The sequence below is a fragment of the Pantoea sp. X-Soil-OKNW-556 genome (assembly GCF_059730695.1).
This window is the reverse complement of sequence record NZ_AP035991.1, coordinates 513,170-625,749: the sequence shown is the minus strand read 5'-3', so window position 1 is coordinate 625,749 and position 112,580 is coordinate 513,170. Positions and strand designations below refer to the sequence as shown.

Here is a 112,580-nt window from a genome sequence, read left to right as displayed (position 1 = left end):
CACCATAGATGGCGAACAGCGTATGCAGGTCGCGCGCTTCAACCGGGCGCAAAAACAATCGCGATGACAACAGTTGCATAGGATGGCCTCGTTCATCTTCCTGATAGCGGTTTTCGATTATAGGCACACCAGGAGACACCATGACACCTCGTTTAGCCCGCACCGATGAAACCGCCGCGTTGTGGCGGATTCGAAATCTTGCCATCCGTCACGGTTGCCAGTCGGTTTATCCCGCAGAGGTGATCACCGCATGGACACCCGATGCTCTGCCAGAGGGATACTTCGAGGCCGTACGCGGTAATCCCTTCTATGTGGTGGACGACCCCGATTACGGTGTGGCGGCGACCGGTTTTCTCGATCTGACTGGCGGTAGCGTGGAGGCGATTTTCACCTTGCCGGTGTGCAACGGTAAAGGTTACGCCAGCGCCATTATGCAGACCCTGATGATGGAAGCACGGCAGCGTGGATTCTGCCAATTGACGCTGGCGGCGACCCCTAACGCCTGTGGCTTTTATCAACGTCATGGCTTCAGCATCGTAAGGGAAAGCCTTTATCATTCGGCGTTGGCGGGGGCGGCGTTGCCCTGTGTTGAGATGGTGCGGGAGCTTTAAGACTATGATTACAGGACGTCAGCCCTGGAAGGATCTGAAAAAGATGGTGATTAACTGCGTGGTCTACCGCCACGGACAGCGTGAAGAAAATGTCGATATCAGTGACATCAGTGAGGTGCTGAAAGAAGACAACACCTTTGTCTGGCTGGGTTTATACCAGCCCGATGCGGCCTTTATGCAGACTCTGCAACAGGAGTTTAGTCTGCATGAACTGGCGATTGAGGACGCGCTGGTGGCGCATCAGCGTCCGAAGATTGAACAATACGGCGAATCGGTATTTGTGGTGGTCAAAACGGCCCACCTGGATGCTCAGCAACGGATCAGCTTCGGTGAAACGCACTTCTTCCTCGGTAAAAATTTCCTGATCACCGTGCGACATGGTTCGACTGATGGTTACGGTGGTATCCGGGCGCGTGCGGAAAAAAACCAGGCGATGATGAGCGAAGGTCCGGCGTATGCGATGTACTGCATCCTGGACTGTATCGTAGATAACTACAGCAAAATCACCGCCAGCCTGAGCCAGCGCATTAGCGCGATGGAAGATGAGATGTTCAGCACCCGTTTTCACCGCGATACGCTGGAGGAGGTTTACCACCTGCGACGCGAACTGCTGTCGCTGCGCAATGCGGCGATGCCGGTGACCGAAATCTGCCCGCAACTGGTGCGCTTCCATGAAGATCTGGTGCCCAAAAATCTGCGTGCCTACCTGCGTGATGTGCAGGACCATGCGCACCATGTCATGATCGATGCTGAAGATATGCGCGAAATGCTGACCAGCGCCATGCAGGTGAATCTGGCGCTGGTGTCGGTGCAGCAGAGTGAAGTGAACAAAAAGTTGGCGGGCTGGGGCGCGGTATTGATTGTCCCCACCATCATTTTCAGCATGTACGGCATGAATTTCGCCGATATGCCGGAGTTACATACCCATTTTGGTTATCCGGTGGCACTGGGCGTCACCCTGACGATATGTGGTTTTATGTGGTGGCGACTTAAACGTTCGGGTTGGTTGTGATCGGCCATCAAACGATTTTGTTATCACTGTGCACGGTAAAGCGGCGATTTGCGTGTCGCCGCATACTCCGCGCAATTATCCACCTGGCAACAGGCTGGCTGACATCTCTCCCGGTCGCTGCCTTCTCGCCAGCGAAACATACAGCTAACCGTCACCTGAATAACATTTCCTGCTGTTTCCCGTCATCACGCTTTCTTATTACTTACCCACAATAAATACAACATATCCCACATTAACAACATAATTCGGTCTTGCATCCTGCTGCGACTATGCCACTATCTGCTCAACAGTTAGTCAGCCGTGAAGAGTGTGAAATATGCAGGATATGCCGGATTTGTTGACCGCTGCGGCGCAGATTAGTCAGGGTAAAAGCAGCAGCGTGGCATTGGTGGAAGGTTGTTTACGTCAGATAAAAACCCACAATCCCACATTGAATGCGTTTGGCGATGTTTATGACCAGCAGGCGCTGGCGGAAGCGGAAATCTGTGACCGTGAGCGGCAGCAAGGAAAATTGCGCGGTCCGTTGCACGGTGTACCGTTTGGCATTAAAGACCTGTTTGCCACTGCCGGATTACGTACCACAAAAGGTTCGCTGACGGCGCTGGATAACGTACCGGACAGCGATGCGCCGATTATTGCGCGCCTCAAAGCGGCAGGGGCGATCATTATTGGCAAAACCGCCACCACTGAATTCGGCTGGACCGGTTCCAGTTATTCGCGCGTGTTTGGTCACGGCCGCAATCCGTGGGATCCCACATTGACCAGCGGCGGCTCCAGTTCCGGGTCGGCGATCAGCGTGGCGGCGCGGATGGTGCCAGCCGCACTGGGATCGGATGGTGGAGGATCGGTACGCATTCCCGGCGCATTTTGTGGCATTTTTGCGCTCAAAGCCTCGTTGGGGCGAATCCCCACCTGGCCGTGGTCAGCCACCGAGATGCTCAGCCATGCCGGGCCGATGACCCGCACGGTGCGCGACAGCGCGTTGCTGTTTGACTTGCTTTCCGGCCCGGATGCGCGAGATCACCAGGCGCTGCCTGCCAAAACGGAAAGCTGGCTGGCAAGGTGTGATGCGCCACTGCCCCGTCTGCGCGTGCATTACAGCCCGACCTTATTCAATACGCCGGTGGATGATCGCATCGCCGCCTGTGTTGAGCAGGCGGTTGAACACATGGCACACGCGCTGCCCGTGACGCTGACGGCCAAAGCGCTGAGCTGGCAAAGCCCGTTTGCCACCTTTGACACGTTGTGGAGCGGTGGGCGAGGGGTGGCGTATGGCGCGGCCCTGCAACACCAACATCATCAGCTGGACCCCGGTTTTGCCGCGCTGATTGAACGCGCACAACGGATTGAACTGGCGGATTACCTGGCTGCGCAAAAACAGCGCGCCGCCTTTGCCGGTCAGGTGCATGCGCTCTTTGACGAAGTGGATTTGCTGATCACCCCGACGCTGCCGGTGCTGCCGTTTGCTGCCGATCGTCACGTTCCTGAAGGCCAGTCGGATGGCGACAGCGGTGTCGAGTGGGCGCGCTGGACGCCCTTTACCTGGCCGTTCAACCTGAGCGGCAATCCGGCCGCCACGGTGCCGTGCGGATTTACCCCGGAAGGCTTGCCGGTGGGGTTACAGGTGATCGGTCGTCGTTATGCCGAAGGGGAGGTGTTGCAGTTCTGTGCCGCGCTGGAAGCGTTAATGCCGTGGGATCAGCATCAGCCCAAATTATAAACGTCGCGCGATAAATCGCGCCGCGACCATAACGCGCGATCTTTTGTAGCTGCGCGATTTATCGCGCAAGGCAGAGGCAGGGGACGGGTATACTGCGGTTTTCGCCGCAGAAACAGAAGGGTAAGTATGATTAACCAGCCGCGACTCGATGAGATCAAACGGGTATTGAGCCACGACAAACGGGTGCGCGTCACCGAACTGGCGCAGAAGTTTGTGGTATCGGAAGAGACCATCCGCCGCGATTTGAAGTATCTGGAGGAGCAGGGCGTGCTGCGCCGGGTGCACGGTGGGGCGATTTTGCCGGTGCCAAGCGAGGAACAGCCGCTGCAAATTCGCAGCCGTATCAAACCGCGCGCCAAACTGCGCATGGGGCAGTTGGCAAGTGAGCTGGTGGAGGAGGGTATGGCGCTGTTTCTTGATACCGGCACCTCTACGCTGGCGCTGGCACAGCAACTGACGCGCTTCTCGCGGCTGAAGATTGTCACCAATTCACTGGATATCGCCACGCTGCTGACGCAGCAGAGCGAAAACGCTGTGACGCTAACACCAGGGCGCGTCAGGCGAAACGATAACGCACTTATCGGTCCCCATACGCTGGATTTTGCCCGGCAGTTCCATTACGACATCGCCTTTATGGGGATCGGTGCGGTGGACCGGGAAAATGGCTTTATGGACTACGAAGAACCGGAGGCGCTATTACGGCGCGTGCTGAGCACGCACTGCCGCCAGAGCGTGATTCTGGCGGATGAAGGCAAATTTGGACTGCGCACTTTTATTAACACGTTGCCGTTCAGCGCGGTGGACACCTTAGTGACCAACGCGCCGCCACCGGCAGCTTTTGTAGCAAGTCTGGAGAACGCACATGTCAACATCCTCCATCCCGGCAACGCTGCGGATGACGCCACGCGACTATCAGGCATTTGATGCGCTGTTTGAACTCAGCAGCCGCATTGGTGCCACGGCGGCGGGTGGTCTGCACCGCCTGACAGCCAGCGCCGAAGATCAACAGGTGCGTGATGCCTTTTGCACCTGGCTGACCCGGCAGGGTTTTGACGTAAAGATTGATGAAATCGGTAATATTTTTGGCCTGATCACCTTGCGGCCGGGGGCTCCCTGGTTGCTGTGCGGCTCGCATCTCGACAGCCAACCGCTCGGTGGTCGCTTCGATGGTGCCTACGGTGTCACTGCGGCGGCAGCCACCCTCGTGTCGCTGGCGCGACAACTGCGTGAGCAGAACGAACCGGCGCAATACAACCTGGCGGTGGTCAACTGGACCAATGAAGAGGGCGCACGTTTCCAGCCCAGCCTGATTGGTAGTTCATTTTTCACCGGCGCGGTGACGCTGGATGAGGCACTGGCCTGCACCGACGCCGATGGCATCACGCTGGATGCGGCATTACAGGCGATTGGTTATCGCGGCACGGCGTTACCCCCGTTGCCGTTGCGCGCCTATCTTGAGCTGCATGTGGAACAAGGCCCGCACCTGGAACAGCAACGTAAGCAAATTGGCGTGGTGACCGAAACCTGGGCGGCGCTGAAATGGCAGGTGACGTTTCGCGGTGAGCAGAACCATACCGGTCCGGCGTTGATGAGCCGTCGGCGCGATGCGTTGCTGGCGGCGGCCCAGACTATCGTAGCGGTGCGGGCGGAAGCAGATCGTCACGGCGAGGTGCTGCATACCTCGGTGGGGCGTCTTGCCACCACCCCCAATTCGCCCAACGTGGTCACCTCCGAAGCAACGGTCTGGATCGAATTTCGCTCCGCCGACGAGGCGTTACTGCATCAGTTGCGCGCCAGTTTCAGCCAGCAGATGCAATCGATTGCTCTGGCAACGGCGACCGATGTCAGCCTGGATCGGGCGCAGTTCCGTCCCCGCCAGCAGTTGGATAGCTTGCTGGCACAACGCGCCCTGCACCTGGCGGAGCGCATCGGCCTGAGCGCCATACCGCTGCGAAGCGTGGCGGGGCATGATGCCATCAGCCTGAGTTATCACTGCCCAAGCGCCTTGTTGTTTGTGCCGAGCGTGGGTGGCTTATCGCATAACGAGCGTGAATTCACCGCCACTGAAGATCTCCACCGTGGCCTGGATTTGCTGATGGCGTTGTTGAGTGATCTGCTTCTGGAGGAGACGGCATGAACGCGCGTTTAGAACAGGTGTTGCAGCAATGGCAGCCCGGCCAGCGCTTCATTATTCAGCCCGGCACCGCTGGTGTCGCTTCCCCCCATCGTCTGGCGACCGAGTGGACGGGGTTCTGGCTGGAGAGCGCCGGTCAACGTTTCTATGCCAAGGTGTTATGTGATGACCAACGCGCATTGCTCGACGTACACCGCAGCGCAGAAATCAGCCGTCAGGCCGGTGAGCTGGGGATTGCTCCGGTGCTGTGCCATGCCGATGAGGCGGCGGGCGTCCTGATTTTTGCGGCGCTGGATGATGATTTTCGCTGGGCGAAGCTGGCGCACTTCAGCGATCCGAGACAGTTTGGTGCGCTGACCCGTACCCTGGATCGTTTGCATGAAGCGGCATTGCCGCTGCCTCAGCACTCGCGTCAACAGGACATGCTGGCCCTGCGCCAGCAACTTCAGCAGGCACAAGTGGTACTGCCGGAGGAGATGGTGTGGCTGGGCGAGTGCGTGGATCTCGCCTGGCAGGCGTTAGATGCATCGGCTTTTACCCCGGTATTGATTCACGGCGATCCGATCGCCAGCAACTGGATGGTGAACAGCCAGGGGGAGTGGCGTCTGCTGGACTTCGATTACGCGGCGCAGGGTGATGCCTGGCACGATATCGCCACCTTAATCCATGAACAGTTGCCAACCGATGACCGCTGGCGCGATGCCATCCGTAGCTGGCGTGGTGAATGCCGCGAAGCCGATGTGGCGCGCTGCCGCCTGTATGCGCTGGTGGATGATTATCACTGGACGCTGTGGGGCATGCTGAACGGCCATACCAGCCTGCGTGGGCTGGAATTTGCCAAGCTGGGTCAGTGGATGTTATTGCGCTGTCGCCAGAGCGCACGCGATCCCCGATTCGAACGTTGGTTAACCCTGACAGCGGAGCAGACAGCATGAGTAAACAACCCGGACAAGCCGTCAGTTGGCAGGAACAGCGTCTGGAACAGGCGATCGCCGCGATGTCAGGCTGGCAGAATAAAACCATCCACTATCGTCCGGTAAGCGGCGGGATTTCCAACGCCAACTGGCATGTTGCGGTGGAAGGTGCGCCCTGTGCTTATTTCGTCAAAATTCCCGGCGAAGGCACGGAACGTTTTATTAACCGCGACACGGCACATGAAGCCAGCCTGAAAGCGGCACAAACCGGTTACGGCGTGCCGGTGGTCGCTTATCTGCGCGAGCTGGGGGTCGAAGTTTTTGAGTTTATCGACGGCTGGCGTGCCTCCTCCAATCTCGACTTTCAACAGCAGGCGGTTCGCCATCGGGCGCTGCACGCGTTGAAGAGTTTTAACGATCAGCCGCTGCTCACCGAGGACAAAACGGTGTTTGCTATGTTGAACGAACATATCGAACAGGTGCGCGCCCTGAATGCGCCATTCTCTGCCGATGCGGTGTGGCTGCATAAACAGGCACAACGTGCACAACAGGCGTTGGAAGCGGCGGGTATTGATCGCGTGCCCTGTATGAATGACACTCTGGCGGGCAATTTTATGCTCAATGCCAGCAATGATATTCGGCTGGTCGATTTTGAATATGCCTCGAATAACGATCGTTGTTATGAACTGGCATTATGGTTCGGTGAGATGTTCTTTACGCCACAAATTGAGCTTGAATTGCTGGAGGATTATTTTGGTAGGGTGGATGGCGCGATATTTGCTCGCGTGCAAATCCATAAATATCTTGCCGATATGAAGTGGTCAACCTGGGCAATTATTCAGCATCAGGTCGCGGATATTGATTTCGATTTTTCTAAATATGGCCGCTGGAAAGAGCTGCGCGCCCGTAGCGTATTAAACCATCCCGACTGGGAAAATTGGTTGCGCGCACTGTAATCATCTTATTTATTTTTTAACACCACAGGGGAAGGCTGTCTGACAGCAGGTAAAGGAGTGCGCACACCGTCATTGTAAATTTCGGAGGGGATTATGAGTACCATGATCATGGCACAACAGTTGCGTGCCCGCATAAGCATCAAAAATAAAATCTTTGCCATCTATCTGCTGGCGTTATTACTTCTGGCGCTTTGTCCACCGTTATATTTAAGCGTCAGCGGAAGCGGTGCGTTATTTCTTGGTGTTCCGTTGCCAATTATCTACTGGCTTTCTATTGCGGTATTTCTTGGCGTCGGATTATGGGTGATGTATCTCGCTGAATGTGCTTTTGGCGAAATTCCCGCGGATGAGGAAGTATCATGAAAATTAGCACCGCAGAACCACATTATTTAATTACCTTTGGCATGATCGGTTTATTTCTGGCGATCATGATTGCTGTCCTGTATGCCACGAACCGTAAAAGCACCTCGTTTTCCGATTATGCAGTGGGTGGACGCTCTTACGGTCCCTGGTACATCGCCATGAGCTACACCAACTCCTGGTGGCCGGGCGCAACCTTTACCGCGTTTTTTGCGCTGTCGGTCAGCGGCGTGATTGGCTTCTATGGCGCGGTTTACTCAACGCTCGGCGTCACCGCGATGTACCTGATGGCGCGGCGTGCCTGGAAGTGGGGGCAACACTTTAATTTGACCACGCAGCCCGACCTGCTGGGTATGCGCTACAACAGCCCGGCGGTGAAACGAGTGGCGTCAATTATCGGCATCATTTGTGTCTTCCCGTGGGTGGTGATGGGAATTCAGGCACTGGCGCTGTTGGTGGAGTTCGCCAGCTTTGGCCGCTGGGGCGTGACCACCTGTCTGATCGCCGGCGTGCTGCTGATCCTGGTGCGTCAGTACTGGACCGTCAGCATGGGTATGCGTGGTTTGATTATGACCGACATGTATCAGGGGATTATCGCCTATGGCCTCGGTGCGCTGGTTTGCGTAGTACTGCTGTTCAGCGGTGATCACAGCTTTGGTCAGCTATCGTCACTGCCGCCTGCGATGTTGCAGATTCCGGGTGCAGAAGGCTCCCATTACGGCCCCTGGTATATGTTCAGCCTGATTTTTACCGGTGTGGTTGGTTCGATGTGTTGGCCAATGAGTTTCCAGCGCATTTACACCGCCAGCGGTATTCGTGCGGTAAAGAAGGGGACATTGCTGACAATCCTGCTGGTGGGCGGTTTCTACGCCATTCTGATGTTGTTCGCTACGGCGGTGAGCCAGGATCCCAATGTGCAGGCCAATCCGCAGAACGGTTTCTTCACGGCGTTGTTTGATCAGGGCGGTCCGTGGTTGCTGGCACTGGCGCTGGTGATTGTGCTGGCGGCGAGTATCGGCCATGTTGATGGTTGTGTGCAGGTGTGCGGTACGCAATTTGCCAACGATCTTGCTACCTGGAATAAGCCGCGCAGCGATCGTCAACTGACGGTACTGGCGAAGTCCGGCATGGTGGTGTTTATTGCAGCGGCAGCGCTGCTGGCTTATTTCACCTTTAACTACTCGCGTTTGCAGTTGCTGGCGCAGATCTCCTATCAGGGGATCATCCAACTGGCGGTGCCGCTGTTCTTCGGTATCTTCAGTCGCTTTGGCAACAAGCAGGGCGCGCTGCTGGGGATGATGACCGGCATCATTATTGCGATCGTGCTGACGGTGTTTTTCCCGGATGACATCCCGGTGCTTGGCTCACTCACCAGCGGCATTGTTGGCCTGGCGGGTAACCTGCTGGTGTTTGTCGCCTGCGGTGTGCTGGTGCCGGTGGATGCAAAAGAGAAAGCGCGGGTTGATGAGCTGTTTGCGCTGGCAGAACGCCCGGCCCAACCGATGGTGAAACCGGTACTGAATTAACGTGTATTGCGTAGCGGCGCGATTTATCGCGCTGTTTAAACAACGCGCGATAAATCGCGCCGCTACGAATCAGGATGCAACTTTCCCCAAACAAGTCCATGATAAGTCGATAATTCCCTCCCTGGAGTCGCTCATGGCAATGTCCACCCCCTTCAATATTGGTCTGCTGCTTTTCCCGGAACTGACGCAACTTGATCTGACTGGTCCGTGGGAAGTGTTTGCCCGTATGCCAGGCGTCAGCAACTATCTGGTATGGAAAGACCGTCAGCCCGTGATGTCTGACCGTGGTCTGACTATGTTGCCGACGACCACCTTCGCGGATTGCCCACCGCTGGATCTGATCTGTATCCCCGGCGGGCCGGGCCAGATTGCCCTGATGGACGATGAAGAGACGTTGGCCTTTGTGCGTCGTGTGGCGGAAAATGCGCAGTGGGTCACGTCGGTTTGTACCGGGTCGCTGGTGTTAGGGGCGGCAGGGTTGTTGCAGGGCTATCGCGCCACTTCACATTGGGGATCGATTGATCAGCTCAGTTTGTTTGGCGCAACGCCGGTGCAAGAGCGAGTGGTGCGTGACCGCAACCGTATTACCGGTGCGGGTGTCACCTCGGGCATCGATTTTGCGCTGACGGTGGCTGAGGAACTCCTGGGACGTGATGCGGCGGAGGCTATTCAGTTGCAGATGGAATACGACCCCGCACCGCCTTTCGATAGCGGTTCACCGCGCAGCGCTTCAGCGGAAAGGCTGACACAGGCCCAACAGCAGATGGCCGCGTTCATCGCCCGCCGTCGTGCGGCGAGCGAAAAGGCAGGGGAGCGCCTTAAGCGTTAATCAATTGGCCCAGTTCCAGTTTCAGGCAGCGATCGGCGAGGTGAAAATAGCGATCGTCATGGGTGATCACCAGCACCGTCTTGCCGCGGGCTTTAAGCGCGGGCAACAGTTGATGATAAAACACCTCGCGAAACGCCGGGTCCTGATCGGCGGCCCACTCGTCAAACAGATAGAACGGACGATCTTCCAGCCATGCCACCAGCAGCGCCAGCCGTTTGCGCTGTCCGGTGGAAAGCGCCAGCGTGGAAAACACGCCGTTTTCCAGTGTGACCTTGTGCTGTAGCTGCAAGGCCGTCAGCAATTGCTGCGCCTCGTCATTCCAGCGCGCAGTCGCAATCCCCTGTAAATCATCAAACAGATGAAAATCGTTAAACACCGCCGAGAACAACTGGCGATAGCGCGCGCGGTTGGCGTCGGTGACGGCGACATTGTCGAGCAGCAACGCGCCGCCATCAGGTTGATACAGGCCGGTGATAAGCCGGGCGAGGGTCGTTTTGCCGCTACCGTTGCCCCCGGTGAGATATACCAGCTCGCCGGGGGTGAATTGCAATGAAATCGGCCCAACCTGAAAGCCGTTTGGTGTGCCGTGATGATAGATCAGGTCGCGCAGCGCCAGCGTGTGAAAGGTCGACGGTGGTGTGTCGAAGTGAGTTTGCTCCGGCGGCAGTTGCTGCTGCATGGTATTGATGCGTTTCAGGGCAACCTGGGTCAGCGTCAGGCTTGGCAAAGTGGAGAGGGTGCTCTCAATCGGCACAATCATATAAAGAAACACCATCGCGAAACCCGAAAGCACTGCGCCACGCAGATCCAGCACCTGCGCCAGCAAAAACATCACCACGCCGATAAAAGCAAAAAAGAACACACTGGCCCAGATGTTCGCCAGCGAGTACAACACATAACCGCGTGTGCGCTCGACGCGTACCTGTTCAATGGTGGTAACCAAGCGGTTGTGCAGAAACGCTTGTTTGCGTGCGGCGTGCAGGCGCAGTTCTTTGGCTCCGCTGAACAGCGCGTTAACATCGCCAGTCAGGGTTTCTTCGCGCTGGCGTGACTGACGCATCAGTTGCAGAGCGCGGCGATGCACCCAACTGTAACCCAGCGAGCCGATAAATACGGTCACGATAGCAATCGCCATCACCGGCAGCGACAGATAGCCCAAATACGCCATGCAGCCGACAATCACCGCCAGCGACATAATGAACGCGGGCAGCGAGACAAAAAACACCACCACCTGATCGAGATCCTGCGTCAGGATACTGAGCGCGCGCGGCATGCCGTGTGTCTCCAGATCGGCGTAGCGTGCATCGGCCACCTGCTGCACCAGCATCCGGCGCAACTGTGCTTTGCTACGCTGCCCCATTGCCATAAACAGCGACTGACTCAGGGTGCGGGTACCAAGCATCAGTAACGCCAGCAGGGCAAATTGCCACGCCAGCTGTAAACGTTGCGCATCGCTGGCGTTGAGTCCCTGATTGATCAGCGCCAGTAGTCCGGCATTGCTTAAACCGCCCACCACGCTACAACCGAGCGCGAGAAAAAACAGCGCACCGGTGGTGCGCAGTAACATCAGGTAAATCGCCACCTCATCTCCTATGAGTTTGTACTATTCAGCGGACGCCATAGCAGCAGCGCCAGCCACGGGCCACCAATCAACGTTGCCATCAGTCCGGCCGGAATTTGTCGTGGATACAAAAGATTATTGCCTGCCCAGTCAGCCAGCATCATTAACACTGCCGCGATCAGCACTGCCAGCGTCAGTTGTTGGAGCGGTCGGCGTGCGCCCAGTTGCCGTGCCAGTTGTGGGCCGAGCAGGCCAATAAACGACAGCGGGCCGACGATTAAGGTTGCGACGCCGGTCATGGCGGCCGCCAACACCATCAACAGCAGGCGCGCCTGCGTCACATCAAGCCCCAGCGAGGGGGACACGCTGCTCAAGGGTAACAACAGTAAAGCCCGCCTCAGCAACGGCGTCAGCGCCAGCAACAGCAGTGCCAGCACCAGCGCAATACCCGCGGTACTGGCGTTAACATAGTAGGTTGAACCGGTCATCAGTTGGCGCAACATCGCGGCTGCCATGCCGTTATTACTCAGTACCACCGCTGCGACTGACTGGAACAACGCCGTGATCGCCAACCCGCTCAATAACATCCGTTGTGGATTCAGCGCGTAGTGGCGCGCCTGCCACAAGGTCAGCGCCAGCGTCAGTAACGCACCCACCGCACTGCTTGCCAGCATGGCGACGACGCCACCCAGCGGCCACAGCAGCAACTGCACGGTGATTCCGAGCGCAGCACCCGCGCCAATCCCCAACAGTTCCGGGCTGGCCATCGGGTTGCGGCTGATGCGCTGAATAATCACGCCTGCTGCCGCCAGCAACATCCCGGCGGAGATCGCCGCCAGCAGACGTGGCAGGCGGAACGGTAGCATCGCCCGCAGTTCGTTAAGGGAACTCCAGTGCCAGCCGTGAATACCACGGGCAAAATCGAGCGACACCGCCAGCATCAGAAAAAAGAGCAGCGCGACCGGCAGCAGCGTATAGCGAGCGCCAGGATAGGGGGGCTGGTGTGGTTCACTGACATCGGGTTGGAAAATATGGCGCAGACGGGGTAAAAACCACAACAGCAACGGGCCACCCGCCAGCGCCGTCATCATCCCGGTGGGCAACAGCAGGCCGCCAATACCGTTAAGACGGCTAACGCCCTGATCGGTTAACCACAGCAGACCGGCGGCCAGCAGCGGTGACCAGATCAGTTTTTGTCTTAAGGTTTTTGCCCCGGCCAGCACGGCAAGATGGGGGGCGGCGAGGCCAATAAAACCAATCACACCCACCACGCTGATGACCAGGCTGCTGATCACTAACGCCGACAACAACGCCACGCCGCGCACGATGCCGGCAGGCAGACCAATGGAGCGGCTCACCTGTTCATTCAGTGTCAACAGCCGCAGCGGGCGCAGAATAAAGCATACTGGCAGCGCGGCTATCACGACCCTTGGCAGTAACCACGCTAGCTGGCTGGCGTTTTCCTGCGCCAGCGTGCCACCCCCCCAGATAAATACGGCGGCCAGCGAACGGTCATAAATCACTGACAACAGCAGATTGACCGATCCGCAATAGAGATTGACCAGCATACCCGCCAGCGTCAGCGCCAGGGGGGTAAAACCCTGGCGCAAACTCAGCAGAAACACCACGGCAAAGGCGAGCAGCGCACCGCTGAACGCCACCCATTCACGCCCGGCCAGCAACCATGACGGACCAACCAGCGCGGCCAGCGACAATGCCAGGGTGGCCCCGGAGGCGATACCTAACGTCATCGGTTCGGCCAGTGGGTTACGTAATGCTTGTTGCATCACCACGCCGGTAAAGCCGAGCGCCAGTCCGCACAGCCACGCCATGCCCTGGCGCGGTAGCCACATCTGGCTGAAGATCTGTTGTGCAAGGCTGAGTTGTGCATTGCCCTGTAGCGCTTGCCAGGCGGCTGACCACGTCAGTTGTTGATGGCTTTGGTGCAGGCTGAGGGCCAGCGCGACGGCAAACAGCAAACCACAGAGCCAGCCTGGATGTCGTCCTGTCATGCGTGGGCTTCCTGTAGCGCGTTCACCAGCGTTTCGGCAAAACGCACCGCCGTGAGTACGCCGCCTTCCGTCGATAGCCCATCTGGCAGAACCACTCTCTGATGGCCGCCACGCATCAGGGTATGCCACAACGGAGAGGTCAGCATCGGGCTAAGATCCACTTCCGGCCAGGACGGCAGCAGCACCAGCCAGCCAGGTGGCATTTGCGCCAGTTGCTCCAGTTCCAGCGTTGCCACGCCCTGCGCACCTACGGCAAACGGGACGTGATGACCCAGGCCCAGCAACGCCAGCATGTCATTGAACAAACTGCCCGGTCCGAACGCCAGCACATGCAGGGTATCCAGCGGATGCAGCAGATAGAGGGGGCGAGGCTGAAAATGCGCGGCGCGCTGACGCGCCTGATCAAGACGTGCCAGCAGGGGGGCCATCACGCGATCCGCCCGACCAGGATCCCCTGCCAGCTCGGCCAATGCGTGCAGATTTTGCTGCGCCTGTTGCCAGGGATGTGGGCTGTAAGTCGCAAAGTAATGCAGCGGGGCGATACGCGATAACTGCGCTTCAGCCATGCGGTGCGCGGGCGTCACCAGCAACTGAGTGGGGCGCAACTCAAACAAGGTTTCATAGTTGGGCTGAAATAGCAGGCCGACATCGACCACCTGTGGCGGCAATGTTGGCTGGCTAAACAGGCGGCGATACCAGTCGGTCGCCGCAACCCCCACCGGTGTGATACCCAGCAGTAGCGCCATTTCGGTTAATCCCCAATCGAGGATCACCCAGCGGGGCGCGTTGGCGGCCCGCAGTGGATATGAAAGCAGGGCAGCGCTTGCCAGCGCGCCCTGGATCAGTTGCCGACGACGGATTACCACTGATAACTCACCGTGGCGATCAACTGGCGGCGCAGGCCAAAGTGGCAACCAAGATCGTTACAGTTGCTGATGTACTGTTTATCCGTCAGGTTTTGCAGATTCAGCGCCAACTGCCACTCCTGCCAGCGATAACGCATCATCGCATCGTAGATGGTTCTGGCCGGGACTTTCAGGCTGTTGTCGGTGGTCGCGTAGTTGGTGCCAACATAGCGGGCACCGCCGCCGAGGGTGATGCCATCGAAGATGCCGGGTAACGCGTACTCGGTCCACAGACTTGCGGTCTGGCGCGCAATCGCCACCGGCTGTTTGCCTTCGGTATCATCGTTTGCTGAGATCACTTTCGGGTTGGTCAATGCATATGACGCATTCACCAGCCAGCGCGAAGTAATATTGGCTTTGCCTTCCAGCTCGAAGCCCTGCGAACGAATCTCACCGGTCTGCACCGAGTAGTTGACGTGATCCGGATCAGCAGTCAGTACATTGGTCTGACGCAGGTCGTAAAGCGCAGCGCTGAACAACGCATTAAAGCCATTCGGCTGATACTTGATACCCACTTCCGACTGTTTGCCTTTGGTCGGTTTGAAGGGGTCCCCGCCGTAAGTGGTGCCCGACTGTGGCTGGAACGACGTACCGTAGCTGATATAGGGGGCGATACCGTTATCAAAATGGTACATCAGTCCGGCACGACCGGTGGTTGCATAGTCGTTCAACTCGGTGCGGGTTCCGGTGTTCCAGTTCTGCGCCCGACTCTGCGCCTGGTCATAACGGCCACCGAGGTTCAGGATCCAGTGGTTCCACTTCATGCTGTCCTGCACGTAGAAACCAAGCTGGGTCATAAAGGAACGGTTGTGGTAGTCAATCGATGGGCTGGCCACCGGAGTACTGTAATCCGGGTTGAGATAGCTGATATCGGACGCAGTACCGTAGCCGCTGTTTTGTCGCAGATCGTCATGTACATAATCCATCCCCAGCGTGACGGCATGATTAACCGGGCCGGTGTAGAGGTTGCCCTGCACATTGGTATCAACATCAAAGGCGTTAAAGGACTCGATGATGCGCATACTGTCGCGGCTGACGGTGGCCGATCCATCGACGTTGGTGCCGGTGGGATAGACCATCTGATAATCGCTGCTGGTATGCAGATAACGCAGATTCTGATGCACGCTCCAGGTGTCATCGAATTTGTGCATAAAGTCGTAGCCAACACTGGCCTGCTCACGGCGGTAGTAATCAAAACCGGGCTGACCGCCGTAGAAGTTGTCGGAGAAATTCCCCTGTGCCAGGTGGATCAGGCTGCCTTCCAGCGGCATTTGGTTGTAAAAACCGGTGTAAGGGTCTTTGCGGAATTGGGAAAGCAGCGTTAGCCGCGTGTCATCATTGGGCTGCCAGGTCAGCGCCGGGGCGATGTCATAGTGCTTGTATTTGGTGTAATCGACCTGAGTATCGCTGCGTGACCAGGTTCCGGTAATGCGTCCTAACCAATGTTCATCATTATCCAGTGCGCCTGAGAGATCTAACCCGGTTTCAAACAGATTATGGCTGCCGGTACTGACAAAAATCTGGTGGATCGGTTCGGCGGTGGGGCGCTTGCTTACCATATTGACCACACCGCCAGGACTGGCCTGACCAAAGGTGACGGAGTCCGGGCCTTTGACCACTTCGACGCGATCCAGCAGGAAAGTATCGAAATTCGGACGCGACCAGTACGTCACCGTAGGCAAGCGCAGGCCATCGAGAAACTCATCGGCTGAAAAGCCGCGAATGGTGATGTCATCAAAACGATAATCCGCACCGCCGCCCTCTGAGCCGATCCCGCTGTTGTAGCGCAACGCCTGCGCCACGTTCAACGCACCTTGTGAGGCCATCTGCGCCTGGGTGATCACCGAAATACTTTGCGGCGTTTCGATTAACGGACGGCTGCTTTTGGTGACAGAATCGGCTTTCTTCGCCACCTGGTTCCAGCTATCGGCATCGCCGCCATCGCTATCGACATTATTATTGGCGGTGACGGTCAGCGTGGTGTCGTGCGTATTATTGTTATCTGCGGCCCATGCAGGTGCGCTGCTAAACAGAATCAGCAGCATTGCGCTCAGCGGTGTGCGCTGAAAAGTGCGATGACGCATTAAATTAATCCCCGATATAGTCCAATACCCTAAAATAGTGATACAAATGATAATCATTCCTATTTTATTTCATAGCGCCCCGCTGGCGGCTTTGCGAGATCACACACCGGAATGACGCAGAGCAGACAGCAATCGGCAATCTGACAGGATTGGGTGAGATGGTATTGAACAAACCACGGTTAGCTGACGATTCCCCGGCGCTACCGTTATTGACCACACGGGAAATGCATTATCACGCGGGACGTGAGGAGCGCTGGCATGCGCATGAAGTGGCACAACTGGTGTTGTGTTTACAGGGTGTGATGCGGGTACAGACGCACACCGCATCCTGGACCTTAACGCCTGGCAGGGCGTTGTGGCTGCCGGGCACGGTTCCTCATGCGCTGACGGCGTTAAGCGATATTCGCAGTCTGAGTTTGTATCTGGAACCGGTAGTGGCACGCGCCTTTTGGCCGGAAGCGCACAGCATGATGATTTCGCCGCTACTCCAGGCGTTGATGCAGACGCTGGTGGAGATTGGGTTGCAGCCACATCCCGATCTACAGCGTGTTGAACTGGTAACGCCGTTGCTACTGGATGAATTGCGCCGCGCCCCGGAGGGTCCGGTGTGTGTATTACCGTTACCCGCGGATCGTCGCCTGATGAACATTTGCCAGCAGCTACTGCAAAGCCCGGCCAGCAGTGACACGCTGGAGGAGTGGGGCAGTCGTGTTGGCGCCAGTTCACGGACTCTCGCGCGGTTGTTCCGCGATCAAACCGGTATCACCTTTACCCAATGGCGACAGCAGTTGCGTTTGTCGGAAGCGTTGGTCCAACTGGCGCAGGGCCAGCCGGTGTTACGCATTGCCAGTCAGCTTGGCTATCAAAGCCCCAGCGCCTTTATCTCCATGTTCCGCCGTTTACTCGGCGATACACCGCAACGCTTTTTGCGAATTTCAGGCTGAAATCGCCAGCCTGAAAGTCGGTCGTCCCCGCGTATCACGCGGTTGAACCCAGGGATGGCGCTCTCAGGCTCGCCAGCAGTGTGGCATGGATTTTACACGCCGCGCGTCACGCCACCGTCGATAGAGCGTGAAATGAGTGGCCGAGCGGGTCCGATTGCGATGGGTTTTTTTGTTCAGTAACAAAATCAGAAATGCTGATGATTCCGGGCCAGTTATGAATGTTATAACTGGTTCATTTGCCTGACGCGGTTTTTTATCCTGCCTTCGCAGGGGATTAGCAAAATATCACGAAAATTCAGCAAGTAACCCGCGAGATTGCGCGTTGCATTCTGCCAGGGGCTGTGAATAAATACAGAGACTTTCTTCATAAAAATGCCATAAAGGCCGGGCGTAAGCCTGAGAAAAGAACACCGCACTTATGACAGACCATAAAGCCACGTTGGCTCGGGAAATCAGCGCCAGAAGCGAAAGCCTCGAAGCGCATCTCATCGCTATCCGCCGTGATATTCACGCCCACCCTGAACTGGGTTTCGATACCATCCGCACCGCAAAAATTGTTGAGCAGGAACTGCTGGCACTGGGCCTGACGCCACAAACCGGCGTCGGCAAAACCGGTGTGATGGTGGATATCAAAGGTGAGTATCCCGGCAAGACCTTGCTGCTGCGCGCCGATATGGACGCGTTGCCGATTCACGAACAAACCGGATTGCCCTTCAGCAGCAACTATCCCGGTAAAATGCACGCCTGCGGGCACGATATTCATACCGCAACCATGTTGGGCGTGGCAGCGATCCTGCCGCATTACCGCCACCAGTTGCATGGCACTGTACGCCTGATTTTTCAACCCGCCGAAGAGACGCCGGAAAGTGGCGCGGAAGCGATGATTGCTGACGGTGCTGCCGATGGCATCGATCTGGCGGTGACGCTGCACAACAAACCTGAGCTGGCGGCCGGTGAAATCGGTCTGACGCGCGGGGCCAGCACGGCATCCAGCGATGAGTTTGATTTGGTAGTGCACGGCGTCTCTACCCATGCGGCACGCCCGCATATGGGGACCGACCCGATTATCGCTGCCGTGCATCTGATTACCCAGTTGCAGACCATCATCTCGCGTGAAGTCGATCCGTCGAACTCAGCGGTACTGACCGTTGGCCATATTCACGGTGGTACCACGCATAATATCGTCCCTGATAGCTGCCTGATTCAGGGCACGGTACGTGCCAAATCACCGGCCACGCGCGCGCATATCGAGACGGCGTTTAAACGTATTTGTGCCGGGGTGGCGCTGGCGCTGAACACGCGTATCGAGGTCAATTATCAGCGCGGCGTGCCGCCCCTGATGAATGATGATGCGTTGATTGATCAGCTGGAAACCATTCTGTCGCACCAGTTCGGTAAAACGATTGTGGCGAAACCCAGTGCCAGTTTCGGGGCCGAGGATTTCTCGCTGTTTACCGAACGTGCGCCGGGTTGCCAGATCCATATCGGTTCTGGCGCACCGGGTCGCGACGATCATCTGCACAACTCGGACTACCAGCCCGACGAGCGCAGTATTCACGCAGGCACTCAGGCTTTAGCCCGTTTAGCCATCGATCTACTCTCCAACAATCAATAACAAACTTTGAGGTTTTATGATGCGTAAAGGGCTTTTTACTGCTTCCGTTGGCATGCTGCTGCTTGCCTCTTCTGCTCTGGTCCAGGCGAAAGATTTCGGCACCCTGAAATTTGCTACTGAGGCGGCTTATCCTCCGTTTAACCAGTCCACACCGAGCGGCAAAATTGTCGGTTATGAGCCGGATATGGTGGCGGAGCTGGCAAAGCGCGTTGGCTTTAAATATGAGCTGGTGGCGCAGAAATGGTCTGGCATGATCCCAGGCCTGGTAGACGGCAAATATGACGCAGTGGTTGATGCGGTTACCGTTACGCCAAAGCGTGAAGAGGTGGTGGATTTTACCCATCAGTACACCGTGAGCGTTTCAGGTTTCGTGACCCTGAAGGGCAGTGCGCTGGATACCCTGCCGGGTAACAACGAAGTGGTCACGGCGGGCGATGAAGCGGGTATGACCAAAGCCATCGACGCGCTGCGCGCGAAATTCAAAGGCAAAACCATTGCCGTGCAGGTTGCCACCATTCAGGCTGACTTCCTGAATAAATACCTGGCCGATGTTGCCACCATCCGTACTTATCAGGGCGGCCCGGAAACCTTCGCTGACCTGCTGAATGGTCGTGTTGATGCGGTAATGGCGTCACGCACCAACCTCAACGCCTATGTGAAAAAGCACGCTGATACCGTAAACAGCACCGGCTACGGTTTTGTCGGCGGTGTGCTGGGTCAGGGTTCGGCTATTGCCTTGCGTAAAAACAACCCGGAACTGAAAGCCGCGCTGGATGCTGCGCTGGTATCGATGATCAAAGACGGCACCCTGAAACAGCTTTCTATCAAGTGGTTCGGCGAGAACGTCGCACCTGCGGAGTAATGCCTGACGCTTATGACTATCGACTGGCAACTGTTAGGGTTTGGTGACGAAGGCTGGGGCGGCGTGCTGCTCAATGCCGCCACCGTCACCGTGACCGTTTCTCTCTGCGCCTGGCTGCTGGGCGCAATTCTTGGCAGCCTGTTGTGCTGGATGCAGATTGGTGGATCGCGCTGGCAACAAAAGCTGGCGGGTGGTTACATCACGCTGTTTCGCGGTGTGCCGGAACTGTTGGTGATTTACCTGTTTTACTTTGGTGGCCGCCAGGTGGTGGCCTTCTTTGGTGAAATCCTCGATATCCCCGGCCCCTACGATGTAAACGGCTTTGTAGCCGGGGCCATCGCTATCGGCCTGATCTCCGGTGCTTATCAAAGCGGCGTGTTTCGCGGTGCGTATTACGCCATCCCAAAAGGCACGCTGGAAGCGGCCACCGTCACCGGTATGGGCCGTTTAATGATGTTTCGCCGCATGATTGTGCCGCAGGCGCTGAAAACGGCGCTGCCCGGCATGGGTAATCAGTGGCAATCGGTGATTAAAGAGTCGGCCCTGGTTTCGGTCACTGGCCTGGTGGAAACCATGAACCAGATTTCGACCGCCTCCAACTCAACGCAAATGCCGTTCTTCTTTTACAGCGTGGGAGCGGTGATTTATCTGATCATCACCACCTGTTCCGATTTTGTCTTCCGCTATGTGGAAAAAGTGGCCATGCGCGGGCAACAACGCGCCCGGTTGTAAGGAGGCCTGATGGATTTTTCCTTTTTGCAGCACACTCTGGTGGCGCTGCTGCGCGGATTACCGCTGACGCTCAATCTTGCCGTGCTGTCGCTGGTTGGCGGTGGCGTGCTGGCGCTGCTGCTTAATCTGCTACGTCAGAACCGAGCAGGCAGTTACGTGGCGCGTTTTTACGTCTGGCTGTTTCGTGGTACGCCGCTGCTGATCCAGATTTTTATGATCTACTACGGACTCGGCAGCTTACCGGCGGTGCGCGAAAGTATTTTCTGGCCGCTGCTGCGTGATCCTTACTGGTGTGGCCTGATCGCGTTAATTCTTAATGATGCGGCTTATACCTCAGAAATTCTGCGCGGTGGTTTGAACGCGGTAAGCGTGCAATCGCTGGAAGCGGCGAAGGTGTGCGGCATGTCGCGCTTCACCACCCTGCGGCGCATCACGCTGCCGATTGCCATCCGTCAGGCGCTGCCGGCGTATAGCAATGAAATCATCTCGATGATCAAATCGACCTCTCTGGTCAGTACCATCAGCCTGATGGAGATGACTGGAATTGCCGATTCGATTGTCTCCGAGACGTTCCGCGCGCTGGAGGTGTTTCTCAGCGCGGCGATTATTTACCTGCTGCTGACCGTGCTGGTGAGCAAAGGTGTGGCGCTGCTGGAGCGCCGTTTGTCCCCTTACTACGCTGGAGCACGTTAATGAGCAAACCGACTATCGCCCTGAGCCATCTCAGAAAAAGTTACGGTGGCCATGAAGTGCTGCACGACATCAGTCTGACGGCGCAGGACGGCGACGTGATTTCGCTGATTGGTGCCAGCGGCTCGGGCAAAAGTACCTTGCTGCGCTGTATTCCGTTCCTCGAAGTGCCGCAGGGCGGTGAAATTGCGGTGGGTGATGAGTTGGTCACCATCGATAACCCGCATGAAAAGCTGAATCGCGAGCAGCGTCGCAGCATCAAATTGATGCGTATGCAGCTTGGTTTTGTCTTCCAGAGTTTCAACCTGTGGCCGCATAAAACTGTGTTGCAAAACATCATGGAAGCGCCGGTCCATGTGCAGAAACGCAGCCAGAAAGAAGCGCTGGAGGAAGCCGAAGCGTTGCTGCATAAAGTTGGCCTGTATGAGAAACGCAACGCCTGGCCGTCGCAGCTTTCGGGTGGTCAGCAACAGCGGGTGGCGATTGCCCGTGCCCTGGCGCAACAGCCCAAGGCGATTCTGTTCGATGAACCCACCTCAGCACTGGACCCGGAACTGGTGGGTGAAGTGCTGCGCGTAATCCGTGGTCTGGCGGAAGAGGGGCGTACGATGATTATCGTCACCCATGAAATGGGTTTTGCCCGTGATGTTTCCAATAAAGCGGTGTTTTTGCATCAGGGTAAAATTGAAGAATCCGGCTCACCGCAGCAGGTGTTCAGTGACCCGATCTCGCCACGTTGTAAGGCCTTTGTCAGCAGCCATCTGCACCGTAACAGTTAATATGTAGCGGCGCGATTTATCGCGCAATAAATCGCGCCGCTACACGATGATACCTCCGGTGCAGGGAGGGCTTTTATCCCCGCGCCTCACCTTCCTGTTGTCTGAAAAATTTCGTTATAAAAAAAAGTGACATTTATCTCATCAGCGTAGCGCGGAAATAACGCGACCACTGAGGTGCTGGAGTCAGGCACCAACACGTCCATTATTGTTGACCCTAGGCGAAGTCACTGTTTTTTAAGGTGGAACTATTATTGCGACCGGTTATGGTCACCACGGAAAACTAAGCGCGGCGGCAGGTTGTTTATCTGGTGGAGATGCGGCTACGCGCAGACTATTATCAGCCCTCGCGGCGCGGGATTAGGCTGATATTTCAACTGCGGGGTAGTTTGATGAGTGCATTAATCTGGCTGGTGGACGACGATACACCATTACGCGAATCCATCGCGTTCCTGTTAAAAACGCTCGGTTACGACGTGGTGGATTTTGCCGAACTCGGCGGATTTGAAGCCTGTCTGCCCGACCCTGATGCGGAGCCTTTTTCGGGGTGTCTGTTACTTGATGTCCCGCTCGCCGATTTTAATGGCCCCGGTTGGCTGGAAGAGAACAAGCGGCGGCATCCGTTGCTGCCCGTCATCATGATGGCCGATCATGATATCCCGGAAGCTTTTCGCCAGGATGCTTTTGCCGCCTTTACCAAACCGCTTGATGTTGAGCAACTGCTGGAGAGTATCAAACAGGCGATGGCGGAAAGCGCGCGACGTGTTGAGAGTTGGCGATCGGGATAATGTTAAACCAACACGTTTTTCCCTTGCTGCAACCGTCGCGAAGTGACGAAACACAGCAGCGGCACCGGCAGGGTAAAAAACAACAGCAACCACAACAGCACGTAAACCGCATCGACACCGTCATTTTGCAGGTTGTTGTACAGTTGCACCGGCATGCCTTGGGGAAAGTAAGCAAAGATCATCACAATGCCAAATTCACCCATGGCGCGCACCCAGGCGAGGGCGGTCGCTGAAGCCAGACCCGGCGCGGCAATCGGTACTGAGAGCCGCCAGAAACGTTGCCAGGGCGGTGCGCCGAGGGTACGTCCGGCTTCGAGAATCTCTTTTGGTACGCCGGCAAAGGCGGAACGCGCGGCGGTGACAAAATAGGGCAGTGCGCCATACCATTGCGCCAGCACAAAGGCTGCCGGGTTATTCACCAGCGTCATCCCAAAACGGCCAAGCAATTCGCCGGCCAGGCTGTAAGGCCCATAGGCGCTGACCAGCAAAATCCCCATTGCCAGCGGCGGCGTCAACAGAGGGATTAGCACCACCAACTCCACGACCAGGCGCGCTTTGCCACGCGCCTGTGACAGCCACCAGGCCACCGGTAAACCGCTGATAAAAATCAGTAGCAAGGCCACCGCCCCCAAACTGAGCGACGTGGCGATGGCATGGCTATCGCCCCACGCCAGCCGCAGATGTTGCCAGTGCGTCACACCAATCAGGGTGACGAACGGCACCGCCAGCAGCAGTAAGGCAGGGAGGGAGAGCCACAGCGCGGTGGGCTGGCGTTTTCTCATTGCGGGTACAAGGCTCCGCCTTTCGGTGCGGCATAGCCATTCTGTTTAAACAGCGCCTGGCCCGGCTGACTCAACATAAAGTCGACGAAGGCTTTCCCGGCGGCGGTGCCATTCGGGGCATTCTTCAGCACGGCTGCGTAGTACACCATCGGCTGGGTATGCAGCGTTTTATCGTTGCCCTGGCTGTCTTTCACCTGGAAGCTGACGGTGTCATACCACTGTTTGGCTTGATCCGGGTTACTGAGGTTGATCTCATCCGGCAGTGCAATGTAAGGCAGATGGGCGGAGATCACTTCGCTTTCATAACCGGCAGCGGCATCCACCTGTCCACTTTCCAGACGCGCCAGCAGGCCACCTTCCAGGTGAGTTTGCGCCGGGTTCTGTACGCCGCCCATGATTTTTTCTGCAATACCCGGCTGATGGTAATACTTCTCAGCCAGCAGCAGGGTAAACACGATGTTCTGACCTTTCGGATCGTTAATGGGGTCGGTGCGGCCAAATTTCAGACCTGGCGTTGCCAGTACCTTCAGCCAGCTGGCATCGCTGCCTTTGGCGTGTGCGAATTGCTGGGCATATTTCCCTTTCGGGCTATAGGCGATCACCATGCTGGTACTGGCGACCGGGACGGCGGTATCAATCAATCCGGCATCCTTCAGGATCTGCATCGGGCCGGGGGTGATGGAAACAAACACATCGGCGGTGATTTTCTTACTCGCCAGTAACCGCGCCATACCGTAAGCGCCCTGACCTTGACCCTGATAGTTGCCATTATGCTCTTTAGCAAAGGCTGGACCTAAAGCCTGGTCCATCACTTTACCCATCGAACCGGCGTAAGTGACGCGAATGTCGGTATTCGCCAGAGCATTGAGACTGACAGTTGCGCTCGCGGTGAGCAGTAGCGCGCTAAGAAGTTTAGATTGCATTCCATTTCTCGCTATATAATTAGGTAAATAACGATTAACAGGATAACCCCTTAAGGGCAAGGGGTAAACTATTGCGAAATATAGCGAAAGGCCCGCACCGGCGGGCCTGAAGGTCAGGCAAGGATGCGTTTTGCCCAGGATTCAATCTCATCACCGCTGCCAATATCCAGTTGCACCAGCCCGTTGACAATAAAGGTTGGCGAAACGTGGATACCGTTCTGACGCGAATATTTGCAGTGCCATTTGATTTCATTCTGCAATTCGGCACGGTCAAAGGGCGCGCGGGCATTGATGCCGCTGTACTGCTCCAGACGGTCGATGATCTGATTTGGCGTGGTATCCATATTCGGTCCACGCGCGTGATCGGCGAACTCAAACTCTTCACGGTGATCAGCCACCGCTTTTAACACCGCTTTGGCGGCGGCTTTTCCTTCCGGCAAGGTGGATGCCGCGAGGATATAGCGCACAATCAGACCGGAGTACATATGCCAGGGTTGTGATTGCAAACGGATTTTCAACGTCATCTGATCTTCGCCGACCAGATTAAGCAAGGCATCGAACTTATTAAAGGCGCGAACGGAATACGGGCAGGTGGGTTCAAGAAACACTTCAAACACCTTCGGGCCGTGGCCCCACACCAGTGGATCGGCATGCAATGCGGTTGACTGACTCATCATGACTCCCTTGAGTGAGAAAAAGTTTTCCTACTTTGACAAAGCGTTGCGGTGACGACCAGCACAAGCTAAGGCTTTTTTGTTACAAAGCCATTCTCTTCCGTCATAATCCGTACCAAAGAAAAATCAGGTTACAGATCCGAGATCTACGAAATAGTCAGGCACTGCGCCGTCTGCGAGTGAAATAACCAACTATAGTTATCTTACTTTCTCTCTTTCAGACGCCGCGTTCGCCGCGCCTTTTTAACTCACTTGCCCGGAGCCGATAGCAAAAAAGAGGTTTACTGTGTTTGCCGATATTTCCTGGAAAAACATCCATCAGGTAATCAGTCAAACGATCGCGGAGATGGTGGATGAGCAGCAAACGCTGGATGTGTTAACCCTGCGTGGGCGGTTAAGGGAAATGGCCGAAAACGAAACCGATGAAGAGATGGTGCTGTGCTACTGGCAGGCGATGAAGGTGTTGACGCAGTTACCGCCTACGGTGACCGCCAGCCAGTTGATCGAAGCCGCACGTCATGCTTTTCGCAGTCCAATCAACCACGATCCGCTTTAACCCTGCGTGCTTTTCAACGCAACAGCAGCAGGTGCTGACGTAATCGCATGATTATTCGGCATAAAAATGGGAGATGGTTTGATAGACTCCTGTCATCAGAGACCAACCACTGAGGACAGCGATGAAAATTACGAGCTATGCCGCCATGCAGGCGGGTGAGGCGCTGGTGCCTTACGAATACGATGCCGGTCCACTGGCTGCTGAGGATGTGCAGGTCGAGGTGGACTACTGTGGCGTCTGCCATTCCGATCTTTCAATGATTGATAACGAGTGGGGCGGCTCAACCTATCCGTTGATTGCCGGTCACGAAGTAATTGGCCGGGTAGTGGCATTGGGCGATGCGGCGCAGCATAAAGGCTTGCGCCTTGGTCAGCGTGTTGGCATTGGCTGGACGGCCAAAAGCTGCCAGCACTGCGACGCCTGTATCAATGGCGATCAGGTTAACTGCGAGAATGGCAAAGTCTCCACCATTAATAACCACGGTGGTTTCGCCAGCCATTTGCGTGCCAACTGGCAATGGGTGATTCCGCTACCGGATGCGCTGGACATCGCGACAGCCGGTCCGTTGCTGTGCGGCGGCATTACCGTATTCAAACCGTTGCTGATGAACAACATCACCGCCACCAGCCGTGTCGGAGTGATTGGTATTGGCGGCCTGGGGCATATGGCGATCAAATTGCTGCGCGCGATGGGGGCAGAAGTCACTGCTTTCAGTTCCTCTGCGGCCAAAACCGACTCTATTCTGGCGATGGGGGCCGATCGTGTGGTGAACAGCCGCGATCCTGAAGCGTTGAAAACGCTGGCCGGGCAGTTCGATCTGATTATCAGCACAGTCGCGGTGGATCTGGATTGGGCACCGTATTTCCAGGCGCTGGCGCGTCAGGGCAAGTTCCACACCGTGGGCGCGGTGATGAAGCCGTTCGAAGTGCCTGCGTTTAGCCTGATTGTCGGCGATCGTGCGGTCACGGGTTCGTCGACCGGTTCGCCGGGACAATTGCGTTCGCTGCTGAAGCTGGCATCGCGTGCCGATATCGCGCCAACGGTGGAAGAGTTTCCGATGTCGCAGGTGAATAAGGCGCTCGATCACGTACGCGCTGGTAAAGCCAATTATCGCGTGGTGTTGAAAGCGGATTTTTAATCATTAAGGTTAATCATAGCGGCGCGATTCCGGCGCGCCGCTATGCCAGAGAACAAACAGGTTTAAATCACCTGGGGTGCCCGAGCCCGGACGAGGAAGGACGAAAAGGACAATTTCTGTATTGATGGCGTGTAAGATTACCTTTGTTCTTGAAGGCAGCACCACACTCCAGGCAGAGCAATTTCTCCTGCTCCTGATGTGTTTTAGCGTGAATGTTCAAACTAACAGGGGTGGTGTAATACTTATTGCATCCAGGATGTGAACAAAGAAGCTTTTCACGGGCAGCGTGTATTTTTTTATGGTTTGTTAAATAAGCTTGATTGGTAAACCGACTGTCGCATGATGGCCAGTCGCAGGCAAACGCCTTCTCTCCATGTACAATTTTCACATGTTTATTCAATTTATATTTGGTGTCGAATTTCTTACCGCATCCAGCCTGTGAGCACAGGTGACCCTCCGTCGGGTGCTCCATTCTTCCATGATTACGTAAGGCGCTGAGTGCAGAAAAAGATTCGGCGCAGTGGCTACAAACATACTTGTTCTTAACCACCGTGGCTGCCTGTTCTGAAGACGTAGACCGGGAGGTGTCGTCAGTGAGATCGACCACAGCGGGTAACTCTGCTTGAGGTGGCTCTATGCTCAAGGCCTTTCTAAGGATCGGGTAATACTGGGCATTGTCGACACTGACAGCATTGGTTTCTGACGTTGATGGTCCCGGCTCTGGTGCTGTTTCAATTACTGGCTGGAGAGATTGCCGTCCGGCAGGCGTCACTTCAATGAATGATTCTTTTATAGCTTGTAATAACAAATCCTCTTCCATCCTTCCGTCCCGATCAAACAGGGTGACGGGATTGTTGCTCACCATGCGGAACAGGTTTAGCCCGTCAACGGTGCCCGCCGGATCGCTATTCAACCAACGCATCAGCCAGGGGGCGTAGTAACGCCAGCCATAAGCCATTAATCCGGTCGCATCACGTTCTTTTCCCGCATAGCGCTGGAATTTTATCTCTGCACCTGTCTGATTTCCGGTTAACCAACTGGCGGTGCCGCCAAAAGGATACCAGGTTTCCTGGCTGACCCTGTCACCCTGTGAATCCATGACCAGGCTGATATTTGCGAGGCGATCGCACAGGTTAAAATGCGCCCTGGTATCGCTTCCTTGCTGATAAATACGGCAGTTTCCTGACACCAGCACCTGTAGCCGTGACGCTTCTCTGGCGCGGGTAGCGGATATACGGATCTCCAGATCTTGCAGATAACGTACCTGCTGTTGTTGGTGTGTGTGGTGACGTTTTAAACTGCGCTCGCCGGGTGCGGCATAGCGATAACACTCCTGATTGTAGGACATACGTTCTCTCCTGATGAGAAAGCAGCAAACGTAAATCAGCGGGTGTCTGTTAAATATATTGAACCGGTCATAGCAACGCGATTTTATCGCGCCGCTATGGCCAGTTAAGTTTATTGCTGTGACTCGTCCTTCTCGCCAAGGAACCAATACCACAGTGGGATCGACATCAGCGCGGTAAACACCGTGGTATACAGCGCAATCATAAAGCCCTGCGTCAGATACATTGCCAGCGACCAACGCCCGAACGGAATACCGTATTGATCAATCACCCCACCAATGATGGCATTGCTGATCACCGTCCCCACAATCAGCGCCAGCACGCACAGCCCATAAAGGAAATGGCGCATCTCCTTGCGTTTCACGGCAAAACGCGCGCGAATAATGCCAAGCGGCGATTGCTGGGAAGCCAGCAACGTCTGTTGATCAACCGGCTGGCGCTGTTGTTTGCGCCAGCGCAAAATATCAACCAGCAAAAATGCCAGCAGGCTGATCCCCATCACCGGCAACGCATAGCCCAGCGCCAGCGCTACCAACAGGCAGGCACCTTGCACGTAATGAGGTAGCGCCAGCCAGGCGGCGGTGAGGGTTTGGGTTGGGCTGGCTTCGGCCTGCTGCGGGCGGCGCAGCCACCACATGCGGTAACCCAGTACAATCATGGTGCACAACCCAAGACCAAACGCCGCTAACAACAACTGATTTGCCAAACCGAACAACACGCCCATATGCGCATCCACCCCCCAGCGCGTTAGTCTGGCAACCAACGGGAAGCGATCAAACCAGACATGATCGACAATGGTGAAATCCTGCGGATTAACCGAAACGGCATCTACCTGAGTTGGCCAGCTACGATCAATTTCGCTCACCGTCCAGGCTTTACCGACGCTTTTCGGCTGACGCAGTTCAACTTTGGCGGCTGAGATACCGTTGGCACGCGCGGCGTTGAGTACGCGGTTCCAGTCAGCATCCGCTTGGTTCACCGGTCCCTGTTGTACGGGCATCACCATCGTCGACATATCCATCCCCGGCATACTTTGATGGTCGGCATGGGGATCGGCAGGACGAGTCGGTTCATCGTTATTCAGCGCCGTGTTGACCTGCGGTGTCAGCCAGTTCAGTTCGGTACGCCAGCGATCGATATTGCCGCCTGCCCACTGTGACCAGGTCAGCCCGGTTACCGAGAAAAACACCAAACCAAGGAGCAACGTCAGGCCGAGGGTGATATGCCAGTGGCGGCTGAAGGCAAAACGTCCTCGCGGGGCTTTCGCTTTACGGCGCGGGCGCGTACCCAGCCACAACAGCACGCCGCCCACTGCGGCCACCCACAACCAGGATGCCGCCAGTTCACTGTAATTACGCCCAAAATCACCCAGCAGCAGGCTACTGTGAAGCAGGTCCAGGGTGGTGCGCAGTGGCAACACGCCGCTGGTGCCGTACACCGTCATATCGCCTTTCACCTGCAAGGTATAAGGATCGATAAACACCGCTCGCGATTGTGACGCCCCCAGCGTCGGGTCGCTAAATTGCACCCGCGTGGTATCGCGGGCTTCGGGGGCCGGGCGTACCGCATAGATGCGTTTGTTCTCTCCGGCATAAGCACGGGCAGCCGTGATTTGCGCCGACAACGGCTGCGCCTCGCCGTTGGGTTGCACGTACAGCGCATCTTTATACAACAGGTTTTCCAGTTGCGGCGTCAGCACATATAAGGTGCCGCTCAGGGCGGCAACAAAGATAAAGGGAGCGACAAACAGGCCAATGTAAAAATGTAAGCGGCGTAGCAGATTAAGCACCGCGCCGCGCGGTGCCGCAGAGTGAACAACAGACAAAGCCGTCTTCCTTCCGATAAAAGAATACGTAAGCGTCATCCTGGCGGATGCGCTGCGGATCAAATCGTATCAGCAGAAGGATGTTGCTGGCGGTGCCCGTGGTCGGTGGATGCCCGTCGGGCGGCGGATCACCGGGGTGATAAGGCAGGGGAGAGGCGGCGCGCGGGAGATCACCAGCATCAACCAGATGAAGGGGATAAATACCCACATCATCAGCGGCACATGTACCAGCAGGTCACAGTAGCCGCAGGCGAACTCACCTTCGTCCATCCTGTGATGGTCCATGCCAGGCATGGCCATATCCGGCATTGCCGCGTGGTGCATCGGCATATCAGCCATCATGCTTTGCGCACGGTTTTCTCGTTCCAACAGCGTTTTCGACACTACCGGGGCGACAAACAGCAGCAACACCGCCACGATGGCGATGCAGGCAGTCAGGCGCTGGCGAAATGTGGCTGAAAACGTCATGGTAAAAACGGAGGTGACTGATTAAATTGGGCGGAAGTGTAACGCGATTACCCTGGAAGGGTTAAAAAAACTGGCGGCATTTAAGAAAAAATTCGCACCTTTTGAAAATAATCACTTAACACCCAGCTTTTGTTAACCTTAATGCAACTTAAGCAGATCACTACGGAAACAATAACGCGATGAAGATTGTTACCCTCGACGGCGATACCTTGCCGCATGCGCCACAACGCCCACATTGGTGCACCGACTGGCGCTATCGTGGCACCACCTCGCTGGCGGAGATTGTTCATGTGTTACATGATGCGGAAATAGTGATCACCAACAAGGTGCCGCTGCGTGCAGACACGCTCCGCCAGTTACCCGCGTTACGCTACGTGTGTGTCGCGGCAACTGGATACGATTGTATTGATCTGACCAGCTGTCGTGAACGCGGTGTGGTGGTGAGCAATGTGCCCGGTTACTCGACGCGTAGCGTGGCGGAGGGGGTGATCGGCTTTTTGTTTACTCTGCGGCGTCATCTGGTCGATTACATCAACCACACGCGCAGCGCCTGGCCGGCCTCAACGCATTTTTGTGTCCATCGTCAGCCGATTCAGGATATCTGTGGCGCAACGCTTGGCGTTGTGGGTAAAGGCGATATTGGCCGCGCAGTGGGGGAGATGGCACAAGCGCTGGGGATGAAGGTGCTTTATGCCGATCGCCAGGGCAGTCAGGAAGTCCGTCCGGGCTATACCTCTTTCGAACAGGTGCTGGCGCAGAGCGATGTCGTGACGCTGCACTGCCCGCTGACGCCTGAAACCAAACAGCTTATCAATCTGGCGGCGCTGGCGCAGATGAAGCCGTCTGCCTGGCTTATCAACACCGCGCGCGGTGGGTTGATTAACGAAACCGATCTGGCCCATGCGCTGCGGCAGGGCGTGATTGCCGGTGCGGCGCTGGATGTGTTGAGCAGCGAACCCCCCGCAGCCTCTCATCCCCTGTTGCAAGCAGATGTGCCAAACCTGTTGTTGACCCCGCATATTGCCTGGGCCAGCCAACAGGGCGTCGCAAACCTGCTGCGCGGCATTGAAAACAACCTGGACGCGTTTTGGCAGGGGACGGCGCGGAATGTGGTGAGTTAATGTGTTAAAACCCGCGTGATAAATCACGCCGTTACGGACGAGTGATACGGAATGCGCAGCAAACCGTAGCTGCGCGATTTATCGCGCGTATCTGGGCGTGACTAAAAAATCGATCGCCCCAGACGCTCCGTTAGCTTCTCCAGCATCACCGTTCCCGCCAGTGAGTTGCCCGAACTATCCAGTGCGGGTGACCACACCGCGATACTCATCACGCCGGGGATCACCGCGACAATGCCGCCGCCCACACCTGATTTTGCCGGCATCCCCACGCGCCAGGCGAATTCACCGGCACCGTCATACATTCCGCTGGTCATCATCAGGGCGTTCACCTGACGGGCATGGCGGGGAGAAATCACCGTGACATCCTCACCCAGGCTGCGCCCCTGATTGGCAAGATAGAAGAAGGTGCGGGCCAGCTCATTGCAACTCATTGCCAGCGAGCAGTAGTGGAAATAGGTTTCCATCACTTTGCTGACATCATTGTGGAAATTGCCGAAGGATTTCATCAGCCAGGCAATCGCCGCATTACGCGCCGAATGTTCATACTCGGAACGTGCCACCACCCGGTCATAGTTGATGTCATTCTGCTGTGCCAGACGCCGTACAATCTCCAGCATACGCAGGCGCGGTGCGGTCAGACGGCTCTCCAGCAGATCACACATCACCAGCGCCCCGGCATTAATAAACGGGTTACGCGGCTTGCCCTGTTCCAGCTCCAGCTGCACCAACGAGTTAAATGCCTGGCCCGAAGGCTCTTTGCCAACACGCTGCCAGATCTCTGGTTCGTCATATAACGTCAGTGCTACCGTCAGCGACAGCACTTTCGAGATCGACTGAATCGAAAAACGCGTATCGGCATCCCCGGCCTGATAATGGCTGCCATCGGCGGCATAAACCGCCATCCCCAGTTGATCGGGCGAGATACCGGCCAGCGCCGGGATATAGTCAGCGACTTTTCCCTGGCGGGTAAGTGGCCGAACTTCTTCAATAATTTCTTCCAGCAATGCGTTACTGAGTTCTGACACCGTGATGCTCCATGCATAGCCATTTTCGGCGGGGATGATCGGGATTTGTGTGCTGAACGTCAATTGGTGCAACAAAAAACTGTGAGCAATCAGGGTGAAGCCTGCGTTACAGTGCAGCATATTTGCAGCCATGATGAGATCCCCGCATGTTAACCAACCTGTTGCAGGCATTCCCCGCCGTCGCTCAGGCAGGCAGTGCCGAAACTTTTGAACAACTGCTTTCCGCACCCAATTTGCTTATCGAACGTATCGTGTCGACCGGTCAGGCCAGCCCGCCGGATTTCTGGTATTGCCAGACACAGGGCGAGTGGGTGTTGATCGTCCAGGGTGAAGCCGGATTGCAGTTGGAAGGCGAGTTACAGGAGCGCCACCTGCGGGTGGGGGATTTCGTTGCTATTCCGCCCGGTTGCCGTCATCGCGTTAACTGGACGTCAGCAGAACCGCCAACCGTATGGCTGGCAGTGCATTACGGAGACATCGCCGACACGGCGGCGTGAAAAAACTGAGGATGGGTATGTCTGTTACAGAAAATTCGGCACAACCGATCATGCGTGAAGGACGCTTTTTGTTGCTGCAACGTTTATTGCGGCGCGATAAAACACCGGTGGCGTTGCTATTGTTGGCGGCGCTGGTTGGGGTGCTGACCGGGCTGGTGGCGGTGGCATTTGATAAAGCGGTGAACTTCATTTTTGCTTCGCGGGTGAACTGGCTGACTGACCAGGCGGATAATCCGCTGTTGAATGTCTTGTGTGCCTTCTTTGCCGCCGCGCTACTCGGGGCGTTAGGTTACTGGCTGGTGCGACGTTTTGCGCCAGAGGCAGGAGGCTCCGGCATCCCTGAGATTGAAGGGGCGCTGGAGGAGTTAAGGCCGGTGCGCTGGTGGCGCGTGCTGCCGGTTAAATTTATCGGCGGCATGGGGGCGTTGGGTTCCGGCATGGTGCTGGGACGCGAGGGGCCGACGGTGCAGCTGGGCGGCAATATTGGCCGCATGTGTCTGGATATGTTCCGGGTGAAGTCTTCTGAATCGCGTCATACCCTGCTGGCAACCGGTGCGGCGGCAGGACTCGCGGCGGCGTTTAATGCGCCACTGGCGGGTATCCTGTTTATCATCGAGGAGATGCGCCCGCAGTTTCGCTACAGCCTGATTTCAATTAAAGCGGTGTTTGTCGGTGTCATTATGTCGAGCATCGTGTTTCGGTTGTTTAACGGCAATGAGGCGATTATCAATATTGGCCAGTTAAAGGATGCGCCGACGCAGACGCTGTGGCTTTATTTGCTGCTGGGTGTGGTGTTTGGGGGCTGCGGCGTGGCGTTTAATCGCCTGATTTTCTGGACTCAGGATCAGTTTCAGCGTTTGCATCACGGACGCACCACCCCGTGGGTACTCTGGGGCAGCCTGCTGGCAGGCATATGCGGTGTGTTGGGGCTGGTGCTGCCGGAGGCGATTAGCGGTGGTATTACCTTGATCCCGGATTTCTCCGCCGGTCATTTCACTGCCCTTAGCTTGTTTGCCTTGTTCGCCCTGCGTGTGGTGATCACCATCTGCTGCTTTGCCTCCGGTGCGCCTGGTGGGATTTTCGCGCCGATGTTGACGCTCGGCACCTTGTTAGGCACCTGTTTCGGCCAGCTGTGCGCCCACTGGTTTCCTGGCTATCAGCTGGAAGCGGCGACCTTTGCTGTCGCCGGAATGGGAGCGTTGTTTGCCGCGTCGGTGCGTGCGCCACTGACCGGGATTGTGCTGGTACTGGAGATGACCAATAACTATCAACTGATTTTACCGATGATCATCACCTGTCTTGGCGCAACGCTGGCGGCGCAATTCTTCGGCGGCAAACCCCTGTATTCCTCGCTGCTGGCCCGTACGTTGGCGAAAGCGCAACGCAGCGAGAATATGCCTGATAAGGCGTGATGTCACACGTAGCGGCGCGATAAATCGCGCCGCTACGAATGGCGACCGATCAGGGGCGTTTACCCACGCTGTGCGTCAATGTGGTCCAGCGCCGCGCCTGTTCGCTCAGGCTGAAGCCGAGGCCGTGGCGGTCAGAGATCCACATCCGCCCGTCACGCAGCTCCAGCTGTTCATTAAACAGCGGATTGAGCCACTCAAAATGTTCCAGCCAGGGTTCAATCGGATAGGTCGCCGCCAGGTGAATATGGATTTCCATGGCAAAATGCGGTGCCAGCTTGCGTCCGTGGCGTGCGGCCAGATCCATAATCTTCAAAAAGGGCGTGATACCGCCGACGCGCGGCGCATCGGGCTGCACAAAGTCGCTGGCGTTACCGAGGATCAATTGTTCATGCTCGCGGAAGCTGGTGAGCATCTCACCGGTGGCGATCGGGGTATCCAGCGCGGCCGTCAGGGCAGCGTGCCCCTCCACATCGTAAGCGTCCAGCGGTTCTTCAATCCATACCAGATTGAATTGTTCCATTTTACGGCCCATGCGGATGGCGGTTTCACGATCCCACTGCTGATTGGCATCGACCATCAGCGGGAAATCGTCGCCTAATGTCTGGCGTACTGCCGTCAGGCGACGCAGATCCTCGGCAGTATTGGGCTGTCCGACTTTTATCTTGATGCCACCAATGCCGTTTTCGCGTGAGATCGCCACGTTCTTGATCACCTGATCAAGCGGGGTGTGCAGGAAGCCACCAGAGGTGTTGTAGCACTGCACCGAATCACGATGCGCACCGAGTAGTTTCGCCAGCGGGAGCTGGGCGCGGCGTGCTTTCATATCCCACAGCGCGATATCGAACGGAGAAATCGCCTGTACCGCCATGCCACTACGGCCTACCGAGGCACCGGCCCACAGCAGTTTAGTGTAGATCTTGTCGATATCGTTGGGGTCTTCCCCGAGCAGGGCATCTGCGATTTCACAGGCGTGAGCATAAATACCCTGGCCCCCGGCACGTTTGGAGTAGCTAAAACCAATGCCTTCAAAACCATCACGGGTGGCGATCTCCGCCACGATGATCGCCACTTCGGTCAGCGGTTTTTGGCGCCCGGTCAGCACCTTGGCATCGCTTACCGGCGTTGCCAGCGGCAGGAAGGCCAGCGACAAATTGACCCAGACAATGCGATCGCCGCTCTCGGCAGCAGTGCCTGAACCCTGAGCTTTCGCATAACTCACTGCGGTGGAATTAACACCTGACATATGATTCTCCCGTTAAATGATTGCGCTAACATTTTTGTGCTGAGAGGACTATGCGCCATTGTTACCCACCATTAATGTATTGCAGATCACACTTTCATCATTCTTGTGATTTTAATGATAGCCCTAACATTAACCGGGTTGTTTCGTTTTGCGTTATGCTGTGCACCTTCCATTCTGATTCTGAGCTGCCATGAAACAACGCAACCCGGCGCGCAAAAGTGCGCCTACGCTGGAGGATGTGGCGCGAGTCGCCGGCATTTCGCCGATGACCGTCAGCCGTGCGTTAAATTCGCCCCAGCAGGTACGTCCCGCTACCGTGGAGAAAGTGCTGGCGGCGGTGAATGCCACCGGTTATATCCCCAATGCGCAGGCAGGCAGTCTGGCCAGCAATCGCAGTCGTCTGATTGCCGTGGTGGTGCCGCAAATCAATAACAACATGTTTGTCGATACCATCCAGAGTCTGAACGATACGTTGAGTGCGAACGGCTACCATATGCTGCTGTGTGTCACCGGTTATGGCACCGAAACCGAGGCAGAAACCGTCGCCACTTTGCTGTCGCGACGGCCGGATGGCATCGTTCTGACCGGTATCCATCACAGCAGCCAACTGAAGAAAGTGTTACTTCAGGCTGATGTGCCGGTGGTGGAAATTTGGGACATGACGCCGACGCCGATAGATATGCTGGTGGGTTTCTCGCATGAAAAGGTGGGGGCGCGTGTTGCGGCTTATCTTGCGGATCGTGGTTATCAACGCCCGGCGTTGATTTGGACCGATGACCGTCGTGCGCTGCAACGTAAGCAAGGCTTACTGGAGGCGCTTCAGACGCAGGGTATAGCACCGCTGGCGGATGCGGCGGTCGCGCTTCCGGCATTGATGGTACGTGGACGTGAGGCCTGTGCCGAGTTGCTGAATGCCGATCCTACGGTGGATGTGATGGTGTGCAGTTCCGATACCCTGGCACAGGGGGCGTTGATGGAGGCACAGGCGCGTGGTTTGGCTGTGCCGCAGCAACTGGCGGTGATTGGTTTTGGCGATCTCGATTTTGCTGCTGCAAACTTTCCAGCGATTTCGACGGTGAGAGTTGACCGACAAGCAATGGGACGACTGGCGGCGCAGCAGCTTCTGACGTGTTTGCAGGGGGGCGCTGTCGCCACCCCGATTATCGATATGGGCTTCGAGATGATTTCTCGCGCTTCCGGTTAAGCCGTGTGATCCTTTTCACTTATGAAAAATATTTTCCATGTTATAAAATGTGGAAATTATATTTCATATGGAGAGGAAGTCACTATGTCATCATCGCCCAGTCTGGAAAGCCTGTTACAGCAGGAAGCGGAACATCGTCTGCCGCAGTTTGATTTTGACCTCGCCTGGCAGATTGGCCAGCGCATTCAGCAGCGTGCGCGTGAAGCGCAGGCACCGGTGTCCATCGAAGTCTATGGGTTTGGTCAGGTGTTGTTTCTGGCGGCGTTGCCAGGTTCCTGTGCGGAAAATCTCGAGTGGATGCGCCGTAAACGTAATACCGTGCTGCGCAGCGGTCACTCTTCGCTGTACGTCGGGATGCTCAATGAGCAGAAAGGTGAACGGATGGAAAAACAGGCGTTTATCAATCAGGCGGATTACACCGATCACGGTGGTTCTTTCCCACTGCTCAATCCGCAAGGCGCGGTGTTTGGTGCGGTAAGCGTTAGCGGTTTACCGTCAGAAGATGATCACGCATTAGCGCTGTGGGGCATTGCTCAACTGCTGTGATGAAAATCCGTAGCGGCGCGATTTATCGCGCGTATTTTCATTTTTATCGCGATAAATCGCGCCGCTACGGTTCCTGCCTGACAGACTTGATGATTACTTCATGGCCGGTGTTTGTAATTTGTCTCCCGCGCCGGTGGTTCGACGTCGCGTTGTGACATCGCTGGCCTGCACTTCCCCCGCCTGGTTACCCCAGGAGTTCCGCACGTAATTCAGTACATCCGCCATCTCCTGGTCATTTAATTTCCAGGCGAAAGCGGGCATTCCGGCGGCGGTCGGGCGGCCTGTAGTATGCGGTGCGCGCGCACCATCCAACAACGCATGGATCATGCTGGTGGGATCGTTCAGCATCGCGCTGTTACCGGCAAAGGCGGGTACCATGCCATGAATCCCTTCACCCGCCAGACCGTGACATGCTGAGCAATCAACTTCATAACGCAGGGCCGCCAGGTCGTGACGGGTTTTATTCATCTCGAAGTGGGTGGGTTGCGGCGTTGTCGAAGCTGGCAGACTGCGCAGATAGGTTGCGATAGCTTTCAGATCCTGGTCGTTGAAATACTGCGTTGAATGTTCAACCGCTTCGGCCATTGGCCCGGCGGCCACACTGGTGCCGTTAGAGCCGGTTTTCAGGTAATCAGCGATCTCTTCGTCCGTCCACTTGCCGATTCCGGCATGGGGATTTGGTGAGATATCCGGCGCATACCAACTGCCAAGATTGCCGCCCTGCAAATACTGGCTACTGATTTCACCGCCAAGAGCATTACGTGCCGTATGGCAGACGCTACAGTGCGCCGGACCATCGACGATATATTTGCCGCGGTTCCACTCATCGTTCTGCGCGCTTTGCGGTTGAAATGCGCTGTTGTCAAAGAACAACAGGTTCCAGCCCGCCATCGCCAGACGGATGTTATACGGGAAATGCATCCCGGCATTTTCGTCGATGGCATTTTTCACCGGTTTCTGCGCGGAGAAATACGCCCAGAGATCGTGCATGTCCTGATCGCTCATCTGGGTGTAGGCGGTGTAAGGCATGGCCGGGTACAGGAAGCCGTGTTTACCGCGTCCCTGACGTACCGCATTGAAGAAATCGCGTTCGGTCATGTTGCCAATCCCGGTGTCGCGATCCGGGGAGATATTGGACGTCAGTAACGCGCCAAATGGGGTATCGATTTTATATCCGCCGGAGAAGTCTGCGTTGTGGCAGGCGGCGCAGTCGGCGAGACGCATCACGTATTCACCGCGTTTGATGGCAGCATCGTCATTGCTGTGAAAATCCGCCAGTTGCACCTTATTGTCAGCTACGTCCGAGCGTGCGCTATCCAGCACCCCCCACATTCTGCCGGTCACGCCAAGCGCTGCCACCACCGCCAGCGCTGCGAAGGTATAAGTAATCTTTTTCGCCTTAGCCATGATTACGCTCCCACCAGCGGTGCCGGATTTTTGACGTAGGTCTGGTGGATGGCCTGCGCGGCACGCACCGCCAGCGCACCCACGGTGACCGTTGGGTTGTAGCCACCGTTATTCGGAAACGCTGACGCACCGACGACAAACAGGTTGTGCGCATCCCAGCTTTGCAGATACGGGTTCAGGGCGGAGGTGGTAGGATCGGTCCCCATCACCGCACCTCCAATGGTATGGGAACTGTGCTGCATATACGGGTTCCAGCTCTTTTCCGCCTGGTTGTCCACCACCAGATGCTGACCGCCGATCTCACGCATGATGTTGATGGCGCGATCGGTGACATATTTCGCCATACGCACATCGTTCTGATTCCAGTCAAAGGTCATGCGCAGCAGCGGCTGGCCGTGGCGATCTTTGTAGTGGGTATCGAGGTCAAGGTATGCCTCACGCATCGGCATTGAGGTGCCCTGGCAGAAAATGGTGCCTGCGGTCTGGTAATCGCGCGCATAACCGGCTTTCCATTCGCTGCCCCAGCGTTTGGTGCCGGGACGTAAGCCATTCATGTTCTGAATTGGGCGGCCATTGGTGGAGAAGCCCATAATTCCGGCTCCACCGATAAAATCGAGGTCACTATGGTCAAAGTTGTCGCCGTTGAAATCGTCGATTTGCACCGCCAGCGCGCCACCGCCGATAAACGGATTCATATATTCGTTATCAAAGAAGCCGGTGACGCTGGAGCAGGTTTGATAGTTGTAGTTACGGCCAATGGTGCCGCGTCCGGTGCGCGGATCGTATTGCTCGCCAACTTGTGACAGCAGCATCAGACGGACGTTATCCATCTGATAGGCGGTAATACAGACGATATCGGCGGGCTGGAAACCTTCCACCCCTTCTTTGGTGATAAATTTCACCCCCTTCACCGTCTTACCGTCGTCGTGTTTGACCGCGTGCAGCACTTCTGTCTCCGTCAACAACGTAAAGTTGGGACGGCGCATCAACACAGGAAGAATGCAGGCCTGCGGCGAAGATTTAGAGAAGTTGCCGCAGCCGTGAAAGTCACAGAAGCCGCAGTAGGTGCAGGGGCCCATGCTGACACCGAGCGGATTGACATAAGCCTGTGACAGATTGCCTGCCGGAACGGTAAACGGGTTATACCCCATGTTTTCCGTGGTCTGGCGGAATTTGCTCATCCAGTGGGTATCTTGCAACGGCGGAGTGGGATAGTCGCGGGTGCGCGCACCTTCGAACACGTTGCCGCCTTTGCGGCGTTCGCCGTTGAGATTGCCGGCATAGCCGGAGGTGCCCGCGATACGTTCGAAGCGATCGTAGAAAGGGGCCATTTCATCGTAGGTGACGCCCCAGTCCTGCAACTGCAATCCCTGCATTTTTCCTGCACCGTAGCGCTCACGCGTACGGGTGGCGACTTCAAAATCCCACGGGGTAAAGCGCCACGACATCCCAGCCCAGTGTGTACCGGCACCGCCGACGTTCCAGCCATACTGGAAGGCTGACCAGTTACGTACCGGTGCTGCCAGTTGATCGTGGCGATTGCGGAAGGTGGTGGTTTCCACGCTCATTGGTTGCAGGATTTTACGCCGGGTGTGGAAGCGTAGTTCATCGGCATCAATTGACACCGGAAAATCGGTTGAGGTATCACGCCAGGCACCACGCTCAATCGCGACGACATGTAATCCGGCGCGGGTCAGTTCTTCAGCCATCACCGAACCGGCCCAACCCAGACCGACGATAACCACGTCAGCCTTATTTCTGATTTGTGACATTAACTCAGCTCCGGCGTATTAATCGTTGGGAATCAGACTGACAGGAATAAGCGCCAGATTTTCATTGCGACGCGTAATATAAGGACGGTAGTCATAGCGGGCGCCGGGGAAGCCAATTATTTTCCAACCCGCCATATTTTTATTGCCGCCGTAAATTGGATCCGCCAAATAGCTTTCGCGTGCGTTTTGTAGCATTAATTCAAAAAAAGCCTGGCTGTTCACTTCACGGCCTAAATCAATCTTTCCGTCTTCCATATTTGTCAGGAATTCGTCGATTTGCGGTGCGGTTAAAGTATGAAATGATGCCTGGTGATTTTTTTGCGCCCAATTCTCTAATGCGGTCAGTCCGGTTAAATAACGTTCTTTAGGTGTGGCAAGAAATTGCGGACTACCCATGATTTTCTCTTCATTTTCCGGGTGCAAAGGTGCTGCTAAATAAAGTGCCGCCCCCGTGCCATAATCTCCGGCCAGTTGGTTATCGAGAAATTCGATAGCACCGGCCTCACTGGCCGCAGGGCCCAGGTTGTCGGCAGGGATCAGGCGGTCAAAAATCGCCGCCAGATTCTGGCGATCGAGCGGGCTGATTAAGACCTGATAGCCCTGCTGCCAGGCGGGTTGCGGCAGGTGGTCGGGGCTCATTTGGGTGCTTAGCGGGACATTATGCAGCTCCTTCGCGCGCAGTTGCGGTGCAACGGCCAGTGACGCCACAATCGAACTGAGCGAAAAAAGCGCTTCTCTTCGGTTCATACAACTTTCCTTTCATCATTCCGTCTGATGACGGATACGGCAGATAAATTTTACAGAGCACGACGTTCAAAACATTCAGACGTAATTACGCCGCGCGATAATTCGCGTAGAGGCGTGGTGTTTATATTTATTCTGTAGCGGCGAAATTTATCGCGCGGTGCGAGGTGCGCGATAAATCGCGCCGCTACAATTTTTGCAGAGAGTATTTAAATATGAGGCGGGCGATTCATCATGTGGGTCGCCATTTATATTAATTAATATATGTTCTCATGCTGTCTAAACAACTGCGGGAAATATCCCACAAGTCGTGTTCCCAATGACGCGGGCTTAATAATTCTGGTGACCATACGCCGTCGTAACCGGTGGCTTTGACCGCCGCGACCCAGGCAGCAATATCAACATCGCCTTCACCCGGCGCATAGTTTCGTTGCACCCATTCATCCCAGGCTTCGTCTGGATAAGCCGCACGGCCATCACAAAAGTGGACGCCGTACATCAGGCTTTTATCCATCTGCGCCACCTCGTCAGGAGTGGTTCCACCTCCGGCGTGCAGATGCCAGAAATCGACCACTACGCCGAGGTTGTCTTTGCCGCTGCGGGCGATAAGGTCCAGTGCCTGTTGCAGGGAATTAAACGCGGTGAAGGCCACCACCTCGATTTGGAATTTGATGCCGTGGGCTTTGCCGATATCGGCAATGGCGGAGATGTTGTCGAGCAGAATGGCATCACGCTCGGCAGCAGGCAGCTGATCCAGCTCGGTCAGTGCCATAATTTGCACCACCGGGCAGCGCAGCTCCACCGCCGCCTGACAAATCTGTTCCGCTTCGCGCAGCAATTCAGCGCGTGCTTCAGGTTGGTGGCGACCGATGCGTTTTAGCGCGTTGATGCAGGTAACGTCGATGTGATGTTGCGCCATCAGCTGACGGAATGCGGCGTAACTGCCGCCATTGTCGAGATAGCGATACAGATGCTCCGGCAGAATCTCCAGACCGCTAAAACCGGTTTCCTGCGCGATACGTAACTGGGTGACGGCATTGCTGTACCAGACAGAAACGCCATGTAACGACAACTTCATCTCTCCTCCTTTCGCTTACGGCTTCAGGTGAGAGCGTCGTACACGCAATTCTCCCTGAGACCAGGCACCATCCGGTGTGGCATGTTCATCAATCAGCCGGTTAAGGGCTTCTTCAATTAACAGGTCAATCCGCTGGCTCCAGGTGGTCAGTTGCCAGCCGGGCAGGGCGGCTTCGTCAATTCCGTCGAAACCCACCACCGCCATATGTTTGTTACCCGCGCCTTCGCGCAAGGCTTCGAGCGCACCCAGCGCCAGCGCATCGTTTTCGCAAAACAGCGCATCGATGCGATCGGCAGGCGCATGTGCGTTGAGATACTCCGTCAGAACCGCGTAGCTGCGTTCCTGCGCATAACAACCGGCGGTCAGCATCTCTTCCAGTGTCAGCCCGACTTCGGTAAGCGCCTGCTGTAAACCCTCCAGCCGTTGCAAATGATTGCTGTTGGTTGCCGGGCCGCGCATGTAGCCAAAACGTGTATATCCCTGAGCCAATAGCAACTCGCCAAGCTGCTTACCGGCGTGGTGATCATCGATTTTCACCACATCAATGCCCGGTACATCGTTGTTGCGGCACAGCTGCACCAGCGGGATGTGGTGCAGGTCCTGTGCTATATCCACCAGTTCCTCGGTCAATACCGTGCCCAGAAACAACAAGCCATCAACCTGCAATTGATCGGCCAACAGCATCACCGATTTGTGGTTCTCGCTATTGGTGATGTTGAGCAACAACGCCATGTAACCGCGCTTTTGTAACTGGTTGGTCACTGTGTCGATCAACAGTAACGAGTGCGGGTTTCTCATCTCATCGATCACGACGCCAATAATGTGCGTTTTCTTCTGCGACAGACTGCGCGCCAGCAGATTGGGGCGATAGCCCAGCTCGGTGGCGACAGCCAGCACGCGTTCGCGCGCTTTGTCGGAGATGGATGCACCGGGCGTAAAGGCACGCGAGACCGTCCATTTCGACACACCAGCGTGACGTGCGACATCACTGGCGGTGGCTTTGTGAGATTTTGCGATGGGTTTGCTCATAGCACCTGCATATCGGAGTTGGCGAAAGACCCCTGCATTGAACGTGAATCCCAATCGAAAATAAACACCCAAAGCGTAAGTGCGTTGAAACCTTATGCGAAATAACCCTGTTTTTATGATGTTGCGATTATGTTTGATCTTTGCACCCGATTGCAATGTTTTTTGCAATCGGGTGCATTTCATCAACATTTTGTGATCACCTCCGCTGATTTTCGTTTTGCCGGATTGACTAAAATGGCTGCATCGCTGACATTTTCGTCAGTAACTCGCCCGAAGAATTGACTGATCGTCTCTTTTTTTTACTTATATTGCACCCGGGTGCAAAAGTAAAAATCAGCAGTGTCTCTCTTCCGGTCGGATCATCACAACATGACCCTACAGGAAACGACCATGAAGACTTTGAAAACCCTGGTGCTGGTATTGAGTGTGCTGTCCATTGGCACTGCGCAGGCAAAAACCTGGCAAGTGGGCGTTGCGCTCGCCAATTTCGATCTCAATTTTGTTTCGATACTGCGTACGCAGATGGTGCATGAGCTGGATGCTTCCGGCATGAAAGGCCAGTTTTCTGATGCCAAAGGGGATGTGGCGCTCCAGGTGCAGCAGGTAGACGATTTTATCAACCAGGGCGTTGACGCAATAATCCTTAATCCGGTCGATACCCAGGGAGTACGCCCGATGATGGAGGCGGCCAAACGCGCCAATATTCCGCTGATCTTTGTCAATCGCAAACCCGAGGTAAAACTGGACGGGCAGATGGCGTATGTCGGATCCGACTCCGCGTTGAGTGGCAAAATGGAGATGGAAGCGCTGGCGAAGCGTATGAATTACAAAGGCAATGTCGCCATCATTATGGGGGCGCTGTCAAATGAAGAGGCGCGCGAACGCACCCGGGCAACGGAAGAAGTGATTGCCGCACACAAAGATATGAAAGTGGTGGAGAAACAGACTGCCAAATGGCAGCGCAATGAGGCGGTAGATGTGGTTTCCAGTTGGTTGCTGAACGGCACGCCGATTGACGCCATCGCCGCCAACAATGATGAAATGGCGATTGGTGCCATCATGGCGCTGAAGCAGGCGAAGAAAAGCAATGTGCTGGTGGCGGGGATTGATGGCACACCCGACGGACTGCAATTTATCAAAAACGGCGACATGGCGGTAACCATCTTCCAGGATGCAAAAGGGCAGGCGACCGGGGCGGTGCAGGTCACGAAAGCGATGCTGGATAAGCAGAAAACCGCCGCCTATAACTGGATCCCTTACGCTACGGTGACGCAGGCGAATTATCAGCAGTTTGAACAGAAAAACCAGAAATAAACCCTTGTCTCTGACCTCATTTGCACCCGGGTGCAAAATAATTAAGGAGTGACTATGCTCAATGGTGAAAAGAAAATCCCCCGCCCGTTACGCTGGGCAATGATCGGTGGCGGTCGTTTAAGTCAGGTTGGCTATAAACATCGCTCCGGCGCACTGCGCGATAACACCGCGTATCAACTGGTCGCCAGTGCCTTTGATATCGATGCCGAACGGGGGCGCGATTTCGGCGTCAATCTCGGGCTGGCAGCCGAACGTTGTTACGACAATTATCAGCAACTGCTGGCAGAAGAGGCGAAACGGGAGGATGGGGTGGAGGTGGTCACCATCGCCACGCCGAATGGCACCCATTATGAGATTACCAAAGCGGCACTGAATGCCGGTATTCATGTGATCTGTGAAAAACCGCTGTTTTTTACCACCGCCGAAGCACAGGAAATTAAAGTGTTGGCGGAGGCCAAAGGGCTGATCGTTGGTGTCACCTATGGCTTCTCCGGGCATCCGCTGTTGATGCAGATGCGTGCGATGATCGCCAAAGGCGAGATCGGCGAGGTACGCATGGTTGAGCTGCAATATACCCACGGCTTTAGTGCAAACGACAGTGCCGACAAGTTTAACGATGCGCAGAAGTGGCGCGTTGATCCCAAAATTGCCGGTCCCTCTTTCGTGCTGGGGGATATCTCCACCCATACCTTCTACATCTCACAACTGGTGCTGCCGCATTTGCAGATCACATCGTTGTTATGCGACCGCCAGAGTTTTATCCCGTCGCGCGCGCCGCTGGAAGATAACGCGATGGTGTTGATGCACTACGACAACGGTGCCGTCGGACGGATGTGGGCCTCCTCGATCAACGCCGGTTCCATGGACAGTCAAAGTATCCGGGTGATCGGTTCACGCGCCAGTCTGGAATGGAGCGATTACAACCCCGGCGAGTTGAAATATGAAGTGCAGGGGCAACCTAATCAGGTGATGCATCACGGTATGCCGTATCTCGATGACAGCGCGCTGGCTGAGGAGCGTCTCGGGGCGTTGCATACCGAAGGGCTGGCAGAGTCCTGGGCCAATATCTACCTCAAATTTGCCATTGCCATCAGCGCTGCGCAGCGTGGCGATCAGCAGACGCTGGCGAACCTGATCTATCCCGACATTAACGCCGGGCTGGAAGGGGTGCGCTGGATTGAAAACTGCGTGCGCTCGGCGGATAACGGCGCGAGCTGGGTTAATTACCAATAAGGAAACGTCATGAGACTCTCATTTTGTACTGACAGCCTCGGGCATCTGCCATTTGAAGCGATGCTGGATAAATTACTCGAACTTGGCGTTTGTGGTGTGGAGATGACCACCGGTGGCTGGTCATCCGCCCCGCATCTGCGTACCGAGGAATTGCTCGCCAGCGCCAGCCAGCGTCAGCAACTGTTGCGGGCGCTGGAGAGTCGCGGTATGTCGATCGCCGCGCTGAATGTCTCCGGCAATCCGCTCGACGTAGGCGAACTGGGCCTGCGCCATAAACGTGATACCGAACAGACCCTGGCCCTGGCCGGTGAGTTGGGGGTGAAGAAAATTGTGATGATGAGTGGACTGCCGCCTGCCAGCCCGCATGACACCATCCCCAACTGGATTACTTATACCGTCAGTTGGCCGCCCACACTGAAGAATTGTCTCGATTATCAGTGGAACGAAGTGGCCATTCCTTACTGGCTGGGATTGGTGGAACGTGCCAAAAACCACGGCGTGGAACGCTTCGCGCTGGAGAATTTTAGTTCGATGCTGGTGTGGAACCCGGAAACGCTGTTCCGTCTGCGTGATGCGGTGGGGCCAATGGTGGGGCTGAATCTCGACCCGAGCCATCTGCTATGGATGGGGGGGGACCCGATTGCCGCGGCGCGGGCGCTGGGCCCGGCGATCCACCATGTGCACGGGAAAGATGTACGGCTGGAGCGCGGGTTGGTGAATATCAACGGCTTGCTGGAAACCAAACCGGTGGAGGATGTCGCTAACCGTGCCTGGAACTATGTCGCGGTGGGCTGCGGCCAGGATCTGCAATGGTGGAAGGAATTCTTCTCAGTGGTGCGCATGATGGGATACAACGACTGGGTGTCGCTGGAGATGGAGGATCTCACCATGTCGGTTGAGGCGGGGGTGACCTCGTCGATTGCCGCCCTTCAGCAAACGCTCAGCCAGTGACACCTGACGGCGCGATAACTCGTGCCGTTACAGCAGGGTTGTTATTGCAACAGCCAGTCAACAGTGGTTGTTGCAAATACCACAGCGTTATTTCCAGGTCGTTGTCATAAATATCGATAAATCATTGCGTTATCCGTACAACAAAACTGGCATAGCCACTGCATAGCGATATATATCCAAAAGATTTAAGTGGTAATAAATCTTTTGATTTTCGATATAAGACACACATCGCATGAGGATTCGCTATGTCTGTACCACAACCTGCCAGTAAACCCCTGCAATTTGCCTATTGGGTGCCAAATGTCTCTGGTGGCCTGGTGATCAGCCAGATTGAACAACGCACGCGCTGGGACGCGGATTACAACCGTCAGCTGGCGAAAATCGCGGAAAATGCCGGTTTTGATTATGCGCTGACGCAAATCCGCTTTACCGCTGGATACGGCGCAGAAAATCAGCACGAATCGGTGACGTTTTCCCAGGACCTGCTCAGCCACACCTCACGGTTAAAGGTCATCGCCGCGTTGCTGCCTGGGCCGTGGAATCCGGTGCTGGCCGCCAAACAAATCGCCACGATCAGCCATCTTTACGGGCCGCGTATTGCGGTGAATATTGTGAGCGGTTGGTTCCGTGGCGAATTTAAAGCCATTGGTGAACCCTGGCTCGACCACGAAGAACGTTACCTGCGTTCGGAAGAGTTTATTCGCTGCCTGCGCGGTATTTGGGGAGAGGAAAGCTTCACCTTTGCCGGGGATTTCTATCGTTTCCGTGACTACGCGCTGAAACCGAAACCGCTGTCACCACAGCCGGAAATTTTCCAGGGTGGCAGTTCGCGTGCCGCGCGTGATATGGCAGCGCGGGTGTCCGACTGGTATTTCACCAACGGTAATACGCCGGAAGGGGTGCGCCAGCAAGTGGAAGATATCCAGGCGAAGGCGCGCGCCAGTCAGCACAGGGTAAAAATCGGCCTGAATGGTTTTGTCATCGCCAGAGAAACCGAACAGGAAGCGCAGGCGGTGTTGCAGGAAATCATCGCCAAAGCCAACCCGGATGCAGTGAAAGGCTTCCAGCATGAAGTGAAAAATGCAGGCAGCGCTTCGCCGGAAGGGGAAGGGAACTGGGCGAAATCCTCGTTTGAAGATTTGGTGCAGTACAACGACGGGTTTAAAACCAACCTGATCGGCACGCCGCAGCAGATTGCGGAACGCATTATCGCGCTCAAGCGTGCCGGGGTGGATTTGCTGCTGCTGGCGTTCCTGCATTTCCATGAAGAGGTGGCATTCTTTGGCCGCGAGATTATCCCGCGGGTACGCGAGCTGGAACGTCAGGAAGCGGCAGCGCTGGTGTGATCAAATATGACGGTCGCGGCCTGCCAGGGTCGCCACCACCATTTGTAGGGCAGAGATCACCAGCAGCAATGTCAGCGGTAGCATCCAGTTGCCGCTGGCATCATGCAGCATCCCGAAACACAGTGGTCCCAGTGCGGCGACGCCATAGCCGACACACTGCGCCATCCCCGAGAGCTTTGAAGCCTGACGATGATCCTGAGTGCGTAAATTAAACAGCGCCAGACAAGTCACCATCGATGCTCCGGCTCCCAACCCCGCCAACAGCAACCATATCAAGGCCCATGTGGGGGCCAGCAGCAATCCCGTCACGCCAGTAAAAATTGCCAGCGATGCCAAAAAACCGATGGCGCGTTGATCGCGTAATCGTTTCAGAGCGTTCATGCAGACCAGGTTGGCGACAATCGCCACAATTTGATAGACGAACAGCAACCAGCCCGCCGCCAGTTGGCTGATCCCCTCATCCTGAGCAAAGGGGGTAAACCAACCAATCAGGGTATAAAACACCAACGACTGGCAGGCCATAAATAAAGATACCTGCCAGCCAATGGCTGAACGCCACGGCGAACGTTGCAACGATTGCGGGACGGCTGGCTGCGCATGCCCGGCGGCGTGTTTGAGTTGCGGCAACCAGGCCAGCAACGCAACCACGCCGGGCACCAGCCAGATACCTAACGACAGAGGCCAGCCCGCGTCAGTGAGCTGCGCCAGCGGCACCGCCACGCCGGATGCGATGCTGGCGGTGATCGCCATAGTGGTGGCATACAACCCGATGTAACGCGCGGTATGCGCAGTGAAATCGCGCTTAATCAGTGGTGGCAATAAGACGTTAGCGGCGGCGATACCGGCGCTGAGCAGCAATGTCCCCGCCCATAACGCATTTTCGCTGCCGGTGATGCGCAGCAACGAGCCGAGGGTGATAAGCAGCAATGCGCTCCACAGGCTGCGTTCAAGTCCGAAGCGGTTGCCCAGCCAGGCGGCAGGTGGCGCAAGAGTGGCGAACATCAGCAGCGGTAAGAAATTCAGCACGCCAGCCGCGCTGGCACTCAACCCTAACGTATGGCGAATGTTTTCCAGCACCGGACCGGTGGCGGTGATCGGTGTGCGCAAATTGGCCGCGGTCAACAGCAGCAAAAACAGGAAAAAGCCGGAACGACGCAGGACAGGATTTACGCTAACAACGGTATGGGTCATCTTTTCGCACCATAGAAAAAAAGCAGAGCAATCCTGCACATGGTGCGTTGGTTAACGTTAACGCTTACGCAGCGACAGAGTGGCGCTGGGAGTCGGCCATACTAGCGGGGGTTAATCGGGATGTAAAGTCGCGCCGCTACTCAAATTGAAACTCAGGCGGTGGTATTTATATTGCGCCCAATAGCCGGATTAGCAGGCAACTGCGGGATTGAGGCGAGGATACTGCTGGCCGCAGACTCCTGGTTATCCAGTGCCTTTTTCAATACCAGGGTATTCACCTGACTTTTCAGATCCAGGTTATCAAGGCCGGAAGCCAGTGAAGTCACTTGCGATACATCCATTTTGCTCTCCTGTTTAGTACAAACAAAAAGGGAACCTATTAAAGCTTGTCGGGTTATCGGCAACGCTGAAGAAGACTTTAGGGCTTATGCAAGAACATGTTCCTGATAGGTTTCAGTCAATTGTGTAATCTGGATTGGCTGCCCGATCAGATAGCCTTGTAAAACATCACAATTGAATTTCTGCAATTGCTCTTTTTGTTGTAATGTCTCGACACCTTCGGCGGTGATCACCAGAGAATAGGCTTTGCCCAGACTTATCAGATTTTCGACGATTTTCAAGGCATTATCAGATTCATGCATTGCAAGAATAAATGACTTATCCAGCTTCAGACCATTAAATGGAAAGTTGCTCAGATAGCCAAACGACGCATACCCGGTGCCAAAATCATCGACATGGAAATTAATGCCAAGTTTATGTAATTCACGCATCGTTTTTAGGGCATCGTCTGGGTTTTTAACTAAGGCATTCTCAGTAATTTCAATCTCAAGGCGATGGCTTGCAAAACCCGTTTTCTCAAGGATCCTCGTTATCCGCTCAGTTAACCCACGGTCGCTAAACTCCAGAGCGCTGATGTTGACCGACACTTTCATTTGGTCAAAGCACGATTGCATATCAAAACAGGCGCGTTCTATCACCCAGTCAGTAATCTCTTTAATCAGCCCGGTCTCTTCCGCTAATGAGATAAACTGGTCAGGCATGACTAACCCACGAACCGGATGGTTCCACCGTACCAGCGCTTCCACAGCGGTAACTTTTGCCAATTTCATATTGAGGCGTGGTTGATAAACAACGGCTAATTGTCCCGAGCGGATAGCTTCTCTTAGCTCGCTTTCCATTTCCCGACGTTGAACAATCTTATCGGTTAACTCCGTATGATAAAATTCATATTTATTACCACCGTTATTTTTTGCTTTATAAAGGGCAAAGTCTGAATATCTTAATATATCCGTAATGTTGTCAGCATCTTTGGGGGTGGTAGCGATGCCCATGCTGACCCCAATAGAAATTTCAGTGCCATTGATGTGAAAGGGAGTGTTTATTTTCTCGATGATTTTATCACACAGGTTACTTATTTCCTCCGTGTCCATTGCGGGAACGATAATGACAAACTCATCACCGCCAAGACGAGCGGTAAAACCAACATCATCAACACAGTGGCGAAAACGCAAAGAAACCTCATGCAGAACCGCATCACCCATAGCATGACCATAAATATCATTTACCGGTTTAAATTTATCTAAATCAACCATAATCACAGCCAGGGGGTTGTCGCAGGTATGGTGAATTTCCAATTCGCCGGTTAGAAATTGCTTCATTTGCGTACGATTAGGTAAGCCTGTCAGGTCATCATGTAAGGCGAGGTATTTTGCTTTTTCTTCTGCTTCAACTTCAAGTGTGACGTCTGTCACGGTACCACGAAAACCCTGCCTGCCATTTGCCAGTTCAACCCGGCGGATGGTGAGATCGCAGTAGCGGATGTATTGTTGGGCTGAGAGGTAGCGGCAACGTGACAGGTGAGTGTATTCACCGGGTTTGAGCTTGTCCTCAAGTGAGTTAAGCAGTGTATTCCCATTAAAAAGAAAATCTTGCAGGGTACGGTGAATCCATATATTGCTACTGTAGCCCGTGATGGCAGAAAACCTTGACGATATCCAGTTGAATGCCAGATTGTTGTCAGCTTCCCAAATCCAGTCGGTACTTGTTTCAGCAACATCGCGAAAACGCTTTTCACTGGCCAATAAGGCAAGCTGGCTTTGCTGCAACATAAAGATGTTTTCATCCGAACTTTGGACTATTTTAATAATATGTTTCAATTGCATTATCGCCGCGAATAACATTCCCAAATAAATTACTACGGTTATTGGTAATAGTAACACGATGAGCTGTTTTCCTGGGTTCTCACTCTGCCATGTAAGAATGCCCCGTGCACCGAATTCAGACAGCGGAATCATATTTTTAGCACCATCATACGGAGTTTCTGACTCCTCATAATGAAGGTTATTGATTGTATAGTCGGCACCGAGTTTAATTAACTTCGCATCAGTCATATTAACGACGAATAGCAAAATAGAGTGCTGTTCTGAAACATTTTTGATTGTATTATCGCTACCTGGCGTGATCCATGCGGCGCTAACCAAAACCGGTTTCCCCTTGACCATCATGAATTGCGTTGAGGCCGATCCGTTGCTTTTTCTCAGTTGATGGAGAATGGCAGGCGTTGGATCGGTCTCCATCCATTGTTGGATGGAATCTGTACTTAATTTCCCATTGATTATGCTGTAAACTGTTTTTCCTGCTGGGTTAATCACAAATATCCCATTATAACCAAAATCCTTATATAAGGATGCGCCGAGGTTTTGTTGTTCCCATGCCCAGTTAAGGTTAACCTTCTCATGGAGGTTTTTATAAGATCCGCCCCAAACCGCATTGTCAGTCAAATGAGAACTGATGTCGTCTTGCTGATTCTGGATAAGTTTCCTTATCAGAACGCTATCCTCCGTATCTGAGATGGAATTTAAATCACTGGCGATAAAAAATATCATTCCCAACGTTATTATGAATCCAAAAAACATTAGGAGGATCATGATTATTAATGGTTGCCTGATCAATTTCCGGCTGCTTGCAGATGAAAAGTTCGTGAAGGATTTCAGCATATCGACAACCTTTGTAAGCTTCAGGATTTGAGTAAGGTTGGGATAATAGTCTAATGCTAAAATATATCTTATTGTTTGATAAGAATATTCCCACCTTTGATATGTCGTTATCGGTTCTACCCTTAAGAACTTTAAGGTTATTTGTTGGCGTTGGGTCATTAGTCACAATTTGGCGGGTTTATTATCAGGCTAAATATTTCATCCCTATCTATAACGCATTATCTTTTTTGCAGCATAATTTATGTATTCCAGAATAAGGCGGAAGTTCCGAACTGAATCGCCGGACAGCAGAAAATCGTTGCTGGCTAAGGGGGCAGGGTCAATAAATTGAACTGTGGCACGGCATTTTGGATGTTTGCCATGTCGACGGTGGTCATGATTTTCCTGGGCGTTAATGGCCTGTGGCTGTTGCAGGGCAAAGAAGTTTGCGTGTCATTGGGCTTTTTGTGTGCACCGGCATGCAAAAGTTACAAAAATCACTGCGTCAGCACCATGATAAAAAGCCTGCGTAGCTGTAAAGACGTAGTGTACATCGGCATTGTGTTTTACACTGCGCGCTGCAAAACTGAGTAGATAAACGATTAAATAGGCGGTAATGGCGATGAACGGTACGATCACAACCTGGTTTCAGGATAAAGGTTTTGGATTTATCAAAGATGAAAACGGTGATAACCGTTATTTTCATGTCATTAAGGTCGCCAACCCTGAACTGATTAAGAAAGATGCCGCGGTCACTTTCGAGCCCACGACCAACAATAAGGGGCTGTCAGCGTATGCGGTGAAAGTTGCGCCTGAAAGTAAATACATCTTTATCGCCGGGGAGCGCATCAAGCTGACCTCGATTAAGTCTTTCCTTGTTTACAGCGAAGAAGTGCCGGTCGAAACTCGCATCGATAAAGACAATGCGGTGCTGTCTGTTGGGGTACTGATGAGCAGCATCAGGCCCAAATCAGCCGCTCAACCAGGTGCCATGCGCTCACTGAAGAAACTGGCGATCACTACTTTCCAGGGCACAACGTTAATTTTCTCGGAAGAGGAGATCGACATAGACAGCACGGTGAAGTTGCTGAAGGTCTGATCCTGACTACCGGGTTGGATGACGAGATTCGCTTTGCTGTTTGTTCCAGGGCATGACTGCCAGCAACTTTGCCATCCCGCACCAGCCCGTCACTCCGGCAAACAGCAGGCCAGCCCCGACAAAGCCAGGGATGATATAAAATTCCGGTGCCAGCGCCGCTCCGGCTAGCGTGCCTCCCAGCGCCAGTACCCCGGCTGATATTTGTACCTGCCGCATCAGCGGTAGCGGCTGACGGCGGTCAGTTATCACCGGATAACCGGCTGATTTCCAGGCGTTCAAGCCGCCCTGCATAATCAGAACCTTTGCCGGATGTACCGCTGCGATCAATTGTGCCTGGTATTGTTCGGTTCGCATGCCACTCTGACAATGAAAAATAACCGTATCAATCTGGCTCAACTCCTCCTTACCTAAACAACCAGGCGTGATGTCTTCAACTGGCAGAGAACGGGCACCGGAAATATGTTCCCGACGCCATTCGTCTTGCCCTCTGATATCAATCAGCATGGCATGATCAGAAAGTGCATTTATCTCAGCGGGTGTCGCAAAAGTAGCAGGCATATTATTCTCCGGGACAGTAAATATTTTTAAGCGTTTGCACCACGGCGAATATCGCTTCGTTCTTAATGTGGTAGCGAATAAATCTGGCCTCGCGTATCCCTTCTATCAATCCTTCCGATTTCATTCTCGCCAGATGCTGAGAGGTTGCGGAGGCGCTCAAACCGCTGATCCTGGTCAGCTCTCCGGCTTCGGTTCCGGGTTTATCAATCAATACACATAAAATCATTAAGCGCTGGGTATGGCTCAATGTCTTAAGCAGAGCAGCAGCTTTATCTGCCTGTGTCTGTAGAAGGTTCAGCTCGGTCATAGCGCAACAATTTAGTATTTTCTAAATTTAGATAATGCTAAATTGTTGCGACACTTGTCAAGAGGACGTATTGAAGAAGAGGGGGTCAGGGGGTGACGCCGCGATCGCTTTCCCATCTGAGTTGATCCACGCGGAAACCGAGTTTACGCGCGGTGTTAACGTAATCCTGCTTGATGGCTTGCGGGATGTCAGGCGTTCGGGACAGGATCCACAGATAACCTCGGTCAGGACCGCTGACCAGCGCGTACTGATAATTTTCATCCAGTTTGATGACGTTATAGCCGCCATAGAAAGGGCCGAAAAACGAAACCTTAAGCGCAGCAGTGGTTGGTGCCCCGGTAAAGTACGCTTTGCCCTCACTTTCGCGCCATTTTTGTTGCTGCGGATCGTAGCCCCGGTTGAGAACGCGAATTCCGCCATCGCTACGTTTACTGTAGGTCGCCGTGACGTGATCCAGCCCTCGTTCGAAGCGATTTTCCAGACGGGCAACTTCGTACCATTTGCCAAGATAGCGATTGGCATCGAAGCCAGTGATCGGCTCGACACCTTTTGGCGGCGTTGGGGATTGGCAGGCAACCAGACTCAATGCAATGGCAACACCTGCCACAACAGGCCATAACTTCATGAAAACTCCTTTCAGCAGCACAGTTGGGGTTACAGTGTAGTGCAAAGCGCCGGGAGTGAATCGGCAGGGAGTGAAGTGATTGGGTATTTGCCTTTACTGGGCTGCCTGTTTGCAAATAACCTGGACATATATCCGACAAAAGTACCGACTGTGGTGAGAGGCAGCTTTGAACGAGGAGCGGAAGTTCGCAGTTGTCCTCAACTATTATGTAAATATTGCTAACTTGGTTATGGCTCCAATTAGTGAACATATATTTTTCAATGAAGGATCTAATGATTATGACGTTCTTAATGCCGACTTTCAGTGTCCTGGTGGTATCACGAACCCCAGCACCATTGAAGGCCATTTCGGTGTTCTGCTCTTTAAACCCTGGTTTAGGGCCTCATAAGATATAAATGAGCTGAAACACGCGGTGGCAGTCACGGCAGCGAAACCTGTCGTATCCTTTAGGGTTCTGACCATGACGGTAAACCTGGGCGGACTGACAACGGGCACAGTGAACGGTAACGCTGACCATGAGTGAATCTTAAAACCAGGCATTATACATCGCATTCAACCAATTAGAGGTATTACCTAAGAACAATGAACTATATTGTCAGGAAGTACAGCCATGATTCGCACTTGAGTTTTTCTTCAAGTCTTGTTCGAAAATATACAAAATTTACTTCTTTAATCAGAAACCGCTCTCAAGAAAGTGGTCTATAAATTCCATTTCCCTCAATCCATCCCGATCTTTTTTTTCATAGTAATCGCGACCATAGGTAACAATCGGGATATCCAAGTAGCTTAATTGTTCGCAAGCAAGTCTATTCGCATAAATATCACAAGAAAAAACATGCGTTCTGTACTCAGTAAACACCTTAGACAGCAACTTGTATATGTCATAATAAGCATCACCAATCATGATCAATTGATCCAATCTAGTGATTTCATCATCCAAAATTTTACGCCTGCGCCTAACAGACAACTGCTTAAGGTATCTTTCCTTATCGTATCTTATTTTTATTAAGTATCTGGCATTGTGCTTATATTCAACAGATTCAATCATTGTAAAATACAATCCATCATAATAATTGCTGTAGGAAAAGTTCATTAAGTTGCAATTTAAGCTTTTCCAAAAAAAATCCCGGGACTGATAGAAGTCTCTTATTTTTACAAAAAGACTTTCAGATATGTATATTGAGTTTATCTCAACCCCACTTTCTTTCAATGAAGCTGGCGTGAGGCTGTCAAATTGAATTTCTGTATTTTCCGGGTGATACTTAATTCTCATTGCAAAGTCTTCTATGTGCTGATTACTTTTTTATGGTTGATTCCAGCCCCTTAAGAGCTGTTCCAAAAGTCAGTCTAACCGTTTTGAAAATCATATGCATGTTCGGGTATTTACAGCTAGTCAATTTTTCTCTAAGCAACTCCCTGAACCTTAGATCGGTCGAGCATCTTTCAGACAACCCCTTCAGATACGCCTCACGCTCTTCCGATAATGCACGAAATTTAGAAGTAATACACGCCTGAAGGTCAGGGTCACTGATCCCTGATGGCTCTTGAATAGGAAGCCAGTTAACTACAAGCTTTTTGTCAGAGTCGACCAGTGCACTGAGTCTAGCCCGGTGTGCCACGAATTGAGAGTTAGTTCCAGGTTCGCTATCTGCAAGATATTTCTCTATTTCAATCTTCCTTTTAACACTCTGACAAAATATCTCAAGGTGCATTCTTTCATGTTCGAATGCTTTTTTAAAATCCCTACTATATTTTTCTATATCGAGTTTAGAGTCTATTTCTTGGTTGATCTTATTAAGAAAATCAGATGCTGTTACCGTTGGCACTACTTTAGACTCTGTACTGACCGCCTTCGATTCTTTATATGTATGTGAAACATCAATCAATGATCTAAAAATTTCAACTGTCTTTTTATAGTCGTACAGGACGGTTTTGGCTGGGATTCTAGTTACGTTATAACCACACTTTATACAGTATTCATCACGAACTCTGTCTCGCTCTTTTTGTTCTTGTGAAGAGTGCCAGGCAGCCCCATCAACTTCAATTATCTGCGATGAATTTAATAAAAAATCGAATCGATAACGTGATTTGACAACTTGCATTTCAAGAGTGATTTTTTCACCTACAAGTCTCCCCCGCTCTGGCACAAGGTTAAAAGCTTCAATCACTGTAGTAAGGAAACTTTCTTCAGCCGGAGATTCGCAATCAGCTAAAAAATACTTTTCCCATTCGTCGTCATTCTTCGATACATTTCGTCGATCCTTTATTGTGTCGAAAGAAGAGTCATGTTTTGTATATTCGTGCTTTGCCGGTTCGAAATTCTTCGTGGAAGGTGATTTCAGATCCTCATAAATCGACCAGGCAAGTGCAGCGGCAAGAAGTAAAGCGAGGTGAAAAACAACGCCAACCAGAAGTAATACAAAAATTAGCATCAGTCTTGTAATGATTTTCTTATCCAATTTTCAAGCCATCCATTTGATTTTTATAAATTTAATTGTTACCACTTGATTCTCCAAAGGGACACCCTCCGATGAAGGAGATAGGGGGATTTGGCCGAGCTTGAAAAGCCCGTGGTTTTAGGGGACATTCCTTAGCCTAACAATCGCCTGATAAAAAACTGATTGCATTCATTTTTAACATACTCACGCAGATCGAGATATTCATTTCTCAGCCTTTAGCTGGTTACTGCTTTGAGTGAGTTCGTGGTGATTCCAATTGACTGAAAATGTTTTATGTTCATGACATGCTCCCCGTTGGTTAATGCGCCACGATGTTAGTGACTTCCGCTCCTTGCACACAGCAGACGTTCAGATGAAACTTTGTCTCCTTCGAGTGTACGATCAGATTTAGTTGGGGATGCTCAAGTAAATTGCCAACCGTCACCAGGTAAATTGCAAATAGCCAGGCAAGTCAGAGGCAGTTCCACAGTCAAGATACGGCGAGTCGTCACCCGCCGTTTACTGCGTTTATTTTGCCAACAACGGCGGAATACTCGGCACTTCCGGCGCATTATCGATATCGCTTTGCGTCATCCGAAATGCCTCCGGGTAATGCTCGCGTTGCGTGCGGCGGGCCGGTTCAGTATCGCGCCAGGTGTAGAGGCAGTGCTGGCACTGGAACACCGTCCAGACCCCTTTCACCGGTGAGGTCGCCATGATTTCAATATGTTCTTCGGCACAACGTGGACAGGTCATCTTTATCTCCTTATTTACGGTTGGCCAGTAAGGCGGTCAGTTTCTCTACCCATGCACCGGTTTCCGGCAAATCTTTTACCGGCTGGCTGTAGTGACCACGGGTATCCGGGGCGACCGGGGTGGTGGCATCAATAATCAGTTTGTCGGTGATCCCCGCCGGGCTGGAGCCGGGGTCCAGTTCCAGTACTGACATGTTGGGGAGTTGCACCAGGTCCCCGGCTGGGTTCACTTTTGATGACAGCGCCCACATCACCTGCGGCAGGTTGAAGGGATCGACGTCTTCATCGACCATAATCACCATTTTTACGTAGCCGAGGCCGTGTGGCGTGGTCATTGCGCGCAACCCGACCGCACGGGCAAAACCGCCGTAACGTTTTTTCGTTGAGATAATGGCGAGCAACCCGTGGGTATACATGGCATTGACCGCCTGCACCTCCGGGAAATCGGCTTTCAGCTGTTGGTAAAGTGGTACGCAGGTGGCGGGCCCCATCAGATAATCGATTTCGGTCCACGGCATGCCGAGATACAGCGATTCGAAAATCGGTTTTGTACGGTATGAAACCTTGTCGATACGGACCACCGTCATATTACGACCGCCGGAGTAATGGCCGGTAAATTCGCCAAACGGGCCTTCGATTTCGCGTTTGCGCCCTTCAATCACCCCCTCAAGGATCACTTCAGAACCCCAGGGTACGTCGAAGCCGGTTAGTGGGGCGGTGGCGATAGGATAGGGGCTTTCTCGCAGTGCGCCCGCCATCTCGTATTCAGATTGGTCGTAGCGCAGCGGCGTGGCACCCATCAACGTGATGATGGGATCGTTTCCGAGGGTGATAGCGATCGGCAAATCCTCACCGCGCTCCTCAGCTTTATGCAGATGCAGCGCAATGTCATGCATCGGCACCGGTTGCAAACCCAGTTTGCGTTTGCCTTTGACCTCCATACGGTAAATGCCGACGTTCTGTTTACCAAAATGGTCAGGATCGAGCGGGTCGCGTGACACGACGCAGGCTTTATCAAGATAGAATCCGCCATCGCCGTCGTTCAGGCGAAACAGGGGCAAAATGTCGAACAAGTTAATCGCGTCGCCATCCACGGTGTTTTCTGACCAGGGGGCATTTTCCCGACGTTCAGGAGCAACCGGGAAGTTATCCCAGCGTCGAATAAATTCATCAATTTGCTGTTTCACCGGCGTATTTGCCGGAAGTCCGAGGGAAATGGCGTGGTTTTGCCATGAACCGATGGTATTCATCACCACATGTGCGTGGTTAAAACCCTTAATTTTAGTGAAGGAGATAGCGGGGGCACCTTCGCCGATACGTCCGGTAGCGTTGGCAGCGGCGGCGATATCCGGTTCTGCCTGGACTTCTTCATCGATATTCAGTAACTGGCCCTGTTCATCCAGGGCATGTAGAAAACTACGCAGGTCATCAAAGGCCATTCTTAACTCTCCTTTTGCAGAACATGTTGTGAAGTTGCTTCGCTTAAGCCTTGCCAGCGCCGGGCTTTGGGTGACGCGATGCCGAATTGATCGAGCACGCGAGCTACGATGTGGTTGGTGACGTCATCTATAGTGGCGGGATGGTTGTACCAGGCGGGCATGGGTGGCACCATCGCCACGCCCATGCGGGACAGGGCCAGCATATTTTCGAGGTGGAGGGTACTGAGTGGGGTTTCGCGTGGCACCAACACCAGTTTGCGTCCTTCTTTCAGCACCACATCAGCCGCACGTCCGACTAAACCTTCGGCGTAACCCGCGCGGATACCGGCCAGGGTTTTCATGCTGCACGGGATAATGATCATCCCATCGGTGTGAAAAGAGCCGGAGGAGATGGACGCAGCCTGATCTGCTGGGTTGTGTACCACATCGGCCATAGCAGCGACTTCGCGTGCGCTGTAACGCGTCTCCAGTTCAATGGTGGTTTTGGCCCATTTGCTCATTACCAGATGGGTTTCCACCTCTTTGATGGTTTGTAACGTCTGGAGCAGCGCCACGCCTAAAGGTGCACCGGTGGCACCGGTCATTCCGATTATCAGTTTCATCTCGACCCTCAAACATATTGTTCGTATACGAACGTTAAAATTAAAATAACGCCACGTCCAAGGATGCGCAAGGGGTGAGCACGAAAAAAGTTCGTGTACGAATTTTATGATTGCAACGATTGATGCAGAGGTTGTTGGCGCGAATTGTTGTTGCTGCATTACAATCAAACGCTTAGCGATCTTCTTCTTAACGTCAGGCGAACCTCATGCAAAAAGAGTTGGGCAATGTCTTCTTTCACCTGATGCGCGAGCTGCTTCAGGACCATACTGCGCTATGGCAGAAATCGTTGCCGGAACTGACCAAACAGCAATACGCGGTGTTGTGTGCGGTCGAAGCGGAACCGGGGATTGAGCAGCTCGATCTTACCGAAGCGGCCTTAAGCACCAAGGCGACGCTGGCGGAGTTGCTGGTGCGTATGGAGAAAAAAAACCTGATTGAACGACAGCAGGGCACCACTGACAGGCGTCGGCGGTTTATTTTTCTCACCACTGAAGGCAAACGTGTGTTGCTGGAAGCGCGTCCCATCGCCGAGCAGGTTGATACCTTTTTCCTTTCACGCCTTGGGGAACAGCAGCAAAATGAGGTGGTTGTCCTGTTGAGATCCATGCTGGCGAAGGGGGAAAGTGGGCGATGAAATTACCTGTGGTGCTGATCCCCGGATTTATGCTCGATGAAACACTATGGGACGATTTTGTCGACGCCTTCCCTGATGATCGCAAGTTTATCTATGCCAACCTCTCCGGTGGCGACAGCATCAGCGCCATTGCCCAGGCGATTGCCGCACAACTGCCCGAACGTTTTATTGTGGCCGGATTTTCCCTTGGCGGTTATGTCGCCCGCGCGATTGTTGAAGCATTTCCCGCACGGGTGGCAGGAATGATCCTGATTGCCACCTCATTGCGTGAGGATACCCCCGCACAGCGACACGCCAAACAGGATGCGGTGGGGGCGATCAACAGGGGAGACTTTCGTGGTATCAGCAGCGGCGCGATAAAAAAATCGCTGCATCCCGCCCGGTATGACGACACCGGGTTAATCGGCAAGATACAGAACATGGGCCAGCGGCTTGGGGCGGCAGCCTTCATCAACCAGTCGGGGCTTATCCGCGATCATATTACGCAGCACCCGATTCCTTGTCCGGTTGCTATTATTGCTGCTCAACAGGATCAATTACGTTCTTATCAGGAAGCGCTGGAACTCGCGCAACTGACCGGCAGCGGTGTCGAGTTGATTGAGGAGAGTGGACATATGATCCCATTGGAAAAACCGCAACAACTCGCTGCGCGGGTTGCGGCCTGGCTGAGAAAGGTTGACCTGTAAAAAGGAGGAACCATGATGTGGTTAGTCAATACTCTGATCCTGCTTTTCTCCTTGGTGCTGATGGAAGTCGTCGCAGCTCTGGCGCATAAATACATCATGCATGGCTGGGGATGGGGTTGGCATCTGTCGCATCATGAACCCCACGATGGCAGTTTCGAACTCAATGATCTCTACGCGGTGATTTTTGCGCTGATGGCGGTGGTGATGATTTACCTCGGCGTCAATGGGCTGTGGCCGTTGCAATGGGTCGGTGCGGGCGTGAGCCTGTATGGCGTGCTGTATTTTATGGTGCATGATGGCCTGGTGCATCAACGCTGGCCGTTTAAATACATTCCACGTCGTGGTTATCTGAAACGTTTGTATATGGCGCATCGCATGCATCATGCGGTGCGCGGTAAGGAAGGTTGTGTGTCGTTTGGCTTTTTGTATGCGCCACCGTTGCCGAAGTTGCAGCAGGCGCTGCGTCAGCGACAAAAACCGCCGCGATAAATCGCGTTACTACGGACGTTGCCACAGCCCTTCGGGCCGTTGCGCCGGGCGCGTCAAGCGTGAACTGAGTGCCAGGCCTGCCCCTTTTAGCAGTAAGCCCAGTTTTTCTCCCTTGCTGGTACGCTGGCGTCTGTCCCAGGCGTGTGAGCCTGCCTGCTGGACTTTGACGCCAATCTCACGATACACGCCATGCGCAGTGGCGATGGCCCATGCCGATCGCAGCGATAAACCCGGTAACCCGGCATGCGCTGACTGATAATAGGGTTCCGCCTCTGCCACCAGCCGTGCAGCCAGGGTGGCGAGCGTAGCACGGTGCTGCGTTTCCGCCAGATTCGCAGCGTGCAGACCCAGCGGATGCAGCCACTCTTCCGGCAAATAACAGCGTCCCTGGTGCGCGTCCTCCACGATATCACGGGCGATGTTGGTGAGCTGAAATGCCAGCCCCAAATCACAGGCGTGATCCAGTACGCGTTCGTCACGTACCCCCATCACACGGGCCATCATCAACCCCACAACCCCGGCAACGTGATAGCAATAGCGCAGGGTGTCCTCAAAGCGCAGATAGCGCTGCTGGTGCACATCCATAGCAAAACCTGCGAGGTGGTCAAATGCCAGTTGTGGTGGAATACGGTGCATCAGCGCCACCTCCTGAAAGGCGGCAAAGGCCGGTTCTTCCATAGCGGCACCGCTGTAAGCTCGACGTGTTTCCAGCTCCAGATGCGCCATGCGCGCCTGTGCATCATCGCGCGGGTGCTGCACGGCGGATGCGCCTAACGTTTGTCCATCAATGACGTCATCGCAGTGGCGACACCAGGCATACAGCATCAGGGTGCTGCGTCGCGTTGAGGCATCAAACAGTTTGGCAGCGGTGGCAAAACTCTTAGAACCAACCGCCATGGTTTGGCTGGCATGTTCCATTAACGGCATACTCATCCTGCAAGATCCTCCAGCATCAGCTGTGCGGTGGCTTTGGCGGAACCGATCACGCCAGGCACGCCTGCGCCAGGGTGGGTGCCTGCACCGACCAGATAAAGATTGCGAATCACATCGTCGCGATTATGTGGCCGGAACCACGCGCTTTGCGTCAGAATCGGTTCCAGCGAAAAAGCCGAGCCGTGGTGGGCATGCAGCCTGTCGCGAAAATCAAACGGGGTGAACATCCGTTCCGTCACCAACTGGGAACGTAAACCCGGCATGTAATGCGTCTCCAGATAAGCAAAAATGCGGTCGCGCAGGCGTGGACCCTCTTGCCGCCAGTCAATATCTGCGGTGCCAAGATGTGGCACCGGGGTCAGCACATAAAAGCTGGCGCAGCCCGGTGGTGCCAGGCTCGGATCGCTATTGCTGGGCGCATGCAGATAAAGCGAAAAATCTTCCGCCAGCTGGCCGCTGTTGAAAATCTCATTAATCAACTGACGGTAGCGCGGACCAAAGCAGACGGTGTGATGCGCCAGCTGTGGATGCGGCTGGTTAAGCCCGAAATAGATCACAAACAACGAGTTACTCATTCGTTTGCGTTTCAGCGCTGCGGCGCGCTTTGCGACGGCTGGATGATGTGCCAGTAAACAATTATAGGTATGGACGACGTCGGCATTCGAGGCGACGGCCTGCGCATGAAAACGCCGACCATCGGTCAACTGCACGCCGCTGATACGATCGCCGGTGATATCGAGCCGTTGTACTTCGGCATTCAGCAACACCTCGCCGCCCAAATCCTGCAATAACTTCACCATGCCATTGACCAGCGCGCCGGTACCACCGCGCGGAAACCACACGCCCCATTCACGCTCCAGCGCATGGATTAAGGTATAGATCGAGGATGTGGCAAAGGGATTACCACCCACCAACAAAGAGTGAAAAGAGAAGGCCTGACGCAGGTGGTCATCCCGAATAAACTTCGCCACCATGCTGTAAACGCTGCGCCATGCCTGCAACCGCCCCAGTTGCGGCCCGGCGCGTACCATATCGCGCCACGACAGAAAGGGCACGCTGCCCAGCTTGAGATATCCCTCGTTAAACACCTCGCGTGAATAAGCGAGAAACTGGCGATAACCGGCAACATCTTGCGGGTTAAAGGTGGCAATCTGCTGCTCCAGACGCTGCGGATGGTTATCGTAATCCAGCCTGCGTCCATCTTCCCAGCACAGACGATAAAAGGGCGTCACCGGCATCAACTCGACATAATCGTGCAGGGATTTCCCCGCCAGGGTAAACAGCGCCTCGATGGCGCTGGGGTCGGTAATGACCGTTGGTCCGGCATCAAAGGTAAACCCCTGATCCTGCCAGACATAAGCGCGCCCGCCGGGTTTGTCGTGCTGTTCCAGTACGGTGGTGGCAATGCCCGCCGCCTGCAAGCGAATAGCGAGGGCGAGACCGCCAAAGCCTGCGCCAATAACAAAAGTCCGATTCATGGTTGCTTCCCTGTGTGTGTCGTCAGTAACGCGCGTAGCGCGGCACCCGGCGGGACCGGGGGTTTACCGCACAAAATGCGGGCTTTGTCAGTCAGGGTGAGTTGACCGGCATAAAAGCGGGCGATCAAATCCGCATCAAGCTGGTAAAAACGTTGCATCACACGCCAACGCTGTTCCGGGCGGGCGGCGAGAAACAGCATGCGATTCAGCAGCCGAAAAAAACGCTGTTCGCGCCAGTGGCGGCGGGCGAAAGCCTCGATATGCTGGCTGAGGGTGCTGGCATCGCAGGGCAGCATCGCGACGATGAGCTCAGCCAGCCTGAGTGCGGTTGGCAGAGAATAACCGGTGGTGGCGTGAAACAAACCGGCGCGCAGACCGCTGCACGGCTGGCCGCGTTGTTGTTGCCAGAAAGCATCAATGTCGCCGCTCAGGGTGATGGGCAATGCGCCACGCTCTTCGCGCATCAGCAGGCTCAGACGCCAGCCTTGTTGCTGGGCGTAATCGGCGATATGTTTGCGCGTTTCGCTATCATCCAGCAGCGGGGTATCGATGTAGTGCGTATCTTCAATCAGCACGCGATCCGCGCTCAGCGGCAGGGTATAGACAAAGCGGTATCCTTGTTGCTGCGGCACGGTGGCATCCATCAGCAGCGGTTGCGTCAGGCCATGCGGTTTTGCCAGTTGCCACTCCTGACCGACAAAAACCTGATAACCGAGACGCACATAGGGCGAGTAGCGCACGCCGCGCCCATCAATCACCGCTCTGGCGTGTAACTGGCGGCCATCAGCCAGCGTCACGCTGGTGGGGGTGAGATGGTGTACCGCGCAACCGGTACGCAAATCATCCCCCAGCGCGGCAATCAGTTGACGGGCAAAGTGGGCCGATGAGATGGAAAAGTAGTCACCTGGCAAGTGACGTTGTAGCGCCGGGAAGCGCACCTGATAACCAGACCAGCGTGCGCTGACCAGGGGCGCGATCCAACGGTGCTGCCCGGCATGCAAATCCCCCTGATGAAATGACCAGGTATGATTGCTGTCAGCCTGTGGGCTGCTCTCCAGTAGCAGGCATTGCAGCGTGGGATGTTGTTGACGTAACCGCAGGGCTATCAGGCCGTTTGCCAGCCCGGCGCCCACCAGAATCACGTCATAGCGGTTGTTTAACGGCAATCAGTTGCGCCTCGCCAACTGTTGGTTAAACAACGCGTGCATATATTGGCGGGTAGCCATACCGCGATGGCAGGCGCAGGCCAGATGGGCATCCGCACTCCGCAGATGGTCTCGCAGGCGGCGTTCAGCACCCTCCGCCCCCAACATCGCCACCAGCGTGGATTTACCCTGATCCTGATGGCGATCTTTTCCGGTGTATTTATCGCCATCGGTCAGATCGTCGAGCAATTGAAACGCCAGACCCAAATCCTGCGCAAAGGAGCGGAGATTTTGCCGTACCGTCGGGGACGCATTGGCGGCGATCGCAGCCATTTGCAGCGTGGCGCGGAACAGCACGCTGGTTTTGAGCTCATTGGTTAGCTCAATCGCTTCTGCGCTGCGGGCGTGCGCGCCATCATGCAGGTCCTGAAACTGCCCCTGAACCAAACCCTGTAAACCGACCGCCGCAGAAAGCTCGGCGATGGCGTCAGATTTACGCTGCGCCGCCAGGCCCGGGGCCACGGCAATCACCTCAAAAGCGCGGCTGACCAGGGCAATGGCGGCGAGAATCGCGACGTTTTCACCGAACTCGCAGTGCACGGTGGGGCGACCTCGACGCATCTGCGCGTTGTCCATTGAAGGAATATCATCAAGGATCAGCGACGCCGCGTGGACCATCTCCACCGCACACGCCAGGTCAAGCAGGCCCGGTTGTCGGCTGTCACAACCCATGTCGTGCGCTGCCAGCAACAGCAGCAGGGGGCGAATGCGTTTGCCCGGCGCCAGGGTGCCTGCCCGCATTGCCGCGCGCACCTGATCCGCCTGCTGCCCACACGGCAGCAATTGTTCAAGGTGGGTTTGCAGCCGCTGATGCAACTGAGGTAATTCACTTTGTGGGTTCACAGCGGTATCGACACGGACGATCATAACGTCTTCCAAAAGTGGTGAGATCTTTGTGGTTTTTTTAACCGTAGCCTGCCGGGGGAGAGTTCGCCAGATAAGCGAAGCGATTTGTCCCGTGACTCTGGGTTGGGGTGGCACGATACGGCCAGGTCACCACATGGCGTAGCGGCGCGATTTATCGCGCAATCTTATGCACTCGACCAAAAAGACGCGCGATAAATCGCGTCACTACGGGGCAGGGTCAACGTGATCGCTGCGACGAAATAAGTAACCATTCGCCGTAACATTAAATTTATCCGTTAGTCTGACGCTAAATCCATTTGTTAACGCGGAAAGAAAAATGTCAATTACGTTACCTGAAGTTCTGATTATTCAACCGTTGATGCCTCAGTTGGATGAAAAGTTAACGCAACATTTCCACTGTCACCGTTTATATGAATATGCCGATCCGGCGTTATTTCTTCAGCGCCAGGGGAAATCAATTCAGGCGATTGTTACGCGCGGTGATGTCGGGGTGGAAAATACCCTGCTGGAACAATTACCGGCTTGTAAAGCAATTGCGGTTTTTGGTGTGGGCACCGACCGTATCGACTTAAGCACCACCAAGGCACGTCAGATTCAGGTCAGTATCACCAAAAATATTCTTACCGATGACGTGGCCGATCTGGCATTGGGCTTGACGCTGGCATTCTCACGTAAGCTGCTGCAATACGATCAATTTGCCCGTTCGGGCCAGTGGGAAACGCAGGGACCGGTGCTTTCCAGTAAAGTCAGTGGCAAAAAGCTGGGGATCGCCGGTCTGGGCGCGATTGGGCTGGCGATTGCCCGTCGTGCAGAAGCCTTTGGTATGGAGGTGGCGTATACCGCGCGCAGTGCCAAAACCACGCCGTATCGCCGTTGTGACAACCTCGAACAACTGGCGGCATTCAGTGATTTTCTGGTGCTGGCCCTGCCGGGCAGTGCGGAGAATCAGCACATTGTCGACCGCAACGTGCTGAAAGCGCTTGGTGCAGACGGGGTATTGATTAATGTGGCGCGTGGTAATGTGGTCAATGAAGCGGATTTGATTACGGCATTGCAGCAGGGGGTAATTAAAGGGGCGGCACTGGATGTGTATCCACAGGAGCCGGTTATTAATCCAGCGCTGCGGCAGTTGGAGAATGTTATTCTGATGCCGCATATTGCCAGCGCCACGTTTGAAACCCGTGAGCAGATGGCAAATAATGTGCTGGAGAATTTGTTGTCATATTTTTCTACCGGAAAAATTATCAGCCCGGCATAATTTTTTAATCTGGACCCAGAGGAAAAACTTATATCCTTTGCATCATCGTGCGCGGCGGGAATTTCATTCCCGCTGTCTGAGATTGATTATGCTATGGTGAGTTTTTTTTCAGGGAGCCAGATATGACAGCACAGAAAATCGCAATTATTGGCGGCGGCGTCATCGGTATGGCGGTGGCGCGGGCGCTTGCCTTACAGGGGGCACAGGTCACCCTTTTTGAACAACAGCACCTCGGGGCGGGCACCAGCAGTACCTCCTTTGCCTGGCTCAATTCCAACGGCAAACAACCTGACAGTTACCATCAGCTCAATGCGCTGGCGATGGAAGAACATGTCAGGCTGCAACTGTCCCAACCCAACGGACTGCGCTGGCTGGAAACCTGTGGGACCTGGGAATGGGCGTCAGACAGCGACCAGCACGCATTGAAACAGCGTGCGGAGCGGTTGCAGGCTTTGGGGTATCCGGCGCGGGAAGTCACCTTCAATGAGTTGCAGCGCGAAGTCCCCGAGTTACGCAGCACCGCTGTCAGCGGCAGTCTGTGGCATTTCCCTTCCGAATCGATTCTCTATCCATCGCTATATCTGGCGCGCCTGTGGGCCGACGCCCGCAGCTCCGGTGCGGTGCTGCATCAGCAATGTCGGGTTACCGATGTGCAGGAGAGTGCAACGGAGGTCAGGCTAAGGCTGGATGATGGCGGGCAGTGGCGGGGGGATCGGCTGGTGGTGGCGAGTGGACGCTGGTCAGCGGAAGTGATGCAGCATCTTGGCCTGCAATTGGCGATGACCGACGCCAGCCAGCCAAATAAAGTCGCCTGTAGTTTCCTGGCGCGCACTGCGCCGCAGCCGCTCTCGCTCGCCACCAACCTGATTACCCCGCAGTTGAATGTACGCCCGGATGGCGGTGGGCGTCTGTTATTACAGGCGCTGGATCTCGACGACCAGGCCGATCCCGCAGCGCCGCCCGCTGTTGATAGCGCCATCGCGCAGCAGATGCAGGCGCGTTACCGTGAATTGTTTGATGACGCCGGTTCGCTGCACATCGAACAGATTGTGGTGGGGCAGCGAGCGCGTCCCGCCGATGGGTTACCGGCGCTGGGCTTTGTCACGCCGCAGCAGCGAGTCTATCTGGCGGTGATGCACAGCGGGATGACGCTGTCGCCGCTGATTGGCCGCCTGGTGGCGGAGGAGCTGGGCAGCGATACTCCCAGCCCGTTATTGCGGGATTTTCGCCCGCAGCGGTTGCTGGGAAAAACCGCTACCGATTTCCCCACGCCGGTTCATTATTTTCCGGCGGCGCAGTAAAAATATTCCGAAATCACACTTTGTGAAATTTCCGTGTTGTTTGCCAGTGGATTTTTGCTATCGTTGGCAAAGGGTACATCACCCGTCATCACACGGAGGGAGTATGAAAGTTGGATTAGTGGGTTATGGCACTGGCGGGCAGAATTTTCACGCCCCATTTATTACCGCCGCTGAGGGGCTGGAGCTGGCAGGGATTGTGGCGCGCGCCCCCGCCACTATAGCAAAGGCGCAGGCTGATTTTCCCGATGTGCCGATTTATGCCAGCCTGACCGAGCTGCTGGCGGCGGGGGTGGATATGGTCACCATTACCACCCCGCCACAAACGCGACGTGAACTGGTGCTGGAGGCGATTGCGGCCGGTGTTGCCGTGGTGGCGGATAAACCCTTCGCGCCAGACGCCAAAACCGGACGCGAGCTGGCCGCAGCGGCACAGGCGAAAGGGGTGGTGCTGGGTGTGTACCATAACCGACGTTTTGATTCCGACATGCAGACCCTGCATCAGTTGATTGAACAACAGCGGCTTGGCAAGCTGTGGCGCTTGCATAACCGTATGGATCTTGACGAACCTCATACCCTGGAAGGGGGCGCAACCGGCGGTTTATTGCGTGATATGGGTAGCCATCTGGTGGATCAGGCGCTGTGGCTGATGGGGCCGGTCACCTCGGTGCTGGCGCATCTGGATATTGTCGATCGTCCAGAAGGGGCGACCGATGCCAGTTTTGTCCTGACGCTGACCCACAGCAGTGGCGCGCACTCGTACATCTCCTCCAGTAAGATCAATTATCTTTCCTGTCGTGAACTGCGTCTGTATGGCGAGGCCGGTAGCTACGTTGCGCAAGGCTCGGACGTCCAGGCGCGCGATATCTTTGCCGGTAAACGTCCGGCTAACGATCGAGCGGGCTGGGGCTTTGAACCGCCAGAACACTGGGGCACGCTGCATACCGCTGCGGGTTATGAACGTATCCCGGCAGCGCAGGGCGCATACCATGATTACTACCAGGCATTTGCTGCCGCGGTGAAAAATGGCAGCGCACCTCCGGTCACAACCGAACAGGCGATTCGCGTACTGGAAGTGCTGGATGCCGCGTTTATCAGTGCGCGTGAAGGGCGGATTGTCGCTCTCTGATTCCCTCCCGTAACGGCGCGATAAATCGCGCCGTTACGGGCTATTTACCTGCCAGCAACGCACCGCGCGGTCCCCTTCCACCCCCCGTAATTGCTGCGGCGTACCACAGGCCTCCTCAGCCAGCGGGCAGCGATCGCGAAAATAGCAGCCGCCGGGTAACACGCGATTGCCCGGCAAATCGGTTTTACGTAACGCGATGTGTTCTGCCAGCGGTTGATGGATGTCCGGCACTGAGGCCAGCAGCAGTTGCGTATAAGGATGCTGCGGCTGCGTCAGGACGTCGTCGGCCTTGCCCAGCTCAACTATCTGCCCGAGATACATCACCGCCACACGATCGCTCATATGTCGTACCACCGAGACGTTGTGCGAAATCAGCACATAGGTCAGATTGCGCTGCTGCTGGAGCGTGACCAGCAGGTTGAGGATCTGTGCCTGTACGGATATATCCAGTGCCGAGGTAGGCTCATCCAGCACGATGATCTGCGGGTTGGAGGAGAGGGCGCGGGCAATGGCGATACGCTGGCGCTGACCACCGGAGAAGGCATGCGGCAGACGATCAAGGTATTCAGGGCGAATTCCCACCAACTGAGCCAGTTCAACGGCGAGCTGGCGACGCGCCGCCTCCTTCATGCGCTGCTGAATCCACACCGGTTCCGTGATGATGCGCCACACCGGTAAACGGGGATCGAGAGACGACAAGGGGTCCTGGAATACCATCTGCATGGTGCCCGAGGCGGGTGCAGCGCGTTGACACTGGCCCTGCTGCGGTTGCAACATCCCCATCAACAGTTGGGCGAGGGTACTTTTGCCACAACCCGATTCGCCCACAATGCCCAGGGTTTCGCCGCGGTTAAGCTGTAAATCAAGACCATTCAGCGCATGGGCCTGTTCGGTGATGCGGCCCAGCCAGTTGCGACGCAGCGGAAAATTCACATGCACATCGCGCAGTTCCAACAGCATCTCAGACATAAGCGTTCTCCCGTTGCGGATACCAGCAGGCGGCAGACTGGCTACCACAAGGTTGCAGCGTTGGCGTTTCGCTACAGCGCGGCCCGGCGGCAAAGCAGCGTTCACGGAAAGCGCACCCGGTGGGGAGATGCGCCAAATTTGGCACGGTGCCAGGGATTGCGGGTAGCGTTGAACGGGGTTCACGTTGTTCCGGCGCGCACTGCAACAACCCCTGGGTATAGGGATGCACCGGATGGCGAATCAAATCCTGTGTGGCCCCCTGTTCAATCACGCTACCGGCGTACATCACGTATAAACGATCACACAGCTGCGATACCACGGCCATGTCGTGGCTGATAAATAACACCGAAGTACCGCTGGTGCGGGCTTTCTGTTTCAGCAGGCGTAGCACCTGGAGTTGAACCGTGACGTCCAGCGCGGTGGTGGGTTCATCGGCGATAATCAGCGTGGGATCGCAGGAAAAGGCCAGTGCGATCATCACGCGCTGGCGCATGCCGCCTGACAGTTCAAACGGATAACGTTTCATCACCTGGGCGGCATCGGGAATTTGCATCTCCTCCAGCAGGCCGATGGCTTTTTGCTGTGCCGCTTTGCGCGTCAGCGCCTGGTGATGGCGGATCACCTCCACGATTTGCCGCCCGATGCGGCGTGTCGGATTGAGCGCCGTCATCGGCTCCTGAAAGATCATCGCCACGCGCGAACCACGCCACTGTCGCAATTGTTTCTCACTGGCGCGCAGCACATCTTCTCCGAGCAACGTGACTTCACCCTGCGGCACGCGGTAACGTCCCTCTGGCAGCAGGCGCATTGCCAGCATGGCAGTGACCGATTTACCGGAGCCGGATTCACCCACCACGCCAACAATCTCGCCGCGTCCGACCTCCAGTGACACATGATTGAGCGCATGGACTTCACCCTGGTAGATCGGGAAGTTCAACTGCACGTCGCGCATGGAGAGTACCTGAGTCACCATCAGTGTTGTCCTCCGGTTTTCGGGTCGAGCAGATCACGCAGACCATCGCCAAACAAGTTAAAACCAACCGCAGTGATCAGAATGGCTCCGCCCGGGAATGTGCAGTACCACCACTGATCCAGCACATAATTACGCCCTACCGCCACCATCGCGCCCCATTCGGCCGTGGGTTGCTGCGCGCCAAGGCCGATGAATCCCAGCGTTGCCGCCATCAGAATCGCGCTGCCAATATCCAGTGACGCTTGCACAATCAGCGGTGGCAAAGCGTTACGCAGGATATGCCAGCTGATCAGATGCCAGCGTGAAGCGCCAAAGGTACGGGCGGCCTGAACATAGGTGAACTGACGCACAATCAGCGTCTGGCCGCGTGCCAGCCGCACATAAAACGGAATACGCACGATGGCAATGGCCAGCATGGCGTTGACCAGACTTGGCCCGAGTGCCGCCGCCAGCGCCATCGTCAGCACCAGCGAGGGAATCGACAACATGATATCCATCAGCCGCATGATCAATGCATCACCGCGCCCACCGATCACCCCGGAGAAGCAGCCGAGCAGTGAGCCGATGCCGCCCGCAATCACCACCACCATCAAACCCGCCACCATCGATTGCTGGCTACCGACCAGCACGCGACTAAACAGATCACGGCCCACTTCATCGGTGCCAAACCAGTGCAGTGCGGAAGGCGCTTGCAGACGTGCGGTGAGGTCCAGCGCGTTGGGATCATAGGGGGCCAGCCACGGCGACAGGATCAGCAGCAACAACATCAGCAGCATGATCACGCCGCCCACCAGGGTCAGCGGGCTTTGCCGCAACAGCCAGAAGGTACGTTTCAGGCTGGACTGCCAGCGGCGGTGGTTGCGTGTACGCGGCTCGACTTCCGTCATCATCATGCGTCACCTCCGCGACCGATGCGCGGGTCGATCCACAGATAGATCAGGTCCACCGCCAGATTGACCAGCACATAAACAAAGGACACCACCACGGCAAACCCCATCACCGCCGGGAAATCAAGCGCCTGGATCGAAGCCACCACCCACGCCCCCATCCCCGGCCAGGCAAAAACCGTTTCGGTCAGAACCGCGCCGTACAACAGATCCCCCAGCGCCAGGCCCAGCACGGTGACGGACGGGATCAGCGCATTCGGCAGCGCATAGCGCAGGATAATCACCCGGTTTGGCAAGCCGCTGGCGCGGGCGGTACGAATGTAATCTTCGCTGAGTTGCTCCAGCATCGCGCCGCGTATCTGGCGTGCCACAATGCCGAGATGGACAAACGCCAGCGTCAGCGACGGCAATATCAGATGCTGTAAGGCGTTGAAAAACACCTCGCTGTCACCCGCCAGCAGCGCATCGATGGTGTAAAACCCGGTGATACGCGCCGGGGGATCAAGCCAGTCATCCAGCCGTCCACCACCGGGCAACAGTTGCAGATGACCGTAAAACAGCACAATCACCCCCAGCCCGAGCCAGAAGGCCGGGGTGGAGATGCCGGTGATCGCCAGCAAACGTACCAGATGGTCGAGCGAGCGATTGCGATACACGGCCGACAACACGCCGAGCGGGATACCGATCAACAACGCCAACAGCAGGGCGCAGCAGGCCAGCTCCAGCGTCGCGGGGAAAAAGGTACGCATCTCCTCCAGCACCGGTCGCCCGGTGCGGATTGAGGTTCCCAGATCGCCATGCAACAACGCCATCACATAGCGTCCAAACTGCACCCATAGCGGCTGGTCCAGCCCGAGTTGCTGGCGAATATGTTGCACAATCGCCTCGCTGGCGCGATCCCCGGCCAGCATCCGCGCCGGATCGCCCGGTATCAGATGCGAGATAATAAAGGTGATCACGCAGACCCCAGCCACCACGAGGAGAAGTCCCCAGCAGCGCTGGCGTAAAATTTGCCAGAGTGTCATCGGCGCTCCCTGACGGCGTCGTTGTCGACGCCTTACGTTGAGTTGCTTACTTACTCATGTTAGCGATGTTGAACACCTGTTCCAGCATCGGGTTAAACACAAAGCCTTTGACCTGTTTGTTCATCGCCAGCTGATAGTTTTTCTGGAACAGATAAACGTAGGCTGCCTCGTCGATGACGATTTTTTCCGCCTGCTGATAATCTTTGGTGCGCGCCTGTTGATCGGTGGTTGCCAGCGCGCTTTTCAGCAGCTTGTCGACGTCGGCGTTTTCATAGAAGGAACGGTTGCCCGGCAGCCCTTTCTTGTCCGACTCAAACCAGTAATTCATAAACATGTAGGGATCCGCAAAATCCGGGCTCCAGTTGCCGATCGCGATGTCGTAATCGCCTTTACCGACGCGTTCACGCATGGTGGCGTTGGCAAGTTTTTCCAGCTTCACATTGATACCGATTTTGCCGAGGCTGGCCTGAGTGGAAAGGGCGATAGGTTCCCAGTTGGGATCGTTATCTGAGTAGAGGAACGTCAGGCTGGCCGGTTTTTGTGGCACTTTGTCCAGCGCGGCTTTGGCTTTGGCCTCATCCATGTTGTATTGCATTGCGGAGGCATCATAACCCCACATGCCTTCGGGGATCGGCCCGCGCATCTGCTTGCCGTAGCCGCTCAGAATGCCTTTCACCATACCCTGATAATCGGTGGCCCAGGAGACGGCACGACGCAGATCCACCTGATTCATCGGTGCCTTGCTGTTGTTGAGATAAAGATAAGTAACGCGCAGCGACGGGTATTCCGCCACCTCGACTTTACCTTCCTGTTTCAGCGCGGTGAGTTGGTCAATCGGTAGCGAATCAGCGATATCGATATCACCGCGCGACAGTTGCAGACGGCGTGAGGCGCTTTCCCCGATAATCTTTACCGACACGCGTTTAAACGCCGGCTTATCCCCGGCGTAATGCGGATTAGGCACCAGCACCAGTTGCTGACCTTTCTGCCAACTTTTCAGCATAAAGGGGCCGGAACCGGCGGTGTGTTCTGCCAGATAACCGCGTGCATCGTCAGCGGCATGTGCCTTCAACACCGCCGGATTAATGATCGATGCGCCATCGTTCGCCAGGGTGTAGAGAAAGGGAGCAAAAGGCTGGCTGAGGGTGAATTTCACCGTATGCGGGTCAACCACATCGATTTTCAAATCGGCCGGATAGGCTTCTGCCGGACCTTGTTTGATTTTGAGCAAACGTTCGAATGAGGCTTTTACCGCATCGGCAGTCACGGCGCTGCCGTCGTCAAATTTTTCATTATCTTTCAGTTTGAAGGTCCAGGTTTTCTGATCTTCCGAAGCCTGCCAACTGGCGGCCAGATCCCCTTCCACTTCGGTAGAACCTTTGCCATCGACCGTTTTATAGCGCACCAGACGTTGATAAGCCGGGTAAGTGACGGTCCAGTCGTTATTATCAATGGTGACCGCCGGGTCAAGGGTTTGCGGATCGGCGGCTTTGCCGATCACCAGCATATCTTTCGGCACCGCCGCCTGTACGCCAGGGACAGCGAGCGCCAGCGCGCTGGTCAAAAGGGCCGGACGTAACAGCGAACGTAACAGGTGTGTCGTCTTCATCGCAAAGCTCCAGTTAACAGGAAAATAAGGTGTCGTCGTAACAGGAAAAACGATCGTCAAGCAGCGGATAGCGCAGCGCATCGGGCAACTCGAAGTGCCACCATTCGCTGCTCATGCCAACAAAGCCGCCGCCAAACATAATCGCGTTGAGCAACAGGCGATTACGCTGTGCGGCGACCGGCACGGAAGGGTGATATTGATGGGAACGTTCATGCATCTCATCGAAGCCGGCGCCCATATCAAGGATGTGTCCGTCCTGGTCCATCAGGGTCACATCAATGGCGACGCCCCGGCTGTGATTGGAACCCAGGGTAAGATCGGCGACATATTGCGGGTCGGGGCAGGCTTGCCACAGCAACGCCTGCGCCTGGCGGGGGCGATACGCGTCGTAAACGCGCAACTGAAAACCAGCCAGTGCCGCAATAGCGAGACTTTTTTCCAGCGCCGGTACGGCATCAGGATGCAGCAGGCAGCGCGCTTCGCGATAAATCGGACGGCCGGTCAGGTTATCCGCCGTGGCGTATTTCAGATCGATAGTTAATTGCGGGAAACGCGCAGTGAGATCGACCAGTTCACAATTGTCAGACATAGCAACCCTTAACGTTCAAATTGACCAAATTCCTGCTGTAACTGACGATTCGCCGCCAAACGGGTGGCAAGGTTGTCACCCAGTTGATCGACGACGCCTGACAACAGCAGGTTAAACAGGCAGGTGATTGGTGCCAGCGAATCCCAGAAATGGCCGGTATCAGTTTTCACCTGTAATAAATCCAGCGGGTAGTCACGCGCCCACGGACACCAGATATCGGTGATTAACGCCAGCTGCACCTGTTGTTCGCACGCTACGCGGCAATACTGGCGGGCAATGGCGGAGTAGGCGCGGGTATCGGTGATCACCACATAGGGGCGTTCAAAGCCAGAATTCAGGGATTCCACCCAACTGCCCGAAAGCCCCTCGGCATAGCTGACGCGCGGTCGCAGGTATTCGAGATGGCTAAAAAAGGCGTTAGCGATACCACGGGTGGACTGGATGCCGAGTACAAATACCGCATCGGCGTGCGTCAGTTGCTGCACCACGCGCTGAAACACCTCGCTTTGCGCCAGTTGATAGACATGCTGGATGGCGTCAAGCTCCAGTTCCAGCGACTGCTGCGAGCGGCGCGGCAGCCGATTCTGTTGCTGCCAGGCATCAAGACGTTCATTCATTCCCCAGGCCTGATAAGGGCTGGCGGGTACATCCCGCAGGCTTTGCTTGACGTCGTCCAGGTTGCGATAACCGAGCTTACGCAGATAGCGACCGACGGTAATTCCGGTAGTACCCGTAGCCTGCGCGATGCTGTCTGCTGTTTCAAACGGGATCTGCGCACTGTGCGTCAGCAACCAACTGGCGATGCGCTTCGCACTCGGCGTTTGCTGGTTGAAACTGGCTTCAATGCGAGCAATCAATTCGGGTTTAGCAGTCATCGCGGCCTCAATGTTAGCAAGCTGTCATTGGTTGGCATTTTGTTAGCTGAGTAACAATGCAGAACGCGTGCCAACGCGGCAGGGCGCGTCACACCTGCGGAATCGGTGGCGAGTGAATTAACAACAGATCAACATTTGTGCAGCGTAGTTCGCTTTTGGTGCAACACGTCAGGGGATTAAGACGATTCTGTGCTGCGGCTCGGATATTTTTGATTTCACTGAAGTGGAAGCGTGAGTTGGTTATTTTTTGTTCCGAATTAAATTCTAAACTGACCAAAATCAATAAAACTTACTACTGGCGGCTCAAGATGGAGATCGAAACACAGGAGATATAGGAGGCTATGATGCGCACTTCAGTTATGACATTACCGGAAATGGCGCGCTATCTGGGCGTTCCCCCTGCGACCCTGGCTCGAGCAATCTGCAATCGGGGTACGCTGGAAAAATTACCGCTGCCGGAAGCGGTTGATGAGGATGTTCCCCTGTCACGTCGCTGTTGGTACCCGCACGACGTTAGTCAGTTCCGTCATGCGCTACAGCGGGCAAGGCATGGTCATTAGTCCTTATCTTAACCCTCTCCCGCAAGCGGGAGAGGGAGTCAATCGGGTAAATAAATAAAAAGTGGTTAGGGCCATTCCCCCAGTATATTCGTGTCACTGATTACGGCTGAATAACGGCCCGAAGCCTTAAAGTCATTTAGCTTTCCCGGCGTACTCATTGATTAACAATGTTTTTGATTAAGTAACCTGCTGTCTGACCATTATCGTTTACCGGACGTCGCATCTGATGCTTTTTATTTTTTTCTGTCTGCAAATATCTACTGGGCCAGATATCCTCAGGCGCAACGCCTATTGCTTGTGCAATAATATGCTCACCTCTGGCCCAGGGCCGGTTAAGGGCATAATTTAATGTTCCTGAAGCAAGGCCACTTTCTCTTGATAGAGCAGCAAGAGACTTTTTCTTTTTCCTTACTGCTGCAAGGATGTCTTCTTTATGCCAGTCTTTTTCCATTTTTCTTCTTTGCATGTTTATCTGTACTCCATATTTGAAGTCTATATGTAAATATCCCATGTCTATTTAATTTAACAGGGGGGTTGTGACCGAAAGAAAATAGTCGAGAGTGTATTGATGTGAAAGCTGCAGAAGATAAGTCCGAAGTTGTCAGAACGAAAGTGGTAGGGATGAGTGTTGGCTTAGTCAGTCGGAATAACTTTGAAATGTTTATTTTTTAATGGGTTAGGTGTGCAATTTAAGGTTCGATTCAATAAAAGCGATGCCTTCTTATCAGATGGCGATCGCTTTATTCAGCAGTTCATCAGGAATGTTTCAGCGGCTACTATTAATCATCATGTTACTTTAATCATGTCCTTGTTAATCTTAAGTCTGGATGGATGGAAAATTATTGAGCTGGCATCAGCCGTAAACAACAAACGGCGTAGCTCATTTCTGAATCCCATCGCATCTGCGGCTTTAGTTAGATTCAATATGCGTCCTCTAAGAACTACATCATCCAGTTCTGAAAGTGCTATCTTTCTGTCAGGATTGTTATACAGATACTCAAAAAGGGTATGATTTAAAGATTGATTACGAAATGATGCAACAATATATCTTCCATCTAAAATGACAGTGCGTGTGTCGTAATCGTATAAAAGCGAAGGTCTTACTGGCAAAGGATGAGTCATAACCGAAGGATTTTTTATCTCCATCAGTGCTATCACCAGAGCAAATAATAAGACCTCAAGCACACAACCGTACAGGAATATATTCATAATAACGACACAACTTTTTCCACAAGTTTATCAATCCCCTCTTTCGCTTCCTTGATACTTTGCGCCAGCATGTAAGCCGGTGTTGTGACGACATTTCTCGTTTCATCTACCACGATTTCATTATATCTGGCTATCTGGTGTTGACAGCCAGCCTTCTTGATAAACTCAATGACTTCCCCGTCATTCCCGATGGTGATCTTCACGTCAGGACCATAGACTGAAGGGATAAGGATCGGTGCGATACACATATATCCGGCGGGTTTGTTTTCCGCTGCAAATTGTTTAAGTGCGGAAAGGGTGTTTTTTTCGACGCGAAACTCAGATTCACCGGTTGCAAAATTGGAGAGGTTTTTTGCGACACCGAAGCCTCCCGGAACAATTACGGCTGCAAATTGTTCACTGTTGCACTCCGTGACAGGTTTGATATTCCCTCTGACAATCCTTGCTGATTCTGTAAAAACATTTCTGATTTCAGGTGGAATGTCACCTTTTTTATGATCTATGACGTGATGTTGTTGAATATCTGGAGCAAAACACTGATGCGAAAAGCCGTTATTTTCAAGAGCCAATAAAGTTAGTACAACTTCATTGATTTCAGCACCGTCAAAAACGCCACAACCGGATAAAAGCACTGCAACTTTTTTATTGCTCATAGTAAACTCCTTCTTTGGTTAATTTCTCTATAAGTTTCCTGCTTGTTATGTTCTGGTACTCTTCCATTACATCTGTGATATTGCGTATTTTTTCATCTACATTTAATTCTCCGTCAAAGACGATTGCATAAACATCCTGGAGGAAAGTATTGAAATCAAAATTTTCCTGATACCAGTTCCCTAAGTTTCGTATGGGGGTGTGTAAAGTATTAAATTCCCGGATGTAAGCAGAGGAACGGTGTTGCAACATATTTTTTATGCGAATTTCAATCCTCTCTTTCTGCGTTAAATCATCCGTCTTTAGGATTGAACGCAGTTCCTGGAGTTTTCCCCGTGAGTGATACCAGACCATGGCTCTAACATAATTGATCGTCATATCAGGAGATATGTTATTGAGGGTGGGCGTATTTTTTGTATGATCAAGTTGAGACTGGTATTCATACCAACCAAGGATGCCCACAAGACCATACACAGCGATTGCTGTGTATTTAGCAAACTTAAGTATATCCAACACAAAATCCTTTTTTTAGTGATCGATCATTTCCCTGACGACCATGATAGTTAAGTGAGTTTATTATCAATATGTTTATGGCAGATACCAGCTTCTTTGTGGAATATTTGATGCACTTCACGAAGTGTCGTGTAACAAACATGATTGGTGCTATAAAAATTCGCGTCAGTTCAAAATAAATGGCGTCAAAAATTATTATGGGGACGAATCAGATTGCCTTTTAACTCGCTGCATTCATTTGACATTTCGTTAAGGCGCCAAATGAATTTTAGTAGGTCACTAATAATGACAATCAAATTTCAGTAATCAATCCTGATTTTATGATTCACTTCAATTCATATCGGCCAGAGACAGAAGTGACTTTGAAACAACAATATAAAGAGCGAGGCAGCTATAAACTACCTTAATTCATCATGATGAATATCTGATTTTTCTAACAAATGCTTCTGATAAAGCTTTGTGCGATTGAAAATTGATCTATCCTCCGCACTGCTAAAAAGACCAAACCGCTAAAGACCCTGTAACAGCAGCAACTACACCATTACGTCAAAGGAGATCGATAATCATGGAACAGATCAGATCAGACCTTGGTATTCTCGCAGGAAACTCCCGTGTTAAGAGGGATGGCTGTGGATTCATCACTGTTGAAGCACAACTGTTCGCTTTTGAGGCTGCTCTGAAGCTTGCGCGTGAGGAGTTGGATCGCGGGATGCCTTTGCCAGAGCTTTCCGTTGCGTTCGATCATCATGGTATTTTTCGCCTCCAGTTCCTTGCAGAAAATCTTTCAAATAGCCAAAAACGCCATCCGCGCCTTAGTCATTTGCATTCGTCAATACAACACGTATTCCTTCCAATCGCAGAAAAATACGCAATAGCCCTGTGTGATATTCATGCAATTCATGAAGATTCAGCCCGACAGCATTTGGCCCATCTTTTATCCACGCAAGAGATACCTGAAAGGCTTAGTCGGAGAATCCTCCATGAGTCACCGGCACTGCCTGATGCGGATAAAAAACTCACTTGTGCAGCCATTACGAAAGAGTATTTCGAGCGTGCTGTTGTGGGTGGGAAAAAATCATGTACGCAACTTGAAGTCTTCTTTGAAGAGTGTAAATGGTCTGAAAGTCTTGCTTATGTGCGAGGGTTGCAATTAAGTCATTTGCTCGGCGTATCTGCCCGTATTCGTCTTAATCTGGTCAATATATCTGGAGAAATCATTCAGGGAGAGTGGACCTCTCCTCGTTCATCAAGCCAGGAAACGTTAACAACACCTTATGCATGAGAAAGGAGTTCATCATGTACCCATCGTCTCGGCCAGTTTATTTGGATAATAATGCCACGACCGCGCTCGACCCTACAGTGCTGCAAACCATGATGCCCTGGTTAACCAATAATTATGGTAACGCTGCCAGCAACAGCCATAGCTTCGGTTGGGAAGCTCAGCGCGCCGTTGAACAAGCCAGAATGTCTATTGCTCATGCCATCAATGCAGCCAGTCCCTCCGATATTATCTTTACGTCAGGGGCTACAGAAGCTAATAATCTGGCGCTAAATGGACTCCAGCTTCCGCCGGGTAGAAGTCATATTATTACCCCAATGATTGAACATAGGTCGGTGCTGGCGTGTTGTGTTCGCCTTGCAGCACAAGGAACACCCATCACTTATTTGAGGCCTCAATCAGACGGAATTGTTTCCCTGAATGAACTCAATAACGCCCTCAGACCAGAGACGGGTTTGGTTTCTGTCATGGCAGCCAATAATGAGACGGGTACGCTGCAAAAGATTGAGGAAATTGGCGCACTTTGCCGCGATAGAGGAATCTTATTTCACACTGATGCGACACAGGCTTTCGGGAAAATTGCCCTGGATGTCCAACGCATGAACATCAGTCTGGCCGCCTTTTCTGCTCACAAAATCTATGGACCTAAAGGTGTCGGTGCGCTTTATGTGAATACCGCAGATGAACGCCTGCGACTTTCACCACAAATTGTTGGGGGCGGTCAGGAACATGGTTTGCGGTCTGGCACACTTAATGTGCCAGGTATTGTCGGTTTTGGTCGTGCTGCTGAAATAGCAATGATTAATTTACCCAGCGAGTTAGTCAGATTATCTGGACTGCGTAACCGATTAAAACAGGCACTTTTCGATACCGTTCCCAACATCAGTATTAATGGCCATCCCCACGAATGTCTGCCCGGCGTGCTCAACATCGCCTTCTCGGGGGTTGATGCGAGTTCGTTGCTGCTTGAACTACCTGATATCGCGTTATCGTCAGCGTCGGCCTGTTCTTCTAAACATCAGACACCTTCTCATGTACTTCAGGCTATGGGTGCCAGCGTGGCGCAAATACAGGCCAGTGTACGAATCAGCATTGGGCGATTTAATAACGAAAAAGACATTGTCTGGGCGGGTGGGAGGTTGATCGACGCGGTGAGCTTATTAAGGTCAATGGCTCCCATTCTGCTGAAAGAGGGTAAATGATGCGCTGCTTATCTATGTCTTACCTTCTGTTGGGCACGCTGCTCACTGCCGGGGGATACGGAAGTACTTTCCTGATTTCGGCCTGGTTCCGTTTACATGGGGGGAGTGACATTGAAACCGGTCATGCTCTCAGCATGGCTTTAGTCGGGACGCTGATCGGGGTACCTATAGTGGGCTGGGGGGCGGGTAAGATGGATGCCGCTCGTCTTGCGGCGATTGCTGCTCTGGTTATTGCTTGTGGCTACGCTGTGCTGGGTAATTTGCATGGGCTGGAGCCGGGATATCTCCCCCGTCTCGCAGTTTTACTGATGGGAATAGGGTGGGGGATGTTTTACCTTGGTGCACCATTAGCGTTGTCGGAGCGTCTGAATGATGCTGAACGCGGCAGTGGTTTCACGTTGTTCAGCGCTTTTCAAATGACCGGAATTTGTGGCATTCCGGTGATGCAGAGCATTTTGATTGCTCAGGCCAACTTATCACTGCAAATCACCTTTCTCGTTGTCGCAGCGATGTTGGCCGTCGCCTCATTCCTGTTGCTACTTTTTGGCCGCAGAGAACCACGTCCTTTGTACGAACGCGTTTTTCGCTCTTGGGTACGTAAACTACCGATATTGTTGGCTGGGCCAGCACGACGCCCGGTGATAATGGTTGGCCTGGGTGGGGCGGTATTTTCAGGCATGATGGCGTTCCAGGTCTCTCTGACGGAAGGTACGGATGCCAGTGCCGGGGTCTTTTTCTTCGTGCATGCCGCCACCGCAGTCACCACCCGCCTGATGCTGTTCCGGTACCTTGCCAGTTGGCCGCGCCAGCCGCTTATTATTGGGCTGCTTGGGTGCCTGATCATGGGTCTGGTCTGTCTGTCCGGGGTGGCGCTACACCCGGCCTTCCACATTGTAGCGGCTATGTTGACCGGCGCGGGATATGGCCTGTTATATCCGGTCCTTCAGACCTGGGCGGTGAACGATTCACAGCCCCAGCATCGGCATGCCGTTTTGACCTGGTTTGTGGTGTCCTACTTTGTGGGGATATTTGGTTTTCCCGCACTGGGTGGCTGGCTGTTGGTGGTTGCAGGAAAAACCTGGCTTATTGGTTCACTGGTCATCCTGGCGATGATTGAACTGGGAGTGGGGGTTATCAGACGCCCACGGACAGCAAAAGTTGTAGCCTCAACCTTGGAATGATTTAATCCGGGTCACCACTTTTCAGCGGATTGCAGTTATGCGCGGGTAATCAACTGCTGCAATGCCGCTGTGCTGGCCGCATCGTCTGGCACATACACCAATAAACGATCGCCATTACGTGATGCTGACCACCAGTTATTCTGCCGCAGTGTCATTTCACTCACCCCAGGACGCCGGAAACGTTTCACACGGTTTTCCACCTTGCCCAGCTCGTAGCGCTGCCAGGTGCGGCCAAATTCATCGGAACTGGCGAGCAGCCGCGCGAGATAACTTTCCCAATGTGGGTCGCCAAGGTGTTCCCCCATCTGACCCCGAAACATCGCCACCATCTGAGGCATCACTTCATCCCAGTCGGCCATCGCGGCACGCCAGCCGGGATGATTGAACGCCAGCCAGATGCAGTTACGATCTTCCGGCGGAATTTCTGCCAGATCCACCCCCATCAGCGCACACCATGCCGCGTTATAGCCAAGAATATCGAAACGCGGGGTTTCAATGATGGCGGGTAGCTGAATTGCATCCAGCATCTTTTGATTATGTTCGGCAATTTTGCAGCAAGCCGCCACCACCCGCACCGAAGGCAGGTTATGCCCGGCAAGGGAAAACAGATGCTGTGTCTCGACATCGTTGCATTGCAACGCCGTCGCAATCGCCGTCAGGGTTTTTGGCGAGGCTTTAATATCGCGCCCCTGCTCCAGCCAGGTGTACCAGGTCACGCCAACATCTGCCAGCTGTGCCACTTCCTCACGTCGCAGACCCGGCGTACGGCGATGGCGCATACGCGGCAGGCCGAGGCGATTTGGATCGAGACTTTCGCGTCGCGTGCGCAGAAAAGTCCCGAGCAATTTGCGGTTGTGATTGGCGGCGTTAGTAATGGGCTGCGTGCTGAGCATTGAAGGCACTCCTGATAAGACGGGTAGAATTTATACCATGATAAACAAGAACTGGTACCCGTTTAATGATTAGGTGATGCTATGCCTCACAGAAGACAAAAACAAGGGTAAAACCGATGCAATCATCGCAACTTCAACGGGCAGGATTGGTGGTCCTGCTGTCCGGGCAACTGCTGCCCATGATCGATTTTTCAATTGTTAACGTCGCACTCGACGCGATGGCGCATAGCCTGCACGCCACGCCCATTGAGCTGGCGTTGATCGTGGCAGTTTACGGCATTGCCTTCGCCATCTGTCTGGCGATGGGGGGCCGACTCGGGGATAACTATGGTCGCCGCCGGGTATTTCTGGCGGGCGTCTGGACATTTGGTTTTGCCTCACTGTTGTGCGGCATCGCCAGTCATGTCGGAGTATTGATGTTTGCCCGCGCATTGCAGGGGGTTGGGGCCGCATTTATCGTGCCACAGATTCTCGCCACATTGCATGTGTCCCTCAAGGGCAGAGCGCATGCGCGCGCCATTGGTCTGTATGGCGGTATCGGTGGGCTGGCATTTATTGTGGGGCAGGTGCTGGGCGGCTTCCTGATTAAAGCCGACATCGGTGGTTATGGCTGGCGCAGTGTGTTTCTGATCAACCTGCCAATCTGCCTGTTTGTTGTGTTAACGGCACGCCGCTTTGTGCCAGAAACCCATAACAGCCAGCGCGTGGCGATTGATGTTAGCGGTACGCTGCTGCTGGCCGGGGCGGTGGGTTGTCTGATGCTGGCACTGGCATTGGGTCCGGTGTTGCACTGGTCGTGGCCGTGCATCTTATTGTTGGCGCTGTTCCCGCTGTTTTTGCATCGCCTGCGCCAAAGTGCATTACGCCTGGAGGCCGCACAAGGCGCACCTTTGCTGCCGCCTTCGCTGTTGCGCCTGCCCGGGGTACGGTTTGGTTTAACTATGGCGGTGCTGTTCTTCTCCTGCTGGAGCGGCTTTATGTTTGCCGTGGCGCTGACGTTGCAATCAGGACTGGGGTTGAGCGCCTTTGAATCGGGCAATGCGTTTATTGCGCTTGGCGTGGCCTATTTTATCGGGTCGATGCAGAGCACGCGCATGGTGGAACGCTTTGGCAAACGTGTCACGTTGCTGACCGGTTGTGTTATCCAGATGCTCGGTTTGCTGTTGTTGATTGCCACGCTGCATTACGCCTGGCCGAACGTGGGTATCGTCACGCTGATCCCCTCTACGGTCCTGATTGGTTTTGGACAGTCGTTTATCGTCAGCACCTTCTACCGTATTGGTATGACTGGTGTGCCGCATCATCAGGCGGGAGCGGGCAGCGCGATGCTTTCAACCGTACAACAATCGGCACTGGGTTTAGGTCCGATGTTACTTGGCGGTGTCTTCACACAGATCTGGTTACAGGGTACGCATCTGATGGCGATCACCGGTACGTTGATGGTCGAATGGATGTTAATGGCGGTGCTGGTGGTGTTAACCAGCCTGAGCCGTCGCTCCTTTCAGCCGGTCGTAACTGAAGGCTAATTGTTTCTGGTGCGTAATTCTTGTGGGGTAATTTCAGCAGTGGATTTTCAGCTTATTGTAAAATAACCGAAAATACGCCTGCTTCACTGAATTTACCTTTGGCTAAGCGGTCTTTTTTCCGGAACATAACGCCACTATCAATGGGCTGAACCCTGTGTTCAGCCCGTTTTTTGTGGTGCGGGAATTAAGGCAATCGCCACAGGCACAGGAATAGCGGCAGGCTCATAGCAGATGAAAAAGATGTTAACCGGGTTACTCTTTATGGTGACCACCACTGCCTTCGGTGCAGATGATTTCACCCTCAGGGATATTCATTTTGATGGACTACAGCGTGTCGCACCGGGTGCGGCGATGCTGAGTATGCCAGTGCGTGTCGGCGATCGTGTTAACGATGACGATATCAAAAATACCATTCGTGCCCTGTTTGCCACCGGCAACTTTGAAGATGTGCAGGTATTGCGTGATGGCGATACGCTGCTGATTAAAGTGAAAGAACGTCCGTCGATTGCCAGCATCTCGTTCTCCGGCAATAAAGCGATTAAAGAAGATCAACTGAAACAAAACCTGGAAGCGTCTGGCGTCAGCGTCGGGAATGCGCTGGACCGCACCACACTCTCCTCGATTGAAAAGGGGCTGGAAGACTTTTACTACAGCGTGGGTAAATACACCGCCAGCGTCAAAGCGGTAGTTACCCCCTTGCCACGTAACCGTGTCGATCTGAAATTTATCTTTACCGAAGGTGTATCGGCAAAAATTCAGCAGATCAATATTGTCGGCAACCACGCTTTTTCTGATGATGAACTGATTACGCAATTTCAATTGCGTGACAGCGTGCCCTGGTGGAATTTTATCGCCGATCAGAAATACCAGAAACAAAAACTGGCTGGCGACCTGGAGACGCTGCGTAGTTATTATCTCGACCGTGGCTACGCCCGTTTTAATATTGATTCCACACAGGTCAGTCTGACACCGGACCGTAAAGGTATTTACATCACCGTGAATATTCACGAAGGCGATGTTTATCATGTTAGCGGCGTGGTGGTGAACGGTAATCTGGCGGGTCACTCTGCTGAAATCGAGAAACTGGCACAGATCCCAAAAGGGGGTCTGTATAGCGGTGCGAAGATCACCCAGAATGAGAATGCGATCAAAGATCTGTTAGGTCGCTATGGTTATGCCTTCCCGCAGGTCAGTACCCAGCCGGAAATTAACGATACCGATAAGACGGTGAAACTGCATGTCAATGTGGATGCTGGCAACCGTTTCTACGTCCGTAAGGTGCGTTTTGAGGGCAACGACACCTCAAAAGATTCCGTACTGCGTCGCGAAATGCGCCAGATGGAAGGGGCCTGGCTGGCGAACAACCTGGTTGATCAGGGCAAAGAGCGTCTGAACCGTACGGGCTACTTCGAAAGTGTGGACGTCGATACCCAGCGTGTGCCCGGCAGCCCGGACCAGGTTGATGTGGTCTACAAAGTCAAAGAGCGCAACACCGGTTCGTTCAATATCGGTGTTGGTTACGGTACCGACAGTGGCGTCAGTTTCCAGCTTGGCGTCAGCCAGGATAACTGGATGGGCACCGGCAATACCGTTGGCTTTAGCGGCACCAAAAACGATTATCAAACGTATGTTGAAGTCTCCGCCACCAACCCGTATTTCACGGTGGATGGCGTTAGCCTCGGTGGCAAGTTGTTCTACAACGACTATAAAGCCGATGATGACGATCTGTCTGAATATACGCTGAAGAGTTTAGGGGCGGGCACCACATTAAGTTTCCCGATCAGCGAAAATAACAGCATCAACACCGGGTTTGATTACGTCTACAACCGTGTCAGCAATATGGCACCGCAGGTGGCGATGTGGCGTTATCTGGGTTCTGTGGGCATACATCCGCGAGTGATCGAAACCGATGACGACGACGATGATGATTACGCCACCAGTTCCAATACCTTCAGTGCCAATGACGTGTTCTGGAATGTTGGCTGGGGCTATAACTCACTGGACCGTGGCTTCTTCCCGACATCGGGTGTAACGGCGGGTTTTAACACCAAAGTCACTGTACCGGGTTCGACCAACAGCTATTACAAAAGCACACTCAGCGCCAACGCCTATCTGCCACTCAGTAGCGATCACCGTTGGGTGTTGATGGGACGAACCAAAGCCGGTTACGCCGATGGTCTGGGTGGTAAAGACGTACCGTTCTACGACAACTTCTATGCCGGTGGTTCCAGCTCGGTGCGTGGCTTCTCCTCCAACACCATTGGTCCGAAAGCGGCGTATTACAGCTGTAGCGGCAGTGAAAGCAGCTACAGTGATTGTGCGGTGAAAAAATCTGATGATGCGGTGGGCGGTAACGCGATGGCAGTCGCCAGCGCCGAGCTGATTGTGCCGACGCCGTTTGTCAGCGAGCGCTATGAAAGTTCTCTGCGTACGTCGGTGTTTGTTGATGCCGGTACGGTATGGGATACCAAGTGGGAAAATACCGCCGCAACCCGCGCTGCCGGTATTCCGGATTACGGTGATCCGAACAATATCCGTGTTTCCAGCGGCCTTGCGCTGCAATGGCAGTCGCCACTGGGACCTCTGGTGTTTTCTTATGCCGTACCGATTAAGAAATATGAAGGCGATAAGTCTGAGCAGTTCCAGTTTAATATCGGTAAGACCTGGTAACGGCGTGATTTAACACGTTGACATCTGTAACAGCGCGATAAATCGCGCCGTTACGGGACATTATGAAAAGGGTTTTACAGTTTCTTTAAACGACCAAGACAGACGAAAACATCTGTACTGGTAAAATAGTAAATCGTGCAATGCTTAGGGAAAGAGGGTTCGCGAAAACATCGTTGTTATGCGTTTTTAATTAACTGAATTTTATTTCGCCACCCTCATATTGAGGGTGGCTTTTTTATTTTCAGTGGCCGGATTCGGTTAAGCGATAACCCGTCTCAGCATCAAACAGATGTATTTTCTCGCTATTAAAACCGAGGATCAATTCATCGCCACTGTTGGCGGCGTGGCGTCCGGCGATCTGCATATGTAACGCGTGACCGTGCCAGTCGAGATGTAACAGGGTCGATTCCCCGGTGATTTCCACCACATTCACCCGCGCAGCGGCACCGTTATCCACTTCGCGCAGATCGTGTGGACGTAAACCAATGGTAACCGGTTTACCGTCATGCTCGCGCGCCACCGCATGCCAGCGTGCCGGCAACGGTTGCCACAGATCCTGACACTGCACGCCAGGCACACCCTCATGGCTCACCAGTTGCGCAGGCAGCAGATTCATCGGCGGTGAGCCGATAAAGCGCGCCACAAAGGTGTTAGCGGGACGATCGTAAATCTCCAGCGGCGCGCCTTGCTGCACGATGTAACCAGCCTGCATCACCACAATCTGATCTGCCAGCGTCATTGCCTCGACCTGATCATGGGTGACATACACCATGGTGGTTTTAAAGCGCTGATGTAGCGATTTAATCTCCGCGCGCAACTCCATACGTAATTGCGCATCAAGGTTGGAGAGCGGTTCATCAAACAGGAACACCTGCGGGTTGCGCACCATCGCGCGCCCCATCGCCACACGCTGCCGTTGTCCCCCGGACAAGGCGCGCGGATAGCGCTGCAATAGCTGATCAATGCCGAGAATGGCAGCGATACGCTGAATTTTGCTTTGCTGCTCCTCGCGTTTGACCTTTTTCACCTGCATATGAAACGCCAGGTTTTCCGCTACCGTCAGATGCGGGTACAGCGCATAGCTTTGAAACACCATCGCGATATCACGGTCAGCCGGATCGCGATCGTTAATCTGCACCTGGTCCATCAAAATGGCGCCTTCGGTCAGGCTCTCCAGTCCGGCCAGCAAACGTAACAGCGTGGATTTGCCACAGCCGGACGGCCCGACCAGCACGGTAAAACTGCCATCGGGAATGGTCAGATCGAGCGGATGCAGCACCGACTGTTTGCCGTAGCGTTTGGCGACTTTGATCAGTTCAACACTGGCCATGATTATTGTTCCTTTGCCGAAAATTGGAGTTGTTGCCAGTTGGGGTAGCGACGTGGTGCGGTGCTGATCGCCAGCGCGGCTACCGCAATCCCCCATTGCAGAGCCGCGGTAACGTCCTGCTGATGGAGCAGGGCGGTGAGAAACCCGGCGTTAAAGCTATCGCCCGCGCCAATGGTATCCACCACCGTGACCGGACGGGCGGGTTGGCTGAGCTGTTGATCGCGCAGCCAGCAGCGCGCACCCTGTTCTCCACACTTCACCACGCAACCGCCGCGACCACTTAACTGCCGGGCCAGTTGCGTTGCGCTGGTGGGGAGTTGCGCCTGTGCCGCCAGCCCGAGGGTTTCCACTTCGTTCAGCAGCAACCAGTCGCACAGCGGCAGCCAACGGGCGATATCCTGCCGCACTTCCTCCGTCCAACCCTGCGGTGGCCAGCCGGTATCGACAGCAATCAGATAGCCACGCTGGCGCAGCTCAGTGAGTAACGCGGGATAGTCGCCATACAGATGCAGGCAGAGAAAAGTGCCGCACAGCAACACGATATCGCCCTCAGTCGCCTGCTGCGGCAGTTGATCCAGCACCTGCTGCGCGGTGAGCTGCACAATATGACCGTAGTTGCTGATAAAGGAACGCTCGTGGTCGGAGTGGGTGACGCCTACCGTCAGCGAGGTTTCGCACTGGCTACGCGGCCAGTGTGCGGCGCTGTGGGGAAAATGGCTCGCCAGCCACTGGCTGAGGCCATCGTCACCCTGATTGGCGATAGCGCGATGACGCACCTGCATTGCCTCCAGCGCCAGCGCGCAGTTACCGGCTGAGCCGCCGGGGCGCAACTCGCTGTGTTTGACCATGACTTCAGTGCCACGCTGTGGCCACTGATCCAGCGTGCCCATAATTAAATCGACATTGATATTGCCCACCACGTAAAGGGTGGCGGTGGTTGTGTTGATCATCCCTTACTCCCCCCGCTGGCAAGACCGCTTACCAGGGTTTTTTGTAGCCAGATAGCAATAAACAGGGGCGGTACTGAGGCCAGAATTCCGACCGCCGCAATTAAACCGTCATCGGTGGCACGTCCGGCAGTGAAACCGGCAATGGTCACCGGCAGGGTCTGCGCAGCGATGTTGCTGGTGAACAGCAGGGCATAGAAAAATTCGTCCCATGCCAGCAGCCAGCCAAACAGCGCCGCAGCGCCCAGGACCGGTTTTGCCAACGGCAAGGTGATGCGCAGCAATACCTGCCACACGCGCAGACCATCAAGACGAGCGGCCTGCTCGATATCCCGGGGCAGGGTGTCGAACTGGTTTTTCAGCATCCAGGTCAGAAACGGCAAAATCAGCGAACAATAAACGATGATCAAACCGGGTCGGGTGTTGAGCAAATCAAAGTGCTGCAACAGGAAGTAAAGCGGCAGGACAAAGGCGACCGGCGGCACCATATAGATGGCGAGGGAGGCAAACAGCCAGCCATCGCGTCCACGATAGCGTGAGAAGCTGAAGGCGGCCGGAATCGCCAGCAACAGGCAAATCACGGTCGCGCCGGTGGCGACGATCAGACTGTTGCCCAGCGCATGCAGAAACAGCGTGCCGGGCTGATCCGGTGCCAGCGACAATAGCCTGCCGTAGCGAGTGAAATCCCACTGGCGCGGCAACCACTCCAGCGGGATGCGCGTCAGATCGCTGGTCGCGCTAACGCTCATCAGAAACAGCCAACTCATGGGTGCCAGTACCGATACGGCGACCAGCAGCGCGGCGAGGTATTTCGCCACCGTGCGTATTTTAGCCTTCATCGGCACTCCCGCGGCGGCGCTGCCGCCACAATAACAACATGTAAATAGTGATCAGCACAGCACACAGTAGCGTCATCAGCATGGCGTAGGCGGCACCGCTGCCGGCACGCAGATAGCTGAATGACTCCTGATAGACGTAAAAGCTGAGAGTTTTGGTGCTATCGACCGGGCCACCGCGCGTCATGACGTAAATAATGTCGAAGATCTTGAACGCATCGATGGTACGTAGTACCAGGGCAACGCTGAGTGGACCCACAATCGCCGGAAAGGTAATGGCGTGAAAACGTCGCCATGCTGATGCGCCATCCAGGCGTGCCGCTTCATAAAGGTCGTCAGGAATGGATTGCAGCGCTGCCAGCACCAACAACGTCACCAGCGGGTAGTTTTTCCAGATATCCGCCAGCATCACTGCGTTAAGCGCGGAATCGGGTGATCCCAGCCAACTGCGGTAGCCATCAATAATCCCCAACTGGGTCAACAGGGCATTGATGCTGCCGTAGTCCGGGTTGAAATTGAGTCGCCACATCATCGCGTTGACGATGGTCGGTAGCGCCCACGGCAGAATCACCAGCACGCGCAGCATGTTGCGGCCGACAAATTTCTGGTTTAGCAGCAGCGCGACCAGCACGCCAATCACCCCTTCAATCGCCACCGACACTACGGTGAAGTACAGGGTGCGCCACAACGAGCTCTGAAAATCAGCATCGGTTATGGCATACAGGTAGTTTTCCAGTCCAACCCAGCCGGGGGCTTCACCGCTGCCAATCAGGGCGGCATCGGTGAAACTCAGCCAGATGGTGCGTAGCAGAGGCCAGGCGGTGAGCAGCAGCATCACCAGTAACATGGGTGCCAGCAGCACCCATGCCTGCCGCTGTTCGCGTTGACGCAAACTCAGCATACTGACCCCTTAATGCAGACGTGCCGCGCTTTTATCCACCGTCTGCATCGCCGATTCCGGCGTCACACTGCCCAGCAGCACCTGTTGCAGTTGCTGTTGCAGGGTATTGGAGAGACGGGAATAATCGGCGGTTTCCGGGCGTGACAGCATCACGTTGAGTGATTTATCCGCCGCAGCGATCAGGCTTTCCTGATTTTTCAGCACCGCCGGATCCTGATAGGAGCTTTTCCAGATCGGCAGGCTTAGCGTGGCGTATTTATTCTGCACCGGCTGCGAGGTCATATAGCTGATGTAGTCCCATGCCTGTTCCGGGTGGCTGCTGCCTTTGGCAATGCCTAAGCCCATTGACCCGTTAACCGCGCCGACTTTACCCGGCGCATCGCCTGGTGCAGGCATGATGCCGACCTGACCAGCGACTTTGCTCTGTTTCGGATCGTTCGCCATGTTGTACATATAGGTCCAGTTCAGCGCGAAGGCGGCGTCACCGTTGGAGAAGGATTTACGCACATCTTCTTCGAGGTATTCACGCGAAGCCGGATTGCTCAAACCTTCATCCAGCGAGCTTTTCATCAACTTCACCGCCTGCAATGACGCCGGGCTGGAGAAATCCAGTTTGCCGTTCTGGTAGAACTTGCCACCAAAGCCAGAGACCAGGGTGGTGTAATCGCACACCAGCGCTTCTGCTTGCGACCAGCTCCAGACCAGCGGATATTTCACGATGTTTTTCTGTTTGATGGTGCGCGCATCATCCATCACCTGTTGCCAGGTTTCAGGCAGGGTGGTGATCCCGGCTTTTTCCAGCATCGCTTTGTTGTAGTAAAGGTATTTGGTATCGAGGATCCACGGCATCCCGAGGGTCTTCCCTTTGAACACCACGGTATTCATCGCTCCGGGGAAGATCTGTGATTTTTCTTCCGGGGTGATACGGCTGCTCACGTCCTGCAACAGGTCAAAACGGGTGAATTCAGCCGGCCAGATGGCATCGAACAACACCACGTCATAGCCGTTGCCACCGGCGCCGCGTGCGGCGACGATTTTATCGTGCAGCGCTTCGTAAGGCACAAACTCCAGATTGACCTGCACGTCCGGGTGCGCTTTTTCAAACTCCTGTGTCATGGCGCGAATATCATTTTCGCTATACGCGGCCTGGGTCATGAACAACGCATTAAGCGTGGTGGCCGCTGAGGCGCTTCCCGCGCTCGCTAACAGCAGGGCTGCAAAACATCCTTTCAGCGTGGGGGTGAATCGGGTTTTCATGGTTTTCTCCGCCTAAATGCAAAAAGAGGGTGTTTAATTAAATCAATTTGATTGATTTAATAACGCGCACAGGTTGTCAGATTGCTGCGGCTGACATCGATTAGCTTAAGCAAGTGACGTGCCAGGGCATACATCTCGCTTGCCACTGCGCTTAACTCTGCACAGATTTTTACGTCTGTCAGGTGAACAACATGGAAAATGTGTAGCCGATCATAGATATTGATGCGATTGCGTCAGGAGCGTAGGAAGGACGATGAAAACCTCGGGAACCAATCTGGAACACGCGCGTGCGCACAACCGGCGCGTCATCATCGAAGCCATTCGCCTGCATGGTGAACTGACGCGCGCTGAGCTGGCGCGACTTACCGCCTTAACCCCGCAAACCGTCTCCAACATCGTGGCGGAACTGGAAGAAGCGGAGCTGCTCGCCAGTCGCCAGCCGCGTAAGCAGGGGCGGGGACAACCGGCGATCCCGGTGACATTGAATCCAGCCAGTGCCTGGTCGATCGGTATCCATCTTGATCATCAAACGCTACTGATCGTGCTGGTGGATTTAACCGGCGAAATTCATTTTCGTCGCCTTATTCTGGTGCAGAAGCCCCAACCTGATGCCACTTTAGCGCGCATCGCTGAGGTACTGGCGGAGATCAAAACGCAACTGGGCGCGCGCTGGGGGAAAGTATTGGGGATAGGGGTGGTAATGCCCGGACCTTTTGGTGTTGAAGGGATCTCGTCGGTCGGTCCCACCACGCTGAACGGTTGGGAAAACGTCAATATCGAGACAGAACTGGCGGCAATGAGCGGTTTACCAGTGACGCTGGAAAACGATGCCACGGTCGCGGCGATAGGTGAACGTTTCCACGGCGTGGCACGTCAGCTCAACTCCTTTATTTATCTCTATATCGGTACCGGACTGGGAGCCGGTATCTTCACCGACGGCCATATTTATACCGGCCATGCACACAACGCCGGTGAGGTGGGGCATATCGTGATTGATCCGCACGGGCGTGAGTGCTACTGCGGCAACAAAGGGTGTCTGGAGCGGTATGTTTCGTTGCAGGCCGCCTATGAATTTTGTGGTCTGGACCCGATGAGCGCCCTGCCCGACGATTTACTTGAAGTGGACCCGGCATTGTTTGATCGCTGGATCGACAGCGTGTTAGCTCCGCTACGCCAGGCGATCAATATGCTTGAGTGCGTTTTTGATGCCGAAAGTGTGATTATCGGCGGCATGATGCCCGCAACCCTGCTGGATAAAATCGTCCAGCGTTTGCCGCCGTTATATCAGTCGGTGCGCGGACGTTATCTCACGGGATCGCGCCTGAAGACCGGGATGACCGGTAGCGATACCGCAGCACTGGGAGCTGCGGCATTGCCGATCTTTGATGAATTTAATCCACAGTTTCAGGTGCTGATGAAATGAGGGTTAAAAGATCTCGGCAAATAACGCGAACATGCGTGTAAAAGCGCGCTCGGCCACCTGCGGATGGTACTGGGCCACGCCAGGATTATTGGCCTGTGGATCGGTAAAGGAGTGGGCTGCGCCAGCGTAGCTGACCAGTTGCCAGTCGATCTGACGGGCTGTCATCTCGTGGACAAATTCATTCAACTGCTCGCGCGGCACCAGCGGATCGGCTGCGCCGTCCAGCACCAGTACGCTGCCTTTGATTGAATTCATCGCGTAGTCACCTTTGGTGTCCAGCGAGCCGTGGAACGACACGGCGGCTTTGATATCGGCACCGCTGCGCGCCAGTTCCAGTGCGCAGTGCCCCCCAAAACAGAAACCGACGGCGGCCAGTTTATCGTGTGCTACCGGAGCCTGCTGCTGTTCCAGCAATGCCGTCAGCGCCGCCTGCATGCGCGCCACTTCAGCGGGCGTATCTTTCACTGCCATCATCATGCTGCCCGCTTCTTCACCCGAAGTCGGGCGTTTGCCTTCACCGTAAAGGTCCGCCACCAACACCACAAATCCCTGCGCGGCAATTTTCCCGGCAACGTCTTCAGCCATACGGGTGACACCCATCCAGTTGGGTGCCAGCACGATGCCGGGACGTGCGCGGGTGATGTCGTTCTGGTAAACGAGGGAACCGGTGAAGGTGCTGCCGTTTGCCTGATACGTGACGGGAGACGTGGTTAAGCTGGCCATAAATAAATCCCTGATAAATAAGTAAGTTAAGATCGAGTACGTTGCAGCCAATTGGCAGGTAATGCAATGGTTTTAGTGCGTGACAGCAAGAAATGTTAACGGGGGCAATTCGCTGCGGTTCTGGCAGTTGCGGCGCGATTTATCGCGCTAACAGACAAATGGCAGGATCAGTTTGATGTAATTTAGGGGGAAGAAAAGCCAGTGGAGATTGCCAGATGTTTGCACATATGCGTATTGCTAAACCGGTCACCAACCTCGAACGTGCTTTCCTGATGTACAGCCAGGGATTGGAGATGAAAAAGATTGCTGATTTCACCGATCATGATGGTTTTAGCGGCATCATGTTAGGTCGGGAAGGGTTAGCGTGGCACATGGAGTTTACTGTTTGCCATCATCATCCCGTTCAGCCATTGCAGACGGCAGAAGACTTATTGATTCTTTATTATCCGGACAACGACGAATGGCGAGATGTCTGTGCCAGGATGATCACCGCAGGTTTTACCGTGACAGAATCATTTAATCCTTATTGGGAGGTTAACGGGCGCACGTTTGTCGATGCCGATGGTTATCGTGTGGTGATCCAGAACCGGGCATGGGATGTTGCCAGTACCATGATGGCACATCAGGCTGGTTATCAGGCGCGTGGTACTACAAGTGTTACTACTGGCAAAGAGGAGATAGGACGTCGAACGGTGGCGGGTTGGCACGAAAAAATGGCTTATTGAACATGAAAGGAAACAGCGCTAAATATCGGCGTAATTCTATTCAGTTAAGACATATTCTGTAGCGGCGCGATTTATCGCGCGATTAGCCAGCCAACGCGATAAATCGCGCCGCTACGAATTAATGCACAAACATAAGTATCAGGCACTGCAATCAATCAGCGAGATAAGGGGGTTTTATGCAGGTATCAGCACGTAATCAACTGGTTGGCACGGTCAGCGCCGTCACCACCGGTGCCGTTAATGACGAAGTCGAATTGACGCTGGCAGGGGGCGTCAAACTGGTGGCGATCGTCACCCACAGCAGTAAAGAAGCATTAGGTCTGGTTGCCGGTAAAGAAGCCATTGCCTTCATCAAAGCGCCGTGGGTGACCCTTGCCACTGAGGAGTGTGGCCTGAAATTCTCTGCACGTAACCAGTTTGCCGGAAGCGTCACCCGCGTTACCGAAGGCGCGGTTAACGCGACCGTGCACATTGCAACTGACGCCGGGTTTGAAATTGTCGCCGTCGTCACCAACGAAAGCCAGGAAGAGATGAAGCTGACGCAGGGCAGCCGTGTGCTTGCGCTGATCAAAGCCTCCGCGATACTGATTGCGACCCGTGCCTGACCGTAGAGTGCCTATCGGCACGTTCACTCGTGCCGTTTTTATCCAGAGAGTGGGATGACGCATAACAGTCAGGATGCCAACTTGGGTGGCAATCTGACAAAAGTATGCATGACGGCATCGTATTTAATCATTGTGCAATTTATACCTGGCGTTCATGGTGAGTACTTGTGGTGAAACTGGCACAGATGCTAATTAAAAGCAGTGCCTACGCCCGCATCTGCGATGCGCCTTCTCATTTTCTTATTGCGATGAATACCGGTATTGGTAATGCCGACACCACCCAATACAAAACCGATGAACATTATCCGGGTTATCATATTGCCTGGTAAAAAACTCTATTAATGAATGGCATTATTATTGATAAACTATTGCAATTAATCTGATTAATATAAAAAAGCCTTCACTGTTTTTATTTAAGCAGTCACACTACCAACCAAAAATGAATGGAGTGGGATGGTTTTTTTAGGTAAGTAAAATCCCATCAGGTAGAGATATCTTTCATTCATAAGGATATAACCAAAAACCATGCCTATGTGAGATGTGAAATGTACACTAACGCATTATGGATCATGCTGGAGAAGTCAGTTAATATTATCGGATTGATATATATTAATTCACTTATGGCAAAGTACATTGGGCCTGATAATTTCGGGAAGATAAATATTTCAACTTCGATTTTTATATTTGTGCAAACATTATCATGGTTTGGCGGTCAGAGCATTTTGTTTAAACGCATGAGCGAAAATACAAAATCCGGCATCGCAATGGCGATGAACACGCAAAATCAACGGCGTATTTTCTTTCTCCTGTCATCAAGTGCGATTTTAATTTATCTTTATTTATTTACTGATTTCGTCGTATTTTTATTTGGCGTGGCGAATTGCATTGCTACTTACTATATTGTGATGGACTTCTTTTCCATTTACAACAACACTCAGCTTAAGTCAAAAATAAACACGATAACAAATGTGATTGGGCTATCAATAGCACTATTGATCAGGTTCTATATTTCGCACTTCGAGTTGCCAGTTTACTACTTCACCATTCCAATTATCATAATCCCGCTCATACCCTACATCATGAGGTTGGTTTATTTTAAAAATACGACAGAGCTAAAAGACAATGGCAAGGGGTTTGGGCTGTATAATCGGCATATGCTTTATGCCGGAGGGGCGTTGATTTTATCAAGCCTGTCAGTTGATATATATACCCAGATTTCCAACATTTTTTTGGCTAAAATAATTTCTTACTCAGATCTCGGGGTTTATAGCGTAGCATTAACCATAGGAGGTGCCTGGTCATTTATTGTTTTGGCGTTAATAACAAGTTTTTTTTCAAAAATATATAGCGAAAAAAACCCAATAGCTATTGAGAGACTGCTGATTAAAATTAATCGAATTGTAATTCTGCTTTCCCTTATTGCTTTAGGTGGGTTCTATCTTTTTGGTGACTTCTTTATTCGTAAACTGTATGGCGATAAGTATATGGATTCAGTGAATATCATCCCCGTGATAATTATTGCCACCATGTTCTCTGCATTGGGAACGATTTGCTACAGGTATATGATAAAGGAATCCGGATATAACTATCTGGCTAAAAAGATGTTTTTATGCTGTGTATTAACAATACCATTGTCCTGGATAATGATTAGTGCGTTCGGGATTAATGGCGCTGCATATTGTTTTTTGATTGTTGAGGTTTTGTCTTGCACTTTTCTTAATTACTTCTTCAAAGACAAAACAATCATCAAAATGCACCTTAATATTTTTAAATTGGGGTTGTCAAAATGAACGTGATAAAACAAACAGTAAAATCAGCTCTAAAGGTTGGCGCTAATGTTTTCCCTGAATTTTATGCTAAAACTCACTACCTGATCCGATTCAAGAAAAAATTAAACTTAAGAAACCCTGCCAGTTTTAATGAAAAAATACAGTGGCTCAAGTTCAATGAGCTAAATGATGATATTTACACGCTGTGCGCGGATAAATATAAGGTCAGGGAGTATGTTACAGCTAAAGGCTGTGGGGACATCCTTAATACCCTGTATGGGGTGTACGATAACCCACAAGACATAGACTATAGTGCGTTGCCAGAAAAATTTGCACTGAAATGTAACCACGGTGCAGGTTATAATATCATATGTGACGATAAATCATCATTAGACATTGAAAAAACCAACAAAAAACTTAATGAATGGTTAAGGCAAGATTACTCAGCAAATTTTGTTGAACCGCAGTATAAAAAAATAGAAAGAAAAATTTTATGTGAGAAGTACATCGAAAATGAGCGCGGTGGTTTTCCTGATGACTATAAATTTTACTGTTTTAACGGGAAGCCCTACGCGGTAATGGTTTGCGTGGGAAGAGAGAAGGGAACACCCAAGTTCTATTACTTCGATATGAACTGGAAGCCTCTTCCTTTCGAAGATACCATTGAGTTAATCAAAGAAAACCATTATCCAGAAATGCCCGAAGGATTTAATAAGATGAAAGCCTGCGCGATTAAGCTGGCTTCTGATTTTAAATTTGTTCGGGCTGATTTCTATCTTCTTAATGGTCAGGTGATTTTTGGTGAGCTGACATTTACACCTTCAGCAGGATTGGATGTCACCTTACAGGAAGCTGATGTCTTTTTAGGAAGCCAACTGAAGTTATAGTTTGCACGATGTTAGAAAAACGCATCAATGGCACACGAAAAATTTAAAGGTTGAACCCGCTATAAAATGGCGCAGTCGTGACATTCTCATCTCACGACTGCGCCATTTTTTTGGCTATTTCTCTGATAAATCATAACAGAAAAAACCAACTGAAAATGGTATCATCCAGGCCGAATGCTGCCCCGTAGTGGGCATAAACTGAAATCCCTGGGGGACACCTGATGAACAACGACGTACCGCTTAAATTTTATGACATCGTGGATGAGTACGAAGTAGACGCTGCCAAACCGGTCACAGAGTCAGAGCGAGACGCGCTGGCGCGCTATTTTCAGCTATTGATCACACGTTTGATGAATAACGAAGAGATCAGTGAGCAAGCGCAGCAGGAGATGGCCAATGAAGCCGGTATCGATGCGCTGCGTATTGATGAGATTGCGACTTTTCTCAATCAATGGGGCAATGAGTAGCTTTGTGTGTCGGGTATAATCCCACAAATTATTCAACAGGTTTAGAAACGCAAATGACAAAACTTACCTTACAAGAGCAGATGCTAAAAGCTGGACTAGTCACCAGCAAGAAAATGGCCAAAGTCCAGAGAACGGCGAAAAAATCACGCGTTCAGGCTCGTGAGGCAAGAGAAGCAGTGGAAGAGAACAAAAAAGCGCAACTTGAACGAGATAAGCAACTCAGCGAGCAACAAAAGCAAGCGACGTTATCCAAAGAGTATAAAGCGCAGGTGAAGCAACTGATTGAGATGAATCGAATCGTCATTGCCAAAGGCGATATCGAATTTAACTTCACCGATAATAATTTAATTAAAAAAATTGTTGTAGATAAGTTGACTCAAGCGCAGTTGGTGAATGGCCGTCTTGCCATTGCCCGGTTGGTGGTTGATAACAGTGGCAAAAGTGAATACGCGATAATCCCTGCCGTCGTTGCCGATAAAATTGCGCAGCGAGATGCGAGCAGTATCGTATTAAATAGTGCGCTCAGCCAGGAACAGCAGGATGAAGATGATCCTTATGCTGATTTTAAAGTGCCTGATGATTTGATGTGGTAATCAGGCATCTTCGCATTCAGAACGGGCTACTATGACGAGCGTTGATCGTCTCTTCACTGATGGGATGCACAAAATGCAGCTCACTGGCGTGTAACATCAGCCGTGGGGTCTGTTCGGTGCCCGGCAACAAGCGACCACCATACAGGTCGCAGCCTAAAATAGGGTGGCCCAACTGCTGGCAGTGAATGCGCAGTTGATGGGTGCGCCCGGTCTCCGGGATTAGCTGCACCCGCGTCAATGGCAGTCGAGTCCCATCCACCCATTCATGATAAAAGCGTTCAACCACCTGGTAACGGGAACGAGCAGGCTTGCCGTGAATGGCACAAATCGACATCAGCGGAAAGCGTGCCGGGTCTTTGGCAATCGGCGCGTCTATCACCCCTTCATTATCAGCCAGATGCCCACAAAGCAGTGCGCTGTACACTTTGGTCACGGTGCGCAGACTGAACTGCTGGCATAACGCGGCGTTGATCGTCTTATTGCGGGCAATCACCATCAAACCGGAAGTCCCAAAATCCAGGCGATGCACCAGGGTGCAGCCGGGGAATATCTTTACCAGCCGATGATGTACCGAATCGAGATTCTGCGGATTTTTGCCCGACAGACTGAGCAATCCGGTGGGTTTATTGATCAGCACCAGGTGGTCGTCTTGATAGAGTGTCTCTATCTGGTCATGGCACGGTGGAGCGATAAAGGTATCGTGAATCACAGACATCAGGCCGTCCGGCAGTAAGAGTGGCAGCGGATGATAACGAATTTTCAGTTGAGTGACGATTCTTGTTGGTATAGCAGCCAAAACTCCATGACCGTTTACAGCGAGCACGTAACGGGAATCAGGCGCTTAATACCCATCCGGTTAACGCTTTGGAGAGGTTATGGCTTATACCATTCGCGGTTTAAACAGCAGCGCATTTACCCATTTGTTTGGTCAGGATGAGAACTATCTGGCGCGACATTTGGCGAGACGGATGCGGGCAGATAAAAACTCGGGTTTTCCGGATCGCATTGCCTTGCGTGATGTGCCGGAGGGGGAGTATGCGATTCTGATCAATCATGCTTACCAACCTGCGGAAACCCCTTACTTTGGCAGACACGCCATCTTTATCCATGAAGGTTGCACCAGGCAAGGTGTCTATCAGGATGAAGTTCCGCCTTATCTGACTACCCGGCTACTCTCGATGCGGGCGTTTAATGCAGCAGATATGATTATTGCGGCGGAGGTTACTCAAGGCAGTGAAGCGGAGTCGTTAATTTTTCAGATGTTGCGTCAGCCTGAAACCGCCTACATCCATGTGCATAGTGCCCGATTCGGCTGTTATCTGTGTGTCATTGAACGCAGTTGAAGCAAAACAAAACCCCGCACCGGCAGGTGCGGGGTTTACGGATTACAGCGCCATATCGTGTTGCGGTGACGGTGCTGCTTTAGCCGGTGCGGCGGCCTGCGGCTGAGTGTCAGCGGCTGGCATATTGATTACCGGAGGTTTGGTCAGTTGCAGTGTCGCTGCGGTGTCATCCCAAACCTGCTGTGCCAGTGCTGGATTGTCGTTCAGCTTCTGGCCGTAGGCCGGGACAATCTGATGAATCTTCTGCTGCCATTCCGGGCTGGCGAACTCAGTCGGGAACAGTTGTTTGATCACGTTGATAGCGATTGGTGCAGCCGTTGACGCGCCCGGTGACGCACCCAACAGCGCGGCCACGGTTTTCTGCTGATCGGTCACGATTTCCGTACCCAGCTTCAGCACGCCACCTTTCTCGGCATCTTTCTTGATGATCTGTACACGCTGACCAGCCTGAATCAGTTTCCAGTCTTCTTTCTTCGCGTCCGGGAAGTACTCTTTCAGCGCGGCAAAACGGTCATCATCATTCAGCATCACCTGACCAATCAGGTATTTCACCAGGTCGAAGTTATCAATGCCCACATGGGTCATCGGCATAAAGTTGCTGGTGGTGGTGGTGCCTAACAGATCAAACAGTGAACCGTTTTTCAGGAACTTGGTTGAGAAGGTCGCGAACGGTCCAAACAGCACCACACGCTTGCCATCGAGGAAACGCGCATCGAGGTGCGGTACGGACATCGGCGGCGCACCTACCGAAGCCTGGCCGTAAACTTTTTCCAGGTGACGGCTGGTGATGGCCGGGTTTTCGGTCACGAGGAACGACCCCCCCACCGGGAAGCCAGCGTAGTTTTCACCCTCAGGAATACCGGTTTTCTGCAACAGCTTCAGTGCGCCGCCACCGGCACCGATAAATACGTAACGTGCATCGATGGTGCGGTTCTCACCACTTTTCACATCTTTGATGGTGACATGCCAGCTGTTGTCGCTGTTACGTTTGAAATCGGTGACTTCAGATGAGGTTTCCAGCGAGAAATTTTCGTTCTTTTTCAGGCTACCGATCAACTGACGAGTGATTTCACCGTAGTTAACGTCCGTACCCACTGGAGTCCAGGTGGCAGCGACTTTCTGCTGCGGATCGCGGCCTTCCATAATCAGTGGCGCCCACTGCTGAATTTGCGCGTGATCGGTAGAGAATTTCATGCCCTGGAACAGCACGGTTTTCTGTAATGCTTCATAACGCTTGGTCAGATACTCAACGTTTTTATCACCCCAGACAAAGCTCATATGCGGCGTGGAGTTAATAAAGTTGTGCGGAGTATTTAATACGCCACGTTTTACCTGAGCGGTCCAGAATTGACGCGAAATCATAAAGGCTTCGTTAATTTCCAGCGCTTTACTGACGTCAATGCTACCGTCCGGACGTTCTGGCGTATAGTTCAGCTCCATATTTGCGGAGTGACCGGTACCGGCGTTATTCCAGCCGTTGGACGATTCCAGCGCGACGCCGTCCAGTTTTTCGACCATAACCTGTTTCCAGCTGGGTTGTAATTCTTCCAGCCAGGTCCCCAGAGAAGCACTCATGATGCCCCCGCCAATCAGCAGCACGTCAGTCTTTTCCGGCGTGTCGGCGGCATGAACGGCAGAGCTGACAAGTAATGCGGTGAGCGAAAGCGAGGTGATTAATTTAGTTGATTTTTTCATTGCGATAACAACGTTTCTTGGCGATGAGTAAAAAGTTCGCAACAAATTTAAAACATTGTTATTGAAATTTTAAAATTTATTTAGTTTAAAAACTATTGAATTAACAAGGCGGATTTATTTGGTTACAAATGTATTGCGCTATTTCCGCGTAAAATAAGCGGTTATTTTGTGTTGGGGCCCACTATTTATAACCGCTATTTCGGCAGGGTCAATGGTGCAGGAGAAAATTAATTTCGCTTAAGGAAGTGGTGAAGCGAATGTATTTGTTGTCCACGACTGTCCATATTTTCTTCGCCAAACCAGCGTGTTATTGCCTGCTGAATTACGGGCCATTCCGTATCAATTACCGACAACCAGTCAGTGTCGCGATTACGTTGCTTTCGTGTCATTGCCTGACGAAAACGGCCCTCGAACGTGAAGCCGAGACGTTCCGCTGCGCGACGCGAGGCGTGATTGGTTGAATCACAGCGCCACGCCACCCGGCGATAACCCAGCGTAAAAGCCTGGTTCAGCAACAGATAGATCGCTTCGCTGCCCAACACGCTGCGTTGCATCAGCGGTGACCAGGTGACATGACCAATTTCCAGGGCACCATTTTGTTGGTCGATATTGGCGAAGCACACCAAACCGACCGCCTGCTGATGGGCATGGCTGAAGACCACATAACAAACCAGCCCGATATCAGCCATTTTTTCGCCGACCCAGCGGGCCATTGCTGTTAGCGACCGGGGCTGATTCGCGCCGAGCCATGTCCAGTCGCGATCGTCCCCGGCCAGAGAAAAGGCTGCCAGCAAGGGTGCGCAATGGGCGTCTTGCAAAGGTTGCAGGGTACAGAAGCGGCCCGTTAAGGCGATCGCAGCGGGACGTGCGACAGGCTGCCAATCTGGCAGGGCAAATCCAATGGGTTGACCGTATTGATTGAACTGAGACACACAACATTCCTCAGGTAATAGGGGGTTAATTTCGCAGCGGGGCGATAAATCGCGCCGCTGCGGAGGTTATGACAGCAGATAACCGCTGACCGCCTCGGCCATCAGTTGGCCCAGCAGTTGTTGTGCGGGATCTGCGCTATTTTTCTGCAACAACGCAATACCCAGCGTTCCTGGCGTCGGCAGTTGTCCGTTGATCACCCGCAATCCGGCGGGTAAGCCAATCTGGCTGCGCAGCGTGACGCCGAGTCCGGCCCGGACCGCCGCCCAGACGCCGCTCAAGCTATGACTGGTAAACACCACTCGCCACGCCACTCCGGCCTGCTCCAGCGCAGCAATGGCGCGCGTGCGCATCAGGCATGGCGCTTCGAACATCACCAACGGCAACGGTTCACCACAAGTCAGCAGCGCAGCCACATCCCATTCGGCAGCCGCAATCCACGCCAGGGGGCACTGGCCCAGGCGTTCGCTGCTGGCGGGCAAATTATCCCCCTGCCACAACAATGCCATATCCAGGCTGTCTGTGGCGATCGCCTGCAACAACGGTTGGTTGCGATCGACGCGCGCGCTAATGCGCACGCCAACATGTTGACGACTGAATGGACCAAGAATTCCCGGCATCAGCGATTCACCAAAATCCTCCTGCATGCCGATGCGCACGTCACCCTGCAACAACTCGCCGCGTACTGCGCGCCAGGCTTCATCGTTCAGCGTCAGCAGACGACGCGCATAGCTCATCAGGATCTCGCCACCGGGTGTCAACACCAGATGGCGGCCACGTTTCTCAACCAACGGCGTGCCGCACTGTTGCTCCAGTTTTTTTAACTGGGCGCTAACCGCCGAGGTCGAGCGACATAACTGCTGCGCCGCCAGCGCAAAGCTACCTGTCTCAATACCCAGCACAAAGCTGCGCAACGCGTCGCTGTCGAGTGAGATCGGAACCTTTTCCATAACTATCCTTAAAATCAGGATTATAAGTCCTGAATAATGCGATTTTCAGGATTGTAGCAGCGCGCGAGACTGAGTGTCTGTTAAATCAAGGAGAAAAGAGATGGCAAAATCCCTCGATCGTGACTCGCTGCAACGGGTCGCCCCCAAGCTGGCACAGCTAACGCAAGACGTATTGTTTGGTGATATCTGGCAGCGATCGGTTCTGACGCCCCGCGAGCGCAGCTTAATCACCCTGGCGACGTTGGCGGCGCTGGGACGGGTGCAGCAGCTGCCCTGGCACCTGCAATTTGCGGCGGAAAATGGCCTGACGCGCGACGAACTGGCAGAACTCTTCACCCATCTGGCGTTTTACGCGGGTTGGCCCGCCGCCGTGGCGGCCTTAACCTGTCTTGATGAGGAGAACATCTGATGCCCGTAACCCGAATTATGGTACGCGAAGGCTGGTGTGACGCAGATTTGCAAACCTTGTCCGAGACATTGCATGAGGTGCTGGTGGCGGAATTCAGCGTACCGCCAACCGACCGCTTTCAAATCATCGAAACCCTGCCAGCAACACGATTTATTTATGACCGCCACTATCTGAGCGGCGGACGCAGCGATCGCTACGTGTTATTTAGCCTGGTAGCCGGTAAATCGCGAACGACTGCGCAAAAACGCGCCTTTTACCGGGTGTTAAGTGAACGTCTGCAACAGCGGCTGAACCTCGATCCTGATGACGTCATGGTGGTCATTCAACAAACCAGCGCCGAGGAGTGGAGCTTTAGCCGCGGAGAGATGTTTGATTTATCGATGATAAAATAACTTAAACCCTCACTCCATCACCCAATGTCCGGCGCTAACTTCGCGATAGCGCCGCGTTTCCGGGACATAATCCAACGGTCGGATCGGGCTTTTCAGCTCGCTGACCTCAATCTGTCGCTTTAACTGGCGTCTGGCGGGATCGGGCACCGGTACCGATGCCAGCAGCTTGCGAGTGTAGTCATGCTGCGGGTTGTCGAAAATCGCGGCGCGTGGGCCGATCTCGACAATCTCGCCCAATAACATCACTGCCACCCGGTGGCTGACGCGCTCCACCACTGCCATATCGTGAGAAATAAACAGATACGACAACCCCAGGCTTTGCTGCAAATCCAGCAGCAGGTTGATGATTTGCGCTTTCACCGTCACATCCAGCGCCGAGACTGACTCATCTGCAATGATCATCTTAGGATCGAGCATCAGCGCACGGGCAATGCAGATACGCTGACGCTGACCGCCGGAAAACTCATGCGGATAGCGTTTCATCATCGCCGCCGACAGCCCGACACGCTCCATCAATGCGGCGGCTTTCTGAATCGCCTGCGCTTTGCTGCCCAGTCGATGCTGCAAATACGGCTCGATCAACGCTTCCTCCACCGACATACGTGGGTTCAGGCTGGCAAACGGATCCTGGAAAATCATCTGCATCGCACAACGCAGTTTGCGTAATTCGCTGGCGGAAAGGTTCAGCACATCGTAGCCGTCAAACTCAATCTGGCCGGATGTCGCGGCGGTCAGACGGGTGAGGGAACGCCCGGTGGTGGATTTACCACAGCCGGATTCTCCCACCAGTGACAACGTCTCACCCGGCAGCAACACAAAAGAGATATTTTCGACGGCGTGGACAGCACCGGTTTTACGGCTTAACAAACCTTCGCGGATGTCAAAGCGGGTGCTGAGATTTTTGACCGAAAGCAGCGGGGGAGCGGAGGCGGAGGGCAGGGTGTAAGTGGTTGTCGCGTCGTCAGCAAACTTACGTGGCCCGTCAATCCCGCGCATGGCTCCGAGCTGTGGCACGGTGGCGATCAGTCTGCGGGTATACGCCTGTGCCGGGGCGGAGAAAATCTCGGCGGTGGTGCCGCTTTCCACTTTCTCCCCCTGATACATCACCAGCGTACGATCCGCCACCTCGGCCACCACCCCCATGTCGTGGGTGATAAACAGGACAGCGGTGCCTTCCTCTTCCTGCAAGGTTTTAATCAGATCGAGAATTTGCCCCTGGATGGTGACGTCCAGTGCGGTGGTGGGTTCATCGGCAATCAACAGCCGGGGACGCAGCGCCAGCGCCATAGCAATCATGACCCGCTGACGCATACCGCCGGAAAAATGGTGGGGATAGTCATCAAAACGTTTGGCCGCATTAGGGATGCGTACCTTTTCCAGCAGGCGGATGGTTTCTTCACGCGCAGCGCGTTTAGTGATTTTGCGATGGGTTATCAACGCTTCCGCAATCTGGTGGCCGATGGTAAAAGAGGGATTCAGGCTGGTCATCGGCTCCTGGAAAATCATCGCCACCGCATTACCACGGATATCGCGCATTGCCGCTTCGCTTAAACCCAGTAAATCCACCCCGTTCAGCAGCACTTTGCCGCTAATCCGCGCATGGCGAGCATTGAGCAGCCGCATAATTGCCATCGAGGTGACACTTTTACCTGAACCGGACTCGCCGACAATCGCCAGCGTTTCACCGGCGTGAATATCAAATGAGACGCCTTTGACCACTTCACGCCAGCCCTCATCATGGCGGAATGCCACCGTCAGGTTTTCAATGCACAGCACGCTCATTGGTGTGTCTCAGGCACAAAACGGGCGGATAAGGTGCTGACCGGCAGAAAGTCAAAATCGGTGTCGAACGGGTAAGCCGGTTGGGTCATGCGCTTACGCTCCAGCCGCTCAACGTATTGATCAACCACCCCTTCCGACAACGCCATCAGGTTAGGATTTGCCAGGGGGGCCAGTTCCGGCGACAGATAGCCGGATTTCACCACCACAATATTTGCGCTTGCCGGGTCGAGGCCGAGCAGGCTGAAGTCCGCAAGATTGTGGTAAGGGCGGCGTCGGTCGGCCACCACCAGGGTGATACCGCCGGTTTGCAGCACCGCTTGTTTCGCGATAGAACGCGCATCATCCACCAGATTTTTTACGACAAATTCGGCGCTGGCTTTACCGCCAGCAGGATCGAGTGTGGCGCCAACGGTAAGCGACAACGTGGCACCCGGGCCGGCTGCAAAGGCCGCGTCGGTGGCCGGTTTATCGGTAATGCCCGCGACGATCACCCCTTGCGCCTGCTGACGGAGCAGTTCGGCCAGCATATCGGCGCGATCGCCGACGCCACCGCCGGTTGGATTGTCACCGGAGTCGGCGAGGATCACCGGATGGGTGGGGCTGGCAATCGCCATGCGCACGCACTCCTCGGTGCTGCCGGTGACACAGCCAAACACGAATTCGTCCCGTGCCTGCCAGTAAGCCAGCGCGAGTTTTGCTGCCTGTTCCGCCAGCACATCGGCATCGGTGCCGGTCATGATCGCCGCTGCGGTGGCGCGCGGTTCGTCAGCCCAGACGTAGCCCACCATCAGGGAGGCATCCCACACCGTGTCGATGGCGTTAATCCCGGGCAGGCGCGCATACAGGCTTTTCGCCGGTTCATCTTCGGTACTGGTGCGCTCACCAGGCAGCACCACCGGGATCGGTGCCCAAACCACGCCGGGTTTCACGCCGCTGTGCAGGCTTTTCACCAACATCGACACCGAACGACGCATGGTTTCTTCCACGTCGATATGCGGCGCGGTGCGGTAGGTGGAGAACATATCGATGGCATCGATAATGCGTTGAGTAACGTTACCGTGCAGGTCATAACTGACGGTGATCGGGCAATCGTCGCCGACCAGCTCGCGGGTGGCGGTAATCCAGTCACCTTCAGCGTCTTCCATCCCTTCAACGTAGACCGCGCCGTGCATCGCCAGATAGACACCATCCACCGGCAGCAGCGCGGCGAGGCGGCTGAGAAAATCCTGTTTAAAATCGTCGTACGTCACCCGCGCTACCGGACCACCGGCAATGGCGCGGGCGTGGAAGGTAGGCAGAAAAGTGGCATCGTAATCGGCCAGAAAGGCAAAGTACGGACTGGCCGTTAATTCATCACCGCGCAGAATGCGGAAGTCATCAGCATAATTCAGCACCGGGTTATAAGTACTGCACTCCGTATGAATACCACCAAAAGCAATGCGCATAGCAGCCTCCGCTACTCGGGTAAATGAATGAGGAATCGATAGGCCGCCACGCTGGCAGCGGCTCTGGCCCAGCTTTCATCGTCCAGTACGATGGTCGAAATCGGTGTTTTGCCCATGATGGAGGGCAGGACATTGGCATCAATTGCCTGCATCACCACCGTTTGCAGCAACCCATCAAACGCACCGGGATGATGGGCAATGACGATCAGTTCCGGGTCGTTCATCTGCACGATATTGGCGATGGCCAGGCCGAGAGCATTCCCCGCCTGGTGCAGAATGGCAATGGCCGCGCGGCTGCCTTTCGCCGCCTGGATTTCCAGCTCTGGCAACGTCTGGGCCGCGATCGCCTTGTCACGCATGTTTTCGCGGATGGCAGTTAACGAGGCCAGCGTATCGAGGCAACCGCGCTTGCCACAACGGCAGGGGCGGCCACCCGGTTCAATGGTGCAGTGGGCAATTTCACCGGCCGCACCATGCGCGCCACGGTGCAGTTGCCCCTGAAAAAAATGCGCAGAACCGATGCCGTCGCTGTGCGAGATCAGGGTGAAGTTGCGTACTTTTTTTGCCAGACCGAAGATTTTCTCGCTGACCGCCAGAGCCTTGGCATCGTTTTCCAGCGATACCTCCAGCCCGGTGCGTGCTTTCAACATCTCCGCCAGCGGCACGTCTTTCCAGCCCAGCAGCGCAGACTGGACGCACACGGCCTGGTGTTCATCGACAAAACCAGAAAGGGTGACGCCAAGACCGATCAATTGGTCAGTGGAAATCCCCTGTGCTGCCACCAGTGGGGGGATCGCGTCGGCAATCGCGTGGGTTAATTGCTCAGGATCGAGATTCAGTGGCAATACGCGGTTTGCCAGGGCCCGTCCATGCATATCAATCAACACCAGGGTAATGGCCTCGCCGAGTAACGAGGCCCCGAGAAAATAGGCGCTGTCGGCACGCATTTTTAACAACACCGACGGACGGCCCTGGCCTGACGCTTCGGGAATACTCTCTTCCACTAAACCGGCATGCAGCATCTCTTTAATCAGGGTGCTAATCGCCGCCTTACTCAGTTTCATGTTCTGCGCGATAGCGGTGCGGCTCATGCCATGTGACGCGATAAGCAGACGGATAATTTGTTGCTGATGGGCATTGAGCATGCAGGACCTCAAAACAAGGCAGTGATGAACTGACAATAATAAGCCATGAAAACAAAGACAAGTTTATTTAGTTAATTTTCTGAACCAGGATCGAGATATAAGTAAAATATATGAACTAACATATTGGCTTTTGTTTATGAAGTATGCCTTATATAACGCGGTTAATTCACCGATCGTATCTGAGGGCCTTCATGGAAAGCACACTTAAGCGTTTCAGAGTCATTACTCTCGCGGGCTGCATGATGTCGTTATTTGCCAGCGCCTCCGCCTTTGCCAGCCAACTGGTTATTATGCAGAACGAACCTCCGCGCAGCATGGATCCGGGCAACCAGACCGCCACCTTTACCGGTACCGTGTTGGATCCGATGTACGAAGGCCTGACGCGTCTCGGTGATGACGGAAAGATTGTCCCGGCACTGGCGTTGTCCTGGAGCACGGATGCCAGCGGCCTGAACTGGACATTCAAACTGCGCCCGAACGTGAAATTCCATGATGGCACGCCGTTTAATGCCGATGCGGTGGTGGAAAACTTCCAGCGCCATCTCGATACCAAACGTGGTCTGGCGGCCAGCGGTAAAATTCGCACCTTTGTTCAGGATGTGAAGAAAATCGACGATCTGACGGTGACTTTTCAGCTGAAGAAAATAAACCCGGCATTTTTAACCATTCTGGCTTCGGGGCCGGGCTTAATGGTGAGTCCACAGGCGGATAAAGCGGGCAGTATTAATAATAAGGCCGATGGCACCGGGCCGTATAAATGGGTGCAATACAAATCGGGTGAAT

General features: G+C 53.9%; 111 protein-coding genes and 2 pseudogenes (2 of these 113 running past the window's edge). 54 read left to right on the top strand and 59 right to left on the bottom strand.

The genetic code is table 11. From position 1 onward, the window contains the following. Positions 1-79, bottom strand: the beginning of a protein-coding gene (locus AC6I8T_RS23605) for a GNAT family N-acetyltransferase (RefSeq protein ID WP_497834524.1). 464 nt of this gene lie to the left of the window's left edge; only the first 79 of its 543 coding nucleotides appear in the window; it begins with the start codon at positions 77-79; the stop codon falls past the left edge of the window. A gap of 61 nt (positions 80-140) precedes the next feature. Between AC6I8T_RS23605 and AC6I8T_RS23600 the strand changes: the two genes are divergently transcribed. The 10 genes from AC6I8T_RS23600 (at position 141) to AC6I8T_RS23555 (ending at position 10,062) form a co-directional block, all read left to right on the top strand. Next, positions 141-611, top strand: coding sequence for a GNAT family N-acetyltransferase (locus AC6I8T_RS23600; RefSeq protein WP_497834502.1), 471 nt, complete (start codon positions 141-143; stop codon positions 609-611). A gap of 43 nt (positions 612-654) precedes the next feature. Next, positions 655-1,623: a magnesium/cobalt transporter CorA gene (gene corA, locus AC6I8T_RS23595; protein WP_208726558.1), complete on the top strand. Its 969-nt coding sequence runs from the start codon at positions 655-657 to the stop codon at positions 1,621-1,623. 325 nt (positions 1,624-1,948) lie between these two features. After that, complete coding sequence (locus AC6I8T_RS23590; protein ID WP_497834523.1) at positions 1,949-3,343, top strand: amidase; 1,395 nt, start codon at positions 1,949-1,951, stop codon at positions 3,341-3,343. A 126-nt stretch (positions 3,344-3,469) separates the two neighbouring features. Beyond that, positions 3,470-4,267 carry a DeoR/GlpR family DNA-binding transcription regulator gene (locus AC6I8T_RS23585; protein ID WP_415173018.1) on the top strand — a complete coding sequence of 266 codons (798 nt, stop codon included), beginning with the start codon at positions 3,470-3,472 and terminating at the stop codon, positions 4,265-4,267. Then, positions 4,206-5,480, top strand: coding sequence for a Zn-dependent hydrolase (locus tag AC6I8T_RS23580; RefSeq protein WP_497834501.1), 1,275 nt, complete (start codon positions 4,206-4,208; stop codon positions 5,478-5,480). The genes AC6I8T_RS23585 and AC6I8T_RS23580 overlap by 62 nt, the downstream gene beginning before the upstream one ends. Then, positions 5,477-6,412 carry a phosphotransferase gene (locus tag AC6I8T_RS23575; RefSeq protein ID WP_497834500.1) on the top strand — a complete coding sequence of 312 codons (936 nt, stop codon included), beginning with the start codon at positions 5,477-5,479 and terminating at the stop codon, positions 6,410-6,412. The genes AC6I8T_RS23580 and AC6I8T_RS23575 overlap by 4 nt, the downstream gene beginning before the upstream one ends. Beyond that, entirely contained in the window at positions 6,409-7,347 is a 939-nt protein-coding gene (locus AC6I8T_RS23570; protein WP_208726016.1) for a choline kinase family protein, read from the top strand. Before AC6I8T_RS23575 ends, AC6I8T_RS23570 begins: the two co-directional genes overlap by 4 nt. Positions 7,348-7,440: 93 nt before the next feature. Then, positions 7,441-7,710: a hypothetical protein gene (locus AC6I8T_RS23565; RefSeq protein WP_208726015.1), complete on the top strand. Its 270-nt coding sequence runs from the start codon at positions 7,441-7,443 to the stop codon at positions 7,708-7,710. Continuing rightward, positions 7,707-9,233 carry a sodium:solute symporter family protein gene (locus tag AC6I8T_RS23560; RefSeq protein WP_497834499.1) on the top strand — a complete coding sequence of 509 codons (1,527 nt, stop codon included), beginning with the start codon at positions 7,707-7,709 and terminating at the stop codon, positions 9,231-9,233. Before AC6I8T_RS23565 ends, AC6I8T_RS23560 begins: the two co-directional genes overlap by 4 nt. A 139-nt stretch (positions 9,234-9,372) precedes the next feature. Continuing rightward, the gene (locus AC6I8T_RS23555) at positions 9,373-10,062 is read left to right on the top strand and encodes a DJ-1/PfpI family protein (protein ID WP_208726555.1); all 690 of its coding nucleotides are present in this window, start codon (positions 9,373-9,375) and stop codon (positions 10,060-10,062) included. Here AC6I8T_RS23555 and AC6I8T_RS23550 read toward each other — a convergent pair. Genes AC6I8T_RS23550 through AC6I8T_RS23535 form a run of 4 tightly spaced genes read right to left on the bottom strand, consistent with a single transcriptional unit; the run spans position 10,052 to position 16,624 of the window. Continuing rightward, a complete protein-coding gene (locus tag AC6I8T_RS23550; protein WP_497834498.1) occupies positions 10,052-11,644 on the bottom strand; it encodes a cyclic peptide export ABC transporter in 1,593 nt (530 codons plus the stop codon). The two genes, AC6I8T_RS23555 and AC6I8T_RS23550, sit on opposite strands and share 11 nt — an antisense overlap. 8 nt (positions 11,645-11,652) lie before the next feature. Next, on the bottom strand, positions 11,653-13,635 hold the full coding sequence (gene fhuB / locus AC6I8T_RS23545; protein ID WP_208726012.1) for a Fe(3+)-hydroxamate ABC transporter permease FhuB: 1,983 nt from the start codon (positions 13,633-13,635) through the stop codon (positions 11,653-11,655). Further along, entirely contained in the window at positions 13,632-14,501 is an 870-nt protein-coding gene (locus tag AC6I8T_RS23540; RefSeq protein ID WP_208726011.1) for an ABC transporter substrate-binding protein, read from the bottom strand. The genes fhuB and AC6I8T_RS23540 overlap by 4 nt, the downstream gene beginning before the upstream one ends. Then, positions 14,495-16,624: a TonB-dependent siderophore receptor gene (locus AC6I8T_RS23535; RefSeq protein WP_208726010.1), complete on the bottom strand. Its 2,130-nt coding sequence runs from the start codon at positions 16,622-16,624 to the stop codon at positions 14,495-14,497. The genes AC6I8T_RS23540 and AC6I8T_RS23535 overlap by 7 nt, the downstream gene beginning before the upstream one ends. A gap of 158 nt (positions 16,625-16,782) precedes the next feature. Between AC6I8T_RS23535 and AC6I8T_RS23530 the strand changes: the two genes are divergently transcribed. From AC6I8T_RS23530 to AC6I8T_RS23500, 7 genes are all read left to right on the top strand, one after another. After that, positions 16,783-17,568, top strand: coding sequence for an AraC family transcriptional regulator (locus AC6I8T_RS23530; protein ID WP_208726009.1), 786 nt, complete (start codon positions 16,783-16,785; stop codon positions 17,566-17,568). A 418-nt stretch (positions 17,569-17,986) separates the two neighbouring features. Then, positions 17,987-19,183 carry a M20 metallopeptidase family protein gene (locus AC6I8T_RS23525; protein ID WP_208726008.1) on the top strand — a complete coding sequence of 399 codons (1,197 nt, stop codon included), beginning with the start codon at positions 17,987-17,989 and terminating at the stop codon, positions 19,181-19,183. A 16-nt stretch (positions 19,184-19,199) separates the two neighbouring features. Beyond that, positions 19,200-20,045, top strand: coding sequence for a transporter substrate-binding domain-containing protein (locus AC6I8T_RS23520; RefSeq protein ID WP_208726007.1), 846 nt, complete (start codon positions 19,200-19,202; stop codon positions 20,043-20,045). Positions 20,046-20,057: 12 nt separating this feature from the next. Next, on the top strand, positions 20,058-20,777 hold the full coding sequence (locus AC6I8T_RS23515; protein WP_208726006.1) for an ABC transporter permease: 720 nt from the start codon (positions 20,058-20,060) through the stop codon (positions 20,775-20,777). 9 nt (positions 20,778-20,786) lie between these two features. Beyond that, positions 20,787-21,470 carry an ABC transporter permease gene (locus AC6I8T_RS23510; RefSeq protein ID WP_415175452.1) on the top strand — a complete coding sequence of 228 codons (684 nt, stop codon included), beginning with the start codon at positions 20,787-20,789 and terminating at the stop codon, positions 21,468-21,470. After that, positions 21,470-22,246, top strand: coding sequence for an ABC transporter ATP-binding protein (locus AC6I8T_RS23505; RefSeq protein ID WP_208726004.1), 777 nt, complete (start codon positions 21,470-21,472; stop codon positions 22,244-22,246). Before AC6I8T_RS23510 ends, AC6I8T_RS23505 begins: the two co-directional genes overlap by 1 nt. A gap of 389 nt (positions 22,247-22,635) precedes the next feature. Further along, positions 22,636-23,031: a response regulator transcription factor gene (locus AC6I8T_RS23500; RefSeq protein ID WP_497834497.1), complete on the top strand. Its 396-nt coding sequence runs from the start codon at positions 22,636-22,638 to the stop codon at positions 23,029-23,031. 2 nt (positions 23,032-23,033) lie between these two features. Here AC6I8T_RS23500 and AC6I8T_RS23495 read toward each other — a convergent pair whose 3' ends face one another. The 3 genes from AC6I8T_RS23495 to AC6I8T_RS23485 all read right to left on the bottom strand — a co-directional run bounded on the left by AC6I8T_RS23495 (position 23,034) and on the right by AC6I8T_RS23485 (position 25,410). After that, on the bottom strand, positions 23,034-23,813 hold the full coding sequence (locus AC6I8T_RS23495; protein ID WP_208726002.1) for a molybdate ABC transporter permease subunit: 780 nt from the start codon (positions 23,811-23,813) through the stop codon (positions 23,034-23,036). Next, positions 23,810-24,736, bottom strand: coding sequence for an extracellular solute-binding protein (locus AC6I8T_RS23490; RefSeq protein ID WP_497834496.1), 927 nt, complete (start codon positions 24,734-24,736; stop codon positions 23,810-23,812). Before AC6I8T_RS23490 ends, AC6I8T_RS23495 begins: the two co-directional genes overlap by 4 nt. A gap of 113 nt (positions 24,737-24,849) precedes the next feature. Beyond that, the gene (locus AC6I8T_RS23485) at positions 24,850-25,410 is read right to left on the bottom strand and encodes a DsbA family protein (protein ID WP_208726553.1); all 561 of its coding nucleotides are present in this window, start codon (positions 25,408-25,410) and stop codon (positions 24,850-24,852) included. Between the two features lie 286 nt (positions 25,411-25,696). On the opposite strand from AC6I8T_RS23485, the gene AC6I8T_RS23480 reads away from it, so the two are divergent. Then, positions 25,697-25,966 carry a hypothetical protein gene (locus tag AC6I8T_RS23480; protein ID WP_208726000.1) on the top strand — a complete coding sequence of 90 codons (270 nt, stop codon included), beginning with the start codon at positions 25,697-25,699 and terminating at the stop codon, positions 25,964-25,966. Positions 25,967-26,087: 121 nt separating this feature from the next. After that, entirely contained in the window at positions 26,088-27,104 is a 1,017-nt protein-coding gene (ahr, locus tag AC6I8T_RS23475; RefSeq protein WP_497834495.1) for an NADPH-dependent aldehyde reductase Ahr, read from the top strand. Positions 27,105-27,171: 67 nt separating this feature from the next. On the opposite strand, the gene AC6I8T_RS23470 is transcribed toward ahr, so the two are convergent. The 3 genes from AC6I8T_RS23470 to AC6I8T_RS23460 form a co-directional block, all read right to left on the bottom strand. Continuing rightward, positions 27,172-28,452, bottom strand: a complete 1,281-nt coding sequence (locus AC6I8T_RS23470) for an RHS repeat domain-containing protein (protein ID WP_497834494.1) — start codon at positions 28,450-28,452, stop codon at positions 27,172-27,174. A gap of 110 nt (positions 28,453-28,562) precedes the next feature. Then, positions 28,563-30,314 (bottom strand): DUF2534 family protein, encoded by a 1,752-nt coding sequence (locus tag AC6I8T_RS23465; protein WP_497834493.1) that lies wholly within the window; start codon positions 30,312-30,314, stop codon positions 28,563-28,565. Positions 30,315-30,344: 30 nt separating this feature from the next. Beyond that, on the bottom strand, positions 30,345-30,743 hold the full coding sequence (locus AC6I8T_RS23460) for a DUF2946 domain-containing protein (RefSeq protein ID WP_208725996.1): 399 nt from the start codon (positions 30,741-30,743) through the stop codon (positions 30,345-30,347). Between the two features lie 179 nt (positions 30,744-30,922). On the opposite strand from AC6I8T_RS23460, the gene AC6I8T_RS23455 reads away from it, so the two are divergent. Further along, on the top strand, positions 30,923-31,864 hold the full coding sequence (locus AC6I8T_RS23455) for a D-2-hydroxyacid dehydrogenase (protein WP_497834492.1): 942 nt from the start codon (positions 30,923-30,925) through the stop codon (positions 31,862-31,864). A gap of 101 nt (positions 31,865-31,965) precedes the next feature. Here the strand turns inward: AC6I8T_RS23455 and glsB are convergent, their stop codons facing one another. Further along, positions 31,966-32,889: a glutaminase B gene (gene glsB / locus AC6I8T_RS23450; RefSeq protein ID WP_208726551.1), complete on the bottom strand. Its 924-nt coding sequence runs from the start codon at positions 32,887-32,889 to the stop codon at positions 31,966-31,968. A 146-nt stretch (positions 32,890-33,035) separates the two neighbouring features. Between glsB and AC6I8T_RS23445 the strand changes: the two genes are divergently transcribed. Together AC6I8T_RS23445 and clcA are read left to right on the top strand one after the other, a co-directional pair. Further along, positions 33,036-33,386 carry a cupin domain-containing protein gene (locus AC6I8T_RS23445; RefSeq protein ID WP_208725994.1) on the top strand — a complete coding sequence of 117 codons (351 nt, stop codon included), beginning with the start codon at positions 33,036-33,038 and terminating at the stop codon, positions 33,384-33,386. A 17-nt stretch (positions 33,387-33,403) separates the two neighbouring features. Further along, positions 33,404-34,798, top strand: coding sequence for a H(+)/Cl(-) exchange transporter ClcA (gene clcA / locus AC6I8T_RS23440; protein WP_208725993.1), 1,395 nt, complete (start codon positions 33,404-33,406; stop codon positions 34,796-34,798). Positions 34,799-34,847: 49 nt separating this feature from the next. Here clcA and AC6I8T_RS23435 read toward each other — a convergent pair whose 3' ends face one another. After that, the gene (locus tag AC6I8T_RS23435) at positions 34,848-36,041 is read right to left on the bottom strand and encodes an L-talarate/galactarate dehydratase (RefSeq protein ID WP_208725992.1); all 1,194 of its coding nucleotides are present in this window, start codon (positions 36,039-36,041) and stop codon (positions 34,848-34,850) included. Between the two features lie 190 nt (positions 36,042-36,231). Here AC6I8T_RS23435 and AC6I8T_RS23430 point away from each other — a divergent pair, with 190 nt between their 5' ends. Both AC6I8T_RS23430 and AC6I8T_RS23425 read left to right on the top strand, forming a co-directional pair. Next, positions 36,232-37,245, top strand: coding sequence for a LacI family DNA-binding transcriptional regulator (locus AC6I8T_RS23430; protein ID WP_497834491.1), 1,014 nt, complete (start codon positions 36,232-36,234; stop codon positions 37,243-37,245). Between the two features lie 84 nt (positions 37,246-37,329). Continuing rightward, entirely contained in the window at positions 37,330-37,791 is a 462-nt protein-coding gene (locus AC6I8T_RS23425) for a heme-degrading domain-containing protein (RefSeq protein ID WP_208725990.1), read from the top strand. 93 nt (positions 37,792-37,884) lie between these two features. On the opposite strand, the gene AC6I8T_RS23420 is transcribed toward AC6I8T_RS23425, so the two are convergent. From AC6I8T_RS23420 to AC6I8T_RS23400, 5 genes are all read right to left on the bottom strand, one after another. Further along, a complete protein-coding gene (locus AC6I8T_RS23420) occupies positions 37,885-39,198 on the bottom strand; it encodes a cytochrome c (RefSeq protein WP_497834490.1) in 1,314 nt (437 codons plus the stop codon). Between the two features lie 2 nt (positions 39,199-39,200). Beyond that, entirely contained in the window at positions 39,201-40,970 is a 1,770-nt protein-coding gene (locus tag AC6I8T_RS23415; protein WP_208726109.1) for a GMC family oxidoreductase, read from the bottom strand. 18 nt (positions 40,971-40,988) lie between these two features. Further along, entirely contained in the window at positions 40,989-41,717 is a 729-nt protein-coding gene (locus AC6I8T_RS23410) for a gluconate 2-dehydrogenase subunit 3 family protein (protein ID WP_497834489.1), read from the bottom strand. 250 nt (positions 41,718-41,967) lie between these two features. Further along, entirely contained in the window at positions 41,968-42,792 is an 825-nt protein-coding gene (locus AC6I8T_RS23405; RefSeq protein WP_497834488.1) for a sugar phosphate isomerase/epimerase family protein, read from the bottom strand. Between the two features lie 15 nt (positions 42,793-42,807). Continuing rightward, positions 42,808-43,821, bottom strand: coding sequence for a LacI family DNA-binding transcriptional regulator (locus AC6I8T_RS23400; protein ID WP_497834487.1), 1,014 nt, complete (start codon positions 43,819-43,821; stop codon positions 42,808-42,810). A gap of 390 nt (positions 43,822-44,211) precedes the next feature. Here AC6I8T_RS23400 and AC6I8T_RS23395 point away from each other — a divergent pair, with 390 nt between their 5' ends. From AC6I8T_RS23395 to sfnG, 4 genes are all read left to right on the top strand, one after another. Further along, positions 44,212-45,135, top strand: a complete 924-nt coding sequence (locus tag AC6I8T_RS23395) for a substrate-binding domain-containing protein (RefSeq protein ID WP_415173347.1) — start codon at positions 44,212-44,214, stop codon at positions 45,133-45,135. Positions 45,136-45,189: 54 nt separating this feature from the next. Next, positions 45,190-46,368 (top strand): Gfo/Idh/MocA family protein, encoded by a 1,179-nt coding sequence (locus AC6I8T_RS23390; protein WP_208726120.1) that lies wholly within the window; start codon positions 45,190-45,192, stop codon positions 46,366-46,368. Positions 46,369-46,377: 9 nt separating this feature from the next. Beyond that, positions 46,378-47,319 (top strand): sugar phosphate isomerase/epimerase family protein, encoded by a 942-nt coding sequence (locus tag AC6I8T_RS23385; protein WP_497834486.1) that lies wholly within the window; start codon positions 46,378-46,380, stop codon positions 47,317-47,319. A gap of 245 nt (positions 47,320-47,564) precedes the next feature. Next, complete coding sequence (gene sfnG / locus AC6I8T_RS23380) at positions 47,565-48,665, top strand: dimethylsulfone monooxygenase SfnG (RefSeq protein WP_208726124.1); 1,101 nt, start codon at positions 47,565-47,567, stop codon at positions 48,663-48,665. On the opposite strand, the gene AC6I8T_RS23375 is transcribed toward sfnG, so the two are convergent. From AC6I8T_RS23375 to AC6I8T_RS23365, 3 genes are all read right to left on the bottom strand, one after another. Next, positions 48,666-49,856 (bottom strand): CynX/NimT family MFS transporter, encoded by a 1,191-nt coding sequence (locus AC6I8T_RS23375; protein ID WP_497834485.1) that lies wholly within the window; start codon positions 49,854-49,856, stop codon positions 48,666-48,668. Positions 49,857-50,008: 152 nt separating this feature from the next. After that, positions 50,009-50,197, bottom strand: coding sequence for a YjfB family protein (locus tag AC6I8T_RS23370; protein WP_208726128.1), 189 nt, complete (start codon positions 50,195-50,197; stop codon positions 50,009-50,011). Between the two features lie 84 nt (positions 50,198-50,281). Continuing rightward, a complete protein-coding gene (locus AC6I8T_RS23365; RefSeq protein ID WP_497834484.1) occupies positions 50,282-52,852 on the bottom strand; it encodes a bifunctional diguanylate cyclase/phosphodiesterase in 2,571 nt (856 codons plus the stop codon). 360 nt (positions 52,853-53,212) lie between these two features. On the opposite strand from AC6I8T_RS23365, the gene AC6I8T_RS23360 reads away from it, so the two are divergent. Next, the gene (locus AC6I8T_RS23360; RefSeq protein ID WP_497834483.1) at positions 53,213-53,425 is read left to right on the top strand and encodes a hypothetical protein; all 213 of its coding nucleotides are present in this window, start codon (positions 53,213-53,215) and stop codon (positions 53,423-53,425) included. A 22-nt stretch (positions 53,426-53,447) separates the two neighbouring features. Next, complete coding sequence (locus AC6I8T_RS23355) at positions 53,448-53,930, top strand: cold-shock protein (RefSeq protein WP_208726131.1); 483 nt, start codon at positions 53,448-53,450, stop codon at positions 53,928-53,930. 6 nt (positions 53,931-53,936) lie between these two features. On the opposite strand, the gene AC6I8T_RS23350 is transcribed toward AC6I8T_RS23355, so the two are convergent. From AC6I8T_RS23350 to AC6I8T_RS23310, 9 genes and pseudogenes are all read right to left on the bottom strand, one after another. After that, a complete protein-coding gene (locus AC6I8T_RS23350) occupies positions 53,937-54,488 on the bottom strand; it encodes a rhodanese family protein (protein ID WP_208726133.1) in 552 nt (183 codons plus the stop codon). Position 54,489: 1 nt separating this feature from the next. Further along, the gene (locus AC6I8T_RS23345) at positions 54,490-54,795 is read right to left on the bottom strand and encodes an ArsR/SmtB family transcription factor (RefSeq protein ID WP_208726135.1); all 306 of its coding nucleotides are present in this window, start codon (positions 54,793-54,795) and stop codon (positions 54,490-54,492) included. A gap of 85 nt (positions 54,796-54,880) precedes the next feature. Beyond that, positions 54,881-55,420 (bottom strand): outer membrane lipoprotein Blc, encoded by a 540-nt coding sequence (gene blc / locus AC6I8T_RS23340; protein ID WP_208726136.1) that lies wholly within the window; start codon positions 55,418-55,420, stop codon positions 54,881-54,883. A gap of 277 nt (positions 55,421-55,697) precedes the next feature. After that, positions 55,698-55,937: pseudogene (locus tag AC6I8T_RS23335) on the bottom strand (IS1 family transposase); the annotation flags it as partial. A 156-nt stretch (positions 55,938-56,093) separates the two neighbouring features. After that, a complete protein-coding gene (locus AC6I8T_RS23330) occupies positions 56,094-56,693 on the bottom strand; it encodes a hypothetical protein (RefSeq protein WP_497834482.1) in 600 nt (199 codons plus the stop codon). 22 nt (positions 56,694-56,715) lie between these two features. After that, positions 56,716-57,879 (bottom strand): DUF559 domain-containing protein, encoded by a 1,164-nt coding sequence (locus AC6I8T_RS23325; protein WP_497834481.1) that lies wholly within the window; start codon positions 57,877-57,879, stop codon positions 56,716-56,718. A 507-nt stretch (positions 57,880-58,386) separates the two neighbouring features. Continuing rightward, positions 58,387-58,614, bottom strand: a complete 228-nt coding sequence (locus AC6I8T_RS23320; RefSeq protein ID WP_208726142.1) for a non-oxidative hydroxyarylic acid decarboxylases subunit D — start codon at positions 58,612-58,614, stop codon at positions 58,387-58,389. A gap of 10 nt (positions 58,615-58,624) precedes the next feature. Next, positions 58,625-60,052, bottom strand: a complete 1,428-nt coding sequence (locus tag AC6I8T_RS23315) for a non-oxidative hydroxyarylic acid decarboxylases subunit C (protein WP_497833019.1) — start codon at positions 60,050-60,052, stop codon at positions 58,625-58,627. Positions 60,053-60,054: 2 nt separating this feature from the next. Then, positions 60,055-60,654 carry a non-oxidative hydroxyarylic acid decarboxylases subunit B gene (locus tag AC6I8T_RS23310; RefSeq protein ID WP_208726146.1) on the bottom strand — a complete coding sequence of 200 codons (600 nt, stop codon included), beginning with the start codon at positions 60,652-60,654 and terminating at the stop codon, positions 60,055-60,057. Between the two features lie 206 nt (positions 60,655-60,860). Here AC6I8T_RS23310 and AC6I8T_RS23305 point away from each other — a divergent pair, with 206 nt between their 5' ends. Genes AC6I8T_RS23305 through AC6I8T_RS23295 form a run of 3 tightly spaced genes read left to right on the top strand, consistent with a single transcriptional unit; the run spans position 60,861 to position 62,464 of the window. Beyond that, complete coding sequence (locus AC6I8T_RS23305) at positions 60,861-61,289, top strand: MarR family winged helix-turn-helix transcriptional regulator (protein ID WP_497834480.1); 429 nt, start codon at positions 60,861-60,863, stop codon at positions 61,287-61,289. After that, complete coding sequence (locus AC6I8T_RS23300) at positions 61,286-61,975, top strand: alpha/beta fold hydrolase (protein ID WP_497834479.1); 690 nt, start codon at positions 61,286-61,288, stop codon at positions 61,973-61,975. Before AC6I8T_RS23305 ends, AC6I8T_RS23300 begins: the two co-directional genes overlap by 4 nt. 12 nt (positions 61,976-61,987) lie before the next feature. Further along, positions 61,988-62,464: a sterol desaturase family protein gene (locus AC6I8T_RS23295; protein ID WP_497834478.1), complete on the top strand. Its 477-nt coding sequence runs from the start codon at positions 61,988-61,990 to the stop codon at positions 62,462-62,464. Between the two features lie 9 nt (positions 62,465-62,473). Here AC6I8T_RS23295 and crtB read toward each other — a convergent pair whose 3' ends face one another. The 4 genes from crtB to AC6I8T_RS23275 are packed head-to-tail and all read right to left on the bottom strand — an operon-like array spanning position 62,474 to position 66,947. After that, entirely contained in the window at positions 62,474-63,397 is a 924-nt protein-coding gene (gene crtB / locus AC6I8T_RS23290; RefSeq protein ID WP_208726154.1) for a 15-cis-phytoene synthase CrtB, read from the bottom strand. Beyond that, positions 63,394-64,875, bottom strand: coding sequence for a phytoene desaturase (locus tag AC6I8T_RS23285; protein WP_208726156.1), 1,482 nt, complete (start codon positions 64,873-64,875; stop codon positions 63,394-63,396). The genes crtB and AC6I8T_RS23285 overlap by 4 nt, the downstream gene beginning before the upstream one ends. Continuing rightward, positions 64,872-66,041: a lycopene beta-cyclase CrtY gene (gene crtY, locus AC6I8T_RS23280; RefSeq protein ID WP_497834477.1), complete on the bottom strand. Its 1,170-nt coding sequence runs from the start codon at positions 66,039-66,041 to the stop codon at positions 64,872-64,874. The genes AC6I8T_RS23285 and crtY overlap by 4 nt, the downstream gene beginning before the upstream one ends. After that, entirely contained in the window at positions 66,042-66,947 is a 906-nt protein-coding gene (locus AC6I8T_RS23275; protein WP_208726160.1) for a polyprenyl synthetase family protein, read from the bottom strand. A gap of 316 nt (positions 66,948-67,263) precedes the next feature. Between AC6I8T_RS23275 and AC6I8T_RS23270 the strand changes: the two genes are divergently transcribed. From AC6I8T_RS23270 to AC6I8T_RS23260, 3 genes are all read left to right on the top strand, one after another. Then, positions 67,264-68,205: a 2-hydroxyacid dehydrogenase gene (locus tag AC6I8T_RS23270; RefSeq protein ID WP_208726162.1), complete on the top strand. Its 942-nt coding sequence runs from the start codon at positions 67,264-67,266 to the stop codon at positions 68,203-68,205. Positions 68,206-68,327: 122 nt separating this feature from the next. Then, positions 68,328-69,506, top strand: coding sequence for an NAD(P)/FAD-dependent oxidoreductase (locus AC6I8T_RS23265; RefSeq protein WP_497834476.1), 1,179 nt, complete (start codon positions 68,328-68,330; stop codon positions 69,504-69,506). Positions 69,507-69,609: 103 nt separating this feature from the next. Continuing rightward, complete coding sequence (locus AC6I8T_RS23260; protein WP_208726165.1) at positions 69,610-70,632, top strand: Gfo/Idh/MocA family protein; 1,023 nt, start codon at positions 69,610-69,612, stop codon at positions 70,630-70,632. Positions 70,633-70,665: 33 nt separating this feature from the next. Here the strand turns inward: AC6I8T_RS23260 and AC6I8T_RS23255 are convergent, their stop codons facing one another. From AC6I8T_RS23255 to AC6I8T_RS23225, 7 genes are read right to left on the bottom strand one after another with little or no spacing between them, the layout of a single operon-like run. Then, positions 70,666-71,601 carry an ABC transporter ATP-binding protein gene (locus tag AC6I8T_RS23255; protein ID WP_497834475.1) on the bottom strand — a complete coding sequence of 312 codons (936 nt, stop codon included), beginning with the start codon at positions 71,599-71,601 and terminating at the stop codon, positions 70,666-70,668. Continuing rightward, the gene (locus tag AC6I8T_RS23250) at positions 71,594-72,574 is read right to left on the bottom strand and encodes an ABC transporter ATP-binding protein (protein WP_208726169.1); all 981 of its coding nucleotides are present in this window, start codon (positions 72,572-72,574) and stop codon (positions 71,594-71,596) included. The genes AC6I8T_RS23255 and AC6I8T_RS23250 overlap by 8 nt, the downstream gene beginning before the upstream one ends. Continuing rightward, positions 72,574-73,467 carry a D,D-dipeptide ABC transporter permease gene (gene ddpC / locus AC6I8T_RS23245; protein ID WP_208726171.1) on the bottom strand — a complete coding sequence of 298 codons (894 nt, stop codon included), beginning with the start codon at positions 73,465-73,467 and terminating at the stop codon, positions 72,574-72,576. Before ddpC ends, AC6I8T_RS23250 begins: the two co-directional genes overlap by 1 nt. Continuing rightward, positions 73,464-74,486 (bottom strand): ABC transporter permease, encoded by a 1,023-nt coding sequence (locus AC6I8T_RS23240; RefSeq protein WP_497834474.1) that lies wholly within the window; start codon positions 74,484-74,486, stop codon positions 73,464-73,466. The genes ddpC and AC6I8T_RS23240 overlap by 4 nt, the downstream gene beginning before the upstream one ends. Positions 74,487-74,532: 46 nt before the next feature. Further along, positions 74,533-76,095, bottom strand: a complete 1,563-nt coding sequence (locus tag AC6I8T_RS23235; RefSeq protein ID WP_208726175.1) for an ABC transporter substrate-binding protein — start codon at positions 76,093-76,095, stop codon at positions 74,533-74,535. Between the two features lie 13 nt (positions 76,096-76,108). After that, a complete protein-coding gene (gene ddpX, locus AC6I8T_RS23230) occupies positions 76,109-76,684 on the bottom strand; it encodes a D-alanyl-D-alanine dipeptidase (RefSeq protein ID WP_208726181.1) in 576 nt (191 codons plus the stop codon). An 8-nt stretch (positions 76,685-76,692) separates the two neighbouring features. Continuing rightward, positions 76,693-77,559 carry a MurR/RpiR family transcriptional regulator gene (locus tag AC6I8T_RS23225; RefSeq protein WP_208726183.1) on the bottom strand — a complete coding sequence of 289 codons (867 nt, stop codon included), beginning with the start codon at positions 77,557-77,559 and terminating at the stop codon, positions 76,693-76,695. 341 nt (positions 77,560-77,900) lie between these two features. Between AC6I8T_RS23225 and AC6I8T_RS23220 the strand changes: the two genes are divergently transcribed. Next, positions 77,901-78,119 carry a hypothetical protein gene (locus tag AC6I8T_RS23220; RefSeq protein WP_437180284.1) on the top strand — a complete coding sequence of 73 codons (219 nt, stop codon included), beginning with the start codon at positions 77,901-77,903 and terminating at the stop codon, positions 78,117-78,119. Positions 78,120-78,273: 154 nt separating this feature from the next. On the opposite strand, the gene AC6I8T_RS23215 is transcribed toward AC6I8T_RS23220, so the two are convergent. From AC6I8T_RS23215 to AC6I8T_RS23200, 4 genes are all read right to left on the bottom strand, one after another. Beyond that, positions 78,274-78,585, bottom strand: a complete 312-nt coding sequence (locus AC6I8T_RS23215; protein WP_437180285.1) for a helix-turn-helix domain-containing protein — start codon at positions 78,583-78,585, stop codon at positions 78,274-78,276. A gap of 320 nt (positions 78,586-78,905) precedes the next feature. Further along, positions 78,906-79,328 (bottom strand): hypothetical protein, encoded by a 423-nt coding sequence (locus AC6I8T_RS23210; protein ID WP_208726186.1) that lies wholly within the window; start codon positions 79,326-79,328, stop codon positions 78,906-78,908. Continuing rightward, positions 79,325-79,981 (bottom strand): isoprenoid biosynthesis glyoxalase ElbB, encoded by a 657-nt coding sequence (gene elbB / locus AC6I8T_RS23205; protein ID WP_208726188.1) that lies wholly within the window; start codon positions 79,979-79,981, stop codon positions 79,325-79,327. Before elbB ends, AC6I8T_RS23210 begins: the two co-directional genes overlap by 4 nt. Then, entirely contained in the window at positions 79,971-80,492 is a 522-nt protein-coding gene (locus AC6I8T_RS23200) for a hypothetical protein (RefSeq protein ID WP_497834473.1), read from the bottom strand. Before AC6I8T_RS23200 ends, elbB begins: the two co-directional genes overlap by 11 nt. A gap of 565 nt (positions 80,493-81,057) precedes the next feature. Here AC6I8T_RS23200 and AC6I8T_RS23195 point away from each other — a divergent pair. From AC6I8T_RS23195 to AC6I8T_RS23185, 3 genes are read left to right on the top strand one after another with little or no spacing between them, the layout of a single operon-like run. Next, positions 81,058-81,774, top strand: a complete 717-nt coding sequence (locus AC6I8T_RS23195; RefSeq protein ID WP_208726191.1) for a hypothetical protein — start codon at positions 81,058-81,060, stop codon at positions 81,772-81,774. 14 nt (positions 81,775-81,788) lie between these two features. Next, positions 81,789-82,973 (top strand): cysteine desulfurase family protein, encoded by a 1,185-nt coding sequence (locus AC6I8T_RS23190; RefSeq protein WP_497834472.1) that lies wholly within the window; start codon positions 81,789-81,791, stop codon positions 82,971-82,973. Beyond that, positions 82,973-84,154 carry an MFS transporter gene (locus AC6I8T_RS23185; RefSeq protein ID WP_497834522.1) on the top strand — a complete coding sequence of 394 codons (1,182 nt, stop codon included), beginning with the start codon at positions 82,973-82,975 and terminating at the stop codon, positions 84,152-84,154. Before AC6I8T_RS23190 ends, AC6I8T_RS23185 begins: the two co-directional genes overlap by 1 nt. Positions 84,155-84,189: 35 nt before the next feature. On the opposite strand, the gene AC6I8T_RS23180 is transcribed toward AC6I8T_RS23185, so the two are convergent. Beyond that, positions 84,190-85,047 (bottom strand): helix-turn-helix transcriptional regulator, encoded by an 858-nt coding sequence (locus AC6I8T_RS23180; RefSeq protein ID WP_208726195.1) that lies wholly within the window; start codon positions 85,045-85,047, stop codon positions 84,190-84,192. Positions 85,048-85,163: 116 nt separating this feature from the next. Here AC6I8T_RS23180 and AC6I8T_RS23175 point away from each other — a divergent pair, with 116 nt between their 5' ends. Then, positions 85,164-86,573 (top strand): MFS transporter, encoded by a 1,410-nt coding sequence (locus AC6I8T_RS23175; RefSeq protein ID WP_208726197.1) that lies wholly within the window; start codon positions 85,164-85,166, stop codon positions 86,571-86,573. Between the two features lie 231 nt (positions 86,574-86,804). After that, entirely contained in the window at positions 86,805-89,243 is a 2,439-nt protein-coding gene (gene bamA, locus AC6I8T_RS23170; RefSeq protein WP_208726199.1) for an outer membrane protein assembly factor BamA, read from the top strand. Positions 89,244-89,484: 241 nt separating this feature from the next. On the opposite strand, the gene AC6I8T_RS23165 is transcribed toward bamA, so the two are convergent. The 5 genes from AC6I8T_RS23165 to AC6I8T_RS23145 are packed head-to-tail and all read right to left on the bottom strand — an operon-like array spanning position 89,485 to position 94,514. Next, positions 89,485-90,573: an ABC transporter ATP-binding protein gene (locus tag AC6I8T_RS23165; protein ID WP_208726201.1), complete on the bottom strand. Its 1,089-nt coding sequence runs from the start codon at positions 90,571-90,573 to the stop codon at positions 89,485-89,487. A 2-nt stretch (positions 90,574-90,575) separates the two neighbouring features. Next, the gene (locus AC6I8T_RS23160) at positions 90,576-91,523 is read right to left on the bottom strand and encodes a carbohydrate kinase family protein (protein ID WP_497834471.1); all 948 of its coding nucleotides are present in this window, start codon (positions 91,521-91,523) and stop codon (positions 90,576-90,578) included. Further along, entirely contained in the window at positions 91,520-92,359 is an 840-nt protein-coding gene (locus AC6I8T_RS23155; protein WP_208726210.1) for a carbohydrate ABC transporter permease, read from the bottom strand. The genes AC6I8T_RS23160 and AC6I8T_RS23155 overlap by 4 nt, the downstream gene beginning before the upstream one ends. After that, positions 92,349-93,257: a carbohydrate ABC transporter permease gene (locus AC6I8T_RS23150; protein ID WP_208726212.1), complete on the bottom strand. Its 909-nt coding sequence runs from the start codon at positions 93,255-93,257 to the stop codon at positions 92,349-92,351. Before AC6I8T_RS23150 ends, AC6I8T_RS23155 begins: the two co-directional genes overlap by 11 nt. Positions 93,258-93,266: 9 nt before the next feature. After that, positions 93,267-94,514, bottom strand: coding sequence for an extracellular solute-binding protein (locus tag AC6I8T_RS23145; protein WP_208726214.1), 1,248 nt, complete (start codon positions 94,512-94,514; stop codon positions 93,267-93,269). 253 nt (positions 94,515-94,767) lie between these two features. Between AC6I8T_RS23145 and AC6I8T_RS23140 the strand changes: the two genes are divergently transcribed. After that, positions 94,768-95,937 (top strand): ROK family protein, encoded by a 1,170-nt coding sequence (locus AC6I8T_RS23140; protein ID WP_208726216.1) that lies wholly within the window; start codon positions 94,768-94,770, stop codon positions 95,935-95,937. Between the two features lie 3 nt (positions 95,938-95,940). Here the strand turns inward: AC6I8T_RS23140 and AC6I8T_RS23135 are convergent, their stop codons facing one another. Then, positions 95,941-96,660 carry a dienelactone hydrolase family protein gene (locus AC6I8T_RS23135; protein ID WP_208726217.1) on the bottom strand — a complete coding sequence of 240 codons (720 nt, stop codon included), beginning with the start codon at positions 96,658-96,660 and terminating at the stop codon, positions 95,941-95,943. A 215-nt stretch (positions 96,661-96,875) separates the two neighbouring features. On the opposite strand from AC6I8T_RS23135, the pseudogene AC6I8T_RS23130 reads away from it, so the two are divergent. The 7 genes and pseudogenes from AC6I8T_RS23130 to AC6I8T_RS23100 all read left to right on the top strand — a co-directional run. Beyond that, positions 96,876-97,256: pseudogene (locus tag AC6I8T_RS23130) on the top strand (VOC family protein); the annotation flags it as partial. Between the two features lie 305 nt (positions 97,257-97,561). Continuing rightward, complete coding sequence (locus tag AC6I8T_RS23125) at positions 97,562-97,990, top strand: TOBE domain-containing protein (protein WP_497830854.1); 429 nt, start codon at positions 97,562-97,564, stop codon at positions 97,988-97,990. A gap of 167 nt (positions 97,991-98,157) precedes the next feature. Next, positions 98,158-98,319, top strand: a complete 162-nt coding sequence (locus AC6I8T_RS23120; RefSeq protein ID WP_497834470.1) for a hypothetical protein — start codon at positions 98,158-98,160, stop codon at positions 98,317-98,319. Positions 98,320-98,535: 216 nt separating this feature from the next. After that, positions 98,536-99,780 carry an oligosaccharide flippase family protein gene (locus tag AC6I8T_RS23115; protein WP_497834469.1) on the top strand — a complete coding sequence of 415 codons (1,245 nt, stop codon included), beginning with the start codon at positions 98,536-98,538 and terminating at the stop codon, positions 99,778-99,780. Continuing rightward, positions 99,777-100,646 (top strand): ATP-grasp fold amidoligase family protein, encoded by an 870-nt coding sequence (locus tag AC6I8T_RS23110; RefSeq protein WP_497834468.1) that lies wholly within the window; start codon positions 99,777-99,779, stop codon positions 100,644-100,646. The genes AC6I8T_RS23115 and AC6I8T_RS23110 overlap by 4 nt, the downstream gene beginning before the upstream one ends. A 221-nt stretch (positions 100,647-100,867) precedes the next feature. Next, positions 100,868-101,113, top strand: a complete 246-nt coding sequence (locus tag AC6I8T_RS23105; RefSeq protein ID WP_208726229.1) for a YmjA family protein — start codon at positions 100,868-100,870, stop codon at positions 101,111-101,113. A 53-nt stretch (positions 101,114-101,166) separates the two neighbouring features. Further along, positions 101,167-101,706 carry a DUF2058 domain-containing protein gene (locus AC6I8T_RS23100; RefSeq protein ID WP_208726231.1) on the top strand — a complete coding sequence of 180 codons (540 nt, stop codon included), beginning with the start codon at positions 101,167-101,169 and terminating at the stop codon, positions 101,704-101,706. 16 nt (positions 101,707-101,722) lie between these two features. On the opposite strand, the gene AC6I8T_RS23095 is transcribed toward AC6I8T_RS23100, so the two are convergent. Then, positions 101,723-102,421 carry an RluA family pseudouridine synthase gene (locus AC6I8T_RS23095; RefSeq protein ID WP_497834467.1) on the bottom strand — a complete coding sequence of 233 codons (699 nt, stop codon included), beginning with the start codon at positions 102,419-102,421 and terminating at the stop codon, positions 101,723-101,725. A gap of 160 nt (positions 102,422-102,581) precedes the next feature. Between AC6I8T_RS23095 and AC6I8T_RS23090 the strand changes: the two genes are divergently transcribed. Further along, a complete protein-coding gene (locus AC6I8T_RS23090) occupies positions 102,582-103,049 on the top strand; it encodes a DUF1203 domain-containing protein (RefSeq protein WP_208726235.1) in 468 nt (155 codons plus the stop codon). A 42-nt stretch (positions 103,050-103,091) separates the two neighbouring features. Here AC6I8T_RS23090 and mqo read toward each other — a convergent pair whose 3' ends face one another. From mqo to AC6I8T_RS23075, 3 genes are all read right to left on the bottom strand, one after another. Further along, on the bottom strand, positions 103,092-104,744 hold the full coding sequence (gene mqo / locus AC6I8T_RS23085) for a malate dehydrogenase (quinone) (protein WP_208726237.1): 1,653 nt from the start codon (positions 104,742-104,744) through the stop codon (positions 103,092-103,094). A gap of 227 nt (positions 104,745-104,971) precedes the next feature. Next, positions 104,972-105,676, bottom strand: coding sequence for a GNAT family N-acetyltransferase (locus AC6I8T_RS23080; RefSeq protein ID WP_208726239.1), 705 nt, complete (start codon positions 105,674-105,676; stop codon positions 104,972-104,974). A 66-nt stretch (positions 105,677-105,742) separates the two neighbouring features. Further along, complete coding sequence (locus tag AC6I8T_RS23075; protein ID WP_497834466.1) at positions 105,743-106,624, bottom strand: LysR substrate-binding domain-containing protein; 882 nt, start codon at positions 106,622-106,624, stop codon at positions 105,743-105,745. A gap of 100 nt (positions 106,625-106,724) precedes the next feature. Here AC6I8T_RS23075 and AC6I8T_RS23070 point away from each other — a divergent pair, with 100 nt between their 5' ends. Both AC6I8T_RS23070 and AC6I8T_RS23065 read left to right on the top strand, forming a co-directional pair. Further along, the gene (locus AC6I8T_RS23070) at positions 106,725-107,033 is read left to right on the top strand and encodes a carboxymuconolactone decarboxylase family protein (protein WP_208726243.1); all 309 of its coding nucleotides are present in this window, start codon (positions 106,725-106,727) and stop codon (positions 107,031-107,033) included. Next, positions 107,033-107,425 carry a tautomerase family protein gene (locus AC6I8T_RS23065; protein ID WP_208726245.1) on the top strand — a complete coding sequence of 131 codons (393 nt, stop codon included), beginning with the start codon at positions 107,033-107,035 and terminating at the stop codon, positions 107,423-107,425. The genes AC6I8T_RS23070 and AC6I8T_RS23065 overlap by 1 nt, the downstream gene beginning before the upstream one ends. Positions 107,426-107,434: 9 nt before the next feature. Here AC6I8T_RS23065 and AC6I8T_RS23060 read toward each other — a convergent pair whose 3' ends face one another. From AC6I8T_RS23060 to AC6I8T_RS23050, 3 genes are read right to left on the bottom strand one after another with little or no spacing between them, the layout of a single operon-like run. After that, complete coding sequence (locus AC6I8T_RS23060) at positions 107,435-109,207, bottom strand: ABC transporter ATP-binding protein (protein WP_208726246.1); 1,773 nt, start codon at positions 109,205-109,207, stop codon at positions 107,435-107,437. Next, on the bottom strand, positions 109,204-110,652 hold the full coding sequence (locus AC6I8T_RS23055) for a M81 family metallopeptidase (RefSeq protein WP_208726248.1): 1,449 nt from the start codon (positions 110,650-110,652) through the stop codon (positions 109,204-109,206). The genes AC6I8T_RS23060 and AC6I8T_RS23055 overlap by 4 nt, the downstream gene beginning before the upstream one ends. Before the next feature lie 11 nt (positions 110,653-110,663). Continuing rightward, entirely contained in the window at positions 110,664-111,797 is a 1,134-nt protein-coding gene (locus AC6I8T_RS23050) for an ROK family transcriptional regulator (RefSeq protein ID WP_208726250.1), read from the bottom strand. A gap of 191 nt (positions 111,798-111,988) precedes the next feature. Here AC6I8T_RS23050 and AC6I8T_RS23045 point away from each other — a divergent pair, with 191 nt between their 5' ends. Next, on the top strand, positions 111,989-112,580 hold the beginning of the coding sequence (locus AC6I8T_RS23045) for an ABC transporter substrate-binding protein (protein ID WP_497834465.1). It continues 944 nt past the right edge of the window; the window shows 592 of its 1,536 coding nt (coding positions 1-592); it begins with the start codon at positions 111,989-111,991; the stop codon falls past the right edge of the window.

Bases quoted from the DNA above. Each gene is read 5' to 3' on its own strand.
- AC6I8T_RS23600 (WP_497834502.1), top strand. From the start codon at position 141: ATGACACCTCGTTTAGCCCGCACCGATGAAACCGCCGCGTTGTGGCGG.
- corA (WP_208726558.1), top strand. From the start codon at position 655: ATGGTGATTAACTGCGTGGTCTACCGCCACGGACAGCGTGAAGAAAAT.
- AC6I8T_RS23590 (WP_497834523.1), top strand. From the start codon at position 1,949: ATGCCGGATTTGTTGACCGCTGCGGCGCAGATTAGTCAGGGTAAAAGC.
- AC6I8T_RS23585 (WP_415173018.1), top strand. From the start codon at position 3,470: ATGATTAACCAGCCGCGACTCGATGAGATCAAACGGGTATTGAGCCAC.
- AC6I8T_RS23580 (WP_497834501.1), top strand. From the start codon at position 4,206: ATGTCAACATCCTCCATCCCGGCAACGCTGCGGATGACGCCACGCGAC.
- AC6I8T_RS23575 (WP_497834500.1), top strand. From the start codon at position 5,477: ATGAACGCGCGTTTAGAACAGGTGTTGCAGCAATGGCAGCCCGGCCAG.
- AC6I8T_RS23570 (WP_208726016.1), top strand. From the start codon at position 6,409: ATGAGTAAACAACCCGGACAAGCCGTCAGTTGGCAGGAACAGCGTCTG.
- AC6I8T_RS23565 (WP_208726015.1), top strand. From the start codon at position 7,441: ATGAGTACCATGATCATGGCACAACAGTTGCGTGCCCGCATAAGCATC.
- AC6I8T_RS23560 (WP_497834499.1), top strand. From the start codon at position 7,707: ATGAAAATTAGCACCGCAGAACCACATTATTTAATTACCTTTGGCATG.
- AC6I8T_RS23555 (WP_208726555.1), top strand. From the start codon at position 9,373: ATGTCCACCCCCTTCAATATTGGTCTGCTGCTTTTCCCGGAACTGACG.
- fhuB (WP_208726012.1), bottom strand. From the start codon at position 13,635: ATGACAGGACGACATCCAGGCTGGCTCTGTGGTTTGCTGTTTGCCGTC.
- AC6I8T_RS23535 (WP_208726010.1), bottom strand. From the start codon at position 16,624: ATGCGTCATCGCACTTTTCAGCGCACACCGCTGAGCGCAATGCTGCTG.
- AC6I8T_RS23530 (WP_208726009.1), top strand. From the start codon at position 16,783: ATGGTATTGAACAAACCACGGTTAGCTGACGATTCCCCGGCGCTACCG.
- AC6I8T_RS23525 (WP_208726008.1), top strand. From the start codon at position 17,987: ATGACAGACCATAAAGCCACGTTGGCTCGGGAAATCAGCGCCAGAAGC.
- AC6I8T_RS23520 (WP_208726007.1), top strand. From the start codon at position 19,200: ATGATGCGTAAAGGGCTTTTTACTGCTTCCGTTGGCATGCTGCTGCTT.
- AC6I8T_RS23515 (WP_208726006.1), top strand. From the start codon at position 20,058: ATGACTATCGACTGGCAACTGTTAGGGTTTGGTGACGAAGGCTGGGGC.
- AC6I8T_RS23510 (WP_415175452.1), top strand. From the start codon at position 20,787: ATGGATTTTTCCTTTTTGCAGCACACTCTGGTGGCGCTGCTGCGCGGA.
- AC6I8T_RS23505 (WP_208726004.1), top strand. From the start codon at position 21,470: ATGAGCAAACCGACTATCGCCCTGAGCCATCTCAGAAAAAGTTACGGT.
- AC6I8T_RS23500 (WP_497834497.1), top strand. From the start codon at position 22,636: ATGAGTGCATTAATCTGGCTGGTGGACGACGATACACCATTACGCGAA.
- AC6I8T_RS23495 (WP_208726002.1), bottom strand. From the start codon at position 23,813: ATGAGAAAACGCCAGCCCACCGCGCTGTGGCTCTCCCTCCCTGCCTTA.
- AC6I8T_RS23490 (WP_497834496.1), bottom strand. From the start codon at position 24,736: ATGCAATCTAAACTTCTTAGCGCGCTACTGCTCACCGCGAGCGCAACT.
- AC6I8T_RS23485 (WP_208726553.1), bottom strand. From the start codon at position 25,410: ATGAGTCAGTCAACCGCATTGCATGCCGATCCACTGGTGTGGGGCCAC.
- ahr (WP_497834495.1), top strand. From the start codon at position 26,088: ATGAAAATTACGAGCTATGCCGCCATGCAGGCGGGTGAGGCGCTGGTG.
- AC6I8T_RS23470 (WP_497834494.1), bottom strand. From the start codon at position 28,452: ATGTCCTACAATCAGGAGTGTTATCGCTATGCCGCACCCGGCGAGCGC.
- AC6I8T_RS23465 (WP_497834493.1), bottom strand. From the start codon at position 30,314: ATGACGCTTACGTATTCTTTTATCGGAAGGAAGACGGCTTTGTCTGTT.
- AC6I8T_RS23460 (WP_208725996.1), bottom strand. From the start codon at position 30,743: ATGACGTTTTCAGCCACATTTCGCCAGCGCCTGACTGCCTGCATCGCC.
- AC6I8T_RS23455 (WP_497834492.1), top strand. From the start codon at position 30,923: ATGAAGATTGTTACCCTCGACGGCGATACCTTGCCGCATGCGCCACAA.
- AC6I8T_RS23445 (WP_208725994.1), top strand. From the start codon at position 33,036: ATGTTAACCAACCTGTTGCAGGCATTCCCCGCCGTCGCTCAGGCAGGC.
- clcA (WP_208725993.1), top strand. From the start codon at position 33,404: ATGTCTGTTACAGAAAATTCGGCACAACCGATCATGCGTGAAGGACGC.
- AC6I8T_RS23435 (WP_208725992.1), bottom strand. From the start codon at position 36,041: ATGTCAGGTGTTAATTCCACCGCAGTGAGTTATGCGAAAGCTCAGGGT.
- AC6I8T_RS23430 (WP_497834491.1), top strand. From the start codon at position 36,232: ATGAAACAACGCAACCCGGCGCGCAAAAGTGCGCCTACGCTGGAGGAT.
- AC6I8T_RS23425 (WP_208725990.1), top strand. From the start codon at position 37,330: ATGTCATCATCGCCCAGTCTGGAAAGCCTGTTACAGCAGGAAGCGGAA.
- AC6I8T_RS23420 (WP_497834490.1), bottom strand. From the start codon at position 39,198: ATGGCTAAGGCGAAAAAGATTACTTATACCTTCGCAGCGCTGGCGGTG.
- AC6I8T_RS23415 (WP_208726109.1), bottom strand. From the start codon at position 40,970: ATGTCACAAATCAGAAATAAGGCTGACGTGGTTATCGTCGGTCTGGGT.
- AC6I8T_RS23410 (WP_497834489.1), bottom strand. From the start codon at position 41,717: ATGAACCGAAGAGAAGCGCTTTTTTCGCTCAGTTCGATTGTGGCGTCA.
- AC6I8T_RS23405 (WP_497834488.1), bottom strand. From the start codon at position 42,792: ATGAAGTTGTCGTTACATGGCGTTTCTGTCTGGTACAGCAATGCCGTC.
- AC6I8T_RS23400 (WP_497834487.1), bottom strand. From the start codon at position 43,821: ATGAGCAAACCCATCGCAAAATCTCACAAAGCCACCGCCAGTGATGTC.
- AC6I8T_RS23395 (WP_415173347.1), top strand. From the start codon at position 44,212: ATGAAGACTTTGAAAACCCTGGTGCTGGTATTGAGTGTGCTGTCCATT.
- AC6I8T_RS23390 (WP_208726120.1), top strand. From the start codon at position 45,190: ATGCTCAATGGTGAAAAGAAAATCCCCCGCCCGTTACGCTGGGCAATG.
- AC6I8T_RS23385 (WP_497834486.1), top strand. From the start codon at position 46,378: ATGAGACTCTCATTTTGTACTGACAGCCTCGGGCATCTGCCATTTGAA.
- sfnG (WP_208726124.1), top strand. From the start codon at position 47,565: ATGTCTGTACCACAACCTGCCAGTAAACCCCTGCAATTTGCCTATTGG.
- AC6I8T_RS23375 (WP_497834485.1), bottom strand. From the start codon at position 49,856: ATGACCCATACCGTTGTTAGCGTAAATCCTGTCCTGCGTCGTTCCGGC.
- AC6I8T_RS23370 (WP_208726128.1), bottom strand. From the start codon at position 50,197: ATGGATGTATCGCAAGTGACTTCACTGGCTTCCGGCCTTGATAACCTG.
- AC6I8T_RS23365 (WP_497834484.1), bottom strand. From the start codon at position 52,852: ATGCTGAAATCCTTCACGAACTTTTCATCTGCAAGCAGCCGGAAATTG.
- AC6I8T_RS23360 (WP_497834483.1), top strand. From the start codon at position 53,213: ATGTCGACGGTGGTCATGATTTTCCTGGGCGTTAATGGCCTGTGGCTG.
- AC6I8T_RS23355 (WP_208726131.1), top strand. From the start codon at position 53,448: ATGGCGATGAACGGTACGATCACAACCTGGTTTCAGGATAAAGGTTTT.
- AC6I8T_RS23350 (WP_208726133.1), bottom strand. From the start codon at position 54,488: ATGCCTGCTACTTTTGCGACACCCGCTGAGATAAATGCACTTTCTGAT.
- AC6I8T_RS23345 (WP_208726135.1), bottom strand. From the start codon at position 54,795: ATGACCGAGCTGAACCTTCTACAGACACAGGCAGATAAAGCTGCTGCT.
- blc (WP_208726136.1), bottom strand. From the start codon at position 55,420: ATGAAGTTATGGCCTGTTGTGGCAGGTGTTGCCATTGCATTGAGTCTG.
- AC6I8T_RS23330 (WP_497834482.1), bottom strand. From the start codon at position 56,693: ATGAGAATTAAGTATCACCCGGAAAATACAGAAATTCAATTTGACAGC.
- AC6I8T_RS23320 (WP_208726142.1), bottom strand. From the start codon at position 58,614: ATGACCTGTCCACGTTGTGCCGAAGAACATATTGAAATCATGGCGACC.
- AC6I8T_RS23315 (WP_497833019.1), bottom strand. From the start codon at position 60,052: ATGGCCTTTGATGACCTGCGTAGTTTTCTACATGCCCTGGATGAACAG.
- AC6I8T_RS23310 (WP_208726146.1), bottom strand. From the start codon at position 60,654: ATGAAACTGATAATCGGAATGACCGGTGCCACCGGTGCACCTTTAGGC.
- AC6I8T_RS23305 (WP_497834480.1), top strand. From the start codon at position 60,861: ATGCAAAAAGAGTTGGGCAATGTCTTCTTTCACCTGATGCGCGAGCTG.
- AC6I8T_RS23300 (WP_497834479.1), top strand. From the start codon at position 61,286: ATGAAATTACCTGTGGTGCTGATCCCCGGATTTATGCTCGATGAAACA.
- AC6I8T_RS23295 (WP_497834478.1), top strand. From the start codon at position 61,988: ATGATGTGGTTAGTCAATACTCTGATCCTGCTTTTCTCCTTGGTGCTG.
- crtB (WP_208726154.1), bottom strand. From the start codon at position 63,397: ATGAGTATGCCGTTAATGGAACATGCCAGCCAAACCATGGCGGTTGGT.
- AC6I8T_RS23285 (WP_208726156.1), bottom strand. From the start codon at position 64,875: ATGAATCGGACTTTTGTTATTGGCGCAGGCTTTGGCGGTCTCGCCCTC.
- AC6I8T_RS23275 (WP_208726160.1), bottom strand. From the start codon at position 66,947: ATGATCGTCCGTGTCGATACCGCTGTGAACCCACAAAGTGAATTACCT.
- AC6I8T_RS23270 (WP_208726162.1), top strand. From the start codon at position 67,264: ATGTCAATTACGTTACCTGAAGTTCTGATTATTCAACCGTTGATGCCT.
- AC6I8T_RS23265 (WP_497834476.1), top strand. From the start codon at position 68,328: ATGACAGCACAGAAAATCGCAATTATTGGCGGCGGCGTCATCGGTATG.
- AC6I8T_RS23260 (WP_208726165.1), top strand. From the start codon at position 69,610: ATGAAAGTTGGATTAGTGGGTTATGGCACTGGCGGGCAGAATTTTCAC.
- AC6I8T_RS23255 (WP_497834475.1), bottom strand. From the start codon at position 71,601: ATGTCTGAGATGCTGTTGGAACTGCGCGATGTGCATGTGAATTTTCCG.
- AC6I8T_RS23250 (WP_208726169.1), bottom strand. From the start codon at position 72,574: ATGGTGACTCAGGTACTCTCCATGCGCGACGTGCAGTTGAACTTCCCG.
- ddpC (WP_208726171.1), bottom strand. From the start codon at position 73,467: ATGATGATGACGGAAGTCGAGCCGCGTACACGCAACCACCGCCGCTGG.
- AC6I8T_RS23240 (WP_497834474.1), bottom strand. From the start codon at position 74,486: ATGACACTCTGGCAAATTTTACGCCAGCGCTGCTGGGGACTTCTCCTC.
- AC6I8T_RS23235 (WP_208726175.1), bottom strand. From the start codon at position 76,095: ATGAAGACGACACACCTGTTACGTTCGCTGTTACGTCCGGCCCTTTTG.
- ddpX (WP_208726181.1), bottom strand. From the start codon at position 76,684: ATGTCTGACAATTGTGAACTGGTCGATCTCACTGCGCGTTTCCCGCAA.
- AC6I8T_RS23225 (WP_208726183.1), bottom strand. From the start codon at position 77,559: ATGACTGCTAAACCCGAATTGATTGCTCGCATTGAAGCCAGTTTCAAC.
- AC6I8T_RS23220 (WP_437180284.1), top strand. From the start codon at position 77,901: ATGATGCGCACTTCAGTTATGACATTACCGGAAATGGCGCGCTATCTG.
- AC6I8T_RS23215 (WP_437180285.1), bottom strand. From the start codon at position 78,585: ATGCAAAGAAGAAAAATGGAAAAAGACTGGCATAAAGAAGACATCCTT.
- AC6I8T_RS23210 (WP_208726186.1), bottom strand. From the start codon at position 79,328: ATGAATATATTCCTGTACGGTTGTGTGCTTGAGGTCTTATTATTTGCT.
- elbB (WP_208726188.1), bottom strand. From the start codon at position 79,981: ATGAGCAATAAAAAAGTTGCAGTGCTTTTATCCGGTTGTGGCGTTTTT.
- AC6I8T_RS23195 (WP_208726191.1), top strand. From the start codon at position 81,058: ATGGAACAGATCAGATCAGACCTTGGTATTCTCGCAGGAAACTCCCGT.
- AC6I8T_RS23190 (WP_497834472.1), top strand. From the start codon at position 81,789: ATGTACCCATCGTCTCGGCCAGTTTATTTGGATAATAATGCCACGACC.
- AC6I8T_RS23185 (WP_497834522.1), top strand. From the start codon at position 82,973: ATGCGCTGCTTATCTATGTCTTACCTTCTGTTGGGCACGCTGCTCACT.
- AC6I8T_RS23180 (WP_208726195.1), bottom strand. From the start codon at position 85,047: ATGCTCAGCACGCAGCCCATTACTAACGCCGCCAATCACAACCGCAAA.
- AC6I8T_RS23175 (WP_208726197.1), top strand. From the start codon at position 85,164: ATGCAATCATCGCAACTTCAACGGGCAGGATTGGTGGTCCTGCTGTCC.
- bamA (WP_208726199.1), top strand. From the start codon at position 86,805: ATGAAAAAGATGTTAACCGGGTTACTCTTTATGGTGACCACCACTGCC.
- AC6I8T_RS23165 (WP_208726201.1), bottom strand. From the start codon at position 90,573: ATGGCCAGTGTTGAACTGATCAAAGTCGCCAAACGCTACGGCAAACAG.
- AC6I8T_RS23160 (WP_497834471.1), bottom strand. From the start codon at position 91,523: ATGATCAACACAACCACCGCCACCCTTTACGTGGTGGGCAATATCAAT.
- AC6I8T_RS23155 (WP_208726210.1), bottom strand. From the start codon at position 92,359: ATGAAGGCTAAAATACGCACGGTGGCGAAATACCTCGCCGCGCTGCTG.
- AC6I8T_RS23150 (WP_208726212.1), bottom strand. From the start codon at position 93,257: ATGCTGAGTTTGCGTCAACGCGAACAGCGGCAGGCATGGGTGCTGCTG.
- AC6I8T_RS23145 (WP_208726214.1), bottom strand. From the start codon at position 94,514: ATGAAAACCCGATTCACCCCCACGCTGAAAGGATGTTTTGCAGCCCTG.
- AC6I8T_RS23140 (WP_208726216.1), top strand. From the start codon at position 94,768: ATGAAAACCTCGGGAACCAATCTGGAACACGCGCGTGCGCACAACCGG.
- AC6I8T_RS23135 (WP_208726217.1), bottom strand. From the start codon at position 96,660: ATGGCCAGCTTAACCACGTCTCCCGTCACGTATCAGGCAAACGGCAGC.
- AC6I8T_RS23125 (WP_497830854.1), top strand. From the start codon at position 97,562: ATGCAGGTATCAGCACGTAATCAACTGGTTGGCACGGTCAGCGCCGTC.
- AC6I8T_RS23115 (WP_497834469.1), top strand. From the start codon at position 98,536: ATGTACACTAACGCATTATGGATCATGCTGGAGAAGTCAGTTAATATT.
- AC6I8T_RS23110 (WP_497834468.1), top strand. From the start codon at position 99,777: ATGAACGTGATAAAACAAACAGTAAAATCAGCTCTAAAGGTTGGCGCT.
- AC6I8T_RS23105 (WP_208726229.1), top strand. From the start codon at position 100,868: ATGAACAACGACGTACCGCTTAAATTTTATGACATCGTGGATGAGTAC.
- AC6I8T_RS23100 (WP_208726231.1), top strand. From the start codon at position 101,167: ATGACAAAACTTACCTTACAAGAGCAGATGCTAAAAGCTGGACTAGTC.
- AC6I8T_RS23095 (WP_497834467.1), bottom strand. From the start codon at position 102,421: ATGTCTGTGATTCACGATACCTTTATCGCTCCACCGTGCCATGACCAG.
- AC6I8T_RS23090 (WP_208726235.1), top strand. From the start codon at position 102,582: ATGGCTTATACCATTCGCGGTTTAAACAGCAGCGCATTTACCCATTTG.
- mqo (WP_208726237.1), bottom strand. From the start codon at position 104,744: ATGAAAAAATCAACTAAATTAATCACCTCGCTTTCGCTCACCGCATTA.
- AC6I8T_RS23075 (WP_497834466.1), bottom strand. From the start codon at position 106,624: ATGGAAAAGGTTCCGATCTCACTCGACAGCGACGCGTTGCGCAGCTTT.
- AC6I8T_RS23070 (WP_208726243.1), top strand. From the start codon at position 106,725: ATGGCAAAATCCCTCGATCGTGACTCGCTGCAACGGGTCGCCCCCAAG.
- AC6I8T_RS23065 (WP_208726245.1), top strand. From the start codon at position 107,033: ATGCCCGTAACCCGAATTATGGTACGCGAAGGCTGGTGTGACGCAGAT.
- AC6I8T_RS23060 (WP_208726246.1), bottom strand. From the start codon at position 109,207: ATGAGCGTGCTGTGCATTGAAAACCTGACGGTGGCATTCCGCCATGAT.
- AC6I8T_RS23055 (WP_208726248.1), bottom strand. From the start codon at position 110,652: ATGCGCATTGCTTTTGGTGGTATTCATACGGAGTGCAGTACTTATAAC.
- AC6I8T_RS23050 (WP_208726250.1), bottom strand. From the start codon at position 111,797: ATGCTCAATGCCCATCAGCAACAAATTATCCGTCTGCTTATCGCGTCA.